Here is a 95,347-nt window from a genome sequence, read left to right as displayed (position 1 = left end):
CATAACCGACGCTCTCCCTATCTCGGACGGCCCCACGCCCGGGCGGCTACTACTGTGGGCCCCACCTTGCGGGCTATTTACATCAAGCCTGACGGGATTCGCCGGGCACGGTGGGCCCCACCCAAACCACGAGCCGCTCCCCAAACGACGAGCCGCCGGAAGGGACCAGGAACGAGCGAAGAAAGACCCGGCGGCGGCGGACGACGCTCACCCCCGTAAGCGCCGCCCGCACACACCGCCGGCAACAGGTGGCACCGTCCCCCGACGGTTGCGCCACCCGTCCCCCTGCGCCCTGCCCGGTGCGTAGACCGGAAGCCGGTCCGCTGTTCCCCCGAACATTTCCGAGCACGGCGCGTGCAATAACGTTAGTGGCGGCCGGATTCCCCGCACAACCCGAGCGGCTGTTTCGCCGGTCACATTCGGCGGTCCGGGTCGCAGTCGGCCACGTGGGTCCAACATCGGGGCTTTGTCCGCTATTCCGGCCGGCCTCCCCCGGGCGTTTCCGCCGCCATTTTCGGAGACTCAGGCATCCTCACGACTCGGGTTCTCCACCCGGAAAAAGTTACTCTGCCGTCCATCCGAGCGTTGCTCCTGGTAAATAAAGTTGAGCTTACGCACGTCGAATGACTTGAACCACTGATCCCAGGTGATCTGGCGCAGGCGGCCACCTTCCCGCCAACCCGGGAAGTTGAAGGTCAAAACGCCCGGACGGTCGCCCTTTTCCGTACCCTCGATGGTCGCCGGTTTGGCCTGCCGGTCCCGCGCCCACTGCTGGATGACCGAGTGGGCCCGGGTCACCAGGCTCCGGCCGGGACGCTCCGGACGCTCGTCCGGTGAGTTGATCTGCTGCGCGTACTTGAGCGACCGGGACGGGCCCTTCGTGGCCTGTCCGCCGCCCCGGCTCCGCGCCGACGTGGTCTTCTTCGCCGCGCCCGTCTTCTTCGCCGCGCTGGTCCGCTTCGCCGGCGCGGCCCGCTTCGCCGCCGTACCGCCGCGCGCCGGACCCGTGCCGGTACGGGCCGTCGTGGCGCCCGCCCGGGTGCCGCCCGTGCTCTTCCGCGCCGCCGCGGTGGTCTTCTTGGCGGCGGGCGCGCGCCGGCCGGCTGCCGTACCGCCGCCCCCGCGCTGGTCCGATCGCATCGCCCTCGCCAACGCGTTCACCAGATCGGGCTTACGGAGTCCGGACGTCCCGGTGACGCCGCGCTGCCGCAGTCGGGCGCGGATCTCGTCGACCGTCATCTGCCCGATTTCGCTCGCGCTCATACTGCCTGAGCTTTTCGACCGGTTTCGGGCAGCGGTCGCGGTCCCGCCGCGACCCGAACTGCTCTGCTGAGCCATGAGACCCTCACGCTCCCTCGACAGTCTCGTCATCGGCAGGCGACACCGGTCGGGCGTCGCCAAGCCGTTGCGTACCCGTCAGGAGCGATCCGAACCGGCGCGGCCGGAATCCGTACGGTCCGGATCCGCGCCGTCCGCGCCCGGCGTACCGGTACCGGCGGACTCAGCTTCGAAAAGATGCGCGAACGCACGTAGATTCGCCACCGACTCGCCCCGTTTGACGCGCCACTCCCATTCGCGGCGAATGGCCGAGCCGAAACCGATCTCAAGCATCGTGTCGAAGGACTCGTCGGCGTAACTGAGTACCGCGCCGAGCAGGCGGTCGAGTTCGGCCTCGGTGACCGCCGCGAGACTGGTCCGGCCGGTGAGGTACACGTCGCCGGCGGCGTCGATGGAGAAGGCGACGCCGTACATCCGGGCGTTGCGCTGGAGCAGCCAGGCCCACAGCTCCTCGCGCCGCTCGTCGGGCTGGCGCATCACGAACGCCTCGATCCGCAGCGCGTGCTCGCCGACGATCAGGTTGCAGACGGTCTTGAGCTTGTGCGTACCGGGCAGCGTCACCGCGTACGAGCGCTCGCCCGTCGGCTCGCAGGCCAGCTCGCGCTCCGCGCAGGCCGCCTCAATCAGCGCCGCGACCTCCCCCGGGGTGGTCACCGCGCACCCGCCGTCAGCGGGCCGTTGGTCGGGCAGTCGTCGGGCGGGAACCGACCGGCACAGGCGAATCCGTCCGCGGCCGGGAGGTCGCCCGACCCGCCGCCGGCCAGCTCCCGTTCCCGCATGTCCCGCTGCGCCAGCACCGCCTCACGGTAGACGGCGAGCAGCCCGGACGCGGTACGCGACCAGGAGAAGTTCCGGGCGTGCCGGACCGCGCCCCGCGCCAGCTGCGCCCGCCGTCCCGGGGCGCGCAGCAGCGACTCAATCACCCGGGCCCAGTCCACCGGATCGTGCCCGTCGACCAGCACCCCGCTCGCCTCGTCCCGTACGGCCGTGACCAGCCCGCCCACGGCGGCGGCGACGACCGGGGTGCCGCTCGCCTGCGCCTCCAGCGCGACCAGGCCGAACGACTCGTTGTACGACGGCACGGCGACCAGGTCGGCGGCCCGGTAGAGGGCCGGCAGGTCCGCGCCGGTCTGCGGCGGCAGGAACCGTACGGCGTCGGAGACGCCCAGCGAGGCGGCCAGCTCCATCAGCGCCGTGGGGCGGTCGAGCCCGGTGCCGCTCGGACCGCCCACAATGGCCACGGTCACCTCGCCGGCCAGCTCGGGACTGCGTTCCCGCAGCGCGGCGAAGGCGCGGAGCAGCACGTCGGGGGCCTTGAGCGGCTGGATCCGGCCGACGAAGGCGACCAGGTGCCCGCGCGTCGGCAGGCCGAGCCGGCGCCGCCCGGCGATCCTCGCCTCGTCCTCGTGTCCGGCCGGGGCCGGCACGAACCGCCGCAGGTCCACCCCGGGCTCGACCACGTGCACCCGGTCCGGCCGCGCGCCGTACCGGGCGATCAGGTCCCGGGCCTCGACGGCCGTGTTGGCGACCAGCCGGTCCGCCTCGGCGACGACCTGTTCCTCGCCGATCAGCCGCGCCTTGGGCTCGGGCCGGTCACCCGCGGCGAGCCGGGCGTTCTTCACCTTCGCGAGGGTGTGCGCGGTGTGCACCAGCGGCACCCCCCAGCGCTCCTTGGCCAGCCAGCCGACCTGGCCGGAGAGCCAGTAGTGCGAGTGGATCAGGTCGTAGTAGCCCGGCGGTCGGGCCGCCTCGGCGCGCAGCACGCCGGCGGTGAAGGCGCAGAGCTGCCCGGGCAACTCCTCCTTGGCCAGCCCCTCGTACGGCCCCGCCGTGACGTGCCGGACCCGTACCCCGGGAGCCATCTCGACGACCGGCGGCAGGTCGCTGGCGGTGGCGCGGGTGAAGACCTCGACCTCGACGCCGGCCTCGGCGAGGCAGCGGGCGACCTCGATGATGTAGACGTTCATCCCGCCGGCGTCGCCGGTGCCCGGCGCGTGCAGCGGCGAGGTGTGCACCGAGATCGTCGCGATGCGGTGCGGCGTCGGCCACGGCTGCGCACCCCGCTGGCGTCCGACGCCGCCGTGCATTTCCCCCACATCCGCTCCTTACGATCACGAACGTATGCCGTCCCCGCACGACCGGCGCCTCCGGCTCAACCTCGGGCCCTCCCGTCATCTTCCCGATCGAGCGTTGACCATGCATCACGGTGTGCCGCAGAGGTGACCGACCTCATCGCCGGGACGGCCCGTCACGGTCCCCGATCCCCGTGCGCGGTGGTCGCCGGCGGGGTGGGAAAGAATGGTGGGATGAGTTCAATCGCGATCGTCACGGGCGCCTCCAGCGGGATCGGCGCCGCCACCGCACGGCGGCTCGCCGCCGAGGGCTTCCACGTGGTCGCGGCGGCCCGGCGGGCGGATCGGCTGGCGACGCTGGTCAAGGAGATCACCGAGGCCGGGGGTACCGCCACCGCGGTGGTCTGCGACGTCACGTCGGACGGGTCCGTCGCCGAACTCGCCACCGCCGTGGGCCGGCTGGACACCCCGGTCACGCTGCTGGTCAACAACGCCGGCGGGGCGCGCGGGCTCGACCCGGTCGAGTCCGGCGCGGTCGGCGACTGGCAGTGGATGTACGAGGTGAACGTGCTCGGCACCCTCCGGGTCACCCAGGCGCTGCTGCCGGCGCTGGAGGCCTCGGGCGCCGGCACGATCGTGGTGGTCGGCTCGACCGCGAGTTTCACCGTGTACGAGGGCGGCGGCGGCTACACGGCGGCCAAGCACGCGCAGACCGCGGTGGCCGGCACGCTGCGGCTGGAGCTCTCCGGCCGGCCGATCCGGGTGATCGAGATCGATCCGGGGATGGTGAAGACCGACGAGTTCGCGCTGGTCCGCTTCGACGGCGACGCCGAGCGCGCGGCGGCCGTCTACGCCGGGGTGGCCGAGCCGCTGGTGGCCGAGGACATCGCCGACTGCGTCGCCTGGTGTGCCACCCGGCCGCACCACGTGAACGTCGACCGGCTGGTGGTCCGGCCGCTGGCGCAGGCCGCGCAGCACAAGGTGCACCGGGTGCTGCCCGGGACCGAATGACTCCGATGGCCGGATCGCGGCCGCTGGGCGCCGTCACCCGGGGCACCACCAACCCCAACCGGCTGCGCCGGGTGGACAACTGGATCGCGTACGCCTGCGGCGGAGCCCTGGCCGATGCGGCGGACCCGCTCGTCGTCGACCTCGGCTACGGCGCGACCCCGGTCACCACGGTGGAGCTGCGGGCCCGGCTGGCCGCCGCGGTACGCCCCGACGTCCGGGTGGTCGGTCTGGAGATCGATCCGGTACGCGTCGCCGCGGCGGCGCCCGCCGCGGACCCGCCCGGGCTGGCCTTCGCCCGGGGCGGCTTCGAGCTGGCCGGCCTGCGTCCGGTGGTGGTACGGGCCTTCAACGTGCTGCGACAGTACCCGGAGGCCGAGGTCGAGCCGGCCTGGCGGACGATGACCGCCGCCCTGGCGCCGGGCGGGATGGTCGTCGAGGGCACCTGCGACGAGTTGGGCCGGCTCGCGGGCTGGGTGCTGCTGGACGGCTCCGGCCCCCGCTCGCTCACCCTGGCGGCGCGGCTGGCCACGCTCGACAGCCCCGCCTCGCTGGCCGAGCGCCTGCCCAAGGCGCTGATCCATCGCAATGTGCCGGGCGAGCGCGTACACGGGCTGGTCCGGGCCCTGGACGAGGGGTGGCGGGACGTCGCCGGGTACGCGGTCTTCGGTCCCCGGCAGCGCTGGCTGCGCGCGGTCGCGGCGGTACGGGACGCCGGCTGGCCGGTGCTGGACCGGCCGGCCCGGTGGCGCCTGGGCGAGCTGACGGTGGCCTGGGCGGCCGTGGCGCCGGCCGGGCCGGCTGGACCCGGCGCGCCGGCCGGGCCGGCGGACGGTTGAGCGGCGCTCTCCCGCCTACAGCTCGCAGTTGACCAGTACCGGCTCCGGGTGCAGGGTGACGCCGAACCGGTCGTGCACGCCGTCGCGGATCTCGCGGGCGAGGTCGAGCAGGGCGGCCGTCGTGCCGGTACCGCTCTGGTTGGTCAGCGCCAGGGTGTGCTTGGACGAGATGGCCACCCCGTCCGGGCCCCGGTGCCCCTTGCGGAAGCCGGCCTTGTCGATCAACCAGGCCGCGCTCACCTTGACCACGCCGCCCGGCCCCGGCCAGGACGGCGGCTCGCCGAACTCGGCCGCCCGGGCGCGCAGCGCGGCGTACGCGGGCTCGTCCAGCACGGGGTTCGTGAAGAACGAGCCCACCGAACGGGTGTCCGGGTCGGCGGCGTCCAGCACCATCCCCTTCTTCGCCCGCAGGGCGAGCACGGCCGCCCGGGCCTCAGGGAGCGGCACCTGGTCGCCGACCTCGACGGAGAGGGCGCGGGCCAGTTCGGCGTAGCGGACCGGGGTCGACAGCGGGGAGCGGTCCAGCCGGAAGTCGACGGTCAGCAGCGTCCAGCGCGAGTTGTGCTTGAAGACGCTCGACCGGTAGGCGAACCCGCACCGGTCCGCCGGGATCTCGACGACCTCGCCGGCCAGCCGGTCGTACGCCGTCACGCCGAGCACCGTCTCGGCGACCTCCTGGCCGTACGCCCCGACGTTCTGGATCGGGGTGGCGCCGGCCGAACCGGGGATGCCGGAGAGGCACTCGATGCCGGCGTACCCCGCGTCGACGGTGGCGGCCACCAGGTCGTCCCAGGTCTCACCGGCCTGGACCCGCAGCGTGACGCTCACGTCGTCCTCGGCGAGCGTCTCGTACCCCCGGGTCCGGACCAGCACGGTCCTGCCGGGAAAGCCGGCGTCGGAGACGACGACGTTGCTGCCCCCCGCGAGGATCAGTATTGGCTGATCGGCCAGCTCGGACTCTCGCACGTTTTGTACGATTTCATCCTGATGTGTTGCTGTAATGAGCTGGTTGGGCGCGCCGCCGAGGCGCAGCGTCGTGTACCGGGCGAGCGGTTCCGGCTCGCCGGGGCCAACGGCGGGAGTCGGCTGGGCACTAACGTCTGGCACGCCTTTCACCCTAGGCTGAAGGGCAGCCGCGTCACCCACTGGTGGCCCGGTCGCACGGGAGGATCTCGATGAGCAGGTTGCACGGCACCAAGGACTTCTGGATCGGAGCGCTGCGCACCGAGGGGCCGGCGTTCCAGGCCGCGATCGCCGAAGCGCCGCCCGACACACCGGTACTCTCCTGTCCGGAGTGGACCGTGACCGATCTGGCACAGCACCTCGGCTCGGTCTACGGCTGGGTACGCGGCCTCGTCACCTCGGGCAGCACGCAGGCCCCGCCGCGCCGGCAGCACCCCACCGACGCGCCCGGCGGGGATGCCGTGGCCGAGTGGTGGCGGCAGGAGTTCGAGCAGCTCATGGCCGCGCTCGACGCGGTCGATCCGGAGGCGCCGGCGTGGAACTGGGCGCCGCAGCCGAAGCGGGCCAGCTTCTGGCACCGCCGGTTGGCACACGAGACCGCCGTGCACCGGTGGGACGCCCAGATGGCGGTGGCCGCCGGGGAGCCGATCGAGGCGAAGCTGGCCGCCGACGGGGTGACCGAGGTGCTGGACAGCTGGCTGCCGGGCGGCCGGCGGTTCGCGCCGGGCTCCTGGCACGGGGTGGTCCAGTTGGTGGCCGTCGACGCCGAGCAGGAGTGGTTCCTGCGGCTACGCGGCGAGGGCGTGGCGCTGCTGGACACCGACACGATCCTGGACGGCGACGAGCCGCACGCGCGGGTGCACGCCACGGGCACGGCCAGCGACCTGCTGCTGGCCCTCTGGGGGCGGATCGGCTTCGACGTGCTCGACGTGACCGGAGAGACGAGCCTGCTGGACGGCCTCCGCGCCGGCTGAGTTTTCGCGCTCGCGCGCTTCGCGGCGCCGTGATCCCGCGCTCGCGCGCTTCGCGGCGCCCGAAAGGTGGCGTCTTCCCTTCCGCGGCGGCGTGGGTGGGTGGCCGCTCCGCCGCGACGCTTCAGTCCAGACACCGCCGGCGCCGCTCCGCCCACTCGTGAGGGCTCCGCTGCGCCGGCTCGCCTGAGCGGCGACGTGGGGTCGCCGCCGCCTTCGCATCCGCCGTATGCGAAGGACGTTCACGGTCGGGTCAGCGCGGCCGGGATCTGGTATACGGTGGGCAGGCAGCGGTCGTGAGAGCGCTCTCTCTCCGACCCTCGTCCCGCCGCCCACCCCGGCGGTGGCCTCCCTCGAAGGTGCGGTGAAACGTGAACACTCCCGAGACAGTGGCGCCCCACTCGACCGCCATCCGGCCGGCGCCGCCGGCCGACGGCGCCGGCCGGTACGAGCCGAACGGCGAGGCGCCGCGCCCCGCCGGCGACCCCGGCGAGCCGACCCTGCACTTCCCGCCCGGCTTCATCTGGGGCGCGGCGACCGCGGCGTACCAGATCGAGGGCGCGGCCCAGGAGGACGGTCGCGGACCGTCGATCTGGGACACCTTCAGCCGTACGCCCGGGAGGGTGCACGCCGGTCACACCGGTGACATCGCCTGCGACCACTACCACCGGTACCCGGACGACATCGCGCTCATGGCGGAGTTGGGGCTGCGGACGTACCGGTTCTCGGTCGCCTGGCCGCGCATCCAGCCGGACGGCTCCGGCCCGGTGAACCCGCGCGGCCTGGACTTCTACGACCGGCTCGTGGACGAGCTGCGCGGGCGCGGCATCGACCCGATCGTCACGCTCTACCACTGGGACCTGCCGCAGACGCTGGAGGACCGGGGCGGCTGGCCGAACCGGGAGACCGCCGAGCGCTTCGCCGAGTACGCGGTCGCGGTACACGCCCGGCTCGGCGACCGGGTGCGGACCTGGACCACGCTGAACGAGCCGTGGTGCTCCGCGTACCTCGGGTACGGCAACGGCGTGCACGCGCCCGGCCGGCAGGACCCCGCGGCCGTCTTCGCCGCCGTGCACCACCTGCTGCTCGGCCACGGGCTCGCCGCGCGGGCGCTGCGCTCGGCGGGCGTGTCGGAGATCGGGATCACCCTCAACCCCGCCGCCGTCACCCCGGCCGACCCGGAGAGCAGCGAGGACCTGGCGGCGGTACGGCTCGTCGACGGCCTGCAGAACCGCATCTTCCTCGACCCGCTGCTGCGCGGCGCCTACCCGGCCGACATGCTCGAACACACCGCCCGCTTCGGCAACCAGGGCTACCTGCGCGACGGCGACGAGAAGATCATCGCGGCCCCGATCGACCTGCTCGGCATCAACTACTACTCCCCCACCTACGTGGCGGCCCGTCCGGGCGCGCCGGGCGGCGGTGGCGCCTTCCCGGGCACCGAGGGGATCGAGTTCCTGCCGGCGGTCGGGCCGCTGACCGACATGGGCTGGTCGATCGAGCCGGCCGGGCTGACCCGGCTGCTGGAGCGGATCGCCGCCGACTACCCGGGGGTACCGCTGCTGATCACCGAGAACGGCGCGGCGTTCCCGGACAAGTTCAACCGGGACGAACCGGTCGGCGAGGGGCGGGTACCGGACGCGGACCGGATCGCGTACCTCGACGGGCATCTCCGGGCCGCGCACGAGGCGATCTCCCGGGGCGTCGACCTTCGCGGCTATCTCGTATGGTCGTTGCTGGATAACTTCGAGTGGGCCGAGGGCTACCGTAAGCGCTTCGGGATCGTCTACGTGGACTATCTGACGCAGCGGCGGGTGCCCAAGGACAGCGCGCGGTGGTACCAGGATGTGATCCGCCGCAACGGATTGTGAGCTTGGAGGAGTCGATGAGCCTGGCTCGCGAGCGGCCGACGCTGGAGGCGGTGGCACGGCGGGCCGGGGTCTCCCGGGCCACCGTGTCCCGCGTGGTCAACGGCTCCACGACGGTCGCGGGTCCGATCCAGGAGGCCGTTCGCCGGGCGGTGCAGGAGTTGGGCTACGTCCCCAACCTCGCCGCCCGGAGCCTGGTCACCCAGCGGACCGACTCGATCGCGTTGATCCTGCCCGAGGCGGCCAACCGGGTCTTCTCCGACGACCAGGTCTTCCCGGGCATCATCCGCGGGGTCAGCCAGGAGCTGGAGGCGGCCGACAAGCAGCTGGTGCTGATGCTGGCCGGTTCGGCCGCGAGCCACGACCGGGTGGAGCGGTACGCGACCGGCCGGCACGTCGACGGCGTGCTGCTCGCCTCCCTGCACGGGGCCGACCCGCTGCCCGGCACGCTGGCCCGGATGGGCATACCCGTGGTGTGCAGCGGGCGCCCGCTCGGCCACGCCCCGGCCCCGGTGCCGTACGTGGACGTCGACCACGTGGGCGGGGTGGCCCGCGCGGTACGCCACCTGCTCGACTCGGGCCGGCGCCGGATCGCCACCATCGCCGGCCCGCAGGACATGGTCGCCGGGATCGAGCGGCTCGCCGGCTACCGCAGCGAGCTGCGGGACTCGCGGCGGCGGTCGATCGTCGCGGTCGGCGACTTCACCCGCGAGTCGGGTCGGATCGCCATGCGCCAACTCCTGGACGACGACCCCGACCTGGACGCGGTCTTCGTCGCCTCCGACCTGATGGCGCACGGCGCCCTGGTCACCCTCCGCGAGGCCGGGCGCCGGGTACCCGACGACGTCGCCGTGATCGGTTTCGACGACATCGAGATGGCCCGGTACACCGATCCGCCGCTCACCACGGTGCGCCAGCCCATCGTCCAGATCGGCCGGGAGATGGCCCGGCAGTTGCTGCGCCTCGCGGCCGGTGAGCCGGTCGAGCCGGCCGTGATGCTCCCCACCGAGCTGATCATCCGCGACTCCGCCTGACCCGGAGCCCCCTCCTCGCCCCGGAGCCCCCTCCTCGTCGATCTAGGGCAAATCGTCGTGATTAGAGATCAACTCACGAGGATTTGCCCTAGATCGCGGGGGAGAGCGCTAGGCGGCGGCGACGCGGCTCGCCGTCGCGAAGGTGTCCAGGCCGAAGAGGACCAGGCGGGCCTCGTTGACCGGCGTCGTCGCGGCCCGCTCGCGCAGCACGGCCAGCGCCTGCCGGACCGCGTCCTCGACGGGCCAGCCGTAGACGCCGGCGGAGATCAGCGGGAACGCCACCGAGGCGGCGCCGAGCTCCTCGGCCACCAGCAGGCTGTTGCGGTAGCAGTCGCGCAGCAGCGCCGAGCGGTCCTCGTCGTCGCTCCAGACCGGGCCGACCGTGTGGATCACCCAGCGCGCCGGCAGGTCGCCGGCCGTGGTCGCGACCGCCTGCCCGGTCGGCAGGCCGCGACCGTACCGGGAGGCGCGCAGCGCCCGGCACTCCGCCAGGATCGCGGGCCCGCCCCGCCGGTGGATGGCGCCGTCCACGCCACCGCCGCCGAGCAGCGACGAGTTGGCGGCGTTGACCAGCGCGTCCACCCGCTCGGCCGTGATGTCCCCCTCGACCAGCACGATCTCCATCATGGGCGGCCACCGGCCACGCCCGGGCCCAGCTCGCCCGCCGCCCCGGCGGCCGTCGCCCCGACCGGCGCGGGCCCCTCCGTCGTCGACTGGCCGAGGACGGTACGGGAGAGCAGGGCCGCACCGGCGACCGCGGCGGGCATCAGCAGCACCGCGCCGAGCGGGATCAGGAAGCAGACGAAGACCGCGACGCCGAAGCCGAGCGCGATCGGGCGGTTCGCCCGCAGCAGCCGGCGCCGGTCCGGCAGCCGCAGCCCGCGCCGGTAGAACGGCACCCCGACCAGTTCCAGCGCCAGGAACCAGCCGCCCACCGCCGCGCCGAGCGCCGGTACCACGGTCTGTCCCACCACGGGGATGAACCCGGCGAAGAAGAGCGGGATGCCCACGAGCGTGGACATTGCGATCAGCCGGATCGAGTCGCCGAGGCTGCGCCGCAGCGACCGCCACCAGGACAGCTCGACCTCGCCCGGCACCCCGCCGTACCGGGCCTCCACCCGCTCGGAGATCTTCTCGTAGAACGGGTCGCCGATGAGCAGGGTGACCGCGGTGAAGGTGAGCACGCCGACCAGCCCGGCCAGGCCGAGGAAGGCGAGCCCGGCGACGACCCGGAGCAGGTCGCGCGACCACGCCGACCAGTCGTCGGCGAAGGGCGTGACCAGCCGCGCGAGGTCGTCGACAAAGTAGATCAACGTCGCGTACCCGGCGACGAAGAGGGCACCGGAGATCAGCGCCGGTACCACGCCGAGCAGTACCAGGCCCGGACTGCGGGCGTAGAGCCCGAGTCCACGCAGGAGCAGCCCGACGCCGGTGAAGAACTGACGGGCCGCCCCGGTCGCGGGGGCCGTCGCTGCGCGTACGTCCACGAGCGGGAAGCCTAACGCCGCGCGACACCGCGCGCTCCGCATCAACCGGATGGTGGATTCCGCCACCACCGCCGACGGATGGGGCGGGTCGACCGGAGCCGCGCCCCGGCACCGCCGGCCGGGCGATTCGCCGAGGCGCCCCGCCCGCGATGCTCGATCCGTGGCCAGCACGGCCGGGGAGGGACGGGGCGGAATGCCGATCATCGAGGTGACCAACCTGCGGAAGCGGTACGGCGACCGGGTCGCCGTACGCGACGTGTCGTTCGAGGTGGCGGAGGGGGAGATCTTCGGACTGCTCGGGCCGAACGGCGCGGGCAAGACCACCACGGTGGAGTGCGTCGCGGGGCTGCGGATCCCGGACTCCGGTGCGGTGTCGGTGCTCGGGTTCGACCCCCGGCGGGACGCGGCCGAGCTGCGCCAACTGGTCGGCGTGCAGTTGCAGGAGAGCCGGCTGCCGGACCGGATCAGGGTCGGGGAGGCGCTCGACCTCTACAGCTCCTTCTACCGCCGCCCGGCGGACTGGACCGAACTGCTCGACGAGCTGGGGCTGGCCGAGCAGCGGAACACGGCGTACAAGAAGCTCTCCGGCGGGCAGCGGCAGCGACTCTCGATCGCGCTGGCGCTGGTCGGCAGCCCGAGGGTGGCGATCCTGGACGAGCTGACCACCGGGCTGGACCCGCAGGCCCGGCGGGACACCTGGCAGCTGATCGAGCGGGTACGCGAGCGCGGCGTGACCATCGTGCTGGTCACGCACTTCATGGAGGAGGCCGAGCGGCTCTGCGACCGGCTCGCGGTCATCGACTCGGGCGGGGTGGTGGCGGTGGACAGCCCGGCCGGGCTGGTCGCCCGCGTCGACCCCGAGCAGCGGCTCCGGTTCCGGCCGTCGGTACCGCTCGACGACGCGCTCCTGACCGGCCTGGCCGAGGTGACCTCGGTACGGAGCAGCGGCGGGCAGACGGTGGTGACCGGCCGCGGCGACCTGCTACAGGCGGTCACCTCGGTGCTGGCCCGGCACCGGATCGTCGCGGCGGACCTGCGCATCGAACAGCCCAGCCTCGACGACGCCTTCGTCGAGTTGACCGGACACCGGCTCGACAGGTGAGTGGGGAGCATCCGATGTACGCGTTTTTCAAGATCCTCAAGATGGAGGCGAGGCTCAGCCTCCGCGACGTCGCCCCGGTGGTCACCGCGGTCGTCCTGCCCACGGTGATCATGGTTGTCCTCGGCGCGGTACCGGCCCTGCGCCGGCCGGACGACGTCTTCGGCGGGCAGCGCTTCGTCGACGTCTTCGCGCCCTCGCTGCTCGTGGTCACGCTGGTGATGGCCGGGCTGAACGGGCTGACCAACGCGCTCGCCGGCTACCGGGAGCGGGGCGTGCTGCGGCGACTGTCGACCACCCCGGTCTCGCCGGGCGCGCTGCTGGCCGCGCAACTCCTGATCCACCTGGCGCTGGCGGCCTGCGGCGCCGTACTGCTGGTCGTGGTCGGCCGGGTCCTGTTCGGCATACCCCTGCCGGCGCGCCCGTTCGTCTTCGCGCTCGCCTTCCTGCTCGGCGCGGCGTCGCTGTTCGCGGTCGGCCTGCTGATCGCGGCGTCCGCCCCGACCACGGGCACCGCCAACGGGCTGAGTTCGCTGCTCGGCGCGCTGGTCATGTTCCTCGGCGGCGTGTACCTGCCGCGCTACCTGCTCCCCGACGTCCTGGTCCGGGTCGGCGACCTCACCCCGCCCGGGGTGCGGACGCTGCAGGACGCCTGGACCGGGGCGTCGCCAGAACTCCTGCCGCTGGCGATAATGGCAGCTGTCGCCGCCGCGGCGGGGATCGCGGCGGCGCGGTTCTTCCGCTGGGAATGAGTGGGTACAGGATGACGACCGCGGCGGAACAGGCCAGCGCGCTCAGCGCCTGGGAGCGGCGCGAGGGAACCTTCAACCGGTGGAGCCCGTACGCCGCGCTGGCGCTCTCGGCCCTGCTCACCGTGGTCGCTCTTCCGCCCGCGGACGGCACGTCGCTGGTCGTGACGCTGCTGATCGCCGTTGGCACGGCGGGCTGGATCGCCTGGTTCGTCACCCTGCACCCGCACTGGCGGACCCGCCGCGCCCTGATGGCGGTCTACTACCTCGGCCTGCTCGCCCTCGGCGCGGTACTGGTGGTCCGGGCCCCGCTCTTCGGGTTCTTCGTGTTCACCGGTTACCTGCACGCCTACGCGGTGCTCCCCGGCAGGTGGCGACTTGCCGGGGTGGCCTGCACCGGCGTGCTCGCCGGGACCTCCCAGTCCGGCGGCCTGCCGCACGACCCCGGCGCCACCGCGCTCTGGGCGGGTCTGGTGCTTCTCAACGTCACCCTCGCCACCGCGTTCAGCTGGTTCGGCTGGCTGCAGGACCAGCGCAGCGCGAGCCGCAAGGCGATGGTCGAGCAGTTGGCCGAGGCGAACCGGAAGCTGGAGGCGACCGTACGGGAGAACGCCGGGCTGCACGCCCAACTGCTCGCCCAGGCCCGGGAGGCGGGCATCCTGGACGAGCGGCAGCGGATGGCCAGGGAGATCCACGACACGCTGGCCCAGGGGCTGACCGGCATCATCACCCAGTTGGAGGCGGCCGGGCAGGCGCGGCACCGGGACACCGACTGGCAGCGGCACATCGACAACGCGGTACTGCTGGCCCGGGAGAGCCTCTCCGAGGCGCGGCGCTCGGTACGGGCCGGGCAACCCGAGCCGCTGGAGCTGGCCCGGTTGCCGGAGGCGCTGGCCGACCTGCTCGATCGCTGGTCGGGGATCAACGGCGTGGCGGCGGAGCTGACCTGCACGGGCGAGGTCCGGCGGATGCACCCGGAGATCGAGGTGACCCTGCTGCGTACCGCCCAGGAGGCGCTCGCGAACGTGGCCAAGCACGCCAACGCCGGCCGGGTCGGGCTCACCCTCTCCTACATGGAGGACCTGGTGACGCTCGACGTACGCGACGACGGCGTCGGCTTCGATCCGGCCGCCCCGCTTCCGCCGGTCGCCCCGGAGCGGACCGCCGGGAGCGCTCCGGCGCCGACCGCCGGGGCCCCGCCCGCTCCGCCCGGCGGCGCCGAGGACGTGCGCAGGGGCGGCTTCGGGTTGGCGGCGATGCGGCAGCGGGTGCAGCGGGTCGCCGGCCGCCTGGAGATCGAGTCCGAGCCGGGCGCGGGTACGGCCATCTCGGCCACCGTGCCCGCCATCGCGACCGGTACGTGACCGGAGGAGAGGGAGCATGGCCCAGCCGATCCGCCTGATCATCGTCGACGACCACCCGGTGGTCCGGGACGGGCTGCGCGGCATGTTCGCCGGCGATCCGGACTTCGAGGTGCTCGGCGAGGCGGCCGGGGGCGCGGAGGCGCTGACCCTGGTCGAGGCGCGGCAACCGGACGTCGTACTGATGGACCTGCGCATGCCGGGCATGGACGGCGTCACGGCCATCGGCGAACTGGCCCGGCGCGGATCCGCCGCGCGCGTCCTGGTCCTGACCACGTACGACACGGACAGCGACGTGCTGCCGGCGATCCAGGCCGGGGCGACCGGGTACCTGCTCAAGGACGCCCCGCGCGAGGAGCTGTTCCGGGCGGTACGGGCCGCGGCGCGCGGCGAGTCCGTGCTCTCCCCGTCGGTGGCGAGCCGGCTGGTGGGACGGCTGCGCAGCCCGGCGCGCGAGCCGCTCAGCCAGCGGGAGCTGGAGGTACTGGGCCTGATAGCCCGCGGCTCGACCAACCGGGAGGCCGCCGCCCACCTCTTCATCAGCGAGGCGACCGTCAAGACGCACCTGCTGCACGTCTACGCCAAGCTCGGCGTGAACGACCGGGCCGCGGCCGTGGCGACGGCGTTCGAGCGCGGGCTGCTCACCCCCGGCAACCGCTAGCGGGCGCGGCTCGCCGTCGGAGACGACCGGCCGCACCCGCGGGCGCGGACCGGGACCGGCGGGGAGCCCGCCGGTCCCGGTCACCGGGGCGGTGAGCCTAGCGGGCGGCGAAGAGCTGGCCCGGTACGAAGGCCGAGTCGCCGGCCGCGGTGTGCACGACCACCCGGAAGGTGTTCACCTCGCCGCCCTCGGGCCCCGGCCACCACGCCGCCCACCAGCCGGCGCGCACGCTGGGGCGGATGACCTCGCCGTCGGGCATGACCAGGTCGATCCCGACGACCGACGCCCCGACCCGGCCGACCACGTTCGAGTACTGCGACCTGCCCTCGCCCACCGAGCTCATCGTCTCGATCGTCACCGTGCCGTCGGGCGGGGTGGCACCCGGCCCCTCCGTCAGCCCCATCCACGCGGTCACCTCGTGGGAGTCCAGGCTCAGGCACTCGGCGCTGCCCGCGCCCCGCTGCATGATCAGCAGGCTGGCGACGCCGCGCCGCTCGGCCACGATCACGTCGTCGGCGCCGGGGGCGCCGGCCTCCCACGCCTCGGCGCACTCCCGGGCGAGCGGCAGCACCTGGCTGCCGGTCAGCTCGGACGGCTCGGGCGTCCACGCGGCGGACGCCTTCTCCGCGGTGCTGGGCAGCAGCGCCGGGACCACCACGACGCCCGCGGCGGCCACCGCCGCGACCGCGCCGACCAGGGCGAAGCGCCGCCCCAGCGGCCGCGGCCGGGCGCGCGCGTCGGCCGGCTCGCCGGGGGCGATCATCCGATCGACGGCCGCGCGGGCCCGGATCCACTCCTCCGGGCTGGGCTCACGGCCGGCGGCCGGGTCGAGCACGGCGAGGTCGGCCAGGTCGCCGCCCCGCCCCGCGTTCTCGTTCAGCTCCATGCCTGCTCCTTGATCTTCTCTTCCACGGTCGCCCGGGTGGGCTCCAGCGCGGCCTGTAGCCGCTTGCGGGCGCGGCTCAATCGCGTGGTGTACGCCGTCGGGCGGCAACCGAGCACCCGCGCCGCCTGCTCGGAGGTGAGGTCGTCGAAGGCGGCCAGCGCCAGCACCTCCCGGTCGGCCGGGCGGAGCGTCCGCCAGGCCCGGACGAGGTCGAGGCGTACCGCCGTCCCCGCCGAGCCGTCGGCCTCGACCGGCTCCCCCTGCGCGGCGACGCGCACGTCCAGGGCTCGGCGACGCCACACCCCCCGGACCTGGTTGACCATCGTCCTGCGGGCCACGGCGAACAGCCACGGCCGCGCGTCCTCCGGTACGTCGTCCAGCCGCCGCCAGGCGGTGAGGAAGACGGTGGCGACCACGTCCTCGGCCTCGCTCGGGCTGATCCGCCGCTCGACGAAGCGGAGCAGGTCCGCGTACGTCCGCTCGTGCAGATCCCGGAAGCGCCGTTCCCGCTCGGCCGAGCCGGTGTTCCGCCCGCCCGCGCCCATCAGTGCCTTTCCCTCGTCCACACCCCTACCTGTCCGGACCCCCGGTCCCTGTCACAGCACCGCGGAAGAAAATCTGGATCCGCCGGCCGCGCCCCCAACCCTGCCCGACCAGGTCGCCGGGGCGAGGGCCGCGCCCGGCAGGATGGTGGGATGCGGGCGGCCCGACTGATCTCACTCGTCCTGCTGCTCCAGGCGCGGGAGACCATGACCGCCGCCCAGCTCGCCGCGGAGCTGGAGGTCTCCGAGCGGACCGTCTACCGCGACATCCTCGCCCTCTCGGCCGCCGGCGTACCGGTGTACGCCGACCGTGGCCGCGCCGGCGGCTACCGGCTGCTCGGCGGCTACCGGACCCGGCTGACCGGGCTGAGCCGGGACGAGGCCGACGCGCTCTTCCTCTCCGGGCTGCCCGGACCGGCCAGCGAGATGGGGCTGGCCGGCGCCGTGGCGGCGGCCCGGTTGAAGGTGCTCGCGGCGCTGCCGCCCGGGCTGCGGGACGCGTCGGCCCGCGCCGGGCAGCGCTTCCACCTGGACGTACCGGGCTGGTTCCGGGAGTCGGACCCGCCGCCGTGGCTGACCGAGTTGGCCCGGGCGGTGTGGCAGGACCGCGGGGTCGAGCTGCGGTACCGCCGCCGCGACGGGGAGGTGACCCGGGCCGTCGAGCCGTACGGACTGGTGCTCAAGGCGGGCACCTGGTACCTGGTCGCCCGGGTCGGGGACGGGCACCGCACCTACCGGGTCGACCGGATCACCGGCCTGACCCTGGGCGAGGAGAGCTTCGCCCGGGACGGGACGTTCGACCTGCCGGCCTTCTGGGCGGCCAATTCGGCGCGCTTCCTCCGGTCGATGCTGGCCGAGTGGATCACCGTACGGCTGAGCCCGGCCGGGCTGCGGGCCCTGCGGTACGCCTTCGAGCCGCCCGCCGTCGAGGAGGCCCTGGCGGCGGCGGGCGAGCCCGACGGGCAGGGATGGGTGGTCACCCGGCTGCCCGTCGAGTCCGTCGACGTCGCGTACACCCAACTGCTCGGCCTCGGTCCCGAGGCCGAGGCGCTGGACCCGCCGCAACTGCGCGCCCGGCTCGCCGACGCCGCGCACCGGATGGCCGGCCGCTACCCGCCGCCGCCGAAGTAGCCGGCGGCGCGGGAGTAGCCGGCGGCGCGGCAGTAGCCGGCGGCGCGGCAGTAGCGGGCGGCTCCGGTCAGCGGTACCCGGTCGCGTCGGCCGGCTTGCCCTGGCTCTCCACCTCGGCGATGTAGCGCCACGCGTCGGGCCGGCTGCCGTCGAGATCGGTGAAGCCGTACACCTGGGCGAGTTGCGCGCTGGAGAGGACCTGCCCGGACCAGCGGTCCCGCTCCGGGTCGGCGGCGAGCGCCGCGACCGCCCGCCCGACGAACGCCGGGCTCTCCGAGATGACGAAGTGCGGCTCCCGCTCGGTCGCGTCCCGCCAGTTCTCCTCGGTGACGCCGAAGTGCTCCAGCATGCTCTCCGAGCGCAGCCAGCCGGGCGTGAGCGCGACCGCGGTGGCCCCGTACGGGCGCAGCTCGTGCGCCTGAATGAAGGCGAGCCGGTTGACCGACATCTTCGCGAGGTCGTAGAAGACGGAGAGCCGGTAGTTCGCCTCGTTGTACTCCTTCGTGCCGTCGCCGATCTCGACCACCAGCCCACCCGGCCGCCGGATCAGCAGGGGCAGCGCGAAGTGGCTGGTCACGACGTGCGTCTCGACCGCGAGCCGCAGCGTACGCAGCCCCGCCTCCAGCGGCTGCTCCCAGACCGGCTTGTCCCAGGTGACCAGTTGGTCGGCGCCCCAGATGTCGTTGACCAGGATGTCCAGCCGCCCCTGCTCCCGGTCGATCCGCTCGACCAGCGCCCGCACCTCGTCGGGTACCAGGTGGTCGACCCGCACCCCGATGCCGGTACCGCCGGCCGCGTCGACCAGCTCCGCCGTCTCCTCGATCGTCTCGGGCCGGTCCATCTCCGAGCGCTGGGCCCGGGTGCTCCGGCCGGTGGCGTAGACGGTGGCCCCGGCCGCGCCGAGCTGCACCGCGATCTGCCGGCCCGCGCCCCGGGTCGCCCCGGCGACCAGGGCGACCTTTCCCTTCAGCGTTCCACTCATGGCTCCGGAGCCTGGCAACGAATCCTGACAACCGGCGTCCGGTTTTCCGACCGGCCGGAAAACCGCTTCTCCGCGCCGGCACCGCCAGTGGATCATCGTTGGATGCATCCCCTGCTCGCCGGCGTCGTCGGTTCGACCGCGTACGGGCTGGCCGGGCCGGGCTCGGACGTGGACCGGCTCGGTCTCTTCGCCGCGCCCACGGTCGACCTGCACGGGCTGCACCCGCCCCGCGAGTCGATCGTCAGCACGGACCCGGACCAGACCTGGCACGAGGCGCGCAAGTACTGCCGGCTGGCGCTGAGCGGCAACCCGACGGCGACCGAGCTGATCTGGCTCCCCGACGACCTCTACGAGGTACGGACCGGGCTCGGGGATCGGCTGATCGGGATCCGCGCGGCGTTCCTCACCGCCGGGCGGGTACGTGACGCCTACCTCGGGTACGCCGCGCAGCAGTTCCGCAAGATCGAGAACCGGCACGCCGGCGCGGGCGAGACGGGCCGGCGTACGGCGAAGCACGCCCGCCACCTGGCCCGCCTGCTGCACCAGGGCCGGCGGCTCTACGCGACCGGCCGGCTGCCGATCCGGCTCGACGATCCACGCTGGTACGTGGAGTTCGGCGAGCAGGTCGCCGCCGGGCAGCTCGACCGGGCCCGGGCCCTGCTCGCCGAGGCGGAGCGGGACTTCGCCACGATCCGCAGCCCGCTGCCGGAGCGGCCGGACGAGCCGACGGTCGAGCGCTGGCTACGCGACGTCCGCACCGCGCATCTCTAGTGCGGGCCCGCGAAAGCCCTACGACCGAACCGCCGGCCCCCTCCGCTGGTGCCACGACTGTCGTTCCGAGGGAGCGGCATGAATTCCGACGGGCCAGAACAACCGGCCGGGCACCGCCGGGGCGGTTCCGGCCATGGCCCGGACCGGCGGGTGGGTTGGTGTTGCGGCCGACCCACCCGGATTGTCCGGCGATTCGGCTCACAATTCCCCGCCAGCCCTATACATGACAACGACCAACCGCTTTTATTGCGGCGCGCGCCCCTATTCCGCGCAATTTAGTCAATATTTATAGGGATGCCCCGTGTCGTCAAGCCACCTCACCCGACCCGCCGAGCTCACCGAAGCCGAAGCCCACGGCCGGCACACGGCGGCGACCGCCGAGCCCACAGAGAAGATCACAACAGCGCTCGTCGAGTGCGTCGAGGTCGAGCTCAACGTGGCGATTGTCGCGCTGCTACCCGCCGTCGTCCGCGAGAGGTACGGCTTCGCCGTGCGTCGCGTCGGCGGGGGCGCGTCCCTCGCCTACCGCGAGGGCAACCTGCACAAGACGCTCGGGCTCGGTCTCACCGAGCCGGTCACCGAGAAGCTGATCGCCGACGTCATCGATTGGCACCGCGAGCACGGCAGCACCGCGCTGCGCATCCAGATCGCCCCGGATGCCCTGCCGTCGGACTGGGACGAGATCTGTGCCGTACACGGGCTCACCGGCGGGGGCTGGACCGTGAAGCTCGCCGGTGCGGTCGACGCCATCCAGTCGCGTACGACGGATCTGCGGATCGCGCCGGTCACGCCGGCGCAGGCCGGGCAGTGGGCGTCCCTGATCACCGACGTGTTCGGAATGCCGGAGCCTTTCACCATGGCGACCGCCGCCTCGGTGGGACAGCCCGCCTACCGCGGGTACGCCGCCTGGGACGGCGACGAGATGGTGGCGGCGGCGAGCCTCTTCATCCACGGCGAGGCCGCCGCGCTGAACTCCGACGCTACCGAAGAGAGCCACCGTGGACGGGGCGCGCAGTCGGCGCTGATCGCGGCGAGGGCAGCGGCTGCGGCGGCGGTCGGATGCCGCTGGCTGGTCGCCGAAACCGCCCGACCCGAACCGGGTGACTCGACCCCGTCCCTGAACAACATGATCCGCCTGGGACTCACCCCGTTGTACGACCGTCAGGACTGGGTCTGGCAGGCGGCGACCTCAGGACGACCGTCCTGACTATCGCACCGGCCACCCCCGGGCGTCTCAGTCGGCGAGGCGTACCCGGACCCGGCGGTTGGCCCGGCCCTTGCTCTCCACCTTGACCACCCGCACCTTGCCGATCTGGGCGGTGGAGGCGACGTGCGTACCGCCGTCGGCCTGCACGTCCAGCCCGACGATGTCGACGATGCGAATCTCCTGCTCGTCGGCGGGGATCAGGTTCGACTGGGTACGGATGATGTCGGGCAGCGCCAGCGCCTCGTCCCGGGGCAGCACCCGCACCGCCACCGCCCGGTCGACCGCCACCTCGGCGTTGACCTGCTCCTCCAGCCGCGCCTTGAAGTCGGCGGGCACCTCGGGCAGGTTGAAGTCCATCCGGGCCTCGCCCGGCTCCATGTTCCCGCCGGTCACCAGCGCGCCGAAGTCCCGGAACACCACGCCGCAGAGCACGTGCAGCCCGGAGTGGGTACGCATCAGCAGGCTCCGCCGGGCGTCCTCGACCGCGCCCGTGACGGCGGTACCGGCCGGCGGCAGCGGATCGCCCTCGGCCGGGATCAGGTACAGGTCGTCGCCCTTGCGGGTGCCGACGATCCGGGTCTGCACGCCCTGCCAGAGCAGTACCCCGTGGTCCGGCGGCTGGCCCCCGCCGCCCGGGTAGAACGCCGAGCGGTCCAGCACGATCCCCTGCTCCGGATCGGAGTGCAGCACCGTGCACTCCCACTCGCGCAGCGTCGGATCGGCGAGGTCGAGCCGGTGCGTCCGGCCGTGGTGGGTGACGCCCATAGCCGCCCAGGTTACCCGTCTAGCCCGGCCGGGCCGGAACCGCCGGCGGCCGGAGCCCGACCGGCCCGGCGACGGCTACCCGTTCAGGAAGTCCGAGATGCGGGCGCGCAGGTCGGCGCGTTCGGTCCAGAGGACGCCGGGCCGGTCGTACACGTGCAGGACCGCCCCGGGTATCGCGGCCGCGAGCTGCTCGGCCGCCTCGACCGGATGCAGGTCGTCGCCGACGCAGCCGATCACCAGGGTCCGGGCGGTGACGCCGGCCAGGGCGGCCCGGTCCCGGATCGCCACCTGCTCGGCCAGGGTGGCCAGCGCCGGCGCGAGGCCGTCGCGCATCAGGTGGTCGAGGCGCTGGCGCAGGTACGCCCAGCCGGCCGGCGTGTTGCGCACCGCCGGCGGCAGCTCCACCGAGACCTCCTCGGCGACGGCGGACGCCTCACCGCTGGCGAGCGCCGCGAGCAGGTTCTCCAGTCGGGTACGGGCGGCCGGCGGGCGCGGCTGGTCGAGCACCGCCGGCAGGAAGAAGACGAGCCGCTCGAACCGTTGGGGGCTCTCCGCGACGACGCGGGTGAGCGCGCCCGCCCCGAGGCTCACGCCGAGGGCCCGGCTCGCCCCGCCCAGGTCCGCGATGGCGCGCAGGTCGCGGGCGAGGTCGGCGTACGTCCACGGGCCGGGTGGCGCCTCCGACCGCCCGTGCCCCCGGAACTGGAAGAAGATGCGTCGCCCCCGCACGGCGCTGCCCAGCGGCCGGGTGGTGGCGATGCCGTTGGCGAGCCCGTGGGCGAAGACCGTGACCGGCTCGCCGACACCGGTGACGAGCCGCTCCAGGCGTACCCCGTGTGGGGTGGCGACCAGCTCGGTCTCGGGCTCCGGCAGCGCCGGGCGACCGTTGCGGGGGGCGCTCGGCCCGGGTCCGTACGTCCGTGGACCGCCGTCGGGCGGCGGTGGCCAGCGGAAATCCCTCACCAGAAGCCTTTGCCGTCGGTGAGGTCGCGCAGTCCGATGCGGACGTCCAGCAGGTAGACCAGGGCCGCCGCGATACCGATCAGCGCGAAGATCGTGATGGTTCCGTACGAGATCAGTGTCAGCAGGAGACAGACGCCGAGGATGGCGATCCAGGCACCCTTGGGGAGGGTCCCGATCGCGGGGAACGCGTCGGAGCGCTGGGTGATGCAGTGCACCAGCGCGACCGCCTGCACCACGAGGGCGAAGACGAGCAGCACCAGGTCAATAACGAATCGGACGTTCTGGTAGAAGATCGGTGCGGCGGAGGCCATGCCTTGAAGCTTATGCCGGCGACCCCGGGTGCGTACCACTTGCCGCACCCGGGGTCGCCGGCGATGGTCCGGCCCGCCGGCGGCGAGCCGTCCACAGACGTGCGTTACTCGGCCTGGTCCGTGCGGGTGGCCGGGCCCGTCGACTTCGCGGCCGACCGGCGGGCCGCCGTGGCCCGGGTCGACCGGCCGGCGCGGGCCGGCCGCCTCACGCCCTCGGCGGTGGTGGGCGGCTCCGGGGCGGACGCGGTCGCCACGCCGGTCGTCCCGGCCGCCGCCTCGGCGCCCGGAGCCTCGGTCGCCTCCATGTCGGCGTTGACGGTCTCGGCCGCCTGCACGACGCCGGTGCCGACGACCCGCTCGCCGCGGGCGACGAGCGCGCCGTACGCGGCCATCGCGCGCTCCTGGGCCACCTGCGCGCTGGCGACAACCATGGCGGCGTTGCGGAACGCGGCCTGGCGGAGCCGGTCGACGTCGAACTCGCCACCGCCGGCCCGGTCACGCAGCGAGGCGGCGGTGCTGTTGGCGGTGCGCAGCGTGGCGGCGGCCCGCTCGCGCAGCTCGGCGGTGGTCATGGCGGCCTTGCCGCCGATCTCGTTGACGACCTCCGGCAGCCGGCGCAGCTCGAAGGCTCCGGTGGCGGCGCGGTCGCGCAGCTCGGCGGCGCCGGTCGCGGCCTTGCCGCTCAGCTCGTTGACCACGGCGGGCAGCTTGCGCAGCTGCTCGTACGCCAGCTCGCCGGCGCCCGCCGCGGCGTAGAGCGGTGCGGGGATGCGGGTCGTCCTGGGCTGGGACATCACTTCTCCTCCTCGACCGCCGGGGCGGTCTTCCTGATCGTCCTCTTGGCGATCTTCTTCACGGGCTTCGGCTTCTTCACGGGCTCGGTCGCGGCCGCTACCTCAGGCTCGGTCGCCGCAGCCCCGGGCTCGGCCGCCGCCTCGGGTTCGGGCGCGACCTCGGGCTCGCTCGCCGCCGGCTCGGTGGCGGGATGCGCGGCGGTGGGCGGGCCGGCGGCGCCCGCCTCGGTCACGGCCACGGAGTCGAGTACCGCCTCCGCAAGGTCCGGACCTGCTGTTTTCCCCGCCGACGGGGGACGTATGCCCGCAACAGGGGAATTTTCGGCATCTTCCGTCCCGGCCGGACCCGACCCGGTCTCGGCCTGGTGGCGGGCGTTCTCCCGGCGGAACGTCTCGTAGATCTGGATGAGCGACTGCTTCTGCGCCATCGTGAGGTCCGGATCGGCCGTGATGGCGGCGATCACGCCCTGGCCCTCCCGGTCGTCCAGCAGGCCCGCCCGCAGGTACATGGCCGGGGTCGAGACCCGCAGCGCGCTGGCGATCTGTTGCAGGACCTCCGCGCTCGGCTTGCGCAACCCGCGCTCGATCTGGCTGAGGTAGGGGTTGCTGACCCCGGCCTGCTCGGCGAGCTGCCGCAGCGAGATCCGCGCGTTGCGACGAAGGTCCCGGATGAACCCACCGATGTCGCGGGGGAGGTCCTTCGGATTGGCCATACGTCGACGGTAGCTCGCGGTGCTAACTCTTGCAAGCAAACGCTAGCGACAGCTAGCAGAACCCGAATCGACGTTCATGTTGCGCTCTCCGCCGCCACTGCGTAACTTCCTGTGGTGCCAATGATCAATGTGAACGGCGCCGCGCTGGCGTACGACGACACCGGCGCGGGAAGCCCGGTCGTCCTGGTGCACGCGGGCATCGCCGACCGCCGGATGTGGCGGGAACAGATCGGCCCGCTCGCCGCCCACCATCGGGTGGTGACCCTCGACCTGCGCGGGTACGGCGACTCCGATCTGCCGACCGGTACCTTCGCCCAGCACGACGACGTCGCCGGCCTCCTCGACGCCCTGGGAATCGAGCGGGCCGCGCTGGTCGGCTGCTCGGTCGGCGGCGCCGTCGCCATCGACGTCGCGCTCGCGCACCCGCACCGGGTCAGCGCGCTGGTGCTGCTCGGGACGACCGTCTCCGGCCACGAGTGGTCCGACGAGACCAACGACCTCTGGGAGAAGGTGATCGGCGACGTCGACGCCGGGGACCTGGACGCCACCGCCGCCGCGGACGTGCGGTTCTGGGTGGTCGGGCCGGACCGGCAACCGACCGACGTGGACCCGGCGCTGCTCGACTTCGCCCGGGAGATGGACCGCCGTACGCTGGCGGCCGAGGCCACCGCCGACAACTTCGCCATGCTGCGGCTCGACCCGCCGGCCATCGGACGACTCGGCGAGATCCGGGTACCGGTGCTGGTCGGAGCCGGCGCGGCCGACGTGCCGGACATCTCCCGGCTGGCCGACCAGATCGCGGCCGAGGTGCCGGTGGCGACCCGGCTGCCGGACGTACCGGACGCGGGGCACCTGCTCCCGCTGGAACGGCCCGCCAGCGTCAACGACGCCCTACTGACCTTCCTCGCCAGCGCGAACTGACGGAGCCCGACACGGGGCGGGGCCTGACACCGGGCGGGGCCTGACACCGGGCGGGGCCTGACACCGGGCGGGGCCCGGCGCGCCGGCGCCGGCACCAGGCCGACGGGCGCGGGCAGGCCCGTCGGCGCGGCCGGAGCCAGGCGGCACGGCCGGGGCCCGCCCGGTCAGGTCGACGGGCTCAGGTGGCTCAGGCCGGCCCCGCCCCGAACAGTGGCAGCGAGCGGACCGCGCCCACCGGCGCGCCGCCACCGGACACCGGCAATGAGGCGAACTCGTCGAGGACCGGCGCGTCCACCCCGAGCCGCCGCAGCGCCGAGACCAGCACCGGAACCCGCCCGCGCGCCCCACCGTCGTCGATCTTGAGGGCCACCGCCCCCACCCCCGGCAGGGCGGCCGCCAGCACGCCCTCCGCGCCGCTCTTCAGCAGCAGCCCCGGCACGCCGGCCATCAGGTGACTGTCGTACGCGTCCGGGCCGGTGCCGGCCACGATCGTCGGGTGCTCGCGCATGGCGTCGGCGACCGTACGCTCGGCCGAGCCGGGCGCGGCCGAGACCAGCCGCAGGAACGACCGCGCGAGCGCGGTCAGCGAGATCGCCAGCACCGGCGCGCCGCAGCCGTCGACCCCGACGGCCGTCACCCGCTCGCCGGCGCACTCCTCGACCGCACCGCGCAACTGCTCCTGGAGCGGGTGTTCCGGCCGCCAGTACCCCTGCACCGGCCAGCCGGCGGCGAGGCAGGTCAGCAGCATGCCCGTGTGCTTGCCCGAGCAGTTCATCTGGACCCGCGCGGGCCCGCCGCCGGCCCGGTACACGGCCGCCCGCGCGTCCTCGGAGAGCGGCATGTCCGGCGGGCAGTGCAGCGCCGACTCGTCCAGTCCGGCGCTGCGCAGCAGGGCGCGTACCCGCTCCAGGTGGAATCCCTCGCCGTGGTGGCTGGCGCAGACCAGCGCGAGGTCCGCCGCGTCCCGCAGGCGCAGGCCGGCCCGGAGCATCCCGATCGCCTGGAGCGGCTTGTTCGACGAGCGGGGGAAGATCGCCGATTCGACGTCGCCGCTCGCCTCCAGCACCGCCCCGGCCCCGTCGAGCAGCACCACCGAGCCGCGGTGGAGGCTCTCCACGAAGCCGGACCGGACGACCTCGGCCAGCGGTACCCCGCCCCGGTAGTTGTCGTTCATGGCGTGGACCGTACCGGCCCGGTCCCGGCTCCCCGGGGCGACCCTCCGCCCGGCGGTGATCGTTCCGGCGAGAACCCTGCGTGATCGAGTCGTAGATCACATTGGAGCCGGCATGGCGCTCTCTGACCCTGGACCAGGGCCGATCGGGCCCCTGGGGGGACGAGATGGGCGAGCAGAGAGCGTCACCGCACGTAACCATCCGGGAGCTGACGCGGGGCGACGTGGGGGCCGCCGTCGCGCTGCTGATGGCGGCGAGCCGCTTCGACGACCGGTACCGGCTGGTCGACCGGCTGCGCGCGGCCGAGCCGGAGGGGACGACGTACGCGCCGGTGGCCGAGCGGGGCGGGGAGATCGTCGGGGCGGTCAAGCTGCCGGCCACGGCGACCGGGCGGCCGGGGCGCGGGCCGGCCCGGTCCGGGCGGCGGTTACGCGGCGGCGCGGGGCGGGATGCCGAGCAGCTTCCGGGCCTCGTCTGGGCGCAGCGGGGTCCGCTGGGCGAGTTGGGCGAAGCCGACCGCGCGTGCCACCAGCTGCATGTTCGAGTCGACCGGGCGTCCCTTCGCGTACGTGACGGTGTCCTCCATGCCGACCCGCAGGTGCCCGCCGGCGGAGAGCGACGCGAGCAGCACCGGGATCGTGCTGCGCCCGATGCCGGTCGCCGAGAAGGTCGTCCCCTCGGGCAGGTCCCGCAGCGCCTGCGCGCAGGCGACCAGCGCCGGGGTGGTACCGGGCATGCCCCCGGGTACGCCCATCACGAAGTCGACGTGCACGTGCCCGCCGGCCGGCAGGCCGTACCGGTCGAGCAGCCGTTGCAGCGCGGTCAGGTGACCGAGGTCGAAGATCTCGTACTCGGGGACGATCCCGCGCTCCTGCATCCGGCCGTGCAGGTCGACGATGAACTCCCAGCGGTTGAGGAAGACGTCGTCGCCGAAGTTGACCGTGCCCATCGTGCAGGAGGCCATCTCCGGGGCCGCCTCCAGCACCGCGAGCCGGTCCGCCTCCGGGTCGGTCACCGCGCCACCGGTGGAGAGCTGCACCACCAGGTCGGTGTTCTCGCGCAGCGCCGCCACGGTGTCGCGCAGCCGGCCCAGGTCGAGGGTGGGACGGGCCTGGTCGTCCCGGATGTGTACGTGGATCACGGCGGCGCCGAGCGCCTCGCACTCCTTCGCGGTCGTCACCAGCTCGTTTAGGGTGACCGGCAGCGCCGGTACCTCGGCCTTCGTCGACTCCGCCCCGGTCGGGGCAACCGTGATCAACGTCCCTGTCGCCATGCCGGCGATGGTAGACCGTGCGCCGTCACCGGTACCGCACGGCCTGAACGACGAATCAGGACCGGCCCGCGGTCAGCGGGGGTCAGGCCGGGTCGATGGCCGCCGCGGCGCCGCCGACCAGCAGCCGCGCGTCGTCGGGGACCGAGCGCTTGACCACGGCCAGCGCGACCTGGCCCAGCTCGAAGTGGCGCACGGCGGTACCGACGAAGCCCACCGCCCGGCCGTCCAGGGTCACCGGCTCGCCGACCGCCGGCAGCTCGTCGCTGGTGACGCCGTCCAGATGCAGCAGCACGAGCCGGCGCGGCGGCTTACCCAGGTTGTGCACCCGGGCCACCGTCTCCTGGCCGCGGTAGCAGCCCTTGTCCAGGTGCACGGCCGGGGCGATCAGGTCCACCTCGGCCGGGATGGTGCGGTGGTCGGTCTCGAAGCCGACCCGGGCCCGCCGGGCGGCCACCCGGACCGCCTCGTACGCCCAGAGCCCGGCCGGCCGTACGTCCGCCGCGGTCAGCTCGCCGACCACCCGGTCCAGCTCCGGCCGGGGCACCAGCAGGTCCACGCCGAGCGGCGCCCGTCGCGCCCAGCCGCCCCCGGCCAGCGGGCGCACGTCGTACCGGCTGGTGGAGTGCGGTGGGACGGACCCGGCGGCGAACTTGGGACCCGGCACCGGCACCGTCTCCGGCTCGGCCAGCCCCGCGACGCCGAGCGCGCCGGCCGCCTCGGTCGCGCGCGGCCCGACCAGCGAGAGGAGCGCCCAGTCGGCGGTGACGTCGCGCGGGTCGACCCGGCTGAAGAAGCGCATCTTCTCCAGGTAGGTGAGCAGGTCGGCGGTGCTCGCCGGCTCGGTGTCGAGCCAGGTGGTCCCGCCGTCCTCGGCGACCATGGCGTGCTGCTCGACGTGCCCGTGCGGGGAGAGGACCAGCAGCTCGGTCCCCTGCCCGGCGCGCAGGTCGGCAAGGTACTGGCTGGTCAGCGTGTGCAGCCAGCCGATCCGTTCCTCGCCCGGCACGGCGATCACCCCGCGGTGGGAGCGGTCCACCAGCCCGACCTCGGTAGCGAGCAGCCGCTGCTCGCGCATCGGGTCGCCGTAGTGCGCCGCCACGCCGCGCACCCCGGCGGCGGCGTGCTCCGGGGCCGGCCGGTCCGGCGACTCCTCGTCCAGGTCCGTCACGGCCACCGCGCCCGGGATGTCGATCATGCTTGCTCCCCACACTCGCCGCAGTCGCGGCAGACGCCGAAAAGGGCCACGTGCCCGATGTCCACCAGGAACCCGCGCTCGTCGGCGAGCCGGTCGGCCAGCGGCTGGAGCAGCTGCGGATCCATCTCGTCGACCGTTCCGCAGTTGCGGCAAACCAGGTGCACGTGCTGGTGCTCACCCGCCGCGTGGTACGTGGGAGAACCGTGCGACAGGTGCGTATGGGTAACCAGGCCGAGCCGCTCCAGCAATTCCAGGGTGCGGTAGATAGTGGTGATGTTCACTCCGGCCGCGACCTCGCGCACCGCGCTGTGCACCTGCTCCGGCGTGGCGTGCTCCAGGTCGAGCACGGCCTGCAGGATCAGCTGCCGCTGCGCGGTGAGCCGCAGCCCGCGCGAGCGGAGCAGTTCGGCCAGGGATGAATCCGACACCGCCCGATAATAGTGCGCCCGGGTCGCCCCGGCCCCCGCCGGTTACGCTCTGGAGCCATGTCGGGACGAAAGATCGTCGCCGTGGCGGGTCGCGGCCCGGTCCCGCCCGGTACACCGGTACTGCGCGCCGACGACACCGGCGTGCTGCACGGGGACGGGCTCTTCGAGACCATGCACGTCCGCGACGGCCGGCCCTGGCTGCTCGACGAGCACCTGGCGCGGCTGGCCCGCTCCGCCGCCACCGTCGAGCTGCCGCTACCGGCCGTGACGGAGCTGACCGAGCTGGTCGAGAGCGCCTGCGCGGGCTGGCCGGCCGAGACCGAGGGGGCGTTGCGGCTGGTCTGCACCCGGGGCCCGGAGGGCGGCGGCCCGACCACCGTCTTCGCCACCCTGTCGGAGGTGACGCCCGGGTTGCGGCGCGCCCGCCGCGCCGGCATCTCGGTCGCCACGCTGCCGCTCGGCGTCTCGGCCGCCGCGCGGGCCGGTGCGTCGTGGCTGCTCGCCGGGGTCAAGTCCACCTCGTACGGGGTGAGCCTCGCCGCCCGGCGCTGGGCGGCGAGGCACGGGGTGGACGACGTGCTCTGGACCTCGACCGAGGGGTACGCCCTGGAGGGGCCCTCGGCGAGCGTGGTCTGGCTGGACGGCTCGACGCTGGCGACCGTACCGGCGGAGCGCACCGGCATCCTGCCCGGCGTGACCGCCCGCTGGCTGCTCGACCACGCCGACGCGCTGGGCCTCACCGCCGCCGAGCGGCTGGTCACCCCGGCCGAGTTGGCCGGCGCCTCCGGCGGGGTCTGGTTCACCTCGTCGGTACGGGGACTGGCCGAGGTCCGGTCCCTGGACGGGGTGCACCGCCCCGCGTCGCCGCACACCGACGCCCTGCTCGACCTGCTCGGCTTCCCGAGCCGGTGACCGGCCCGGAGTTGTGGCGGCTGGGGCCCGCCGTGCCCGGCGAAGATCTCAGACCTGACGGGCTGAGCCGGGTATGGCGGGTCCCGGCCAAAGCGGTGACCGCCCCCGGGTCAGCCGCCGACGCGGATCAGGCGGGCGGAGAGGTGCGGCGTGAGCGGCTGCCCGACCGCGGCCATGTCCTGGGCGTAGAGCAGCGCGCCCTCGACGATGCCGAAGAGCCGGTGCCCGGCCGTGACCTCCTTGGCGGTGGCGGTACGCATCACCGCGTCGGTGACCAGCTCGACCCGGGTACCGCTGACCTTGCCGAGGTACAGCTCCATCACCCCGGTCGGGCTCATCATCAGCGCCTCCAGCTCGTCGGTCGGCCGGTCCCCGGCCAGCACCGGCCGCCACCAGCCGACCTCGCGGCCGGCCGGCCGGATCGGCCTGCCCTCCTCGTCGATCAGCCAGGCGCGCGACTCGTAGTAGAGGAACGGCCGCCCGTCGTGGGTGATCCGGATTTCCTGCGCGTAGTCGAAGTCCTCGATCGTCGGATAGCCGCCCCGGCCCCGGCCCCGCCACGCGCCGATGTACGGCAGCAGGTCGCGCAGCGCGGGGTGCAGCTTCGGGCCGGTGCGCAGGTCGTACGTCTCCTCGAACGGGTACGGCTCGACCGGCGGAGCGTTCAGCCACGGCGGCTGCAGCGGGTTCTCGCTCGACTGGCTGCTCGTGCTCACTCGTGTACTGCCTTTCGTTTCGCGACTGTGGCCGGCCCCGCCGCGCGCTCCCGTTGGCGGCGATCCGACTGCTCGGCACGGCGACGCGTCCACCGGTTCTACCAGGTCCCGGCGCCCGCACCGGCATCCGGCGTGTTCCTACCAGCGTCCCCGCGCGATGCGTACGGCCAGGTAGACCAGGCCACCGGCAAGCGCGCCGAACCCCGCCACCAGCAGGCTGACGAACCCAATCTCGGTAACCATGACAACGAGATCTTATGCTGACCGGTATGGCTCGCACTCTGGTCGTCAAGGCCACGGCGGGCGCGGACGCTCCCGAGCGCTGCGCCCAGGCGTTCACGGTGGCGGCGACGGCGGTCGCCTCCGGCGTCGACGTCTCGCTCTGGCTCACCGGCGAGTCGAGCTGGTTCGCGCTGCCGGGCCGGGCCCAGGAGTTCGAGCTGCCGCACTCGGCGCCGCTGGCGGAGCTGCTGCACGTCATCCTCACCAGCGGTCGGGTCACCGTCTGCACCCAGTGCGCCGCGCGCCGGGAGATCGGCGAGTCGGACGTGCTGCCGGGCGTACGGATCGCCGGCGCGGCGGTCTTCGTCGAGGAGGCGATGGCCGAGGGGGCCCAGGCGCTGGTCTACTGACCCGCCGCCGGGCCGCGCCCGGACCGCCGCGGACCGCACCCGCCGCGCTGGAGCGCGCCCGGACCGCCGGGTGCCGCGCGCGCGTTTCGCGGCGCGGCGCGGCGTTCCCCGCTCAGCTGCTTCGAGCCTGGTGTTCCCGCAGCGCGTCGGCCAGCCCCTCCCGCCGCACGCACCGGTCGAAGGCGAAGGACCCGGCCAGCGTCTCGGCCTCCGCCGGGGTCACCCCGGCGAAGCAGCGCCCGAAGTCCTCGACCAGCGGCTCGGCCAGCAGGATGTTGCGGACCAGCAGGTTGATCCAGGCCCGACGGCCCCAGGGGAACGGGTCGAACCCCGGGAACTCCTTGTCGAACAGTTCGTCGATGGGGTCGAGGATGTGGCGTACGTGGGTGTCGGTCCCGCCCCACGAGTCCGCGCCGAGCCGGATCTTCTTCTCCAGCGCCGGGGCGATCCGGCGCAGGTAGGGGCTGTCCGCGGCGGCGTGCACCAGCCCCTGGAGCCCGATGTCCTTGTACGTCCACAGCGCCCAGCTCGCCCCGTGCTCGCGGTAGATGTCGAGCTGGTCGCGGAGCAGCCGGTACCGGGCCCGGTCGCGCTCGGGTTCGCCGGTGTAGACCGGGCCGAACTCGCCGATCCAGATCGGCGTACCGGTGCGGCGCATGAACTCGGTACGCCGCAGGAAGGTTCGCTCGACCACCGCGCGGTCGAAGTACTCGCCCCGGGTGACGCCGGGGTACTCGCTGCCGACCGCGATCCCCGGCAACGCGTAGTCGTGGGCGGTGTACACGGTGTTCGGGTACGGCTCGGTGAAGGCGGAGAAGTCGGTGGAGTAGCGGTTGCCGTCGAGGAAGAGGATGTGCCGGTCGTCGACGGCCCGGATGGCCGCCTCCAGCCGGTCGTAGAACGGGCCGATCACCTCTCCGGTCGGGTCGCCCGGCTCGTTGACCGGGTTGTAGCCGGCGACGGCCGGGTTGTCCCGGTACCGCTGCGCCAGCGCCTCCCACAGGTGCACCACCCGGTCCTGGAAGTGCCGGTGCTGCCAGAACATCGCCCAGTGCGTCGGGTTGTCGCTGTGCCAGTTCTGGTTCTGGGCGCCCGGCACCGCGTGCAGGTCGAGGATCGTGTAGAGCCCCGCCCGGGCGCAGATCTCGACGACCCGGTCCAACCGGCGGAAGCCCTCCTCCTTGAGTTCGAACGGCCGGTCGTCGTCCTCGAAGTGGCGGTAGTTGAAGGGGACGCGTACCGAGTTGAGGCCGAGCGAGGCGAGGTACTCGACGTCCGCGGTGTCGAAGAAGTCTGTCAGGAACCGGTCGAAGAACCGGTGATAGCCCTCGTCGCCGAGCACCCGGCGCAGCTGGGCGCGGTGCAGCGACTCGGTGGCCGGGTAGCCGGTGATGAAGTTCTCCATGTTCATCCAGCCGCCCAGGCCGATGCCGGCGAGGACGACGGTACGGCCGGAGCCGTCCACCAGCCGGTCGCCGTCGGTACGGAGCCAGTCCAGGCCGTTCATCGTGCCTCCTTGCCTCGCCCGGTCGGGGCCGGACCGGTGCTGTCCCGGACGATGAGCCGCGGCTGGAAGTGCACGTTGTGCCCCGGTGGCTCGCCGCTCATCAGTGCCCACAGCCGGTCCCAGGCCTGCCGGCCCAGCTCGTTGCGGGGAATCGACGCCGTGGTCAACGGCGGGGTGGTGTAACGGGCGAACGGGATGTCGTCGAAGCCGGCGATGGAGATCTCGTCCGGCACGCCGATCCCGAGTTCGTGCAGGCCGCTCAGCACGCCGAAGGCGACCATGTCGTTGTAGGCGACGACCGCGCTGGCGCCGGTGGCGACCACCGCCCGGGCCACGGCGTGCCCGTCCTCGAAGGTGGCGCCGCAGGCCATCTCGGTCAGCTCGAAGCGCGGGCCGGACCCGGCGGCCAGGTGCAGCGCCGCGAGGCGGTCCCGGTTGGAGGTGCTCGCCTCGGGCCCGGCCAGGTAGGCCAGGTGCCGGTGTCCGAGCGCGCGCAGGTGGGTCACGATCGCCCGGATGCCGGCCGCGTAGTCGACGGAGAGCGAGGGCAGGGCCACCCCGGGGATCTCCCGGTTGAGCAGGACGAGCGGGGCGAGCCGCTCGCCGAGCGCCCGCAGCTCCGCGTCGGGCAGCCGCGGGGCCGCGAGGACCAGCGCGTCCGAGCGGCGGCGGGCCTCGACCGCCAGGATCGACTCCTCGCCGGCGTTCTCGTTGGACTCGGCCACCAGCAGCCGGTAGCCGCGCGCCGCCGCGGCGTGGCTCAGCCCCCTGAGCACGTCCTGGAACATCGGATTGGACAGGTCCGGCACGATCAGCGAGACCGTGCTGGTACGCCCCAGCGCGAGGCTGCGGGCGACGAGGCTCGGTTCGTAGTTCAGCGCCTCGGCGGCGGCCCGGACCCGGGCGGCCAGCTCCGGGGCGACGGTGGGGCTGCCGTTCATCACCCGGGAGACGGTCGCGCGCGAGACGCCGGCCGCGTCCGCGACCCGGCCGATGGTGGCCCCGCCCCGGTCCCGACGCCGGCCACCCCGGCGGGCCGGTCTCAGGTGCGCCGGCCCGGACTCCTCCTCGCGTCGAAGACCGTCAGCGCCCACGCTCATCTCGACTCTCCCATGCACGCCGCGGACGCCGTCCGTACGGCATCGACCGCGACGGTTCTCGCCGACCGGTCCGCCCGGCCGCCGGCGGCCGAACCGAACGGCTCCCACCTGCGGATCCTGCTCCCGACCGGGTCGACCTGACCCCCGGTGGGGGCCGACGCGGCAACCGTCGCCGGATCAAGATACCGGTTACCGGAACGGCTCAGCAATCGGTTTCTCGATCTTGTTTCCGCGACCGACGGTGCCGCGTTTACGCAGGTGGTCAGCGCTCATAGAGATCATTGACAGGGCATGACGCCTCTGTTAGAAACTGGTTACTCAGCCCCCGGGTGAGGGCCCTGCGGCACGACGGGCAAACGTTGAGGCCCCACTCCTGAGCGATTCCGAAGGGTGCCGGATGAGTAATCGCAGCGGCGCACGTTCACCCACACCACCCCCGCGGCCGGCGACCGAGCCGGCCACGGTCCCGCCGGGCGGCACGGCCCTGGCCCTCGCCGGGCCGGGCATGCCCGGACCCGCACCGGCCACACGCGCGCGGACCCGGGCGTCGGTGCGGCGGGACCGGGCGGCCTACGCCTTCCTGACCCCGTGGTTCATCGGGATGGTCCTGTTCACCATCGGACCGATCCTCGCCTCCCTCTACCTCTCCTTCACCGACTACACGATGATCACCCCGCCGCGCTGGCTGGGGCTGGAGAACTACACCCGCATGCTGGACGATCCCCGGCTGCACAAGTCGCTGATCGTCACCTTCGAGTACGTCTTCGTCTCGGTACCGCTGCAACTGGTCCTCGCCCTGGCGCTGGCCATGCTGCTCAACCGGGGCGTACGCGGACTGAGCATCTACCGCTCCGTCTACTACCTACCGTCGCTGCTGGCGGGCAGCGTCTCGATCGCGATCCTGTGGCGACAGATCTTCGGCAGCGACGGTCTGATCAACCAGCTGCTCGGCCTCGTCGGGATCCACGGGGTCAGCTGGGTCGCCCATCCGGACTTCGCCCTGGGCACGCTCGTCCTGCTCAACGCCTGGACGTTCGGCGCACCGATGGTGATCTTCCTGGCCGGGCTGCGGCAGATACCGACCTCGTACTACGAGGCCGCCTCGGTCGACGGCGCCGGACCGGTCTCGCAGTTCTTCCGGATCACCCTGCCGCTCCTCTCACCGATCATCTTCTTCAACCTGATCCTCCAGATGATCGGCGCGTTCCAGAGCTTCACGCAGGCCTTCGTGGTCAGCGGCGGCACCGGTGGGCCGGCCGACTCGACCCTGCTCTACACGCTGTACCTCTACGATCGCGGTTTCGGCTCGTTCGACATGGGCTACGCGTCCGCCATGGCCTGGACGCTGCTGCTCATCATCGCCGTCTTCACCGGGATCAACTTCCTCTTCGCCAGGAAGTGGGTGTTCTACGGTGACTGACCTGACGACGAGCCCGACCACGGCCCCGGAGGTCGCCGGTCGCGCCGGCCGGCTGCCCTGGCGGGTGTCGAAGCACGTGCTGCTGATCGCCTTCGGCGTGGTGATGCTCTACCCGCTGCTCTGGATGGTCTCCAGCTCGTTCAAGCCGAGCGACGAGATCTTCCGGGACCCGTCGATCTGGCCGAACCGGTTCGACCTGGGCAACTACGCCGGCGGCTGGACCGCGCTGCGGTACCCGTTCGAGCGGTACCTGTGGAACTCGGCGGTGATCGCGGTACTCGCCATCGTCGGCAACCTGCTCTCCTGCTCGCTGGCGGCGTACGCCTTCGCCCGGCTCGAATTCCGCGGCCGGAAGATCTTCTTCGCGGCCATGCTGGGGACCATGATGCTGCCGATCCACGTACTGATCGTCCCGCAGTACGTGCTCTTCTCGCAGCTCGGCTGGATCAACACGTACCTGCCGCTGGTCGTACCGAAGTTCCTCGCGCACGACGCGTTCTTCATCTTCCTGATGGTGCAGTTCATCCGATCACTGCCCCGGGAACTGGACGAGGCGGCCCGGATGGACGGCTGCGGGCACTTCCGGATCTACTGGCGGATCATCATGCCGCTCTCGGTACCGGCCCTGGCCACGTCGGCGCTCTTCACCTTCATCTGGACCTGGAACGACTTCTTCAGCCAGCTGATCTTCCTCACCAACCCGGAGCTCTACACCGTGCCGGTGGCCCTGCGGTCCTTCATCGACGGTCAGGGACAGAGCGCCTGGGGACAGCTCTTCGCCATGTCCATCGTCGGTCTGGCCCCGATCTTCGGGTTCTTCCTCGCGGGCCAGCGCTACCTCACGCAGGGGCTGGCAACGACGGGCCTCAAATGAATCGTTTCACCCCCACCCACCCCCACGGAAGGACACCCCCGTGACCCCCAGATATCTCAGACCGGGCCGCGCGGCCGCCATCTGCCTCGCCGCCGTCACCCTGCTCGCCGCCGCCGCCGGCTGCGGCGGCGACTCCGGCGGCAAGGACGGTACGGTCCAACTGCGCTTCTCCTGGTGGGGCAACAACGACCGGGCCGCCGCCACCCAGAAGGTGATCGAGGCGTTCCAGGCGCAGAACCCCGGCATCAAGGTCGCCGGCGAGACGGCCGACTTCAACGCGTACTTCGACAAGCTCGCCACCCAGACCGCGGCGAACGACGCGCCGGACGTCATCACCCTCGGCGGGGCCTACCCGCAGGAGTACGGCGCCCGGGGCGCGCTGCTGGACCTCTCCCGCGTCAGCGGCGAGCTGAGGACCGACCAGATCGACGGCGCGGCCCTGGGCAACGGGAAGTTCGGCGGCAAGCAGTACGGCGTGCCGACCGGCGTCAACACGTTCGGCGTCGTGGTCGACCCGGTGGTCTTCGAGAAGGCGAACGTCCCGCTCCCCGACGACAACGCCTGGACCTGGGCCGACTTCGTCGAGATCGCGAAGAAGGTCGCCGCCGGCTCCCCCAAGGGCACGTACGGCGTCGCCGACCCGAGCCGGCCCGACGCGCTGGACCTCTACTCCCGCCAGCGCAGCGAGGGCCTCTACACCCCGGACGGCAAGGTCGGCATCAGCAAGCAGACCCTCACCGACTGGTTCACCATGACCACCGCGCTGCGCGACTCGGGTGCCGCCCCGCCGGCCTCACTCACCTCCGAGCTGGCCGGCCAGCCGGCGCCGGAGCAGACGCTGGTCGGACGCGGCCTGGCCGGAATGCAGATCGACTGGAGCAACCAGCTCAGCGCGCTGCGCAAGGCGTCCGGGCACCCGCTCAAGCTGCTGCGGGCCCCCGGCGAGAACGCCGGCAAGCAGCCCGGCATGTGGCTCCAAGCCTCGCAACTCTACACCATCAGCTCGCGGAGCAAGCACCCGAAGGAGGCGGCCAAGCTGGTCGACTTCCTGGTCAACAGCCCCGAGGCCGGCAAAATCATCCTCACCGACCGCGGCATCCCGGCGAACGCCCAGGTGCGTACCGCCATCGAGCCCACCCTGACGCCGGACCAGACCGAACAGGTGCAGTTCATCGCCAAGGTCACCGAGAAGGCGGGGCCGCCGCTGGTGATCGGCCCGGCCGGCTCCACCGACAGCGTGAAGATCCTCCAGCGCGTCAACGCCGAGGTCCTGTTCAACCGGGAATCGCCGGCCAAGGGCGCCGAGGACTTCATCGACCAGCTCCAGGCTGCGATCAAGAAGTGATCGGAGCGGTACCCGGGCGCGGGCTCGACCGGAGGGCACTCGTCGCGCGGCACGCGGTCGAGGTGACCGGGGTCGAGCCCGCGTCCCCGCTCTCCGTGGGCAACGGAGAGTTCTGCTACACGGTCGACCTGACCGGCCTGCAGACCTTCCCGGAGCGCTACCCGGTCGCCGACCACACCGGGGCCGGCGCCGGCACGCTGCTCGGCACCCAGTCGCAGTGGGGTTGGCACAGCACGCCCGGCGGCGAGCGGTACGACCTGGCGCAGACCCGCCGGGACTACGACACCCCCCGCGGCCCGGTCCCGTACGTGGACATGCTCGGTGAGCTGTCGGCGACCTCCGAGGCGCCGGGCTCCGGGGCCGAGTCCTGGCTGCGCAACAACCCGCACCGGCTCGACCTCGGCCGGATCGGCCTGGTGCTCGACGCCGGCACGGCGCCGCGCCCGCCGGCCCCGGACGAGATCGGCGAGCCGCACCAGCGGCTGGACCTCTGGACCGGCGTGATCGAGAGCCGGTTCCGGCTGCGCGGCGAGCCGGTCCGGGTGACCACCGTCTGCCACCCCGAGCGGGACGCCGTGGCGGTACGGATCGAGTCCGCGCTGCTCACCTCGGCCGGGCTCGCGGTACGGATCGCCTTTCCGTACGGGTCGGAGGGGTGGAGCAACCCGGCGGACTGGTCCCGCCCCGGGGCGCACTCGTCGGTGCTGGCGCCCGCCGGGCCGGGGTACACGGTCGAGCGGGTGCTCGACGACACGACGTACGGGGTCGGGCTGCGCGCCACCCCCGACGCCGAGGTGACCCGGACCGGACCGCACGAGTTCGTCGTCACCTCCGGCGGGCCGCTGCTCGAACTGGTGGTCGGGTTCGCCCCCGGCCCGGTCCGCGCCGGCGCGCCGGCCGTCCTCGGCCCGCCGAGCTACCCGGCGACGCGGGCGGCGTCGGAGCGGCACTGGGCCGAGTTCTGGACCGGCGGCGGCGCCGTCGAGCTGGCCGACAGCCACGACCCGCGCGCACCCGAGCTGGAGCGGCGCATCGTGCTCTCGCAGTTCCTGACCGCCATCCACTGCGCGGGCTCGCTGCCGCCGCAGGAGACCGGTCTGATGGTCAACAGCTGGCGCGGCCGTTTCCACCTGGAGATGTCCTGGTGGCACGGTGCGCACTTCCCGCTCTGGGGCCGGCCGGCCCTGCTGGAGCGGAGCCTCGGCTGGTACGCCTCGATCCTGCCCCGGGCCCGCGAGACCGCCCGCGAGCAGGGGTACGAGGGCGCGCGCTGGCCCAAGCAGGTCGGCCCGGACGGCCGGGAGAGCCCGAGCACGATCGGCACCTTCCTGATCTGGCAGCAGCCGCACCCGATCTTCCTGGCCGAGCTGGTCCGCCGCGCGACCGGCGCCGCCGACGTCCTGGAGCGGTACGCCGACGTGGTGCTCCAGTCCGCCACGTTCATGGCCGACTTCGCGGTACGGACCGACCGGGGCTACCAGCTCGGTCCGCCGCTGGTGCCGGCCCAGGAGTCGTACGCCGGGCAGCGGGCCACGCTGACGAACCCGACGTTCGAGCTGGCGTACTGGGCCTGGGCGCTCGGCGTGGCGCAGCGCTGGCGGGAACTGCTCGGGCTCGCCCCGGAACCGCTCTGGGCGGCGGTCGCGGAGAACCTGGTCCGGCCGCACGTCCGGGACGGGGTCTACACCGCGATCGACACGCCGCCGTACACGGTGCCCGAGGACCATCCCTCGATGCTCTACGCCCTGGGGGTCGTACCGCCGACCGGCCTCGTCGACCCGGAGATCATGCGGGCGACCCTGCGGCGGGTGCTGGCCGAGTGGAACTGGGAGAGCACCTGGGGCTGGGACTATCCCGCGATGGCGATGACCGCCACCCGGCTGGGCGAGCCGGAACTCGCCCTCGACCTGCTGCTCCTCGACACCCCGAAGAACATCCACCTGCGCAACGGGCACAACCGGCAGACCGCCAACCTGCCGATCTACCTGCCCGGCAACGGCGGGCTGCTCGCGGCGACCGCGCTGATGGTCGCGGGCGCCGACTCCGGCCCGGCCGGCGCGCCCGGATCGCCGGGCGGCAGCGGACCATCGGGCGACACCGGCACGCGCGGCGGCAGCGGCACGCGCGGCGCGCCGGGCTTCCCGGCCGACGGCAGCTGGACCGTCCGGCACGAGGGCCTGCACCCGATGCCGTGAGCCCGGGCCGGCACCCATGCGACGGCCACCCGCGCCCGTGGGGCGCGAGCGCGGGTGGCCGTCCCCCGCTCCTGGAGTGGGCGGCACGCTCGCTCGTGGACCGGTCGGCAGCGGGCGTCGCCCGTGGACCCGTCACCCGTGGACGTCGCGGCGGATTGGTCAGCCGCAGGCGGTGGTGGCGGCCACCCGGATCTCGCCGCCGCCGGCCTCGGCGAGCACGCTGAGCGGCCCGGACCGGTAGGCGTACCGGTCGGGCTCGTCGGTGACCACGACGGCGTCCGGGCCGGCGAGCGGACGCAGCGCCCCGGCGAGCGACCCGGGCGCCGGGGCGCTGCCGGCCAACCGCGCCGTGTACGCCGTACCGCCGCCCGGACAGGGCGCCGTGATCCGCTCCGGGGACGCCCCGGCGGTACCGCCCAGCGCACCGAGGACCCGGCCGGCCGTCCGCTCGACGTCGTAGGTCCCGGCCGGTCCGACGACCCGCGCCTGCGGGGGACCCTCGGGGCGGCAGCCGGTGTCGACGCTCAGGGTGGCGGTGCCCGGTGCGGTGAAACGCCCCTCGACGCCGACGAACTCGCCCGCGTCGGCGCGCAGCCGGGTCTGCTCCCCCGCCCCGCGGGTACCGGCCCGGTAGTCGGCCGGGAGCCGCTCGGCGATCCGCCGCAGCAGCGCGTCGGCGTCCGCCCCGGCGGCCCGCACCACCACGTCCCGCTCCAGGGTCGCGCCCGCCCGTACCGGGGTGACCCGACAGTCCCGCGCCAGGCGCGGGGGCCGCAGCTCGACGACGACGTCCGGATCGGCCGCCGCCGCGGCGGCGAGCGCCCCGACGGCCCGGTCCACCACCGGGGCCGCCTCGGCGAGGTCGCGCTGTTCCCGTACGGTCGGCGCGTCGTGCCGCAGCGAGACGTACGCGAGCACCAGCAGCAGCACCGCCCAGCCGGCGACGGCGACGATCAACCAGCGCTGCCGGGACCGGGCGGGCGATGGGTCGGGCTCCCCGGTCGGGCGCGGGTACGCCGGCGCGTCGGTACTCACGCGGCCCATCGTGGCACGCGCCGTCCCGCCCCTGCCCCTCCCCCGCCCCAGCGTCGCCCCGCCGCCGTCGATCATGGACTTGTGGCGGACGGTTGATCCATCAACGCGGCTTTCGTCCCCGCCACGACTCCATGATCGCCCCCGGAGGGGTAATCGCGGAGGTTCTGGAGCAAATCCGGTCGTACGCCAATAGGCTGCTCGTACGAGTCTTCCGCTGCGCCGGGAGCGCGGGCGCGGAGGGTGGTGGCCGTCATGAACGGAGCGGAATCCCTGTTGCGTACGCTCGCCGACGCGGGCGTCGAGGTCTGCTTCACCAACCCGGGCACCACCGAACTGCACCTGGTCGGCGCGCTGGACGCCGTGCCGCGGCTGCGCGCCGTACTCGGGTTGTTCGAGGGTGTGGTCACCGGCGCCGCGGACGGTTACGCCCGGATCGCCGGCAAGCCCGCGGCGACGCTGCTGCACCTCGGGCCGGGGCTCGGGCACGGCCTGTCGAACCTGCACAACGCGCGCCGCGCCAACTCGCCGATCGTGAACATCGTCGGCGACCACCCGAGCTACCACAAGCCGTACGACCCGCCGCTGGAGTCCGACATCGAGACGGTGGCCCGCTCGCTACGGGGCCCGGTCCGGCGGCCCGAGAACGTCGCCGGGGTCGGCTCGGACGCGATGTCGGCGCTCGCCGAGGCGCTGGAGCCGCCCGGCCAGATCGCCACGCTGATCATGCCGGCGGACGTCTCCTGGTCCGACGGGGCCTCCGCCGACGGCGCCCGGTCCGGGCCGAGCGTGCCGGTCCGGCCCGTGCCGGCGGTCAACCCGGCCGTGGTCGAGCGGATCGCCGGGGCGCTGCGCGGCGGGGAGGAGGCGGCGCTGGTCATCGGCGGTCCGGCGGGCCGGGCCGAGGGGCTGCTCGCGGCGAGCCGGATCGCGGCCGGCACCGGTGCCCGGGTCTTCCTGGAGACCTACTCCAGCCGGCTGGAGCACGGCGCCGGCCTGCCCTCGTTCCCGCGGCTCAGCAACTATCCCGACCAGGTCCTGCGGCAGCTCGACGGGGTCCGGCACGTGGTCGTGGCCGGCACCCCGGTGCCGGTGGCCTTCTTCGCCTATCCCGACCAGCCGAGCTGCCTGGTACCGGCCGAGGCGCAGACGCACGTCCTCGCCGAGGTCGGCCAGGACGCCGTGGGCGCGCTGACCGCGCTCGCCGACCTGCTCGCCCCGGGCCAGGCGCCCGAGCGGGTCGGGCCGGGCCGTCCCGCGATGCCGACCGGCCCGCTCACCGTCGCCACGTGGCCGGCGGTGGTCGGTGCCCTCCTGCCGGAGAACGCGATCGTCGTGGAGGAGACCATCAGCTCCGGCATCGCGCTGCCGGCCGTGACCGCCGGCGCACCCCGCCACGACGTCCTGGCGATGTGCGGCGGCGCGATGGGCGAGGGGATGCCGCTCGCCATCGGGGCCGCCGTCGCCGCGCCGGACCGGCCGGTGATCGCCCTGGAGGCCGAGGGTTGCGCGATCTACACCATCTCGGCGTTGTGGACCCAGGCCCGCGAGGGCCTGGACATCACCAACGTCATCCTCAACAACCACTCCTACGCGATCCTCCGGGACGAGTGGCACCACCTCGGTCCGGGGCCGTCGGACCCGCACACCAATCCGCTGCTCGATCTCTCCGGTCCCGACATCGACTTCGTCGGGCTCGCCCAGGCCTTCGGCGTACCGGGCAGCCGGGCCGGCACCGCCGAGGAGTTCGCCGAGCAGTTCGGCCGGGCGGTCAGCGAGCCCGGCCCGCACCTGATCGAGATCGTCATCCCACCCGTCGCGTAGGACACTTCGCCCGTCGCGTAATACCCCTGCCCGTCGCGTGCGGCACCCGCCCGTCGCGGGGGCGGGGATCAGGCGAGGGCGAGCCGGTAGCCGACGCCGCGCACCGTGTGCACCCGCGGGCCGCCCTCGACCGCGCGCAGCTTGCGGCGCAGCCGCTTCACGGCCGAGTGCAGGATCGACGTGTCACCGAGGTACGCGCCGCCCCAGACCGATCCGAAGAGCCGCTCGTACGTCCAGACCCCGGCCGGCGGCGTGGCCAGCCGGGCCAGCAGTTCCCGCTCCAGCCGGGTCAGCGCCAGCGGCTCGCCGCGCCAGGTGACGACGTGGTCGACGGGGTCGATCGCGAGGTCGCCGAGGTTGACCCGGACCGGCGCCGGCAGTGGGGCCGGCTCGGCGGTCACCGGCTGGGCGAGCATCGCCCGCAGCTCGGTCAGGTCGGCGCAGATCACCACGGTGCCGAAGCCGTCCAGCCGCCGGATCACCCGTTCCCGGACCGCGACGTCGGCGGTGACACAGAACACGAGGGAAACGCCATCGATCACTGCACTCCTCCCCGCAGTTCGGCTGGCATCAGCCAACGCCCTTTGATCGACATAGTCAACAGTCGGGCGGCGCCGGAGAACTGACGGAATTCAGCCCGATTTCTGGCTGAAAACTGCTCGACAACACACATTGTTCATGATGCGAGTCGACTGTGGACCGCCGTCCGGGCCGGCGCTGGGAGCGTTTCCGGTGCTCAGGGCCGGGAATCGGGGCGGCCGGCCGGCGCGGGCGGCGCGAGCACTCCGTAACGGGATTCGGGCAGCGATCCCGCGCTACCGGCCGGTAGCGCCGGGTGCGCAATCGCGACGGTGCGGAATGTACCCGCCGATCAGCTGGGGATGCGTCATCCGGTAGTCGGGTGGCGCTCGTCCGAACTGGCGGCTAACGGCCACCCTCGGCGCGCCGGTCACCACTTCCGGTCAGGCGGCGACCGGCCGGACGGCTGACCTCATTCCGCCCGGTAACTGCCCGAATGCTGCCCGCGAGAGTGCCTTGATCAGCAACAGTGATCAACTCACCATGATCGAAGTCGTTCCCGAAGGACCCCCTTCGATCCCGCCTCCGGGAACGGCCGGCGGCACCGGACGTACCGGCGCCGCCGAGATCGGTGACCCCGAACCGGGGTCGCCGGGAGAGTGGGGAGGAAGAGTGTCCGTACGACTAGCCCGCTGGAGCGGGAGACGCTCCAGATTCGGGCCGCCGGTCGCCGTCCTGGCGGCCGCGGTTCTCGGCGCGACGGCCCTGCCGGGCATCGCCGTGGCCGCGCCGTCGGCCAGCGCCACCGTGGACAGCCAGGTCCTCAAGGACCTGAGCGGCAAGGGCAGCACCAGCTTCATGGTGTTCCTCAAGGACCGGGCCAAGTTCGACGGCGCCGCGAAGCTGCGCGACGCCGACGCGAAGGCCGCCGAGGTGCACCGGCAGCTGACCGGTACCGCCGAGCGCAGCCAGGCCGGGCTCCGGGCCGACCTGGACGCCAAGAAGGTCGACTACACCTCGTACTGGATCGCCAACGCGCTCCAGGTCAAGGGCGACAAGGCCCTCGTCGACGCGATCGCCGCCCGCCCCGAGGTGGCCCGGATCGAGCCGGTGAAGGTCTACCCGCTGATCACCCCGACGCCGAGCAGGACCACGGTGCAGGCCGCCCCGAACGGCGTCGAGTGGGGCCTGACCAACATCGAGGCCCCCCGGGTCTGGTCCGAGTACGGCGACCGCGGCGAGGGCATCGTCGTCGCCAACATCGACACCGGGGTCCAGTACGACCACCCCGCCGTGGTGGGCAAGTACCGCGGCAACCTGGGCAACGGCAGCTTCGACCACAACTACAACTGGTTCGACCCGGCCGGCGTCTGCGGCAGCGCGGCACCCTGCGACAACGCCGGCCACGGCACCCACACCATGGGCACCATGGTCGGCGACGACGGCGCGGGCAACCAGATCGGCGTGGCGCCCGGCGCCAAGTGGATCGCGGCGAAGGGTTGCGAGAGCAGCAACTGCTCCGAGAGTTCCCTGCTCGCCTCCGGCCAGTGGGTGCTCGCCCCGACCGACCTCAACGGCCAGAACCCCCGGCCCGACCTGCGCCCCGACATCGTGAACAACTCCTGGGGCGGCGGTCGCGGCGACACCTGGTACGAGCAGACGGTGAGCGCCTGGCGCGCGGCCGGCATCTTCCCGGCGTTCGCCTCCGGCAACACCCTCGGCGGGGCCCCCTGCGGCTCGGCCAGTTCCCCCGGCGACAACGTGCCGTCGTACGCCGTGGGCGCGTACGACGTCAACAACAACATCGCCGACTTCTCGAACAAGGGGCCCACGGTCGACGGCCGGACCAAGCCGAACATCGCGGCCCCGGGCGTGAGCGTCCGCTCCAGCGTGCCGGGTAACGCGTACGACGAGTACGACGGCACCTCGATGGCCACGCCGCACCTCGCCGGCACGGTCGCGCTGGTCTGGTCGGCGGCGCCGAGCCTGCGCGGCGACGTCACCACCACGGAGACGCTGCTCGGCGACACCGCCACCGACGTCGACGCGCTCGACTGCGGCGGCACCGTCGACAACAACAACATCTTCGGCGAGGGCCGGCTCAACGCGTACCGGGCCGTCACGGGCGCACCGCGCGGACCGGTCGGCCAGGCCACGGGCACGGTCACCAACAGCGCCACCGGCGCCGTGCTGGCCGGTGCCACCATCACCGCCGGGGCGCGCAGCGCCACCACCGGCACCGACGGCCACTACTCGCTGACGCTCTCGGCCGGCGAGCAGACCGTCACCGCCAGCGCGTACGGCTACGCCGACCAGGCGGTCACCCTGACCGTTCCCGAGGGCGGCGCGGTCACGAAGGACTTCGCGCTGGTCGAGACCCCGCCGGTGACGGTCACCGGCAAGGTCACCGACGGCTCGGGGCACGGCTGGCCGCTGTACGCGTCGATCGAGATCGCCGGCCGGCCCGGCGGCCCGGTCTTCACCGACCCGACCACCGGCAAGTACAGCTTCACGGTGCCGGGCAACACCAGCTACCGGCTGACCACCACCGCCCGCTACCCGGGCTACCAGCCGGTGCAGACCACGCTGGACCTCGGTACGGGCACGAAGACGGCGAACCTCACCGTCCCGGTCGACGCGGCCTGCACGGTCGCCGGCTACTCCGCCACCCTGGGCGAGCCGGTGCTGGGCCAGAGCTTCGACGGCACCTCGGCGCCGGCCGGCTGGTCGGTGGCGAACCGCACCGACGGTGGCGGCTGGACCTTCACCGACGAGGGCGAGCGGGGCAACCTGACCGGCGGCAGCGGTGGCTTCGCCATCATCGACAGCGACCACTTCGGCAACGGCAAGACGCAGGACAGCGACCTGGTGGCGCCGGCGATGGACCTCTCCGGGATCACCGCGCCGTACCTGAAGTTCAACAGCGACTTCTGGGCCGTGGGCGGCGACAACACCGCCGACATCGACGTCAGCGCCGACGGCGGCGCGAACTGGACCAACGTCTGGCACCAGAACAACTCCCGGCGCGGCCCGCGCGTCGAGGAGGTGCCGCTGACCCCGGTCGCCGGCAAGGCGAACGTCCTGCTGCGCTTCCGGTATAACGGCAGCTTCGCCTGGTTCTGGGAGGTCGACAACGTACAGGTGATCAACCGGGTCTGCACCCCGCTCGCGGGTGGCCTGGTCACCGGCTTCACCACCGACAAGAACACCGGCGAGGCCCTCAACGGGGTGACGGTGACCAGCGTGGACCAGCCGCAGGACAAGGGCGTCTCGGCGGCCACGCCGGACGACCCGAACATCGGCGACGGGTTCTACTGGTTCTTCTCCAGCCTGACCGGCGCGCACTCGCTCAACGCGACGAAGTCGCCGTACCAGGCGCTGGCGAAGGACGTCACGGTGGCCCCGAACGCCGTCAAGAAGGCGGACTTCGCGCTCAAGGCGGGCCGGCTCACCATCGGTCCGGCCACCATCGAGTCGCATCAGCCGTACGGCAGCACCCGCAGCACGACGGTGACCGTCAAGAACACCGGTAGCGCACCGGCCAAGGTCGACCTGCTGGAGCGGTCCGGCAAGTTCGACCTGCTCTCGAAGCCGGGCGCGCCGCTGGTGGAGCGGCAGCTCAAGGGCCTCAGCCCGGCCATGACCGGGGTGCGGTACTCCGCCGCGCCGGCCTCGGCCGGCCCGATGGCCGACAGCGCCTGGACCCGGATCGCCGACATGCCGTCGGCGGTCTTCGACAACGCCGCCGCGATCCTCGACGGCAAGGTCTACTCCTTCGGTGGCGGCACCAACACCGGCACCGAGCGCAAGGCCTGGGTCTACGACCCGGAGGCCAACTCCTGGAGCGCGCTGCCCGACCTGCCCCGGGTCCGGGCGAAGGGCTCCGCCGTGGCGGTCGACGGCAAGGTCTACCTGCTCGACGGCTGGGCCACCGACGGCACCCCGGTCGCCGAGGTCGACGTCTTCGACCCGGCGAGCGGCTCGTGGAGCACGCTCGGCGCCACCAACCCGGCACCGGCCTCGGCCGTGGGCACGGCCGTGGTCGACGGCAAGGTCTACCTGGTCGGCGGCTGCACCAACGGCACCTGCGCGACGACGGACGGGGTGGTCGTCTTCGACCCGGCGTCGGGCAGCTTCAGCACCGCCGCCAAGTACCCGAAGTCGGTGGGCTGGATGGCCTGCGGCGGCATCGGCACCGGCGTCTACTGCGCCGGTGGCACCTCGGGGTCGGCGACCTTCAAGAACGCCTACTCCTACGACCCGGCGGCGGACCAGTGGACCGCGCTGCCGGACGCCCCGCTGGACATGTGGGGCGCGCAGAGCGCCGCGGCCGGCGGCCTGCTGGTGCTCGCCGGTGGTGTGGCGAACAACTCGTCGGGTCTGACCAACCGGACGGTGGCCTACGACCCGGCGGCGGGTGCCTGGAAGGACCTGCCGAACGTCGGCTTCCCGGTGTACCGGGGCGCGCTCGCCTGCGGCGCGTACAAGGTCGGCGGGGCGCCCGCGCCGTTCGTGGCGGGCAAGGAGTCCGAGAAGCTCGGCGACCTCGGCGACTGCGAGGGCGGCGGCGACGCGGCGTGGCTCGGCACGACGCCGGTCAGCTTCACGCTGGCGCCGGGCGCGTCGCAGAAGGTGACGGTCACCCTGACCGCCACCGCCGAGGCCGGGATCGACCAGCCGGGGACGTACCGCTCGCAGTTGGCGCTGCGGTCGGACACCCCGTACCAGGTGCCGGCGGTTGGCGTGACGATGAACGTCTCGCCGCCGGAGACCTGGGGCAAGGTCCAGGGCACCGTCACCGGCCAGACCTGCGACGGCACCCGCGTACCGGTCAAGGCCACCATCCGGCTCAACCTCGGCACCAAGGCCGGCTACACCCTCACCGCCGACGGCCAGGGCAAGTACGCCTACTGGCTGCCGAAGGGCAAGTACCAGGTCATCGTCGCCAAGGACGGCTGGATCCCCGAGGTGACGAACCAACAGATCGAGGCCGGCTTCGTGTCGACCCTCGACCTGACCCTCGATCCCGTCTCCCCCTGCGACAGCCGGGTCGGCGGAATCTGACCAGCACCTGATCCATCGATCTACATCGCACCATCGGTGGCCGCCGGATCCCCCGCGATCCGGCGGCCACCGCCGCATCTGCGCCCGTCGCGCGGGCATTCGCAGCGGCGTCGGTCGAGAGATCAATCGACCAAGATCAGTACGACGGGTCGGGTCGCTGACCCAATCCCGCCCAGCTACTGCCCGAATACTGCTCATCGAGAGGCATTGATCATTAACACTGCGACGCACAGCATGACTCATAGCCGACGCGGGGGCCACCTTCAGTTACCCGAGACCACCCCCGCGCGCGGCCGGCGGTACGGGACATCCCGGTACCGCCCGATCGGTGACCGGTGGGGACCGGGGCACCGAATACGTGGGGAGGAAACATGTCACGACGACGAGGGAGCTGGGCCATGGGCCGGTCCAGACTCCGGCGTTCGCTCACCGTCCTCGCGGCGGTCGTGCTCGGCGTCACGGCGCAGCCCGTGCTCGCCTCGGCCGCCACCCCGAGCGCCACGGTGGACGCGCAGGTACTCAAGGCGCTCTCCGGCCAGGAGAGCACCGACTTCATGGTCTATCTCCGGGACCGGGCCACGTTCGACGGTACGGCCGGCCCGCGCGACTCCGGCGCGAAGGCCACCGAGGTCTACCGGCAGCTGACCGGTACCGCCGAGCGCAGCCAGGCCGGGCTCCGGGCCGACCTGGACGCCAAGAAGATCGACTACACCTCGTACTGGATCGCCAACGCGCTGCGGGTACGCGGCGACAAGGCCCTCGTCGACTCGATCGCCGCCCGCCCCGAGGTGGCCCGGATCGAGCCGGTGAAGGTCTACCCCCTGGTCAAGCCGACCGCGCGGACGGCCAGCACCACGGCCGCCCCCGCCGCCGCCGAGTGGGGCCTGACCAACATCGAGGCACCCCGGGTCTGGTCCGAGTACGGCGACCGCGGCGAGGGCATCGTCGTCGCCAACATCGACACCGGCGTCGAGTACGACCACCCGGCGCTGGTCGGCAAGTACCGCGGCAACCTGGGCAACGGCAGCTTCGACCACAACTACAACTGGTTCGACCCCGCCGAGGTCTGCGCGACGGCCGCGCCCTGCGACAACAACGACCACGGCACCCACACGATGGGGACCATGGTCGGCGACGACGGCGCGGGCAACCAGGTCGGCGTCGCCCCGGGTGCCAAGTGGATCGCCGCGAAGGGCTGCGAGAGCGACAACTGCTCCGAGGACTCGCTGCTCGCCTCCGGCCAGTGGGTCCTCGCCCCGACCGACCTCAACGGCCAGAACCCGCGCCCCGACCTGCACCCGGACATCGTGAACAACTCCTGGGGCGGCGGTCGCGGCGACACCTGGTACGAGCAGACCGTCACCGCCTGGCGCGCGGCCGGCATCTTCCCGGCGTTCGCCTCCGGCAACACCCTCGGCACGGCCCCCTGCGGCTCGGCCAGCTCGCCCGGTGACAACCTCTCCTCGTACGCCGTGGGCGCGTACGACGTCAACAACAACATCGGCAGCTTCTCGAACAAGGGACCGACCCTCGACGGCCGCACCAAGCCGGACATCGCCGCTCCGGGCGTCAACGTGCGCTCCAGCATCCCGGGCGGCGGCTACGCCGCCTTCAACGGCACCTCGATGGCGACCCCGCACCTCGCCGGGGCCGTCGCACTGATCTGGGCCGCCGCGTCCAGCCTGCGCGGTGACATCACCGCCACCGAGGCGCTGCTCGACCAGACCGCCACCGACGTCAACGCGCTCGGCTGCGGCGGCACCGTCGACGACAACAACATCTTCGGCGAGGGCCGGCTCAACGTGTACCAGGCCGTCACGGCCGCACCGCGCGGACCGATCGGCCGGGTCAGCGGTACCGTCACCAACTCCGCGGGCGGCGCCCCGGTGGCCGGCGCGACGGTCAGCGCCGGGTCCCGCACCGCCACCACCGGCGCGGACGGCCGCTACGCGCTCACCGTCGAGGCCGGCACGTTCGAGCTGAGCGTCAGCGCGTACGGCTACGCGGGCCAGACCGCGACCGTCACCGTCGGTGAGGGCGGCGCGGTCACGAAGAACTTCGCGCTGGTCGCCGCGCCGACGGTCACCGTCTCCGGCAAGGTCACCGACGGCTCGGGGCACGGCTGGCCGCTGTACGCGTCGATCGAGATCGCGGGCAAGCCGGGCGGCCCGGTCTTCACCGACCCGATCACCGGCAGGTACTCCTTCTCGGTGCCGGGCAACGCGAGCTACCGGCTGACCGTCAGCGCCCGCTACCCGGGCTACCAGACGGTGACCCGGGACGTGGCGGTCGCCGCCGCCGCGACCACCGTCAACATCCCGGTACCGGTGCAGGCCGCCTGCACCGCCGCCGGTTACTCGGTCAGCGTCGGTACGCCGCTGCTCGCCGAGAGCTTCGACACCACCGCCAAGCCGGCCGGCTGGTCCGTGGTGAACCGGACCGAGGACGGCGGCTGGACCTTCGAGGACCTCGGCCGCCGGGGCAACCTCACCGGCGGCAGCGGCGGCTTCGCGATCGTCGACAGCGACCAGCTCGGTACCGGCAACACCCAGGACACCGACCTGGTCACGCCGGCGCTCGACTTCTCGGCCGTCAGCGCGCCGTACGTGAAGTTCAACAGCGACTGGCGGGCGGTGAACAGCGGCGACAGCGCCGACATCGACGTGACCAGCGACGGCGGCGCCACCTGGGCCAACGTCTGGCACCAGACCGCCAGCCGGCGCGGCCCGGTGGTCGAGGAGGTCTCGCTCGCCCCGGTCGCCGGCAAGGCCAACGTCCAGATCCGGTTCCGCTTCCGGGGCACCTTCGCCTGGTGGTGGGAGATCGACAACCTGCAGGTGGTCAACCGGGTCTGCACCCCGACCGGGGGTGGCCTGGTCGCCGGCTTCACCACCGACAAGAACACCGGTACCGCGCTCAACGGGGTGACCGTGTCCAGCCCGGACGCGGCGACCGAGAAGGGCGTCAGCGCGGCGACCCCGGACGACCCGAACATCGGCGACGGCTTCTACTGGCTCTTCTCCAGCCTGAGCGGCGAGCACCCGTTCACGGCCGTGAAGACGCCGTACGAGTCGCTGTCGAAGCAGGTTTCGGTGGTCACCAACGGCACCCGCAAGGCCGACTTCGCCCTCAAGGCCGGCCGGCTGAGCGTCACCGGCGGCAACATCGAGTCGCACCAGCCGTACGGCAGCACCCGCAGCACGACGGTGACGCTGAAGAACACCGGTAGCGCGCCGGCGACGGTGGAGCTGCTGGAGCGTTCCGGCCAGTTCTCGCTGCTCTCGCTCACCGGCGCGAAGCCGACCGAGCAGAAGGTGAAGGGCCTCACCACCGCCAGCACCGGCGTCCGGTACGGGGCCGCCCCGGTCTCGGCCGCCCCGCAGGTGGACGAGGCCTGGGCCCGGGTCGCCGACCTCCCGGCGGCGATCTACGACAACGCCGCGGCGGCGCTCGACGGGAAGGTCTACTCCGTCGGCGGCGGCACCAACACCGGCAACGAGCGCAAGGCGTGGGTCTACGACCCCGAGGCGAACAGCTGGAGCGCGCTGCCGGACCTGCCGACCGCGCGGGCGAAGGCCTCGGCGGTGGCGGTGAACGGCAAGCTCTACGTCCTCGGCGGGTGGAGCGCGAGCGGGGCGCCGGTCGCCTCGGTCGACGTCTACGACCCGGCGAGCAACGCCTGGAGCACCGTGGCCGGCGCGACCAACCCGGCACCGACGGCGGCGGCCGGCGCGGCCGTGGTCGACGGCGTGGTCTACCTGGTCGGTGGCTGCAGCGACGGTAGCTGCGCCAGTTCGAACAAGACGGTCGTCTTCGACCCGGCGACCGGCGCGTTCAGCACCGGCGCCAACTACCCGCACGCCTTCGCCTGGGGCTCCTGCGGCGGCATCGGCACCAGCGTCTACTGCGGCGGCGGCTCGGCGGGCACGACCGCGTACAAGGACGCCTACTCGTACGACCCGGCGGGCGGGACCTGGACGGCCCTGCCCGACCTGCCGATCGACCTGTGGGGTTCCCAGTACGCGGCCGCCGGTGGCCTGCTCGTCATCTCGGGCGGGGTGACCGGCAACTCGACCGCGATCACCAACCGGACCGTCGGGTACGACCCGGCCGCCGGGGCGTGGCGGGACCTGCCGAACAACCAGTTCCTCCGGTACCGGGGTGCCGGCGCCTGCGGCGCCTACAAGATCGGCGGTTCGCCGTCGTCCTTCGTGGGAGCCAAGGAGGTCGAGCGGCTCGGCGGCCTCGAACTCTGCGACCAGGCCGGGGACGTGTCGTGGCTGAGCGAGTCACCGACCACGTTCACGTTGGCGCCGGGCGCGTCGCAGAAGGTGACGGTCACGCTGACCGCCACCGCCGAGGCCGGGGTCGACCAGCCGGGCACCTACACGGGTGAGCTGGGCTTCAAGTCCAACACCCCGTACCAGGTGTCGAGCGTGGGGATCAAGCTCAACGTCTCGCCGCCGGAGACCTGGGGCAAGGTCCAGGGCACCGTCACCGGCCAGACCTGCGACGGCACCCGCGTACCGGTCAAGGCCACCATCCGGCTCAACCTCGGCACCAAGGCCGGCTACACCCTCACCGCCGACGGCCAGGGCAAGTACGCCTACTGGCTGCCAAAGGGCAAGTACCAGGTCATCGTCGCCAAGGACGGCTGGATCCCCGAGGTGACGAACCAACAGATCGAGGCCGGCTTCGTGTCGACCCTCGACTTCACCCTCGATCCCGTCTCCCCCTGCGACAGCCGGGTCGGCGGAATCTGACCAGCACCCGAATAACCGACACCTGATTACCGGTGGCCGCCGGACCCCAGTCGGGTCCGGCGGTCACCGCCGTATCGGGGACCGGTTCGTGCGTACCGGCTGGCGCGGTGTCGACGCTCGCGGCCGGACCCGGCGCAGCCCGGCGTACTGCACCCAGATCGTCCGCCGCTCGACCGCGTCACCCCGACCATCCAGGACGTACCCGTCCAGCCACACCCACCCCTCGTACGTCGACCAGTCGTGCGCCCGGATCACCCGGAACCAGAACGCGTCGACGAACTGAACACTCGCCGCGCGGGAGACCTGAACGATCTCGCCGGCAGTCGGAATGCCCGGCCCGACCCGGACCCCGGACGGTCCGGGCGGGCCGAGCGGCAGCCGGTCCTGGGTACCGCTCACGACAACGCCCGCCGCAGCGCCTCGACCGACACCTGCACCTCCCAGCACCACGGCCCGTGACAGTCCACCGACTGCCACGTGCAGGAGATACCGTGCGCCAGCAACCACGCCCGACCCGGTTCGGCGGCCGGCTGCGTGTCCACCACCCGCAGGTGAATGTGATGATCGGCCGCGACATCCGGTCGTGGGTACCACTCGCCGGCCGGCAACCGCACGACCGTGCCCCAGGGCAGCTTCGGCACGTCCGCGCCAGACCCGGCCACCGGCCCCGAATCCCGCCCCGGCTCCCGGCCGTCGCGGCTCATCGGGTCCGCCACGGCGCCACCCTGGCCAGCACCAACCGGCCGCTGCGGATCAGCAGGCTCCGCGCGTCCCGGCGCGGCATACACGGGTACGACTCACCGCACGACCGGCACGAACGCCACTCCCCCGGCAGATGGACCTGCATGACCCGGTGCGCATCCTGGATCGCATCAGCCAACCCCACGTACTCGGTCCTCATCGCCGCCCCCGGTAGCCTGCCGGATGCTCGTTGCGGGCGACGGCGATGACCCGCCGCCTCGCGGCGCTGGTCTCGGCGGCGTCGCGCCGTCGCCCGGCCGCCTCGGCGGCGGCACGGCGGGCCCGGCGTCGGGCGGTCAACCATCCGAGCAGGCAGTTCATCGCACCTCCCAACGGGGTGGGAGTGCGGCGGTCGCGCTGGCCGGCTCGTGACTTGGGCAGGCCGCCGCACCCCCTATGGACGGGCGCCGACCCAAGCCCGCGCCCGGTTTCTACCTCCGGCACGGCTACAGGGAGGTGGGACGCACGCCCGGCATGCCGGACGGATCAGCGAAGCACCACTTCCACAAGGCGCTGTAGCGATGGCATCGGCGCAGGTCGGAGCCACGGACCGGGTGGTGGTTGATCCTTAGTCCCGTTCCGGTGCCCCCGAGGCCCGCAAACACCGGTTTGCAGCTAACAATCATGGGACGCCCGCCCGTTCGGTGGTACGTCAGAGACATCAAACCGCCCCGGTGACGTCTCTGGTGTACCACCCACGCGAGCGGCGGTGCTCCGTTCTCCGAACACGCCACGCTGGCGGTCGATGGTCCTTGCGCGCGCCGTCACCTGAACACCAGAGGCGTTACAGGGCGCGGATAACGCCACTGGCGTTCAGGTGACGACGACGTCCGCCAGCCGACGTCGATCGGCCGGCGCTCACACTCCTCGCCAAGCGAACCGATCGACCTGATTTGTCCGCTTTGTCCACCACAATGCCGTACGACGACCGCCGCCCGGGCGCGATGCCCGGGCGGCGGTCGTTTGGTACGTGGGTGCGGACGTCAGCCGACGGTGACGCCCACCTCGGTGATGCCGCGACCGGCGGTCACCAGCGTGTCGCCGTTGCCGTGCCGGGACAGCGCCCGCAGCGTCCAGGTGCCCGGCGCCGCGAAGAACCGGAACTGGCCCTCCGGCGAGGTGACCACCTCGGCCGTGAACTCACCGGTCGAGTCGAGCAGCCGGACGTACGCCCCGGGCACGGCCTCGCCGGACTCGGCGCTGACCACGCCGGTGATGACGGTTTCCTTCGTCAGGTCCAGGCCGGCCGGCAGCGGGGCGGACTGGTCCGGCGCCGCGCAACCGGCGGCCGTGGCGGAGATCGGAGCTGTCATGTCACGCCTCCCCGGGCTCGTCGCCGAGGGCGACCGGCACGCCCACCAGGGAGCCGTACTCGGTCCACGAACCGTCGTAGTTCTTCACGTTCTGGTGGCCGAGCAGCTCCTTGAGCACGAACCAGGTGTGCGAGGAGCGCTCGCCGATCCGGCAGTACGCGATGGTGTCCTTGCCGTCGTCCAGCCCGGCCGCCGCGTAGATCTCCCGCAGCTCGTCGTCGGACTTGAAGGTGCCGTCCTCGTTGGCCGCCTTCGACCACGGCACGTTCACCGCGGTCGGGATGTGGCCGGCCCGCTGCGCCTGCTCCTGGGGCAGGTGCGCGGGGGCGAGCAGCCGGCCCGCGTACTCGTCGGGCGAGCGCACGTCGACGAGGTTCTTGGTGCCGATCGCGGCGACGGCCTCGTCCCGGAAGGCCCGGATGGAGACGTCCGGCTCGCTGGCGACGTAGCTGGTCGCCGGGCGGGTGACCGCCTCCTTGACCAGCGGGCGGGCGTCCAGCTCCCACTTCTTGCGACCGCCGTCGAGCAGCTTCACGTCGCGGTGACCGTAGAGCTTGAAGTACCAGTACGCGTACGCGGCGAACCAGTTGTTGTTGCCGCCGTAGAGGATGACGGTGTCGTCGTTGCTGATGCCACGCTCGGAGAGCAGCGCCTCGAACTGGCTCTTGTTGACGAAGTCCCGGCGTACCGGGTCCTGCAGGTCGGTCTTCCAGTCCAGCTTGATGGCGCCGGCGATGTGGCCGGCGTCGTAGGCGGTGGTGTCCTCGTCGACCTCGACGAAGACGACGCCGTCGGCGCCGAGGTTCTTCTCGGCCCAGTCGGCCGAGACGAGTGCGGTGTCGCGACTCATCAGATCACTCCCTGGTGAGGATGGTGCCCGACCGGAGTGTCGACGGTCGGGTCGGTGACAGTGAGCCAGCGCGTGGATAGCGGATCGTGTCTGGTCGCACCCACACGCGGGACCCATAGCAGTACGGATCACGGGTTTGTGCGACGGCGCCGCTGCCGGGCGTGGAAGGGGTTCAGAGAAAGCTCGTCACCGGCCGGAACAGGGAGCCGGTGATTCTTCCTGATTAGCAGCCCCGCCGTCAGATGACGGGGCGACACAGGCAGGTGGCCACGCGGCACAGGTCGACCGCGCGCCGTTTGGTGAGGAGCGTCCCCATGAGGATGGAGCCTACCAGTGCCTACCGCCGGACTCGACCGCGGACCAGCATCCGGGAAACCGACCCGTCACGCCCCGGAGTTGAGCGTGACGTTCTTGGCCGTCGCGCTCACGGCCAGCCCGTTCGGCTGGACCCGTACCTCGCGCACCACCAGCTGGAACGGCAGCTTGGGCAGGGGAATGTCGATCGAGATCTGCCGGGCGTACGCGTTGACGAGCGCCCGGGCGGCCGGGATGTCCGGCAGCCCGTCGGCGGTCAGGTTCTCGAACCGCACCGCCACCTGACCCTTCTCGACGGTCAGGTTGGCGTCGCCGGTGACGGTGAGCCGCTGGCCGAGGACCTCAAGCGGCGCCGTGACGTTGAGCTTGCCGTTCCGTTCGGCGAGCTTCACGCCCGGCCGCTTGATGAGCTGGGTGACGCTGTCGTAGCTGATCGTCGCGGTGCCGTCGACCGTGTCCGCGACGACGTCGCCCTGGCCGGAGCGGAGCGTGTCGAGGCTGGCGTGCACGCTGCGCGCGTCGATGTCCAACTCCGGCAGGCTGACGCTGTTCCCCTCGACCGCGCCCTGCACGTCGCGGAGCACGATCGAGATCGACTCGTACCGGCCGGCGACCACCTGGGTCAGGAACGGGAAGCCGCCGACCCCCACCTCGGGCGGCGCGGAGCGCACGTTCTGCTTGGCGGTCTCCTGGCTCACCTGCTCGGCGATGGTCCGCTCGGCGAAGTTGGCGGCGACCCGGTCGGCCACCACCAGCAGCCCGACCAGGACGAGTAGCAGCACGAGCAGGACGATGAGCACCCGCCGCCCGCGCCGCCGCCGGACCGGCCGTTCCTCGTACCCCGCATAGCCGCTCGTCACGCCGCCTCCTGGTCCGTACCGGTCTGTTCGACCGGAGAATTGTCCCCGATCGGGGCTCGGAAGGTACCCGCGTCCGTCGCTTCCCAATCACCGGACGGCGAGCCGCCGGGGCGCCCACCGGACGCCCCGGGACCGCTCAGAGAAACAGCCTGCTCATGGCGTACGCGGCCGGTGCCGCGAGGGCGAAGCCGCCGATCGGCCCCTGCATGTGCCGGGCCACCCACATCGTCGGCGGCTCGCCGGCCATGAGCCGGCCCGCCTCCGCGTACCCGACCGCGAGGTCGGCCAGCGCGGCGGCGGTCGCCGTGACCAGGCCGACCACGGCGCCGCTGGTGGGGGTGAACCCGACCACGATGCCGCCGATCACGGCGGCCGCGAGCGTGCCCAGCATCGCGCCGAGCACCACGCCGGCCGCGCCGCGCGGCACCTGCGGCGCCAGCCGGGGCCAGGGCAGCACCGCGTCGGTCAGCCGCGCCACCGCCAGCGAGACCGCGGTCGCGGTGAGGCAGACGAAGATCGCCTGGGTACCGACCGGCACCCGGCTGAGCACGATCAGCGTCCCGAAGGCGACCACCCCGACCACGATGAGCAGGGTGGTACCGAGCGAGTCGGTCACCCGCGACCGGTCGGCGGGGCGGACGAGCTGCCCGAGGACGCCCGCGACGAAGCCGGCGACCGCCACGTAACCGAGCGGGGCGAGGCCGGCGATCTGCGAGGTCACCGCGGCCACGTCGGCGATCGCGGCGACCGCGACCGCCACCCCGGCCACCAGCGGCAGCGCCGGGGGACGCATGGCCATGGTCCAGGCCAGCACGAAGAGCACCTGTACGCCGAAGACGACGATCGCGAACGGGATGCGGGCACTGCCGGGACCGGCGGTCTGCGCGCCGAAGACCAGCCCCACCCCGAGCAGCGCGGCGAAGCCGGCGATCGCCACCGAGAGCAGCCGGCGGACCGGGACGACCTCCACCTCCTCCTCGTCGTCCGCGTCGGTGTCCTCGTCGACGTCGGGATCCACCCGCGGCACCGGGGCGCTGCCGCCCCGCCGCGCCCGCCGGGGGCCGCTGCGGCCACGCCGCTCCTCGGCCGGGCCCGGGGCGTCGTCGTCCGGGCCGCGCTGCGGCCCCTGTGGCGCCTGACCGCCCTGGCGGGGCGGGTAGCCGCGCGGGGGCCCACCCGGGTGGTCCTCCGGGCCGGGGCCCTGGGGTGCCTGCGGGCCGGGGCGGGGCGGGTAGCCGCGCGGGGGCGCGCCCGGGTGGTCGTCCGGGCCTGGGCCGTGGGGACCCTGCGGGCCGGGGCGGGCTGGGTAGCCGCGCGGCGCCGCGCCGCGGGGCGGGCCGGGCGGGCCCATCCGGTTGCCGTCCGCCCAGCCGTCGCGGCCGGCCTCGGGGGGCGTTGAGGGGAACACGCCCCGATCGTGCCAGACCGGACGGGTTGCTCGCTGGTCACGGTTTCGTCGAGGTAAAAACCTGGCCCTCATGTCTGACAAGACAGGCAAAGCAGACGCACGTCCGACGGCCCTTACCTGGATATCGGCTAGGCTCGACCGCAGATTGCCCGCCAGTGACGCCGGGACCGACGCCAGTCTCCAGCGGTACGCCCCGGCCGAGCCGGAACTCCGCTGGCCACCGCGCGGCCCGAGGGCCGCCGGGACGGAGGTGATTGCGTGGAGATCCTGCTCCTGGTGACCGCACGCGCGGGTGAGCCGTCCGCCGTACTGCCCGCCCTCGACCTGCTCCCCCACTCGGTGCGTACCGCCCCGCGCGACGTCCGCACGCTGGTCTCCGGCCCGAGCCCGGACGCCGTGCTGGTCGACGCCCGCTCCGAGCTCAGCGAGGCCCGCGCCACCTGCCGGATGCTGCACGCGACCGGGCTCGGCGTACCGCTGGTGGCGGTCGTCACCGAGGCCGGCCTGATCGCCCTGAACGCCGACTGGGGCGTGGACGACGTGATCCTCGCCAGCGCCGGTCCGGCCGAGGTCGAGGCCCGGCTGCGGCTCGCCGTCGGCCGCCTCAGCAACGCCACCAGCGGCGGCGGCGGTTCGATCCGCGCCGGCGAGCTGAGCATCGACCCGGACACCTACGCGGCCAAGCTCAAGGGCCGCCCGCTCGACCTGACGTACAAGGAGTTCGAGCTGCTCAAGTTCCTCGCCCAGCACCCGGGTCGGGTCTTCACCCGGGACCAGTTGCTGCGCGAGGTCTGGGGCTACGACTACTTCGGCGGTACCCGCACGGTCGACGTCCACGTGCGGCGGCTGCGCGCCAAGCTCGGCTCCGAGTACGAGTCGATGATCGGTACGGTCCGGCAGGTGGGCTACAAGTTCGTCGTACCGCCGTCCCGCTCGCTGCCCGACTCCGAGCCGGCTCCGCTGCCCGTCTGACCCGCTCCGCTGCCCGTCCGACCCTCCGTCGAACGCCGTCCGCCGCCGGCCCTCCGCCGGTGCGGGCGGCGTTCTGCCGTTCCCCGCCGGCCGGGGGACACCGTCGGGCGACCCGGAATCCGAAATTCCCTAATAACCGGCAAAGCGTACTTATCCTTTGGTCGAATCTTCGCCAGAGGAGGCGGCTGTGGCAGCAGGGGCACGGGGGCAGCACGGGACCGACGGTTACGGGCACGGGTACCAGGGCCCGCGCCGGCCAGGGCCGAGTCGGCAACTGCTCGGCCTGGTCGCGCTCGTGGCGGTCACGCTGCTCGGGGCGGCGTTCGCGATCGGGCAGACCTTCGGGCGCCGGGATTCGCCGGAACAGACCCAGCCGCTCGCGGCCGTGGCCTCGTCGGAGCCGGCGCCGCCGGCGTCGCGGCCCGACCTGCCGGGCACCCGGTCCGACCTGCCGGGTAGCCGGCCCGACCTGCCGGGTACCCGGTCCGACCTGCCGGGCCGGGACGCCGACCTGCCGCGCACCGGCCGGGCCGCCGAACCGGTCCGCACCCCCGGGGAGCGGCCGGGCGAGGTGCCCGCGCCCCCGCCCGCCGACCCCGACATGCTCCCCGGACCGGACGACCCGCCCGCGGGCCGGGTCGCCCCGAGCGCGCCGTCGAACCCGCGGCCGAACGCGGAGTCCGCCGGAACCGATCCGCTCTACCGGCTCGGCGCGGAGCCGGACGGCCCCGCCGGAAGCTGGCAGACCACCGGCGCCGGGTACGTCGCGCTCACCTTCGACGACGGCCCGAGTCCGGAGTACACGCCGCAGACTCTGGCGCTGCTGCGCCGGTACCAGGTCAAGGCGACCTTCTGCCTGATCGGCGAGAACGTCGAGCAACATCCGGAACTGGTCCGCGAGATCGTCGCCGAGGGGCACACGCTCTGCAACCACTCCTGGTCCCACGACCTGGAACTGGGCCACCAGGACCCGGAGGAGATCGAGGCCGATCTGCGCCGCACCAGCGAGGCCATCGAGTCCGCCGCGCCCGGTACCCCCATCGCCTACTTCCGGCAGCCGGGCGGCAACTGGACCACCAGGGTGGTCGAGGTGGCCGGCCGGCTCGGGATGACCTCGCTCGGCTGGGCCGTCGACCCACAGGACTGGCGCCTGCCGGGGCCGGAGAGCATCGTGCACACGGTCACCTCCGAGACCGGGCCCGGCTCCATCGTCCTGCTGCACGACGGCGGCGGCGACCGGACGGGGACCCTCGACGCGCTCCGCTGGATGCTGCCGGAGCTGACCGAACGCTTCCGGCTCGCCGCGCTGCCCGTCGACGCCGAGCCGCCGCGCTGAGGCCCGAGCCGCTGCCCGTCGGCCCCGAGCCACTGCCCGTCGGCCCCGAGCCACCGCGCCGAGGCCCCGGCCCGGGCGGATACCGTGGGGGCGTGAGCGGCGCGGCTGAGCCTGTGACGGCGTACGAGAACGAACTTCCCTCCGGCGACGCGATCCGCGAGGTACTGGCCCTGCTCGCGGTCGCGGCCGACGCCGACGGCGCGGAACCGGTCTCCGAGGACGGGGTGCTGCGGCTCAAGCACGCCGGCGACACGGGCGTACGGCACCTGACGGTCCGGGACCCCGACGGCGCGCTGGCCGGGTACGCGCAGGTCGAGACGGGCGCCGACGGCACGGCGGCGGAGCTGGTCGTCCACCCGCTGCGCCGGCACCGGGGTCTCGGCGCGGCCCTGCTCGACGCGGTCATCCGCGACGCCAACGGGCCGGTGGAGGTCTGGGCCCACGGCGACCATCCGGGCGCCGCCGCGCTCGGCCTGGACCGAGGCTTCCGGCGGGTACGGGAGCTGTGGACGCTGCGCCGGCCGCTGGGGGAGCCGCTCCCGGAGCCGGTGCTGCCGGCCGGTGTCTCACTGCGCGCGTTCCGTCCGGGCGAGGACGACGAGGCGTGGCTGGAGGTCAACCGGCGGGCCTTCGCCGACCATCCGGAACAGGGCCGCTGGACGCGGGAGGACCTGCGCGCCCGCTTCGCCGAGCCGTGGTTCGACCCGGCGGGTTTCCTGCTCGCGGTCGAGGAGTCGACGGGGCGGCTGCTGGGCTTCCACTGGACGAAGGTGCACGGCGCGGAGCGGCCCGCCGACGCGACGGTCGACGACCGGCGGCCCGCCGACGCGACGGCGCCGGGCATCGTGGCGGCCGACGCGCCGGAGACCGCCGACCGCGCGTGGCCGATCGGCGAGGTGTACGTGCTGGGCGTGCACCCCGAGACGCACGGGCTGGGTCTGGGCCGCGCACTCACCGTGGCGGGCCTGCGTCACCTGCGGGAGCGGGGGTTGCGGCGGGTGATGCTCTACGTCGACGAGAGCAACACCGCGGCGGTGGCGCTCTACCGGCGCGCCGGGTTCGCCCGCTGGTCGACCGACGTGCGGTACCGCCGAGGCTGACTCGTACCGCCTCACCTGCCGGAACGCGCCGCGCGCCCCCGGCTGTGACGCCATATCCGACATAGGCACCGCCGGCCCCTCAGTTCACGAAACGGACAGCTCGTCCTCGGTTTCTGGACATTCAGCCGGCGGTACTTGTTCACCCCTCGTTCATTCGCGACCGGCGAACCGTCTACCTGGCGCTCCTAGCTTGCGTAGTAACCGGTGAACCAGGCCGGTCCCCGGGGTCAGACAGGACTCCGGCGGTCCGTTTGATGCGAAGGGAAACCCCTCAGGTGAAGCTCCAGCGGCACGGCCTTGTTGCCTGCCTCGCGCTGACCGCGACGCTCGCGCTCGGCGCGTGCGGCTCGGACAATAACGAGCCCAGCGGGTCGGCCTCCGGGTCCGCTGCGGCCGACTGCGCCACCGGCACGGTCAACGCGCAGGGTTCTTCCGCCCAGAAGAACGCGATGGACGAGTGGACGAAGGCGTACCAGCAGAAGTGCGCCGACGCCAAGGTCAATTACGAATCGACCGCCTCCGGCGCGGGCATCCAGGCCTTCATCGCCGGCACCGCCGACTTCGCCGGCTCGGACTCGCCGCTCAAGGCCGCCGACGAGCAGCCGAAGGCCGACGCCAAGTGCACCGGCGGCAAGGCGATCCACCTGCCGATGGTGATCGGGCCGATCGCGGTCAGCTACAACCTCGGCGTGGACAACCTGCAGCTCAAGCCGGCCACCCTGGCGCAGATCTTCGCCGGCAAGATCACCAAGTGGGACGACGCCGCGATCAAGGCGGACAACCCGGGCGCGACCCTGCCGTCCACCGCGATCCAGGCCGTGCACCGCTCGGACTCCTCCGGCACCACCGACAACTTCACCAAGTTCCTCTCCAAGACCGCCGAGGCCGACTGGACCTTCGGCAACGCCAAGGAGTGGAAGGCCCCGGGCGGCGTCGGCGCGGCGAAGTCCGACGGCGTGGCGAGCAAGATCAAGAGCACCGAGGGCGCCATCGGCTACGTCGAGCTGTCGTTCGCCGAGAACTCGCAGCTCAAGAAGGCCAAGATCGGCAACGGGGCCGGCGAGTTCGCCGAGCTGACCCCCGAGTCGGCCGGTAAGACCATCGCCGGCGCCCAGGTCACCGGCCAGGGCGACGACCTGCAGATGTCGATCGACTACGCCACCAAGGAGGCCGGCGCGTACCCGATCGTGCTGGTGACCTACGAGATCGTCTGCAGCAAGGGCCTCGCGGCCGACAAGCTCAACGTGGTGAAGGGCTTCCTCGGCTACACCGCCAGCAGCGAGGGCCAGCAGGCGCTGGGCGAGCTCGGCTACGCCCCGCTGCCGGAGTCGGTCCGTACCAAGGTCGAGGCCGCGGTCAAGAACCTCGCCTGAGCTGACCAGCTAGAGATCCGACACATACCTTCGTCAACGGAGCGAGCGAGCAGATGGGCGATATCCCTCCCCGCTCGGCCGACGCAGCCACCGGCGGGACGAGCGTGACCACCAGTCACGCCCGTTCCGCCGGTGCGGCGCATCCGGCCGACCTCTCACCCACCCCGCCGACCCGGGTTCCGGACGGAGGGGGTCTCGGTGGCGGCGACGCGTTGCCCCGACGGCAGGCCTTCGGAGCCGAGCGGCTCTTCCGCGGCGTGACAATGGCCGCCGGCGCGGCGGTACTGATCATCATCGTGGCGATCGCGATCTTCCTGATCGCCAAGGCGGTTCCGGCGCTGCGCGCCAACACGGTCAACTTCTTCAGCTACGAGGGCTGGTTCCCCAACGACTCGGAGCCGAAGTTCGGCATCGGGGCACTCGCGTACGGCACCGTGGTCACCTCGGCGCTGGCCCTGCTGATCGCCGTACCGGTGGCGCTGGGGATCGCGCTCTTCCTCTCCCACTACGCGCCCCGGCGGGTCGGTACCGTCCTCGGCTTCCTGGTCGACCTGCTGGCCGCAATGCCGAGCGTGGTCTTCGGCCTCTGGGGCCGGGACTACTTCGCCGGCCCGGTCACCGACCTGTCGGTCTGGCTCAACAAGTACTTCGGCTGGATCCCGATCTTCGGCGGCGACGGGCCGTTCGGGAACTCGATCCTGCTCGGCTCGCTGGTCCTGGCGATCATGGTCCTGCCGATCGTCACCTCGCTCTCCCGCGAGGTCTTCCAGCAGACGCCGAAGGCGAACGAGGAGGCCGCGCTCGCGCTGGGCGCCACCAAGTGGGAGATGATCCGCACCGCGGTGCTCCCGTACGGCCGCCCCGGGGTGATCGGCGCCGTGATGCTCGGCCTCGGCCGGGCGCTCGGCGAGACGATCGCGCTGGCGCTCACCCTCGGCATCACCTTCAACATCACGACCAACATCGTCGTGACCGGCGGTAACAGCATCGCGGCCAACATCGCCAACGCCTTCGGCGAGGCCAACGAGGTCGGTCGCGGCGCCCTGATCGCCTCGGGTCTCGTCCTCTTCGCCATCACGCTGGTCGTCAACATGGCCGCGCGGGCGATCATCTACCGGCGCCGGGAGTTCACGGAGACCGCCGCATGACCACCATGACCGCTCCGCCCAGCGCCGCACCCCGGCGCTCCGACGACAACCTGCAGGCCCGCCGGCTGCCCGTCCTCGCGCTCGTGGGGATCGGCGTGGCCGCGCTCGCGGTCTCCGCCGCGATCGTCTACGGCACCGGCATCGGCGGCCCGGTGCTGGTCGTCGTCCTCGGCGCCCTGCTCTACCTGCTCGGGGCCTTTCTCGTCAGCAAGGCGGTCGAGGGGCCCCGTCAGGCCCGCAACCGCACCTGGAGCGCGCTGATCCACTCCGCGTTCGTGCTGGCCGTGCTGCCGCTCGTCTCGGTGGCCTGGACGCTGCTCTCGAAGGGCGTCGAGCGCCTCGACGGAAACTTCTTCCTCACCTCGATGAACAACATCGGGGCCCGGGACCCGAACGGCGGCGCGTACCACGCCATCGTCGGCACGCTGGAGCAGGTCGGCATCGCCACGCTGATCACCGTGCCGCTCGGCATCGCCTGCGCCATCTACCTCGTCGAGTACGGCCGGGGCCGGTTCGCCCTCGCGATCCGCTTCTTCGTCGACGTGATGACCGGCATCCCGTCGATCGTCGCCGGCCTGTTCATCCTGGCCTTCTGGGTGCTGATCGTCTCGCCGGTCTTCAACAACGGCCAGCCGACCTACTCGGGCTTCGCCGCCGCGCTCGCCCTGAGCGTGCTCATGCTGCCGACGATCGTCCGCTCCACCGAGGAGATGCTCCGGCTGGTGCCCGCGCCGCTGCGCGAGGGCTCGTACGCGCTCGGGGTACCGAAGTGGAAGACGATCATGCGGATCGTGCTGCCGACGGCCCGGCCCGGCATCGTCACCGGCGTGATGCTCGCGATCGCGCGGGCCTCCGGCGAGACGGCGCCGGTGCTGCTCGTCGCCGGCGGCGGCGCGGCGATCAACTTCAACCCGTTCGAGAACAGCCAGTCGTCGCTGGCGCTCTACATCTACGGGCAGGCCGGCACCGCGTCCCAGTACGCGCCCGGCCGGGCCTGGACAGCGGCGCTCACGCTGGTCGCCCTCGTCCTGATCCTGACGATCGCGGCGAAGCTGCTCGCCCGCCGCAACCGGCTGAGCCGTTGATCCCCCGGAGGTAACAGCACCATGGCCAAGCGCGTCGAAGCGAACAACGTCACCGCCTACTACGGCTCGTTCAAGGCGATCGAGAACATCTCCATGACGGTCGAGCCGAAGACCGTCACCGCCCTGATCGGGCCCTCGGGCTGTGGGAAGTCGACCTTCCTGCGGTCGATCAACCGGATGCACGAGGTGCTGCCGGGCGCCCGGGTCGAGGGCTCGCTGACCATCGACGACCAGGACATCTACGACCGGGACGTCGACGTCACCGCCGTACGCCGCACCATCGGCATGGTCTTCCAGCGGCCCAACCCCTTCCCGACGATGTCGATCTTCGACAACGTCGTCGCCGGGCTGAAGCTCAACGGGGTACGCCGGAAGTCGGTGCTCACCGAGGCGGCCGAGAAGGCGCTGCGGGCCGCGAACCTCTGGGACGAGGTCAAGGACCGGCTCGACAAGCCGGGCGCCGGCCTCTCCGGCGGTCAGCAGCAGCGGCTCTGCATCGCCCGTACGATCGCCGTCGAGCCGAAGGTCGTCCTGATGGACGAGCCCTGCTCGGCGCTGGACCCGATCTCCACCCTGGCGATCGAGGACCTGATGTTCAAGCTGAAGGACCAGTTCACGATCATCATCGTGACCCACAACATGCAGCAGGCGGCCCGGGTCTCGGACCGTACCGCCTTCTTCTCGATCGAGCGGACCGGCGACCCGGGCCGCCTGATCGAGTACGACTACACGCAGAAGATCTTCAGCAACCCGAGCGAGAAGAAGACTGAGGACTACATCACCGGCCGCTTCGGCTGACCGGACCTCGCCGCCTCGCCCTCGCCGTCGATCTAGGGCAAATCGTCGTGATTAGTGATCCACTAACGACGATTCTCCCTAGATCGACGTGTTTCGGGGGTCGAGCAGGAAGCGCGGACGGCCGCCATCGCCCGGCAACTCCAGTCGCGGAGTGATTGGCGTGGCGACGTCCCGACCGGCCGCGACCGCCGGCACGGTGGCCAGGTCGGCGCAGTCCGCCACCTCGGCGAGCGTGACCATGGTCGGCGGCAGCATGGCGATCTCCCCGGCCCGGGCCCGGGCCAGCGCGTCCGCCGGTCGCACCCACATGGTGTGGTCGGCCTCGCCGGAGACGTCCCGGGTCCGCTGACCGTCCGGCAGCAGCGCCACGAAGAAGTACGTGTCGTACCGGCGCGGCTCGAACTCCGGCGTGATCCAGCGGCTCCACGGCACCAGCAGGTCCGAGTGGAGCGCGAGCCGCTGCCGCCGCAGCAGCTCGGCGAAGCCGGTCCGGCGGGAGACCAACGCCTGCCGGGCCGACTCCCAGTCGTCGCCGCTCACGTCCCCCAGCACGTCGCCGCCGGGCCGGCCGGCGAGCAGCACGCCCGCCTCCTCGAACACCTCTCGCGCCGCCGCGCAGACCACCGCCTGGGCCGCGTCGGCCGGCAGCCGCAGCCGCTCGCCCCACCGCTCCGGGGCCGGCCCCGACCAGTCCAGATCGGGCCGCGAGTCGGACGGATCGACGCCGCCGCCCGGGAAGGCGTACATGCCGCCGAAGGCCATCTCCGCCACCCGGCGGATCACGTACACCTCGAAGCCGCCGGTGCCGGGGCGCAACAGCAGCACGGTGGCCGCCACCCGGGGCGTGGCCGGCGTACCGCCCTCGGCGTAGAAGCGGCGCGCGTGCTCCACCAGCCGCTCCGGTACGGCGAAGCCCTCGTTGCTGCCCAGCGTCATGCTCAGAGCCTATGTCGATCTCCCGCCCCGACACCGGCCGGCCACGGGCGGCGGACGGGTCGCGGCACGCGGACGGGTCGCGGCACGCGAGCTGTGGCGCCGGCCCCGGTCGGCGGTACCGTTCGCGGCCGGCCGGGTGAGCTGGACTAGCGTGCCGGCATGACACGTTGGGGCATCCTGGCCACGGGCCACATCGCCGGGAGGTTCGTCGAGGACCTGCGGCTGCTGCCGGACGCGGAGGTGGTCGCGGTGGCCTCCCGCACGTCGGCCGCCGCCCGAACCTTCGCCGACCGGCACGACATCCCCCGGGCGTACGGCTCCTGGTCGGAGCTGGCGGCCGATCCGGAGGTCGACGTCGTGTACGTCGCCACCCCGCACGCCGCCCACTTCGACGCCGCGATGACCTGCCTCACGGCGGGACGGGCCGTCCTCTGCGAGAAGCCGATGACGCTGGACCGGGCGAGCAGCGCCGAGCTGGTGGAGACGGCCCGCGCGAAGGGCGCGTTCCTGATGGAGGCGATGTGGATGCGCTGCAATCCGCTCGTACTCCGACTGGGCGAGCTGCTCGCCGAGGGGGCGATCGGCGAGGTGACCTCCGTGCAGGCTGCCTTCGGCCTGGCCGGCCCCTTCCCGCCGGAGCACCGGCTGCGGGCGCGGGCGCTGGGCGGCGGCGCGCTGCTGGACCTCGGCATCTACCCGATCAGCCTCGCGCACCTGGTGCTGGGCGCCCCGGACGAGATCCGCTCCTGGGCGAAGCTGAGCCCGGAGGGCGTCGACGAGAACACGGGCGTCCTGCTGGGGTACGAGTCGGGCGCGGTCGCCACCCTGACCTGTGGGCTGGTGGGGGCCACCCCGCTGGCCGCCACGGTCACCGGCACCCGGGGCCGGATCGAGCTGGCCGACACGTTCTTCGTACCCGACCGGCTCACCATCCACCGCGGCGACGCCGAGCCGGAGGTGATCACGGGGCCGCCGGACGGCGGCGGCTACCAGTACGAGGCGGCCGAGGTGCAGCGCTGCCTGCGCGCGGGGCTGCTGGAGAGCCCCCTGGTACCGCACGCCACGACGCTGGAGATCATGGGCCTGCTGGACACCGTACGCGAGCAGATCGGCGTCACGTATCCGTAGCGTGCCTCGCCCCGGGCGCGGCGCGCGCCCGGGGCGACAGCGGGACGGGGGGTCCGCTCAGCCGAAGATGGGGCGGACGATCAGGTACGCGAGGCAGGCGATCGCCGCCGCGGCCGGGAAGGTGATGATCCAGGCGACCACGATGTTGCCGGCGACGTTCCACCGCACCGCGGAGAGGCGCTTGGTCGCCCCCACCCCCATGATCGCCGAGGTGATCGTGTGCGTGGTGGAGATCGGCGCGTGCAGCACCAGCGCGTTGAAGTAGAGGACGGCGCTGGCGACGATCTCGGCCGCGAAGCCCTCCGGCGGGCCCAGGTCGATGATCTTCCGACCGAGGGTACGGATGATCCGCCACCCGCCGGCGTACGTGCCCAGGGCGAGCATGGTGGCCGAGGTCCAGAAGACCCAGCCCGGGATGTGCGTCTTGTCGTCCTGGTACCCGCCGGTGAAGAGGGCCAGCACGATGATGCCCATGGTCTTGGCGGCGTCCTGCATGCCGTGGCCGACCGACATGGCCGCCGCCGAGGCGGTCTGCGCCCACCGGAAACCCCGGTTGAGCTTGCCGGGCTGCCCCTTCCGGAAGATCCAGAGGATGGCGAGCATCACCACGTACCCGAGCAGGAGCCCGACCACCGGCGAGAGCACCATCGGCAGGATCACCTTGTCGACGATGTTGAGCCACTGGACCGTGCCGCCGGTGGCGAGCAGCGTCGCGCCGACCAGCCCGCCGAAGAGGGCGTGCGAGGAGGAGGACGGCAGGCCGAAGTACCAGGTGATCAGGTTCCAGGCGATGGCGCCGAGCACCCCGGCGAAGACCACGCCGAGGCTGCCCACCCCGGTCGGCAGGGTGACCAGGCCGTCTCCGACGGTCTTGGCGACGCCGGCGCCGAAGTGCGCGCCGACGAAGTTCCCGACGGCGGCCAGGGCGAGCGCCACCCGCGGCGTGAGCGCCCGGGTGGAGATGCTGGTGGCGATGGCGTTCGCGGCGTCGTGGAAGCCGTTGGTGTAGTCGAAGGCCATCGCGACGACGATGACGGCGATGACGGCGACGAGTTCGGCGCTCATCGGCGCGCCCCACGGCGTGCGCCCGGAGTCCCCGGCTGCTCGCCGGCCGGCGGCGGTGTCACCGGGAACCGGGCAGGGTGGGGCCCGCCGGCCCGGACGCGCGGCTTGCTTGGCTCAGGCACGGACTCAGGACTCCTTGACCGTGATCGTCTCGACGGTGTTGGCCACGTGCTCGAAGGCGTCGCAGGCCGCCTCCAGCTCGTCGGCGACCTCCTTCATCTTCAGCACCGTCAGGGCGTCGTACTCGCCGGAGAAGAGGCGGACGAGTAGCATCCGGTACGCCTGGTCGCCGTCGTTCTCGAGCCGGTTGCACTCGATCCAGTAGTCGTCCAGGTTCTTCATGGTCCGCAGCCGGGGCATCACCTCGGCGGTGATCCGGGCCTGGTGGTCCAGCACGTTGACCAGCTCGTGCATCTCCCGCGGCAGCGAGGGCAGCTTGGTCAGGCCGTAGAGGTAGAGCAGGTTGCCGACCGCTTCGAGGTGGTCCATCACGTCGTCGAGCAGCGAGCCGAGCCGGTAGATGTCCTCGCGGTCGAACGGGGTGATGAAGGTCGAGTTGATCTTCTTGTAGAGCTCGTGGGTGATCTGGTCGCTGTCGTGCTCGACCTCGGTCAGCCGCTCACTCACGGACTGGACGTCGACACCCGGCAGGGCGAGCTCGTTGAGCAGCTCCGTGCCCCGCACCAGATTCTGGGCGGCCCGGGTGAAGAGCTCGTAGAAAGCGCCCTCGGTGGGACGGAAGGAAAACTTCACGGCACGGAACCTTCTGATGGTCGGGTGACGGCGACAGGCCAAGATACGGGGCCCGTCGAGGGAGATGCTAGGGAATGTGAAAACCCTGCTACCGGCGGCCCACCCCTGGTCAGATGCGATTCACTTGTCGTTTACCTAGCGTTCATTTTGGCCCGCCGGGTGACTTTTCGCTGGCCAGCCGGAGCCGCTCCCGCTCCACGTCGAAACCGGCCGGCGGATAGCGCAATCCAAGATCCACGAACGTCTCCCGGAGCAGCCGCGCCACGGCCCAGTTCCGGTACCACTTCCGGTCGGCCGGTACGACGTACCAGGGCGCCGTCGGCGGGCTGGTACGGCCCAGCGCCTCCGCGTACGCGGCCTGGTAGTCCGCCCAGCGGGCCCGCGCGTCGAGATCCGCCGGGTTGTACTTCCAGTACTTCGTCGGGTCGGTCAGCCGCGCGCCGAGCCGCTCCAACTGCTCACCCCGGGAGATGTGCAGCATCACCTTGACCAGGGCCACCCCGCCCTCGGTCAGCTCGCGCTCGAACTCGTTGATCTCGTCGTACCGGCCCCGCCAGACCCGCTCCGGCACCAGCGACTCCACCCGGGCGATCAGGACGTCCTCGTAGTGGGACCGGTTGAACACCCCGACGTAACCGGGCTCCGGCAGAGCCCGCCGGATCCGCCAGAGGAAGTGGTGCCGCCGCTCCAGCTCGGTCGGCGGCCCGAACGCCCGGATGTGCAGGCCGAGCGGGTTCATCGCCCCGGCCACCCGGCGGATCGTGCCGTCCTTGCCACCGCAGTCCACGGCCTGCAACACCAGCAACACCCGCCGGGAGAACTCCGGGTCGGCCTTGGCCGAGGCGAAGAGCATCTCCTGCTGCCGGGCCAGGTCCGCGCCGACGACGCCCACCTCGGTCCGGGCCCAGCCCTTGGCGTCCTCACCCACCACGTGCCGCCCGGGCAGGCCGGGGGTCGACCGGGGATCGATCGCCGCGAGATCGATCGGACCCCGCCCGTCCCCGCGTACCCGCAACAGCTCCCGGATCCCCGTTGTCCGCCCGCTCATCACCCGATCATCGCCCACCGGGCCGTCCGGCGCCTCCCGGCGCCGCACGTCACGCCCGCGGGGCCGCGCGGTCAGACCACCAGGGCCAGCCACTTCCGGTACGTCGAGGCGAACGGCTCGGTACCGTCGCCGAGCGCGTCGTACAGCCACCGCGCCGCGGCCTCGGCCTGCGCGACCACCTCGTCCGGGTAGCCGTACCGGACCCGGTTCTCGGCGAACTCGTCCTCGTCGCGCAGCTCCACGGCGCCCGTCGCCCGGCGCCGCACCACGTCCAGGTCCAGGTCGATCAGGTGTACCGTGTCGTCCTCCCAGCGGGCCGGGCTGGCGATGTCACAGTAGACCTCGCTCGTGCGCGGCGGCGGGTTGAACATCCCGGTCCACCACGAGTCGCGCGGCACGAACAGCACGAACGGGATCTGCTCCACCGAGGGCCGGCCGTGGTACACCGACGGCGTACCCGTCGTCACCCCGAGCCAGACGCCCTGGTCGTCCTCGGCCAGTCGGCGGGCCGGGTAATCCCTGTGCGCGGTGCCGTCGTACTTGCGGAACACGACCCGCACCACATCGCTCGACATCCCCGCACCCTAACCGATTTCCCCTAACGCGGGCCGGCGGGAAGGAGGGGACGCGGTTATCGGATTCTGTATTGCCCGCCGTCACAGCCGCGGCCCCAGCGAGCAAGCGCAGCGGCGCCGGTGGTGTCTGCACTGACGCGTCGCGGCGAACGGCCACCCACCCACACCGCCGCGGAAGGAAGGACACCACCCCCCAGGCGCCGCGAAGCGCAGCGAGCGAGACAGCACAGCGCGCCGTCCAACTCTGTCGGGCGGGGCGGGTACCGTCGCTGGGTGACCGCGCCCACCACCGCCAGCAGTCCCAGCGCCACCACCGCAGCACCGAAGCCCAAGTCCGACGGCCGCCGGCGACGCGGCGCCCGCCCCTCCGGCGCGGAGCTGCTGGCCGCCGCCGTCGGCTCGGTTCCCGGCGGAGCGGCCCGGCCGGGTCAGCAGCGGATGACCGCGGCGATCGAGGAGAGCATCGCGCGCGGCGAGCACCTGCTCGTACAGGCCGGCACCGGCACCGGCAAGTCGCTGGCGTACCTCGCTCCGGCGCTGACGGTGGACGGCCCCGTGGTGGTCTCCACGGCCACGCTCGCGCTCCAGTCCCAGCTGGTCGAGCACGATCTTCCCCGGCTCGCCGACGCGGTGGAGCCGGTGCTCGGCCGCCGACCCACGTTCGCGGTGCTCAAGGGGCGGCACCACTACCTGTGCCTCGCCCGGTTGGAGAGCTCCACTGAGGACGAGCCGGAGGACACGCTCTTCGACTCGGCCCCGGCGGCGGGTGGCGGGGGCACCAAGTGGCTCGGGGAAACCGGCCGGCTCGGCAAGCAGGTCCAGCGGCTGCGCGACTGGGCGATGGAGACGGAGACGGGTGACCGGGACGAACTCGACCCGGGGGTCGACGACCAGGTGTGGCGGACGGTCTCCATGCCGGCGCGCGAGTGCGTCGGCGCCAGCCGGTGCCCGTACGGGGCCGAGTGCTTCGCGGAGGCGTCCCGCGCGCGGGCCCGGGAGGCGGACATCGTGGTCACCAACCACAGCCTGCTCGCCGTGGACATGCTGGCCGGCCGGCACATCGTGCCGCCGCACAAGCTGCTGGTGATCGACGAGGCACACGAACTGGCCGACCGGGTCTCGTCGGCCTCGCAGGCGGAGCTGGTCCCCGAGCTGATCGACCGGGCGGCCCGGCGGTCCCGGCCGCTGCTCGGCCCGGAGCTGGCGGAACGGTTGACCGAGGCGGGCGACGCGCTCGCGGTCGCCCTGGCCGAGGCGCCCGCCGGCCGGATCACCACCGGGCTGCCGGCGCCGCTGAGCGAGGCCTGCACCCTGCTGGACGCCGCGACCCGGGCCGCCCTCGACAAGATCGGGGACATCAAGGCCGACGATCCGGACCCGGTGCGCAAGCAGCAGGCAAAGGCCGTCCTCGACGAGCTCTCCACGACCGCGCAGCGGCTCCTGGACGAGGCGGACCACGACGTGGCCTGGGTGGAGAAGCCGGAGGGCGCGGCGACGGGGCGGCGGGCCCTGGTCGTGGCGCCGCTCTCGGTCGCCGGCACGCTCGCCACCCACCTGTACGACGAGCGTACGGTCGTCGCCACGTCGGCCACGCTGACGCTCGGGGGGCGGTTCGACACCGTCGCCCGGTCGTTGGGGCTCGGTCCGGCGCCCGAGCCGACGCCCTCGCCCGCCGCCGCGGCGCTGGCCGGGTCCACGGGGCGGGAACAGTCGCGTCCGCAGCAGCCGGCCCGCCGCGAGAGCCGACCCGCCGCGGCGGCCCCGGCCCGGCCGGGTGGGGAGGACGACGGCTCGTCGGGCGACGGTTGGCGGTCGCTGGACGTCGGCTCCCCGTTCGACTATCCCAAGCAGGGCATCCTGTACGTGGCCGCGCACCTGCCCCGCCCCACCGCCTCCGGACTGAGCGCCCCGGCGGGCGAGGAACTGCTCCGCCTGATCGGCGCGCTCGGCGGGCGTACCCTCGGGCTCTTCTCCTCCCGGCGGGCCGCCCAGCAGGCCGCGGAGCTGGTCCGGGCCCGCACCGGGCTACCCGTGCTGTTGCAGGGCGAGGAGGCGCTGCCGCTGCTGGTACGGCGGTTCCGCGAGGACCGGGCGAGCTGCCTGTTCGGGGTCATGTCGCTCTGGCAGGGGGTGGACGTGCCCGGCGACTCCTGCCAGCTCGTGGTGATCGACCGGCTGCCGTTCCCCCGGCCGGACGAGCCGCTGGCGGCGGCCCGGGCGGCGGCGGTGGACGCCAGCGGCGGCTCCGGGTTCGCCGCGGTGAGTGTGCCGATCGCGGCCATCCGGCTGGCCCAGGGCGCCGGCCGGTTGATCCGCGCGACGGGTGACCGGGGTGTGGTGGCGGTGCTGGACTCGCGGCTGGAGACGGCCCGGGGCTACGGCAGCTTCCTGCGCCGGTCGCTGCCGCCGTTCTGGTACACGACCCGCCCCGAGGTGGCGACGGGCGCGCTGGAGCGGCTCGCCGCCAGCTGAACGCCCGGTCCCGCCCCCTCGGCGGACCGGGGCACTGGCGCGGGCCGGGGCACGGGCTCGGACCGGGGCACGGGCTCGGACCGGGGCACGGGCTCGGACCGGGGCACGGGCTCGGACCGGGGCACTGGCTCGGACCGGTCAGGGCGCGGACCGGTCACGGCGCGGGCGGGGACGCCCGGCGATCAGAGCGGCGGTTGGCTGGGTGCGACCACGATCGCGGTCGGGGGCACCTCGGGTACCCGCCGCCGGGCGAGCCGGCGGATCGCGGTGTTGAGCACGGCGACCAGCGGCACCGCGACGAGCGCGCCGACGATGCCGGCGAGCACCACGCCGGCGGCGATGGCGAGGATCACGGCGAGCGGGTGGATGGCGACGGCCCGGCCCATGATCAACGGTTGCAGGATGTGCCCCTCGACCTGCTGCACCGCGATCACCACGCCGAGGATCACGAGGGCGGTGACCCAGCCGCTGTCGACCAGCCCCACGAGCACGGCCACCGCGCCGGAGAGGGTCGCGCCGACGATCGGGATGAACGCGCCGAGGAACACCAGGGCGGCCAGCGGAAACGCGAACGGGACGTTGAAGACGACCAGGAAGATGCCGATCCCGACCGCGTCGATGAAGGCGACCAGCACGGTGGCCCGTACGTAGGCGACGAGCGTCGCCCAGGCGGCCTGGCCCGCGTCGTCAACCCGCCAGCGGGCGTTCAGCGGCAGCAGGCGAACCAGGAAACGCCAGATCTTGCCGCCGTCGCGGAGGAAGAAGAAGGTCGAGAAGAGCACCAGCAGCGTGCCGGTGAGCAGCTCGAAGAGGGTCGTCGCGGTGGAGAGCGCGCCGCTGGTGAGGGCCTGGGTGTTCTGGTCGATCCACTTCTGGCCCTCGTCAATGTACTGGTCGAGCTGGCGGTCCGAGAGGTGCAACGGCCCGGTCTGGAGCCACTCCTGGATCTGCCGGATCCCGGCCGTGGCGTTCTCGCTCAACTTCGGTACGCCGTTGATGAACTCGTTGACGACCAGGGTGAGCGTGCCGACGACCGCGCCCAGACCGCCCACCAGCACCAGCCCGGTCGCGAGCGAGCGGGGGAAGCGCGCCCGCAGCAGCCAGGTCACCGCCGGGGCGAGCAGCGCGGAGAGCAGCAGCGCGATGAGGACCGGGATGATGACGATGCGCACCATGCCGATCACCCGGAACAGCGCCCAGAAGACGACGCCGATCACCAGCAGCCGCCACGACCAGGCCGCGGCGATGCGCAGCGCGTGCGGTACGTCGGCGTCGTCCCGGCTGGCGGTGGAGGGGTGCGCGACGAGCGACTCCGGCTCGGGCGGCTCCGGCGGGGGCACCGCGAGCGACGCGAGCGCCTCGGCGGACTCCGCCTCCTCGCGCTCCCGGGCGGCGCGGACGGAGGTGCGACCCGCCTCGTACGCCCGACGCAACCGCGTCCGCAACTGCTCGAAGCGGCCCACGCCCACCTCCTCCTGCCGAATCGGCCTCCAACGTTAACCGGTGCCCGACTGCCGGCTCGTCCTGTTCAGGCCCTGAATTCTCCCCCACATCGACCCGCACCACACCCCGAGAACCTCCAGCGGCGGCGGATCCGCCGCAGGGTAGCGTTCCGATCGTGACCGCTGACCCGAACATCGACACCGGCCTGCCGATCCGCCTGCTGCACGACCGCGTCCTGGTCCGCCTGGAGGGGCGCGAGGGCGAGCGACGATCAAGCGCGGGAATCGTGATCCCGGCCACGGCGGCGATGGGGCGGAGGCTGTCGTGGGCGACCGCGGTCGGGGTCGGCCCGAACGTACGCTCCATCGTGGCGGGGGACCGCGTGCTCTTCGACCCGGACGACCGCTCCGAGGTCGAGCTGCACGGCCGCGACTACGTCCTGCTGCGCGAGCGCGACGTGCACGCGGTCGCCGCCCAGCGGGTCGAGGACGACGCGACCGGCCTCACCGGCCTGTACCTCTAGCCCCGCTCGCTACCTCCAGGGCCGCTCGCAACCTCTAGCGCCGCTCGCGGCGGGACCACTGCCGGCGCGGCCCCGCCCGGACCGGCGGTCCCGGCCAATGCCGACCGCGCCGGACCGGCGGTCCTGGTCACAGTGCCGGGCCGCGCCGGACCGGCGGTCCCGGTCAGTGCCAGGCCACGCCGCCGGGCGGGCCGAAGGGCTGGCCGTTCGACGGGCCACCGGGCTGGCCGGGCTGCGGGCCGTAGGCGCCCGGGTAGGCCGGGACCGGCGGCGGCACCAGGACGACCGGGATGGGGACCACCGGCTCGTCGGGAGCCTCCACGGTCCGCCGTACCCCGTCCGGGAAGGTCAGGTGGTACCGGGTGCCGTCCCAGACGCCCACCGGGGCCTGCGGGTCCTTCCCGACGAAGACCTGCCGATACGCGGCGATCTCCTGGAGCAGGCGCCGCTCCTCCTCGACCGCGCGGGCCAGGTCCGCCGGTCGGGCGTCCAACCCGCGCCGGATCCCGTCGCGCAGCAGCGCCAACCGGGTCGCCGAGAACTGGTAGCCCCGCATCGCCCGCGCGCCCGCGTCGCCGGCGACCCGCCGGGCCCAGCGCCGGGCCGAGTGCCGACGCCCGAGGCTGCCCAGCGAGGCGACCTCGGGCGGGGTGAGCCAGCCGGCCCGGACGTAGTCGGGCAGGATGCGCTCGACCAGCCGCCCCTCCCAGCCCCGCAGCCAGATCGCCAGGCCCAGTACGCCGAAGAAGACCGGCACCATGAACCCGACGTACCCGTAGAGCACGATGATGGTCTTGCCGGTCGCCTCGGCGAGCGACGGCGTGAAGTTCCAGGTGCCGTGCAGCATCATCGCGAGCAGCAGGCCGGCCAGCGGGGCGAGCACGCGCACCCGCCGGTCGGCGGTACGGGCGGCGATGCCGAGTCCCACGCCCGTCATCGAGGTGAAGAGCGGGTGGGCGAAGGCGCTGAAGAGCACCCGCACGATGAAGATCCCGAAGACGTTCTGTACGCCGGTGGCCGGTCCGTACTGTTCGGCGCCGGCGGCGTAGCCGTACCCGCCCAGGTAGAGAATGTTCTCCACCATGGCGAAGCCGACCGCCGACAGGCCACAGTAGACGATGCCATCGGTGATGCCGGACCACTCCCGGCGGCGGCCGACCAGCAGCAGGATCGGGCCGAGCGCCTTCATCAGCTCCTCGATGAAGGGCGCCACCAGCACCGCCACCAGGGCGTCGGGCAGGCCCCAGGACTGGAACAGGTCGGCGGCGAAGCCGTTCACGTGGGACGCGGTCAGCGTGGCCACGGCGGCGCCCCAGCCGAAGCAGAAGATCAGGTACTTGACCGGCTCCGGCTCGTACCGGTCGAGCCAGAGGAAGCACGCGACCAGCACCGGCACCGGCACGATCGCGGCGATCAACCCGACCAGCAGCGCCTCGGTGCCGAGCCGGTCACCCAACTGGAACGCCATGGTCACCGCGGAACCGGCGATCACCAGGATCGCGGCGCCCAGCACCAGCGCGCGGCGCCAGGCCGGCCGCCGCCTGACCACGGGCACCCCGAGTGGCCATCCCGGCTGCCCGCCGCCGACCGGACCGGGCAGACCCGGTGCGGTGGGGGCAGAGCCGGGCAGACCCGAGCTGGTCGGGCCGGGACCCGGCAGGCCAGGGCCGGCCACGGCCGGGCCGACGGGGCTGGTCGGGCCGGGACCCGGCAGGCCAGCGCCGGGCGCGCCGTCAGGGCCGGGCAGACCGGGCGCCGGGCCCGCGGACGGCGGACCGGCGGGGGAGGGCGGCGACGGCGGGTGCGAGGCTCCGCCGGACGGGGTGTCGGCCATGCGGTCAGCGTAGCCACCAGCCCCCCACTGGTCCCCGGCCATGCGACCTGGTTATGATCCCGGCAGGTCACGAGTGCCAGCGACCAACGGCCACGCACGCGATCTTCGCGGGTGGGGTCGAAGCCCCGGCTTGCTGGCCGGCAACCCTCGTCGAGGTTCGCGGTGGGGTGCCCCGGGTGATGACCGGGCCCAGCCCGATCCGTGTGCTGGGCAAGCGCGGGCCCCGCCTCCTGATCACCGGGGTCCCCGGACTGCCGGAGGTCACTCCTCATGCGCTCTGCCCTCGACTCCCAGACCGCCAGCGCCTGTTCGCCGGCCGGCACGACGCCGGCGACCGCCGCGCCGCTCGTCTCCCGGCCGGTCACCGCCGACGTTCTCGCGCCGCTCCCGGCGCCGGCCTCCGTGCCGGTCCCGCCGGCTCCCGGCCGGCCCGCGGCGTCCGTGCCGGTACGGGCGCCCGGCCGGCCGACGGTGCCCGTCCCGGCCTGGCCGGTCGCGCCCTCCACCTCGGCCGACGCCGTGTCCACCCACCCGGCCGACCCCGGGTCGGTCGCCCCGTCCGCCGCGCCGGGCGGCGAGCACCCCGACCGGCTCGACGTGCTCGGCGTGCCGGGTCAGATCAACCTCGACTACGCCGCCACCGCGCCCTGCGCCCGCGTCGCGGCCGACGCCGTGGCGGAGCTGCTCCCCTGGTACGGCAGCGTGCACCGGGGCGCCGGCGCCCTCTCCCAGCGCTCCACGCTCGCCTACGAGTCGGCCCGCCAGACGGTCGGTGACTTCCTCGGCGCCCGCGCCGACGATCACGTGATCTTCACGCGCAACACCACCGACGCGCTGAACCTGCTGGCCCGGGCGCTGCCGACCGGCACGACGGTGGTCACCTTCGCCGGGGAGCACCACGCCAACCTGCTGCCCTGGCCGGCCGGAGTGGTCCGGCTGCCGGTACCGGCCAGCCCGGCCGGCGCGGTACGGGCCGTCGACGCGGCGCTGCGGGAGCTGCGGCGCGACGGGGACGCCGGCGCGCCGATCCTGGTGGCGGTGACCGGGGCCAGCAACGTCACCGGCGAACGCTGGCCCGTGGCCGAGCTGGCGCTGGTCGCCCACCGGCACGGCGCCCGGATCGCGGTCGACGCGGCGCAGCTCGCGCCGCACGCGCCGGTGAACCTCGGCGAACTCGAACTGGACTACGTCGCCGTTTCCGGGCACAAGCTCTACGCGCCGTTCGGGGCCGGCGCGCTGATCGGGCGCGGGGACTGGCTGGACGCGGCCGAGCCGTACCTCGCCGGGGGCGGGGCCACCGCGCACGTCGGCGCCGCCACGCACGACGTACGGTGGGCGGCCGGGCCCGCGCGGCACGAGGCCGGTACCCCGAACCTCTTCGGCGCGGTGGCGCTCGCGGCGGTCTGTGGCGCGCTCGAGAGCGCGGACCGGACCGTGCTGCACGACCGGGAGCAGGCCCTGCTGGCCCGCCTGCGTACCGGCCTCGCCGAGCTGCCGGGCGTCGTGGAGCTGCGTACCTTCGACGCCGACGCGCCCCGGGTGGGCATCGTGTCGTTCGTGGTGGCCGGCCGGGACTCGTCCGAGGTGGCCGCCGTGCTCGGCCGCGAGCACGGGATCGGGCTGCGCGACGGCCTCTTCTGCGCGCACCCGCTGGCCCGGCGTCTGCTGGCCGAGGCCGCCCAGCGCGCCGGACGCGACGACCTGCCGCCGACCGCGCTGCGCGCCAGCATCGGGCTGGGCAGCACCGTCGAGCACGTCGACCGGCTGGTCGACGCGCTCGACACGCTGGTGCGGTAGCCGGCTGCTCGCCCGCTCCGCGCTACCTCGCCCCGCCGCGCGGCGCGGCCACACCCGCCCGCGCGGGGCAGCCAGGCCACGCGGGGCAGCCCAGCCACGCGGGGCAGCCCAGCCACGCGGGGCAGCCCAGCCACGCGGGGCAGCCCAGCCACGCGGGGGCGGCCCGGACCGGCTGCGGCAGGGACGGCGGGCGCTAGGCGGCGGCGGGCGGCTGCGGCGAGGCCTCGGGGGCGTTGCGGGCCACCCGCCCCACCGCGCGACGGACCAGGCGGTTCGACTCGTCCTTCTCGATACCGGTGGCCCGGAGCAGGTCACTGGCGGTGGTACGGACCTGGGCGACGACCACGCTGCCGGAGAAGCCGACCCCCTCGGCGTACGCCCGCCCGGCCTCGTTGACGGCGCGGAGCGCCCGCTCGCGGGCACCCACCGGCTCCAGCCCGGTGCCCAGTTCCTGGAGCAGCTGGCGTACCGCGTCGGCCAGTTGGCTCACGGCCAGCGGCAGCGACGGCGGGACCGGTTCCCCGTCCTCCAGTACGGTCACCGAGCGCCGGACCAGTGTGCCGCTGTTGTGCACGGCGTGGTCGATGTACTCGGCGCTCTCCACGTACTGGACCAGCGCCCCCTTGCCGCGCCAGCGTACGGGCGCCAGCGTCACCGTCTCCCGGCCGCCCTCCAGCGCCTCCGCCAGCGCGTCCATGTGCGTCTCCACCTCGCGCAGCCGGTCGAGCGCCGCCTGGGCGCGCTGCGGGTCCTTGTTCGCCAGGGCCTGCGCGGTCACCGCCAGCTCCTCCGCCAGGGTGTCCAGCGCCGGCCGGGCCGCCCGGTCCACCACGCGCAGCGGGTTGAGCGGCAGGAGCAGCCCGACCACGAGCAGCGCGACCCCGCCCCCGATCAGCGCGTCGATGACGCGCGACAGTTCCGGCGAGGACTTCGGATGGACCGTGCCGAGCAGTACCGCGGTCGACGCCACCTGGCTGACCACCGCCGGATTGCCGCCCACGAAGATCGTCACCATGATGGCCAGCGACACGATCAGCGCGAGCTGCCACGGTCCGGAGCCGAAGATCAGGATCAGGAGGTCACCGACCCCGATCCCGAGGGCGACGCCGAGGATCAGCTCGACGGTACGGCGGAAGCGCTGGCCCACCGAGGAGGCCAGCGTGCCGACGGCCGAGATCGGGGCGAAGACCGGGTCCGGGTTGCCGATCAAATCGGTCGCGATGACCCAGGCCAGGGCGGCGGCGATACCCGCCTGGAGCGCCAGCACCAGGTTGAAGCGGACCCGGTGGAAGCGCTCGCGAACCGTCGGCCCGGACCGGCGGCGGACCTCGGAGATCAGCTGCCCGACGGGCCGGCCGTGCTCGGGCCGGGGCAGGTTGATTCCGTCGACGTGCACCGTGCCCCGGTCGGCCCGGTCCTGACGCCCAGCCCCGTCCTGACGCCCGGCCCCGTCCTGGCGCCCAACGCCGTCCGCACGGCGGGTCTCTTTTTCCCGGCCCGAGGTCGCTTCCTCCAGGTCAGCCTGTTCCGCCAGGTCGCGGTCCTCCGCCCGGTCACGCTCCAGGTCGCGGTCTTTCGCCCGGTCACGCTCCAGGTCGCGGTCTTTCGCCCGGTCACGCTCCCGATCGCGGTCTTCCTCCCGGTCGCTCCCTTCCTCCCGGTGGTCCGATTCTGCGGGCATGGCGCGGAGTACCCGCGCGGGACACCTTGAAAAGGCGGACCGCCCATCAGTCCGGGAGAATCGGTACGGCGTACCGTCCACGGTGGCCGGCGGGGCAGACTGGTCGGCGTGGGAAGCCTGATCGAGCAGTGGCGGGCAACGGTCACCGGTGCTGGTGCGACGGACGGGACGGCGGTGCACGCGGCCGGTACCGAGCTGCTCCGGCGCTGGCGTGAGCCGCACCGGCGGTACCACACGATCACGCACCTGACCGGCGTGCTGTCCGTGGTGGACGCGCAGGCGGCCTGGGCGGCCCGGCCGGACCTGGTCCGGCTCGCCGCGTGGTGCCACGACGCGGTCTACGACCCGCGGGCGCCGGGCGACCGCAACGAGCGGGAGAGCGCCGCGCTCGCGGCCACGCTCCTGTCCGGGGTCGGGCTGCCCGAGGCGGCGGTGACCGAGGTACGGCGGTTGGTGCTGCTCACCGCGCGTCACCGCGTCGAGCCCGGGGATCGCGACGGGGAGCTGCTCTGCGACGCCGACCTCGCGATCCTGGCCGCCCCGGCCCCGGAGTACGACCGGTACGCCGAGGCGATCCGGCGCGAGTACCGGCACGTGCCGGAACCGGCGTTCCGGGCCGGACGCGCCGAGGTGCTGCGACAACTGCTCGCCCTGCCCGCGCTGTACCGCGTACCGGCGCTCGCCGCCGACCGGGAGGCGGCGGCCCGCGCCAACCTCGCCCGGGAACTCGCCACGCTCGGCGGGTAGCCGGTCCTGCCTGAGCCGGCGTTCGAGCAGGCCAGGCCGCGCGGGACGAGGGCGACGGTCAGCGGTAACCACCCGACGACCGGACCGGATCCGGGCCTGGCGGGGCGGTGGTGTCGGCGCTCGGCGCGGCGGGCCGCGCCGAGCGGCGATCGAGGTACGCCTCCAGCGCGGCGGCGCCGGTGAGCATGGCGCGGCCGCGGGCCGAGAGGCGGGCGTGCCAGTCCCGCAGCGCCGACTCCAGCGGCGCGACGCCTCCGGCCGAGCGGACCTGGGCGATCAGCGGGGCGATCTGCTCCAGCAGATAGCCGCCCCGTCTGAGCTGGTGGGCAAGCCGGGCGTCGCGCACGTCGGCCGCGCTGTAGATCCGGTAGCCCGTCCGTGGGTCGCGGCGCGGCTGGACCACGCCGGCCCGTTCCCACTTGCGCAGGGTCGCCGGGCGGATGCCGAGCCGCCGCGACAGGGGACCGACGAACGTGTCGCCGCGCTCCTGCGGCACCGGTTCGAGGTCGCGGAGCGCGGCCTCGACGGCCTGGAGGGTGCGGCGGTCGTCGAGAAGCTGGGCGTGACTCTCGTCGACGAGCCGGAGCGCCTCCTCGGTCGCGTCCCGGTTGATCGCCTGCATGATCGACGTGGCCGTCTGGTGGCCGTGTCCGGGCACGAGGGCGAGGAACGCGCGCAGGGCCTGCGCGTGCAGCCGCGTGTAGGTGCGGTAGCCGTGCGGGGTGCGTTCGGCGCCCGGGAGGATGCCGGCCGCCTCGTAGTTCCTGATCGCCTGCGTGGACAGCCCGTGCCCGCGCGCGAGGTCAACCGGCCTGAGCCGCCCGTCGTCTTGAAGGTTTCGCCGCACTTCCCGACCGTATTCGCGGATAAGTTTCAACCGTCGGTTCAACGATACCGTTGAAGGAATGATTGCTGCTATCACCGGCACCGCCCATGCCGTCGACGCCGCTGGCGTCATGCGGCTGCTCCCGGCCCGGCCGCGGCTGCTCGCCCTCGGCGAGCCCACCCACGGCGAGGAGGTCCTGCTCGGCCTCCGCAACGAACTCTTCCGGCAGCTCGTCGAGGAGGAGGGCTACCGGACCATCGCGATCGAGAGCGACTGCGTGATGGGCCTGGTCGTGGACGACTACGTCGCCTCGGGCACGGGCACCCTCGACGAGGTCATGGCGCGCGGCTTCAGCCACGAGTGGGGCGCCTTCCCGGCCAACCGTGAGCTGGTGCGCTGGATGCGCGCCTACAACGACGGCCGGCCCGCGGCCGACCGGCTGCGCTTCGCCGGGTTCGACGGCCCGTTGGAGATCACCGGCGCCGCTAGCCCCCGGCAGGCCCTCACCGCGCTCCACGGTTACCTCACCGCCTGGGTGGACGCCGACCTGTTGCCCTGCCCGGCGGAGACGCTCGACCGCCTGCTCGGTAGCGACGACCGGTGGACCAACCCGGCCGCGATGACCGACCCGTCCCGGTCCGTCGGGCGTACGCCCGAGGCCCGGCAGCTGCGGCTGCTCGCCGACGATCTGGTCGAGCTGCTGTACGAGCAGACCCCCCACCTGGTCGCGGCGTCGTCGCGGGAGGGCTGGGACCGGGCGCGCCTGTACGGTCGCACCGCCACCGGCCTGCTGCGCTACCACTTCTGGATGGCCGACCCGTCGCCCAGCCGGATGGCGCGGCTGCTCGGCGTACGGGACTCGATGATGGCCGCCAACCTGCTCGCCCTCGCGGAACGCGGCCCGGCCCTGGTGAACGCCCACAACGGTCACCTCCAGCGGGACCGGAGCGCGATGCGGATGGGCGGCCTGCCGGTGGAGTGGTGGAGCGCGGGCGCGATCGTCGGCACCCACCTGGGCGAGGAGTACGCCTTCCTCGCCAGCGCCATCGGCACGATCCGCCACCGGGGCGTCGACACCCCGCCGCCGGACACCGTCGAGGGGCTGCTGTACGCGCTGCCGGAGGAGCGGTACCTGGTCGACGCCCGCCGGCTGGCCGCCGCCCTCGCCGAGACGACGCCCGCCGCCCGGGTCTCCCCCTGGTTCGGCTACTCCCCACTCGATCCGGGACAGGTGGCCGGCACCGACGGGATCGTCTTCGTCAAGGACGCCCGGGAGAGCTAAGGCCCGCACCGACCGGTACCGGTCCAGGTGGCGGCCGGGCGTCGTCGGGCACTCGCCCGCGGCGCCCGGCCGGCGTCTCAGCGCCCCGCGCGCCCGGTCACCAGGTGCTTGGGGCGGCGCAGCCCGGACGCCCGCAGCAGCCGGCTGATCTCCCGGCTCGGTACCACCCGGGCGCCCAGCCAGACCGCCATCGCGAAGCGCTCGGCCGGCAGGTCGTAGTGGTCCCGGTCGAACCCGCGCGGCGGCGCACCCAGCATCTCGGCGAAGGTGTGCAGCTCCGCGTAGGAGAGGTCGCTGATCAGGTGCGACCAGAGCCGGCCGCGGGCCTGCCAGGCCGGCGGGTCGAGATAGAGCATGGCCGCCACGGTAGCCGCCCGGATAGCCTCTGCAGGCATGTCCGGTTCTCCCCTGCCCGATGCCCTGCCGGCCACCTCCCCCGATGATCCACTCGTGGCCGGCGCCGACTCCCCCACCGGCGGCCCGCCCGCCGGCCTCCTCGACGAGCTGCGCGCGGCCCTCGGCGAGAACGCCGTGCTGACCGACCCGGACCTGCTCCGCACGTACCAGCGCGACCAGGCCGATCTCTGTGACGCCGGACTGCCCGCCGTGGTCACCCGGCCGCGCGACACCGCCGGCGTCGCGGCGGTGGTGCGCGCGGCGGCCCGGTACGGCTCGCCGGTCGTCCCGCAGGGCGCGCGTACCGGCCTGGCCGGCGGCGCCAACGCCGTCGACGGCGCGGTGGTCCTCTCCACGACCGCGATGACCGAGATCCTGGAGATCGACCCGGTCAACCGGATCGCCGTGGTGCAGCCGGGAGTGGTGAACGCCACCCTGGCCGCCGCGGTCGCCCGGCACGGTCTGCGGTACCCGCCGGACCCGGGCTCCTGGGAGTCCTCCACCATCGGCGGGAACGTCGCCACCAACGCCGGCGGCATGTGCTGCGTGAAGTACGGCGTGACCACCGAGTACGTGCTCGGGCTGGAGGTGGTGCTCGCCTCGGGCGAGGTGCTGCGCACCGGGCGGCGTACCGCCAAGGGGGTCGCCGGCTACGACCTGACCCGGCTCTTCGTCGGCTCCGAGGGGACCCTCGGCGTAATCACCGAGGTGACCGTCTCGCTGCGCCCCGCCGCCGAGGAGTCACTGACCCTGGTCGCGGTCTTCGACTCGACGGTCGCGGCCGGTACGGCGGTGGCCGAGATCTCCGCCCGGGGCCTCACCCCCAGCCTGCTGGAGCTGCTGGACCAGACGCACCTGCGCACCATCGAGGCGTACCGGCCGATGGGGCTGCGTACCGACGCGAAGGCGCTGCTGCTCGCGGCGGCCGACACCGGTCCCCGGGCGGCGGCCGACCTGCGCCGGCTCGCCGAGGTCTGCGAGTCGGCCGGTGCCGCCGAGGTGTTCGAGGCGACCGACGCGACCGAGGCGGCCGCCCTGCTACAGGCGCGCCGGCTGGCGCTGCCGGCGATGGAGCGGTTCGCCGCGGAGCGGTACCCGAACGGCAGTCCGGGGATCATCATCGACGACGTGGCCGTGCCGCGCGCCGCGCTCGCCGCCCTGCTCGACGGCGTGGAGCGGATCGCCGCCGAGTGCGAGGTGCCGATCGGCATCGTCGGGCACGCCGGCGACGGGAACATGCACCCCAACATCGTGGTGGACCGGGCCGATCCGGAGAGCGTGCGGCGGGGCCAGCTGGCCTTCGACGCGATCATGCAGCTCGGGCTGGACCTCGGCGGCACCTGCACCGGCGAGCACGGCGTCGGCCTGCTGAAGCGGGACTGGCTGGCCCGGGAGATCGGCCCGGTCGGCGTACGGGTGCACCAGGCGATCAAGGCGGCCCTCGACCCGGCCGGACTGCTCAACCCCGGCAAAGTCATCTGACCTCGACGGCACCGGAGCCGGCGTCGCCAGGGGCACGACGCCGGCTCCGGGGCCCGCCCCGAGATGCGCGCAGGGCACGGGCGCTCGTCAGCAGACGGTGCCGTCGGCCGGCGGCGCGAGAGTCACCAGGTACCTGACGGTCGCGTCGGTCGCGCATCGGCTGTTCAACTGCCACGCGGAGTGGCCGTCGCCGTCCCAGCGCAGGAGCACGCTGCCGGGCAGCTGCCGGTGGACCCGCTCCGCCCAGGCCGGCGGCGTCGCGACGTCGTGCGTGCCGGACAGCAGCAGCGTCGGTGGCAGCGCCGACGCCGCGGACGCCGGCCACGGGTGCGGTTGCCACCTCGGCGGCACGGGCCAACCCGCGCAGCCCGAGGCGATGTCCCAGAACTCGGAGTAGCCGCGCAGCGCGGGGGCGTTCTCGCGCAGCTGGAGCCCGGTCTCGGGCAGCCGGCCGACGAAGTCCGTACCTATGTCCTGACAGATGATCGCCCGGTACATCCCGTACATCGCCTGGTTCTCCTGCATCCCGACCGCCCGAAGTCCCGTACCCTCGCCCCGCTGTGCCGCGCTCAGCGCGTTCACCAGGTCGGGATACGCCAGCGGGGTCTGCAGATAGGCGTTCACCCCCAGCTGCACCTCGTAGGCGCTCACCGGTTGGCCATCCGACCGGAGGCCACCGCGATCGGCCAGCGCGAGGATCTGCGTCAGTGCTGCCCGGACGTCCAGCCCGCATCCCTGCGTCGCGCACCAGCCGGCGAAGCGCTCGACCCCGTCCTGTACCGCCCCGGCGCCGTCGAGCACCAGTTGGCGCGCCGAGAGGGAACGGTCGACCACCGCGTCCAGCGCCAGTGCGCGCAACCGCCGCGGAAACAGCTCACCGTAGGCCCGGCCCACCATCGTGCCGTACGAAACACCCAGGAAGCTGATTTTCGGTTCGCCGAGGCGCCCCCGGACCAGGTCCAGGTCCCGGGCCACGCTCAACGTGTCCAGGTGCTCGGCCAGGGGGCCGCTGAGCTCCCGGCAGGACTCGGCGAATTGGGCGTTCGCACCGACCAGCACGTCCAGTCCCCGGCGATCGACCGGGAAGCGGTTCACCGCGGGGTCGTAGGCCGGAAGTCCACAGGAGAGCCCCTGGCTGCCGGCGACCCCGCGCGGGTCGACGGCGACCACGTCGAACCGATCCAGAATCTCGCGACCGAAGTACTGCTCGGCGTAGACGGGTGACGTCACGTATCCCACCGCCCCGTTGCCCGGACCGCCGGGGTTGAACATCAGTACCCCGATCCGCTTCTCCGGATCCGCGGCGGGAAGCCGGGCCACCCGCAGATCCACCCTGCCCTGTCCGGTGGACCAGTCCAGCGGCGCGGTCACCGTCGCGCAGCGCACCGAATAGCCCGGAGGCGCCTCCGGGCACGGGCCCCAATCGACGGGTTCCGCCTCCCTCGGGTGGGCGGATCCGCTGCTCGCCGTGCCCACGACCAACCCGAGCGCAAGAAGTACGCCGACTATCGACCGTTTCATGATCCTCCCTCGATCGGCACCATGATGGCCGGTGCGACCGCGCGCCGGAGCGCGCCGGAAGACATTCCAGGGAGAAGCCGGGGTGCGGGTGCCGGGAAGAATTCAGGGTGCCCCCGAGCGAGGTGGTACGCCCGCTCGTAGGCGCGGCCTAGAACGCCGTGGCGCCCTCAAGCAGCCGGACGACGGCGCTGGCGGTCTTCGGTTCGCCGTGGCCGCAGGCGCGCCAGAAGATCAGGGTCGAGCTGGTGGTCAGCGCGTAGGTGAAGCCGTCCGAGCAGCCGCCCTGCACGCCCCGCTCCTTGGCCAGGGCCGGGCTGGTCAGCAGCCCCTGCAACTGCGCGCGCTGGCTCGTGCCGAGGGTCCCGGACTGGCTCTTGCCCGCCTTGCGGTCCTGGTAGCTCCAGCGGCCGTCGGCCTCGACGGTCAGGGTCTGGGAGACGCCGGCCACCCCGCCGCCACGCGCCACGGTGACCCGTACGCCGCCGGTGGCCGGCGGCTTCTCCGTCTTCTTGGGCGGGCTGGAGGGGGACCTGGTCGGGGTGGCGGTGGTCGCGGCCGCGCTGGGCGTGGGGGTGGGCGCCTCGGTGGTCACCGAGGGCTGCGCCGACGCGCTCGGGGAGGCGCCCGCGTCCCAGCGGGCCGGCTCGCTCCCGCCCCCGCAGGCCGACAGCGCCAGCATCAGCATGCCGCCGACGATCAGGGCTCCGGTACGCAGACATGGACGCTTGCTCATGGCCCGTACGGTACGGGCTGCGACTACGCCGCGCCCGCCCCCTAACGCCCCCACCGGGGTCTTCCCCTATCGCCCTATCGCCGACCGGTGGCGCGGCCCCACTCCCCTGAGCCGCGCCCCGGTCAGCTGGACGAGTTGAGCCGGGCGGGGTCGGTCTCCACGTCCCGGTCGGCCGCGAACCCCCGCACGTCGGGCACGCCGAGTCGGGCCGCGTCGGCGGTGGCGTCGTCCGGCATCCGCTGCGACTGCCGCTCGGCCTCCACCCGGGCCAGGTAGTGCTCGACCTCGCGGCTCCGCGCCGCCGCGTCCCAGCCCAGCACCGCCCCCATGATCTCAGCCGCCTGCTCCGCCGTCTCGGTGCCGCGGTGCTTGGTCTCGATCGAGATCCGGGTACGTCGGGTCAGCACGTCGTCCAGGTGCAACGCGCCCTCGGCCCGCGCGGCGTACGCGACCTCGGCCGCCAGGTACTCCGGCGCCCCGGCCAGCGGGGTGGCCAGCAGCGGATCGGCCTCGACCAGGGCGAGCACCTCGACGGTGAGGACGCCGTACCGTTCCAGCAGGTGCTCGACCACCCCGACCGGCAGGCCGTGCCGGCGGGCCAGGTCGGCCCGGTCCCGCCACATCGCCGGGTACCCGTCGGCCCCGAGCAGCGGCAGGTCGGCGGTGCGGGACGCGCGGGTGCCGGGCAGCCGGCGGGCCGCCTTGTCGACCACGTCGGCGGCCATCACCCGGTAGGTCGTGTACTTGCCGCCCGCCACCAACAGCAGCCCGAGCATCGGCTCGAAGACCGCGTGCTCGCGGGAGAGCTTCGAGGTCGAGTCGGCCTCGCCGGAGAGCAGTGGGCGCAGGCCGGCGTAGACCCCCTCGATGTCCGAGGTGGACAGCGGCCGGTCGAGGACCGGGTTGACCTGGTCGAGGAGGTACTCGATGTCACGCGCGGAGGCGGCCGGGTGGGCCCGGTCCAGACGCCAGTCGGTGTCGGTCGTACCGATGATCCAGTGGCCGCCCCAGGGGAGCACGAAGAGCACCGACGTCGCGGTCCGCAGAATCAGCCCGGCCTCACCGGTGATCGCCGAGCGGGGCACCACCAGGTGCACCCCCTTGGAGGCGCGCACCCGCAGCCCGGGGCGGAGTCCGACGTCGCCGAGCATCCGCGACATGTCGTCGCTCCAGACCCCGGTGGCGCCGATGACGGTACGGGCGCTCACCTCGAACTCCGCGTCCGGCGAGGCGGGGTGCGCCTCCATGTCGCGCACGCGTACGCCGGTCACCTCGCGCGCCTGCCGGAGCAGCCCGACCGCGCGGGCGCTGGTGACCACGGTCGCGCCGAGGCTGGCGGCGGTGCGGGCCAGGGTGACCACCAGCCGGGCGTCGTCGACCTGGCCGTCGTAGTAGCGGATGGCCCCGGCCACCGCGTCGGCGCGCAGGCTCGGGAAGAGCCGCCGGGCCCCCTCGCGGGTCAGGTGCCGGTGCAGCGGCATCCCCCGCCCGCCCCCGAAGGCCCCGGCGAAGGCGTCGTACGCGGCGACGCCCGCACCGTAGTAAGAGCGCCGCCAGGCCCGCTGCGGCAGCCCGGTCACGCCGCCGGCCGCGGGCAGCGGCACCAGGATCGGTACCGGCCGGACCAGGTGCGGCGCCAGCCGGGTGGCGAGCAGCCCGCGCTCGGTCAGCGCCTCGTGGACCAGGTGGAATTCGAGCTGCTCCAGGTAGCGCAGCCCACCGTGGATCAGCTTGCTGGACCGGCTGGACGTGCCGGCGGCGAGGTCGCGGGCCTCGACGAGGGCGACCTTGAGCCCGCGGGAGGCGGCGTCGACGGCGGCGCCGGCGCCGGTCACCCCGCCGCCGATGACGAGCACGTCGAACCGTTCCGCGCGGAGTCGGCGCAGGTCGGCCTGGCGGCGGGACGGGGACAGCTGGCCGGCGGCGTACCGGGACACGTTGGGGTCGCGCACCCGTCCACGTTAACCGCCTCGCGGGCGACCGGCCGAGTGTCGTCCGGGTCGTACTGTTTCGGCATGCAGGACGGCCCCCCACAGCCCGCCGGCGAACCGGCGCAGCCACCCCCCTTCCCCCAGCCCGGCGCCGCGCCGCCCGCGCCGCCCGGTGCCGCCTGGCCGACCCCGCCGGGTACCGGCTGGCCGGCCCCGCCCGGCGGTCAGTGGCCGGGCGGCCGTCCGCCGTCGTGGAACGGACCCGGCTACCCGCCGCCGTGGAGTACGGCCGGCTACGCCCCGCCGCGTCCGGGGCCGAACCCGTGGGCCGTGGTCGCCGCCGTGCTGGCCGGTCTCTGGACGGTCGCCGTGACCGTGGCGGCGCAGGCCGTCGACTGGCTCGTCGACCAGGTCATGCTCGCCACCGGGCTCACCCAGCCGGCCTGGGCCTGGCCGGTGGTCGGGCTGGTCGACGCGGTCCTGGTGGGCGTACCGGCCGGGTTGCTGGCCCTCCTGCCCCGCTCGGCCGCGCTCCGGTCCGCCGGGCGGGTGTGGCTGCTCGGCGCGCTCGCCGTCGGGCTGATCGGCCTGCTGCGCGCGGTACCGCCGGCCCAGCACGAGCTCTACCTGGGGGCGCTGGCCGCGGCGGCGGCGCTGGCCACCTGGGCGGTACGCCGCTGGGCCCGGTCCCGCCCCGCCGGGCCGAACCCACCGGACCCTGCTCCCGCCGGGCCGACCCCGCCCGACCCTGCTCCCGCCGGCTCGAACCCGCCCGATGAGGTCCCCGCCGACCGGGTGCCCGCCGGCGTGGCGGGTGCCGGCCGCGCGGGCGGTGCGGCGGTGACCGGTTTCGCCGTCGCGGGGGGTCTCGCGCTGCTCCTGCCCTGGCTCTGGCTGGGGGCACTGGGCGGGGTGCTGGAGACGCTCCTGGCGGTCCTCGCCGCCCTCGCTGTCGGGTCGCTCGCCGCCGCCATCCTCGATCCCGCGTTCTGGGCCGCGTACGGGGACCGGCCCGGGACGGACCGCCGCCCCGTCCAGCTGGTCCTGGTCGGCGGGCTGGTGGCCGGGGTGGCGCTGCTCCCGCTGGCCGCCGCCATCGGGCACGCCGGTACGCAGCTCGCCGCCATGATCGTCCTGCCGCCGGTCGGGTTCGCCGCCGCCGCGCTGCGGCTGCTGGCCGACCGCGCCGCCCCGGCCGCCCCGGCCGCCCGGCCCGAAACGAATCGCCCCGAGGATGGACATACCCGGTCAGACCGGATCGGGTCGGCGCCGGCCGGTACCGGTGCGCTGCGCTGGCTGGTCGGCCTCGCCACGCTCGGCCCGCTGGCCTTCGCCGACCCGGAGGAGATCTCGCTGCTGCTGGCCACCACGCGCGACGTCCCCTTCTGGGCGCTGATCGCCGCGGCCGGCTCGCTCGCCGTCGCGCTGCTGCTCGGCGCCGGGTACGCCGTCGGCTTCGGCCGGGCCCGGGCGTCCGTGCCCCGGCGGGCCGGCCTGGTGGCCGCCGCCGTGGTGCTGCTCGCCGGCGGGGCCGTCTACGCCGGGCCGGGTCAGCCGGGCTTCCACGGCGAGCGGCTCTTCGTGGTGCTACGCGAGCAGGCCGACCTGAGCGGTGTGCCGACCGGCGCGTTCGGCCAGGCCGGCCGGGACGCCCGGGCCCGCGAGGTCTACCGGCGGCTGGTCGCCACCGCCGAGCGTACGCAGGCGGGGTTGCGCCGGGACCTCGACCGGCTGCACCTGCGCTACACCCCGTACTACCTGGTCAACGGGGTGGACGTGGAGGGCGGCCCGGGGATACGCGCCTGGCTGGCGCGGCGGCCCGGGGTGGCCCGGGTGCTGCTCGACCAGCGGCTGCGCCCGTTGCCGGCCGCCGCGGGCGTGAGCCGCGGTGACGCCGCCGCCCCAGCGGGTCCACAGTGGAACATTCGCATGATCGGCGCGGACCGCGTCCGCGAACAGCTCGGTGTGGACGGTACCGGGATCGTGGTCGGCAGCTCGGACTCCGGCGTGGACGGTGGCCATCCGGCGCTGGCGAACGGCTTCCGCGGCGGCGACGATTCCTGGTACGACCCGTGGAACGGCACCCGGTCCCCGACCGACCACGGCGGGCACGGCACCCACACGCTGGCCACCGCGGTCGGCGGCGGCGGTGTCGGGGTGGCGCCGGGCGCCCGCTGGATCGGCTGCGTCAACCTCGACCGCAACCTCGGCAGCCCGGCGCACTACCTGGACTGCCTCCAGTTCATGCTCGCGCCCTTCCCGCCGGGCGGGAACCCGTTCGCCGACGGGCGCCCCGAGCGCGCCCCGCACGTGCTGACCAACTCGTGGGGCTGCCCGCCGATCGAGGGCTGCGACGCGACGGCACTCGCGCCGGCCACCGCCGCGCTGGCCGCCGCCGGCATCTTCTTCGTGGCCGCCGCCGGCAACACCGGCCCGCGCTGCGGGTCGGTCGAGGACCCGCCGGCCCCGTACGCCGACGTGTTCACGGTGGGCGCGGTGGACCGGGCCCGGGAGGTCACCGACTTCTCCAGCCGGGGGCCGACCGGCGGCGGGGCGGCCAAGCCCGACGTGGTGGCACCGGGCGCGGGCGTGCTGTCCGCGATGCCCGGCGGCACGTACGAGGCGCTCGACGGCACGTCGATGGCGGCGCCGCACGTGGCGGGCGTGGTGGCGCTGATGTGGTCGGCGAATCCGGCGCTGGTCGGCGACCTGGCCCGTACCCGGGCGATCCTGCGGGAGACGGCCGCGCCGGCCTCCTACCGGTCGCCGGCGCCGTCGGAGGAGTGCGGGCAGCCGGAGAACGTCCGGGGCACCGGCCTGGTCGACGCGTACGCGGCGGTGCGGGCGGCACGAGAGGCGGGGCCGCCCCGGTAGCCGGTCCCGTACGCACGGTCTCCCGACCGAAGCCGGACCGCCGGCGTACGGCGCACCCGCTACAGTCGCGCTTGTGGATCACGAGTTCGCGATCGTCGAAATGACCGACGATCACCTGCCCGCGGTGGTCGCGCTCTGCCGGGCCGCGCTGGACCTGCCGGAGGACGCCGCCGAGGCCGAGGTGATCGTGACCCGGGTCCGGGAGACCGGTGCGCTGCCGGGATCGGCCGGCCCGCGCGCGGTCGCGGGCTTCGTCGCCGTGGCCGGGGACGCGCCGGTGGGTGTGGTGCTCGGCTCGACCGGTCACGCCGACCCGTCCGCCGGCCACGTGGACCTGTTCGCGGTCGATCCGGCCCACCGGCGGCGGGGAATCGGACGGGCGTTGCTGACCCGGATGGAGGCGGCGCTGGCCGCCCTCGGCGCCACGGAGGTGCTGCTCGCCGGCAACCCGCCGCACTACGCCTGGCCCGGCATCGACGTGCGCTACACCCCGGCGGTCTGCGCGGCGCTCGCGCTCGGCTACACCCAGGACCGCACCGCCTGGAACATGACCGCCGACCTCTCGTACGACGACTCGCCCGCGCTGCGGTCCACGACGGCGGGCGAGCGACGCCTGGCCGAGGCGGGGATCTCGGTACGCCGGGCCGGGCCGGACGACCTGGACGCGGTGGTGCGCTTCGCCACGGCCAACTTCGGTCCCGCCTGGGGCGCCGAGGTGACCGACTCCATCGCCGGCACCCGCGCCGGCTGCCACATCGCGGTACGGGCCACCGAGGAGGGCGGCGACGAGGTGCTCGGGTTCGCCTCGTACGGATCGTCCCGGCCGAGCTGGTTCGGCCCGATGGGTACCGCCGACGCGGCGCAGGGTCTGGGCATCGGCGGGGTCCTGCTCCGGCGCTGCCTGCGGGACCAGCGCGACGAGGGGCACCGGCGGGCCGAGATCGGATGGGTGGGACCGGTGCCGTTCTACGCCGGCGCGGCCGGCGCCCGCATCGAGCGCGTCTTCTTCCTCTACCGCAAACCGCTGACCGCCGGCTGAACCCGTACCGCCGATCGGCGTCGGCCGCCCTCGGTGGCATTGCCGGCGACGAATCGGACCAGGCGGGCGCGCCGGCGCGTACGGAAGCGACCGCGCGATCACTCACCGTCCCGGCGCATTACCTGAAAATGGGCGAAAGGGAAATAGCCCTACATTGCCCGTTTTCTCTGCGCGCTTCGCGGAGTGCTTCTACGGTGGGTGAAAGGGGGGAAGTCATGACGAAGGACAACGAACCCGATGACGATCTCCGCCCGGTCGCCTGGGCACCGGTACCGGAGGCGCCCGCCGAGGTGCCCCTGGGCCGGTTCGACTACGGCGACGCGATCCAGCGGGCCGAGATGGACGGCATCGAGGAACTGGTGACCGACGAGCCGTTGGAGATGGTCGACGCACCGATCCCGCTCCGGCGCCCGTACGGGCGTACCGAGAAGCGCCGCAACCAGCGGCCACTGCCGACATGACGGAGGGGGGGGGGGGGGCGGGGCGGGGCCCCCCCCCCCCCCCCCGTGCCGCGGGGCTGCCGTGGGGGGAGGCGGGGGGGGCGGGGCCGCGGGG

At 73.5% G+C, this 95,347-nt stretch carries 84 protein-coding genes and 1 riboswitch; of the genes, 39 read left to right on the top strand and 45 right to left on the bottom strand.

Features of this window, described 5'->3' with window-relative positions:
* Window positions 1-522: 522 nt before the first annotated feature.
* From AB0J86_RS29150 to mshA, 3 genes are all read right to left on the bottom strand, one after another.
* The gene (locus tag AB0J86_RS29150) at window positions 523-1,338 is read right to left on the bottom strand and encodes a hypothetical protein (RefSeq protein ID WP_363860842.1); all 816 of its coding nucleotides are present in this window, start codon (window positions 1,336-1,338) and stop codon (window positions 523-525) included.
* Between the two features lie 78 nt (window positions 1,339-1,416).
* Window positions 1,417-1,992, bottom strand: a complete 576-nt coding sequence (locus AB0J86_RS29145) for a YbjN domain-containing protein (protein ID WP_363860831.1) — start codon at window positions 1,990-1,992, stop codon at window positions 1,417-1,419.
* Window positions 1,989-3,434 carry a D-inositol-3-phosphate glycosyltransferase gene (gene mshA / locus AB0J86_RS29140; RefSeq protein ID WP_363860830.1) on the bottom strand — a complete coding sequence of 482 codons (1,446 nt, stop codon included), beginning with the start codon at window positions 3,432-3,434 and terminating at the stop codon, window positions 1,989-1,991. Before mshA ends, AB0J86_RS29145 begins: the two co-directional genes overlap by 4 nt.
* 210 nt (window positions 3,435-3,644) lie before the next feature.
* On the opposite strand from mshA, the gene AB0J86_RS29135 reads away from it, so the two are divergent.
* Window positions 3,645-4,421, top strand: coding sequence for an SDR family NAD(P)-dependent oxidoreductase (locus AB0J86_RS29135; RefSeq protein ID WP_363860829.1), 777 nt, complete (start codon window positions 3,645-3,647; stop codon window positions 4,419-4,421).
* 5 nt (window positions 4,422-4,426) lie between these two features.
* Window positions 4,427-5,257: a class I SAM-dependent methyltransferase gene (locus AB0J86_RS29130; protein WP_363860828.1), complete on the top strand. Its 831-nt coding sequence runs from the start codon at window positions 4,427-4,429 to the stop codon at window positions 5,255-5,257.
* 15 nt (window positions 5,258-5,272) lie between these two features.
* On the opposite strand, the gene AB0J86_RS29125 is transcribed toward AB0J86_RS29130, so the two are convergent.
* Window positions 5,273-6,364: a UDP-N-acetylmuramate dehydrogenase gene (locus AB0J86_RS29125; protein WP_363860827.1), complete on the bottom strand. Its 1,092-nt coding sequence runs from the start codon at window positions 6,362-6,364 to the stop codon at window positions 5,273-5,275.
* Window positions 6,365-6,432: 68 nt separating this feature from the next.
* Here AB0J86_RS29125 and AB0J86_RS29120 point away from each other — a divergent pair, with 68 nt between their 5' ends.
* The 3 genes from AB0J86_RS29120 to AB0J86_RS29110 all read left to right on the top strand — a co-directional run bounded on the left by AB0J86_RS29120 (window position 6,433) and on the right by AB0J86_RS29110 (window position 10,093).
* Window positions 6,433-7,194 (top strand): maleylpyruvate isomerase family mycothiol-dependent enzyme, encoded by a 762-nt coding sequence (locus AB0J86_RS29120; RefSeq protein ID WP_363860826.1) that lies wholly within the window; start codon window positions 6,433-6,435, stop codon window positions 7,192-7,194.
* Between the two features lie 497 nt (window positions 7,195-7,691).
* Window positions 7,692-9,062, top strand: coding sequence for a GH1 family beta-glucosidase (locus AB0J86_RS29115; RefSeq protein ID WP_363860841.1), 1,371 nt, complete (start codon window positions 7,692-7,694; stop codon window positions 9,060-9,062).
* 14 nt (window positions 9,063-9,076) lie between these two features.
* Entirely contained in the window at window positions 9,077-10,093 is a 1,017-nt protein-coding gene (locus tag AB0J86_RS29110) for a LacI family DNA-binding transcriptional regulator (protein ID WP_363860825.1), read from the top strand.
* A gap of 108 nt (window positions 10,094-10,201) precedes the next feature.
* On the opposite strand, the gene AB0J86_RS29105 is transcribed toward AB0J86_RS29110, so the two are convergent.
* Window positions 10,202-10,717, bottom strand: coding sequence for an O-acetyl-ADP-ribose deacetylase (locus AB0J86_RS29105; RefSeq protein WP_363860840.1), 516 nt, complete (start codon window positions 10,715-10,717; stop codon window positions 10,202-10,204).
* Window positions 10,717-11,580 carry an EI24 domain-containing protein gene (locus AB0J86_RS29100; protein ID WP_363860824.1) on the bottom strand — a complete coding sequence of 288 codons (864 nt, stop codon included), beginning with the start codon at window positions 11,578-11,580 and terminating at the stop codon, window positions 10,717-10,719. The genes AB0J86_RS29105 and AB0J86_RS29100 overlap by 1 nt, the downstream gene beginning before the upstream one ends.
* A 193-nt stretch (window positions 11,581-11,773) precedes the next feature.
* Here AB0J86_RS29100 and AB0J86_RS29095 point away from each other — a divergent pair, with 193 nt between their 5' ends.
* The 4 genes from AB0J86_RS29095 to AB0J86_RS29080 are packed head-to-tail and all read left to right on the top strand — an operon-like array spanning window position 11,774 to window position 15,450.
* Window positions 11,774-12,682, top strand: coding sequence for an ABC transporter ATP-binding protein (locus AB0J86_RS29095; protein ID WP_363860839.1), 909 nt, complete (start codon window positions 11,774-11,776; stop codon window positions 12,680-12,682).
* A gap of 14 nt (window positions 12,683-12,696) precedes the next feature.
* The gene (locus tag AB0J86_RS29090; protein WP_363860823.1) at window positions 12,697-13,431 is read left to right on the top strand and encodes an ABC transporter permease; all 735 of its coding nucleotides are present in this window, start codon (window positions 12,697-12,699) and stop codon (window positions 13,429-13,431) included.
* A gap of 11 nt (window positions 13,432-13,442) precedes the next feature.
* The gene (locus tag AB0J86_RS29085; RefSeq protein WP_363860822.1) at window positions 13,443-14,792 is read left to right on the top strand and encodes a sensor histidine kinase; all 1,350 of its coding nucleotides are present in this window, start codon (window positions 13,443-13,445) and stop codon (window positions 14,790-14,792) included.
* A gap of 16 nt (window positions 14,793-14,808) precedes the next feature.
* The gene (locus tag AB0J86_RS29080; RefSeq protein WP_363860821.1) at window positions 14,809-15,450 is read left to right on the top strand and encodes a response regulator transcription factor; all 642 of its coding nucleotides are present in this window, start codon (window positions 14,809-14,811) and stop codon (window positions 15,448-15,450) included.
* 97 nt (window positions 15,451-15,547) lie between these two features.
* Here AB0J86_RS29080 and AB0J86_RS29075 read toward each other — a convergent pair whose 3' ends face one another.
* Window positions 15,548-16,336 (bottom strand): hypothetical protein, encoded by a 789-nt coding sequence (locus AB0J86_RS29075; protein ID WP_363860820.1) that lies wholly within the window; start codon window positions 16,334-16,336, stop codon window positions 15,548-15,550.
* A complete protein-coding gene (locus AB0J86_RS29070) occupies window positions 16,327-16,902 on the bottom strand; it encodes an RNA polymerase sigma factor (protein ID WP_363860819.1) in 576 nt (191 codons plus the stop codon). Before AB0J86_RS29070 ends, AB0J86_RS29075 begins: the two co-directional genes overlap by 10 nt.
* 129 nt (window positions 16,903-17,031) lie before the next feature.
* Here AB0J86_RS29070 and AB0J86_RS29065 point away from each other — a divergent pair, with 129 nt between their 5' ends.
* Window positions 17,032-18,009 carry a YafY family protein gene (locus AB0J86_RS29065; protein ID WP_363860818.1) on the top strand — a complete coding sequence of 326 codons (978 nt, stop codon included), beginning with the start codon at window positions 17,032-17,034 and terminating at the stop codon, window positions 18,007-18,009.
* A gap of 67 nt (window positions 18,010-18,076) precedes the next feature.
* Here AB0J86_RS29065 and AB0J86_RS29060 read toward each other — a convergent pair whose 3' ends face one another.
* Window positions 18,077-18,991 carry an SDR family oxidoreductase gene (locus tag AB0J86_RS29060; RefSeq protein WP_363860817.1) on the bottom strand — a complete coding sequence of 305 codons (915 nt, stop codon included), beginning with the start codon at window positions 18,989-18,991 and terminating at the stop codon, window positions 18,077-18,079.
* A 102-nt stretch (window positions 18,992-19,093) separates the two neighbouring features.
* On the opposite strand from AB0J86_RS29060, the gene AB0J86_RS29055 reads away from it, so the two are divergent.
* Both AB0J86_RS29055 and AB0J86_RS29050 read left to right on the top strand, forming a co-directional pair.
* Window positions 19,094-19,762: a nucleotidyltransferase domain-containing protein gene (locus tag AB0J86_RS29055; protein ID WP_363860816.1), complete on the top strand. Its 669-nt coding sequence runs from the start codon at window positions 19,094-19,096 to the stop codon at window positions 19,760-19,762.
* 301 nt (window positions 19,763-20,063) lie between these two features.
* Window positions 20,064-20,969, top strand: coding sequence for a GNAT family N-acetyltransferase (locus tag AB0J86_RS29050; protein WP_363860815.1), 906 nt, complete (start codon window positions 20,064-20,066; stop codon window positions 20,967-20,969).
* Between the two features lie 27 nt (window positions 20,970-20,996).
* Here the strand turns inward: AB0J86_RS29050 and AB0J86_RS29045 are convergent, their stop codons facing one another.
* The 5 genes from AB0J86_RS29045 to AB0J86_RS29025 form a co-directional block, all read right to left on the bottom strand.
* Window positions 20,997-21,734, bottom strand: coding sequence for an alanyl-tRNA editing protein (locus AB0J86_RS29045; RefSeq protein ID WP_363860814.1), 738 nt, complete (start codon window positions 21,732-21,734; stop codon window positions 20,997-20,999).
* 75 nt (window positions 21,735-21,809) lie between these two features.
* Entirely contained in the window at window positions 21,810-22,697 is an 888-nt protein-coding gene (locus AB0J86_RS29040) for an alpha/beta hydrolase (RefSeq protein WP_363860813.1), read from the bottom strand.
* Entirely contained in the window at window positions 22,694-23,008 is a 315-nt protein-coding gene (locus tag AB0J86_RS29035) for a DUF2516 family protein (protein WP_363860812.1), read from the bottom strand. Before AB0J86_RS29035 ends, AB0J86_RS29040 begins: the two co-directional genes overlap by 4 nt.
* Before the next feature lie 104 nt (window positions 23,009-23,112).
* Window positions 23,113-23,805, bottom strand: coding sequence for a hypothetical protein (locus tag AB0J86_RS29030; protein WP_363860811.1), 693 nt, complete (start codon window positions 23,803-23,805; stop codon window positions 23,113-23,115).
* Window positions 23,802-24,515, bottom strand: coding sequence for a helix-turn-helix domain-containing protein (locus tag AB0J86_RS29025; RefSeq protein WP_363860810.1), 714 nt, complete (start codon window positions 24,513-24,515; stop codon window positions 23,802-23,804). Before AB0J86_RS29025 ends, AB0J86_RS29030 begins: the two co-directional genes overlap by 4 nt.
* Before the next feature lie 120 nt (window positions 24,516-24,635).
* Here AB0J86_RS29025 and AB0J86_RS29020 point away from each other — a divergent pair, with 120 nt between their 5' ends.
* The gene (locus AB0J86_RS29020) at window positions 24,636-25,436 is read left to right on the top strand and encodes an alpha/beta hydrolase (protein WP_363860838.1); all 801 of its coding nucleotides are present in this window, start codon (window positions 24,636-24,638) and stop codon (window positions 25,434-25,436) included.
* 187 nt (window positions 25,437-25,623) lie between these two features.
* On the opposite strand, the gene AB0J86_RS29015 is transcribed toward AB0J86_RS29020, so the two are convergent.
* The 4 genes from AB0J86_RS29015 to AB0J86_RS29000 form a co-directional block, all read right to left on the bottom strand.
* Window positions 25,624-26,610, bottom strand: coding sequence for an asparaginase (locus AB0J86_RS29015; RefSeq protein ID WP_363860809.1), 987 nt, complete (start codon window positions 26,608-26,610; stop codon window positions 25,624-25,626).
* 425 nt (window positions 26,611-27,035) lie between these two features.
* A complete protein-coding gene (locus AB0J86_RS29010; protein ID WP_363860808.1) occupies window positions 27,036-27,881 on the bottom strand; it encodes a 3-keto-5-aminohexanoate cleavage protein in 846 nt (281 codons plus the stop codon).
* 82 nt (window positions 27,882-27,963) lie between these two features.
* Entirely contained in the window at window positions 27,964-29,076 is a 1,113-nt protein-coding gene (locus AB0J86_RS29005) for a folate-binding protein (RefSeq protein WP_363860807.1), read from the bottom strand.
* Window positions 29,073-29,504 carry a Fur family transcriptional regulator gene (locus AB0J86_RS29000; RefSeq protein ID WP_363860806.1) on the bottom strand — a complete coding sequence of 144 codons (432 nt, stop codon included), beginning with the start codon at window positions 29,502-29,504 and terminating at the stop codon, window positions 29,073-29,075. The genes AB0J86_RS29005 and AB0J86_RS29000 overlap by 4 nt, the downstream gene beginning before the upstream one ends.
* A 57-nt stretch (window positions 29,505-29,561) precedes the next feature.
* Between AB0J86_RS29000 and AB0J86_RS28995 the strand changes: the two genes are divergently transcribed.
* A complete protein-coding gene (locus AB0J86_RS28995; protein WP_363860805.1) occupies window positions 29,562-30,416 on the top strand; it encodes an aminotransferase class IV in 855 nt (284 codons plus the stop codon).
* Between the two features lie 110 nt (window positions 30,417-30,526).
* On the opposite strand, the gene AB0J86_RS28990 is transcribed toward AB0J86_RS28995, so the two are convergent.
* Both AB0J86_RS28990 and mtfM read right to left on the bottom strand, forming a co-directional pair.
* The gene (locus AB0J86_RS28990) at window positions 30,527-31,132 is read right to left on the bottom strand and encodes an FABP family protein (RefSeq protein ID WP_363860804.1); all 606 of its coding nucleotides are present in this window, start codon (window positions 31,130-31,132) and stop codon (window positions 30,527-30,529) included.
* A gap of 138 nt (window positions 31,133-31,270) precedes the next feature.
* Window positions 31,271-31,375: a small membrane protein MtfM gene (gene mtfM, locus AB0J86_RS28985; RefSeq protein ID WP_363860803.1), complete on the bottom strand. Its 105-nt coding sequence runs from the start codon at window positions 31,373-31,375 to the stop codon at window positions 31,271-31,273.
* 14 nt (window positions 31,376-31,389) lie between these two features.
* Here mtfM and AB0J86_RS28980 point away from each other — a divergent pair, with 14 nt between their 5' ends.
* Entirely contained in the window at window positions 31,390-31,764 is a 375-nt protein-coding gene (locus AB0J86_RS28980) for a DsrE family protein (protein ID WP_363860801.1), read from the top strand.
* A gap of 112 nt (window positions 31,765-31,876) precedes the next feature.
* On the opposite strand, the gene AB0J86_RS28975 is transcribed toward AB0J86_RS28980, so the two are convergent.
* Together AB0J86_RS28975 and AB0J86_RS28970 are read right to left on the bottom strand one after the other, a co-directional pair.
* A complete protein-coding gene (locus AB0J86_RS28975; protein WP_363860800.1) occupies window positions 31,877-33,271 on the bottom strand; it encodes a cellulase family glycosylhydrolase in 1,395 nt (464 codons plus the stop codon).
* Window positions 33,268-34,371 carry a LacI family DNA-binding transcriptional regulator gene (locus tag AB0J86_RS28970; RefSeq protein WP_363860799.1) on the bottom strand — a complete coding sequence of 368 codons (1,104 nt, stop codon included), beginning with the start codon at window positions 34,369-34,371 and terminating at the stop codon, window positions 33,268-33,270. Before AB0J86_RS28970 ends, AB0J86_RS28975 begins: the two co-directional genes overlap by 4 nt.
* 397 nt (window positions 34,372-34,768) lie before the next feature.
* Here AB0J86_RS28970 and AB0J86_RS28965 point away from each other — a divergent pair, with 397 nt between their 5' ends.
* From AB0J86_RS28965 to AB0J86_RS28950, 4 genes are read left to right on the top strand one after another with little or no spacing between them, the layout of a single operon-like run.
* Window positions 34,769-35,791, top strand: coding sequence for an ABC transporter permease subunit (locus tag AB0J86_RS28965; protein WP_363860798.1), 1,023 nt, complete (start codon window positions 34,769-34,771; stop codon window positions 35,789-35,791).
* Window positions 35,784-36,665, top strand: a complete 882-nt coding sequence (locus AB0J86_RS28960) for a carbohydrate ABC transporter permease (protein WP_363860797.1) — start codon at window positions 35,784-35,786, stop codon at window positions 36,663-36,665. Before AB0J86_RS28965 ends, AB0J86_RS28960 begins: the two co-directional genes overlap by 8 nt.
* Before the next feature lie 40 nt (window positions 36,666-36,705).
* Window positions 36,706-38,010 carry an extracellular solute-binding protein gene (locus AB0J86_RS28955; protein WP_363860796.1) on the top strand — a complete coding sequence of 435 codons (1,305 nt, stop codon included), beginning with the start codon at window positions 36,706-36,708 and terminating at the stop codon, window positions 38,008-38,010.
* Complete coding sequence (locus AB0J86_RS28950) at window positions 38,007-40,205, top strand: hypothetical protein (protein WP_363860795.1); 2,199 nt, start codon at window positions 38,007-38,009, stop codon at window positions 40,203-40,205. The genes AB0J86_RS28955 and AB0J86_RS28950 overlap by 4 nt, the downstream gene beginning before the upstream one ends.
* A 159-nt stretch (window positions 40,206-40,364) precedes the next feature.
* Here AB0J86_RS28950 and AB0J86_RS28945 read toward each other — a convergent pair whose 3' ends face one another.
* Window positions 40,365-41,240, bottom strand: a complete 876-nt coding sequence (locus AB0J86_RS28945; protein WP_363860794.1) for a hypothetical protein — start codon at window positions 41,238-41,240, stop codon at window positions 40,365-40,367.
* 252 nt (window positions 41,241-41,492) lie between these two features.
* On the opposite strand from AB0J86_RS28945, the gene AB0J86_RS28940 reads away from it, so the two are divergent.
* Window positions 41,493-43,061: an acetolactate synthase large subunit gene (locus AB0J86_RS28940; RefSeq protein ID WP_363860793.1), complete on the top strand. Its 1,569-nt coding sequence runs from the start codon at window positions 41,493-41,495 to the stop codon at window positions 43,059-43,061.
* Window positions 43,062-43,129: 68 nt separating this feature from the next.
* On the opposite strand, the gene AB0J86_RS28935 is transcribed toward AB0J86_RS28940, so the two are convergent.
* Window positions 43,130-43,603: a winged helix-turn-helix domain-containing protein gene (locus AB0J86_RS28935; protein WP_363860792.1), complete on the bottom strand. Its 474-nt coding sequence runs from the start codon at window positions 43,601-43,603 to the stop codon at window positions 43,130-43,132.
* A gap of 712 nt (window positions 43,604-44,315) precedes the next feature.
* Between AB0J86_RS28935 and AB0J86_RS28930 the strand changes: the two genes are divergently transcribed.
* Complete coding sequence (locus tag AB0J86_RS28930) at window positions 44,316-48,644, top strand: S8 family serine peptidase (protein ID WP_363860837.1); 4,329 nt, start codon at window positions 44,316-44,318, stop codon at window positions 48,642-48,644.
* A 398-nt stretch (window positions 48,645-49,042) separates the two neighbouring features.
* A complete protein-coding gene (locus AB0J86_RS28925) occupies window positions 49,043-53,407 on the top strand; it encodes a S8 family serine peptidase (protein ID WP_363860791.1) in 4,365 nt (1,454 codons plus the stop codon).
* 63 nt (window positions 53,408-53,470) lie between these two features.
* On the opposite strand, the gene AB0J86_RS28920 is transcribed toward AB0J86_RS28925, so the two are convergent.
* The 8 genes from AB0J86_RS28920 to AB0J86_RS28885 all read right to left on the bottom strand — a co-directional run bounded on the left by AB0J86_RS28920 (window position 53,471) and on the right by AB0J86_RS28885 (window position 58,894).
* Entirely contained in the window at window positions 53,471-53,806 is a 336-nt protein-coding gene (locus tag AB0J86_RS28920; RefSeq protein ID WP_363860790.1) for a hypothetical protein, read from the bottom strand.
* Window positions 53,803-54,123 carry a hypothetical protein gene (locus AB0J86_RS28915; protein WP_363860789.1) on the bottom strand — a complete coding sequence of 107 codons (321 nt, stop codon included), beginning with the start codon at window positions 54,121-54,123 and terminating at the stop codon, window positions 53,803-53,805. The genes AB0J86_RS28920 and AB0J86_RS28915 overlap by 4 nt, the downstream gene beginning before the upstream one ends.
* A gap of 181 nt (window positions 54,124-54,304) precedes the next feature.
* A complete protein-coding gene (locus tag AB0J86_RS28910) occupies window positions 54,305-54,469 on the bottom strand; it encodes a hypothetical protein (protein WP_363860788.1) in 165 nt (54 codons plus the stop codon).
* 662 nt (window positions 54,470-55,131) lie between these two features.
* Window positions 55,132-55,461 (bottom strand): DUF1416 domain-containing protein, encoded by a 330-nt coding sequence (locus AB0J86_RS28905; RefSeq protein ID WP_363860787.1) that lies wholly within the window; start codon window positions 55,459-55,461, stop codon window positions 55,132-55,134.
* Between the two features lies 1 nt (window position 55,462).
* Window positions 55,463-56,311, bottom strand: coding sequence for a sulfurtransferase (locus AB0J86_RS28900; RefSeq protein WP_363860786.1), 849 nt, complete (start codon window positions 56,309-56,311; stop codon window positions 55,463-55,465).
* Window positions 56,312-56,549: 238 nt separating this feature from the next.
* The gene (locus AB0J86_RS28895; protein ID WP_311202345.1) at window positions 56,550-56,627 is read right to left on the bottom strand and encodes an Ms5788A family Cys-rich leader peptide; all 78 of its coding nucleotides are present in this window, start codon (window positions 56,625-56,627) and stop codon (window positions 56,550-56,552) included.
* A gap of 67 nt (window positions 56,628-56,694) precedes the next feature.
* Window positions 56,695-57,486: a DUF2993 domain-containing protein gene (locus AB0J86_RS28890; RefSeq protein ID WP_363860785.1), complete on the bottom strand. Its 792-nt coding sequence runs from the start codon at window positions 57,484-57,486 to the stop codon at window positions 56,695-56,697.
* A 136-nt stretch (window positions 57,487-57,622) separates the two neighbouring features.
* Window positions 57,623-58,894, bottom strand: a complete 1,272-nt coding sequence (locus AB0J86_RS28885) for a hypothetical protein (RefSeq protein WP_363860784.1) — start codon at window positions 58,892-58,894, stop codon at window positions 57,623-57,625.
* Window positions 58,895-59,152: 258 nt separating this feature from the next.
* Between AB0J86_RS28885 and AB0J86_RS28880 the strand changes: the two genes are divergently transcribed.
* The 7 genes from AB0J86_RS28880 to pstB all read left to right on the top strand — a co-directional run bounded on the left by AB0J86_RS28880 (window position 59,153) and on the right by pstB (window position 66,706).
* The gene (locus AB0J86_RS28880; protein ID WP_363860783.1) at window positions 59,153-59,866 is read left to right on the top strand and encodes a response regulator transcription factor; all 714 of its coding nucleotides are present in this window, start codon (window positions 59,153-59,155) and stop codon (window positions 59,864-59,866) included.
* Window positions 59,867-60,053: 187 nt separating this feature from the next.
* The gene (locus AB0J86_RS28875; protein ID WP_363860782.1) at window positions 60,054-61,202 is read left to right on the top strand and encodes a polysaccharide deacetylase family protein; all 1,149 of its coding nucleotides are present in this window, start codon (window positions 60,054-60,056) and stop codon (window positions 61,200-61,202) included.
* A 92-nt stretch (window positions 61,203-61,294) separates the two neighbouring features.
* The gene (gene mshD, locus AB0J86_RS28870; protein WP_363860781.1) at window positions 61,295-62,302 is read left to right on the top strand and encodes a mycothiol synthase; all 1,008 of its coding nucleotides are present in this window, start codon (window positions 61,295-61,297) and stop codon (window positions 62,300-62,302) included.
* Between the two features lie 275 nt (window positions 62,303-62,577).
* Complete coding sequence (pstS, locus tag AB0J86_RS28865) at window positions 62,578-63,675, top strand: phosphate ABC transporter substrate-binding protein PstS (RefSeq protein WP_363860779.1); 1,098 nt, start codon at window positions 62,578-62,580, stop codon at window positions 63,673-63,675.
* Between the two features lie 53 nt (window positions 63,676-63,728).
* Complete coding sequence (gene pstC / locus AB0J86_RS28860) at window positions 63,729-64,823, top strand: phosphate ABC transporter permease subunit PstC (RefSeq protein ID WP_363860778.1); 1,095 nt, start codon at window positions 63,729-63,731, stop codon at window positions 64,821-64,823.
* Window positions 64,820-65,908 carry a phosphate ABC transporter permease PstA gene (pstA, locus tag AB0J86_RS28855; RefSeq protein ID WP_363860776.1) on the top strand — a complete coding sequence of 363 codons (1,089 nt, stop codon included), beginning with the start codon at window positions 64,820-64,822 and terminating at the stop codon, window positions 65,906-65,908. The genes pstC and pstA overlap by 4 nt, the downstream gene beginning before the upstream one ends.
* Before the next feature lie 21 nt (window positions 65,909-65,929).
* Window positions 65,930-66,706, top strand: coding sequence for a phosphate ABC transporter ATP-binding protein PstB (pstB, locus tag AB0J86_RS28850; protein ID WP_363860775.1), 777 nt, complete (start codon window positions 65,930-65,932; stop codon window positions 66,704-66,706).
* 78 nt (window positions 66,707-66,784) lie between these two features.
* Here the strand turns inward: pstB and AB0J86_RS28845 are convergent, their stop codons facing one another.
* A complete protein-coding gene (locus AB0J86_RS28845; RefSeq protein WP_363860774.1) occupies window positions 66,785-67,642 on the bottom strand; it encodes an NUDIX hydrolase in 858 nt (285 codons plus the stop codon).
* 159 nt (window positions 67,643-67,801) lie between these two features.
* Between AB0J86_RS28845 and AB0J86_RS28840 the strand changes: the two genes are divergently transcribed.
* On the top strand, window positions 67,802-68,770 hold the full coding sequence (locus tag AB0J86_RS28840) for a Gfo/Idh/MocA family oxidoreductase (protein WP_363860773.1): 969 nt from the start codon (window positions 67,802-67,804) through the stop codon (window positions 68,768-68,770).
* A 57-nt stretch (window positions 68,771-68,827) separates the two neighbouring features.
* On the opposite strand, the gene AB0J86_RS28835 is transcribed toward AB0J86_RS28840, so the two are convergent.
* The 4 genes from AB0J86_RS28835 to AB0J86_RS28820 all read right to left on the bottom strand — a co-directional run bounded on the left by AB0J86_RS28835 (window position 68,828) and on the right by AB0J86_RS28820 (window position 72,211).
* Entirely contained in the window at window positions 68,828-69,835 is a 1,008-nt protein-coding gene (locus AB0J86_RS28835) for an inorganic phosphate transporter (protein WP_363860772.1), read from the bottom strand.
* 126 nt (window positions 69,836-69,961) lie between these two features.
* Window positions 69,962-70,588 carry a DUF47 family protein gene (locus AB0J86_RS28830; RefSeq protein ID WP_363860771.1) on the bottom strand — a complete coding sequence of 209 codons (627 nt, stop codon included), beginning with the start codon at window positions 70,586-70,588 and terminating at the stop codon, window positions 69,962-69,964.
* 142 nt (window positions 70,589-70,730) lie between these two features.
* Window positions 70,731-71,636, bottom strand: coding sequence for a PPK2 family polyphosphate kinase (locus AB0J86_RS28825; protein ID WP_363860770.1), 906 nt, complete (start codon window positions 71,634-71,636; stop codon window positions 70,731-70,733).
* A gap of 71 nt (window positions 71,637-71,707) precedes the next feature.
* Window positions 71,708-72,211 carry a DUF402 domain-containing protein gene (locus tag AB0J86_RS28820; protein WP_363860769.1) on the bottom strand — a complete coding sequence of 168 codons (504 nt, stop codon included), beginning with the start codon at window positions 72,209-72,211 and terminating at the stop codon, window positions 71,708-71,710.
* Between the two features lie 273 nt (window positions 72,212-72,484).
* Between AB0J86_RS28820 and AB0J86_RS28815 the strand changes: the two genes are divergently transcribed.
* Window positions 72,485-74,683 (top strand): ATP-dependent DNA helicase, encoded by a 2,199-nt coding sequence (locus AB0J86_RS28815; RefSeq protein WP_363860768.1) that lies wholly within the window; start codon window positions 72,485-72,487, stop codon window positions 74,681-74,683.
* 182 nt (window positions 74,684-74,865) lie between these two features.
* Here AB0J86_RS28815 and AB0J86_RS28810 read toward each other — a convergent pair whose 3' ends face one another.
* The gene (locus AB0J86_RS28810) at window positions 74,866-76,167 is read right to left on the bottom strand and encodes an AI-2E family transporter (protein ID WP_363860836.1); all 1,302 of its coding nucleotides are present in this window, start codon (window positions 76,165-76,167) and stop codon (window positions 74,866-74,868) included.
* Between the two features lie 134 nt (window positions 76,168-76,301).
* On the opposite strand from AB0J86_RS28810, the gene AB0J86_RS28805 reads away from it, so the two are divergent.
* Window positions 76,302-76,649 (top strand): co-chaperone GroES, encoded by a 348-nt coding sequence (locus tag AB0J86_RS28805; RefSeq protein WP_363860767.1) that lies wholly within the window; start codon window positions 76,302-76,304, stop codon window positions 76,647-76,649.
* 163 nt (window positions 76,650-76,812) lie between these two features.
* Here the strand turns inward: AB0J86_RS28805 and AB0J86_RS28800 are convergent, their stop codons facing one another.
* Complete coding sequence (locus AB0J86_RS28800) at window positions 76,813-78,483, bottom strand: PrsW family intramembrane metalloprotease (protein ID WP_363860766.1); 1,671 nt, start codon at window positions 78,481-78,483, stop codon at window positions 76,813-76,815.
* A 65-nt stretch (window positions 78,484-78,548) separates the two neighbouring features.
* A riboswitch (SAM riboswitch) is annotated at window positions 78,549-78,706 on the top strand.
* A 47-nt stretch (window positions 78,707-78,753) separates the two neighbouring features.
* On the opposite strand from AB0J86_RS28800, the gene AB0J86_RS28795 reads away from it, so the two are divergent.
* Window positions 78,754-80,280, top strand: a complete 1,527-nt coding sequence (locus tag AB0J86_RS28795) for an aminotransferase class V-fold PLP-dependent enzyme (RefSeq protein WP_363860765.1) — start codon at window positions 78,754-78,756, stop codon at window positions 80,278-80,280.
* Window positions 80,281-80,473: 193 nt separating this feature from the next.
* On the opposite strand, the gene AB0J86_RS28790 is transcribed toward AB0J86_RS28795, so the two are convergent.
* Window positions 80,474-81,961, bottom strand: coding sequence for an FUSC family protein (locus AB0J86_RS28790; RefSeq protein WP_363860764.1), 1,488 nt, complete (start codon window positions 81,959-81,961; stop codon window positions 80,474-80,476).
* Window positions 81,962-82,069: 108 nt separating this feature from the next.
* Between AB0J86_RS28790 and AB0J86_RS28785 the strand changes: the two genes are divergently transcribed.
* Window positions 82,070-82,708 (top strand): metal-dependent phosphohydrolase, encoded by a 639-nt coding sequence (locus tag AB0J86_RS28785; RefSeq protein WP_363860763.1) that lies wholly within the window; start codon window positions 82,070-82,072, stop codon window positions 82,706-82,708.
* 58 nt (window positions 82,709-82,766) lie between these two features.
* On the opposite strand, the gene AB0J86_RS28780 is transcribed toward AB0J86_RS28785, so the two are convergent.
* Window positions 82,767-83,555 (bottom strand): TioE family transcriptional regulator, encoded by a 789-nt coding sequence (locus tag AB0J86_RS28780; RefSeq protein ID WP_363860762.1) that lies wholly within the window; start codon window positions 83,553-83,555, stop codon window positions 82,767-82,769.
* 58 nt (window positions 83,556-83,613) lie between these two features.
* Here AB0J86_RS28780 and AB0J86_RS28775 point away from each other — a divergent pair, with 58 nt between their 5' ends.
* Window positions 83,614-84,816: an erythromycin esterase family protein gene (locus AB0J86_RS28775; protein WP_363860761.1), complete on the top strand. Its 1,203-nt coding sequence runs from the start codon at window positions 83,614-83,616 to the stop codon at window positions 84,814-84,816.
* A gap of 77 nt (window positions 84,817-84,893) precedes the next feature.
* On the opposite strand, the gene AB0J86_RS28770 is transcribed toward AB0J86_RS28775, so the two are convergent.
* Complete coding sequence (locus tag AB0J86_RS28770) at window positions 84,894-85,172, bottom strand: DUF4031 domain-containing protein (RefSeq protein WP_363860835.1); 279 nt, start codon at window positions 85,170-85,172, stop codon at window positions 84,894-84,896.
* A gap of 37 nt (window positions 85,173-85,209) precedes the next feature.
* Between AB0J86_RS28770 and AB0J86_RS28765 the strand changes: the two genes are divergently transcribed.
* A complete protein-coding gene (locus tag AB0J86_RS28765) occupies window positions 85,210-86,694 on the top strand; it encodes an FAD-linked oxidase C-terminal domain-containing protein (RefSeq protein ID WP_363860760.1) in 1,485 nt (494 codons plus the stop codon).
* 87 nt (window positions 86,695-86,781) lie between these two features.
* Here AB0J86_RS28765 and AB0J86_RS28760 read toward each other — a convergent pair whose 3' ends face one another.
* The 3 genes from AB0J86_RS28760 to AB0J86_RS28750 form a co-directional block, all read right to left on the bottom strand.
* A complete protein-coding gene (locus AB0J86_RS28760) occupies window positions 86,782-88,065 on the bottom strand; it encodes an alpha/beta hydrolase (protein ID WP_363860759.1) in 1,284 nt (427 codons plus the stop codon).
* Window positions 88,066-88,363: 298 nt separating this feature from the next.
* Window positions 88,364-88,948 carry a hypothetical protein gene (locus AB0J86_RS28755; RefSeq protein WP_363860758.1) on the bottom strand — a complete coding sequence of 195 codons (585 nt, stop codon included), beginning with the start codon at window positions 88,946-88,948 and terminating at the stop codon, window positions 88,364-88,366.
* Window positions 88,949-89,070: 122 nt separating this feature from the next.
* On the bottom strand, window positions 89,071-90,885 hold the full coding sequence (locus AB0J86_RS28750) for a glycerol-3-phosphate dehydrogenase/oxidase (protein ID WP_363860834.1): 1,815 nt from the start codon (window positions 90,883-90,885) through the stop codon (window positions 89,071-89,073).
* A 324-nt stretch (window positions 90,886-91,209) separates the two neighbouring features.
* Between AB0J86_RS28750 and AB0J86_RS28745 the strand changes: the two genes are divergently transcribed.
* The 3 genes from AB0J86_RS28745 to AB0J86_RS28735 all read left to right on the top strand — a co-directional run bounded on the left by AB0J86_RS28745 (window position 91,210) and on the right by AB0J86_RS28735 (window position 95,253).
* Window positions 91,210-93,753: a S8 family serine peptidase gene (locus AB0J86_RS28745; RefSeq protein ID WP_363860833.1), complete on the top strand. Its 2,544-nt coding sequence runs from the start codon at window positions 91,210-91,212 to the stop codon at window positions 93,751-93,753.
* A gap of 100 nt (window positions 93,754-93,853) precedes the next feature.
* The gene (locus tag AB0J86_RS28740) at window positions 93,854-94,792 is read left to right on the top strand and encodes a GNAT family N-acetyltransferase (RefSeq protein ID WP_363860832.1); all 939 of its coding nucleotides are present in this window, start codon (window positions 93,854-93,856) and stop codon (window positions 94,790-94,792) included.
* Between the two features lie 215 nt (window positions 94,793-95,007).
* Complete coding sequence (locus AB0J86_RS28735; RefSeq protein ID WP_363860757.1) at window positions 95,008-95,253, top strand: hypothetical protein; 246 nt, start codon at window positions 95,008-95,010, stop codon at window positions 95,251-95,253.
* Window positions 95,254-95,347: the final 94 nt, after the last annotated feature.

Source organism: Micromonospora sp. NPDC049559, assembly GCF_040676675.1.
Classification (GTDB): domain Bacteria; phylum Actinomycetota; class Actinomycetes; order Mycobacteriales; family Micromonosporaceae; genus JBFAPK01.
Note: the sequence above shows the minus strand (reverse complement) of the source record. Positions and strands in the feature narration are given on the sequence as shown.

Excerpts from the sequence above, each read along its gene's own strand:
- AB0J86_RS28980 (WP_363860801.1), top strand. The coding sequence starts at position 31,390 with ATGCTGACCGGTATGGCTCGCACTCTGGTCGTCAAGGCCACGGCGGGC.
- AB0J86_RS28800 (WP_363860766.1), bottom strand. The coding sequence starts at position 78,483 with ATGGCCGACACCCCGTCCGGCGGAGCCTCGCACCCGCCGTCGCCGCCC.
- AB0J86_RS29010 (WP_363860808.1), bottom strand. The coding sequence starts at position 27,881 with ATGGCGACAGGGACGTTGATCACGGTTGCCCCGACCGGGGCGGAGTCG.
- AB0J86_RS29105 (WP_363860840.1), bottom strand. The coding sequence starts at position 10,717 with ATGGAGATCGTGCTGGTCGAGGGGGACATCACGGCCGAGCGGGTGGAC.
- AB0J86_RS28925 (WP_363860791.1), top strand. The coding sequence starts at position 49,043 with ATGGGCCGGTCCAGACTCCGGCGTTCGCTCACCGTCCTCGCGGCGGTC.
- AB0J86_RS28825 (WP_363860770.1), bottom strand. The coding sequence starts at position 71,636 with ATGAGCGGGCGGACAACGGGGATCCGGGAGCTGTTGCGGGTACGCGGG.
- AB0J86_RS29090 (WP_363860823.1), top strand. The coding sequence starts at position 12,697 with ATGTACGCGTTTTTCAAGATCCTCAAGATGGAGGCGAGGCTCAGCCTC.
- AB0J86_RS29080 (WP_363860821.1), top strand. The coding sequence starts at position 14,809 with ATGGCCCAGCCGATCCGCCTGATCATCGTCGACGACCACCCGGTGGTC.
- AB0J86_RS28775 (WP_363860761.1), top strand. The coding sequence starts at position 83,614 with ATGATTGCTGCTATCACCGGCACCGCCCATGCCGTCGACGCCGCTGGC.
- AB0J86_RS28970 (WP_363860799.1), bottom strand. The coding sequence starts at position 34,371 with ATGAGCGTGGGCGCTGACGGTCTTCGACGCGAGGAGGAGTCCGGGCCG.
- AB0J86_RS28755 (WP_363860758.1), bottom strand. The coding sequence starts at position 88,948 with ATGAGCAAGCGTCCATGTCTGCGTACCGGAGCCCTGATCGTCGGCGGC.
- pstB (WP_363860775.1), top strand. The coding sequence starts at position 65,930 with ATGGCCAAGCGCGTCGAAGCGAACAACGTCACCGCCTACTACGGCTCG.
- AB0J86_RS28840 (WP_363860773.1), top strand. The coding sequence starts at position 67,802 with ATGACACGTTGGGGCATCCTGGCCACGGGCCACATCGCCGGGAGGTTC.
- AB0J86_RS29135 (WP_363860829.1), top strand. The coding sequence starts at position 3,645 with ATGAGTTCAATCGCGATCGTCACGGGCGCCTCCAGCGGGATCGGCGCC.
- AB0J86_RS28975 (WP_363860800.1), bottom strand. The coding sequence starts at position 33,271 with ATGAACGGCCTGGACTGGCTCCGTACCGACGGCGACCGGCTGGTGGAC.
- AB0J86_RS29095 (WP_363860839.1), top strand. The coding sequence starts at position 11,774 with ATGCCGATCATCGAGGTGACCAACCTGCGGAAGCGGTACGGCGACCGG.
- AB0J86_RS29020 (WP_363860838.1), top strand. The coding sequence starts at position 24,636 with ATGATCAATGTGAACGGCGCCGCGCTGGCGTACGACGACACCGGCGCG.
- AB0J86_RS28795 (WP_363860765.1), top strand. The coding sequence starts at position 78,754 with ATGCGCTCTGCCCTCGACTCCCAGACCGCCAGCGCCTGTTCGCCGGCC.
- AB0J86_RS28740 (WP_363860832.1), top strand. The coding sequence starts at position 93,854 with ATGACCGACGATCACCTGCCCGCGGTGGTCGCGCTCTGCCGGGCCGCG.
- AB0J86_RS28910 (WP_363860788.1), bottom strand. The coding sequence starts at position 54,469 with ATGAACTGCCTGCTCGGATGGTTGACCGCCCGACGCCGGGCCCGCCGT.
- AB0J86_RS29075 (WP_363860820.1), bottom strand. The coding sequence starts at position 16,336 with ATGGAGCTGAACGAGAACGCGGGGCGGGGCGGCGACCTGGCCGACCTC.
- AB0J86_RS29085 (WP_363860822.1), top strand. The coding sequence starts at position 13,443 with ATGACGACCGCGGCGGAACAGGCCAGCGCGCTCAGCGCCTGGGAGCGG.
- AB0J86_RS29055 (WP_363860816.1), top strand. The coding sequence starts at position 19,094 with ATGCATCCCCTGCTCGCCGGCGTCGTCGGTTCGACCGCGTACGGGCTG.
- AB0J86_RS28940 (WP_363860793.1), top strand. The coding sequence starts at position 41,493 with ATGAACGGAGCGGAATCCCTGTTGCGTACGCTCGCCGACGCGGGCGTC.
- AB0J86_RS29060 (WP_363860817.1), bottom strand. The coding sequence starts at position 18,991 with ATGAGTGGAACGCTGAAGGGAAAGGTCGCCCTGGTCGCCGGGGCGACC.
- AB0J86_RS28895 (WP_311202345.1), bottom strand. The coding sequence starts at position 56,627 with ATGGGGACGCTCCTCACCAAACGGCGCGCGGTCGACCTGTGCCGCGTG.
- AB0J86_RS28965 (WP_363860798.1), top strand. The coding sequence starts at position 34,769 with ATGAGTAATCGCAGCGGCGCACGTTCACCCACACCACCCCCGCGGCCG.
- AB0J86_RS28820 (WP_363860769.1), bottom strand. The coding sequence starts at position 72,211 with ATGTCGAGCGATGTGGTGCGGGTCGTGTTCCGCAAGTACGACGGCACC.
- pstC (WP_363860778.1), top strand. The coding sequence starts at position 63,729 with ATGGGCGATATCCCTCCCCGCTCGGCCGACGCAGCCACCGGCGGGACG.
- AB0J86_RS28900 (WP_363860786.1), bottom strand. The coding sequence starts at position 56,311 with ATGAGTCGCGACACCGCACTCGTCTCGGCCGACTGGGCCGAGAAGAAC.
- AB0J86_RS29130 (WP_363860828.1), top strand. The coding sequence starts at position 4,427 with ATGGCCGGATCGCGGCCGCTGGGCGCCGTCACCCGGGGCACCACCAAC.
- AB0J86_RS28735 (WP_363860757.1), top strand. The coding sequence starts at position 95,008 with ATGACGAAGGACAACGAACCCGATGACGATCTCCGCCCGGTCGCCTGG.
- AB0J86_RS29035 (WP_363860812.1), bottom strand. The coding sequence starts at position 23,008 with ATGGCCTCCGCCGCACCGATCTTCTACCAGAACGTCCGATTCGTTATT.
- AB0J86_RS28995 (WP_363860805.1), top strand. The coding sequence starts at position 29,562 with ATGTCGGGACGAAAGATCGTCGCCGTGGCGGGTCGCGGCCCGGTCCCG.
- AB0J86_RS29005 (WP_363860807.1), bottom strand. The coding sequence starts at position 29,076 with ATGATCGACATCCCGGGCGCGGTGGCCGTGACGGACCTGGACGAGGAG.
- AB0J86_RS29065 (WP_363860818.1), top strand. The coding sequence starts at position 17,032 with ATGCGGGCGGCCCGACTGATCTCACTCGTCCTGCTGCTCCAGGCGCGG.
- mtfM (WP_363860803.1), bottom strand. The coding sequence starts at position 31,375 with ATGGTTACCGAGATTGGGTTCGTCAGCCTGCTGGTGGCGGGGTTCGGC.
- AB0J86_RS28765 (WP_363860760.1), top strand. The coding sequence starts at position 85,210 with ATGTCCGGTTCTCCCCTGCCCGATGCCCTGCCGGCCACCTCCCCCGAT.
- AB0J86_RS29025 (WP_363860810.1), bottom strand. The coding sequence starts at position 24,515 with ATGGCCAATCCGAAGGACCTCCCCCGCGACATCGGTGGGTTCATCCGG.
- AB0J86_RS28905 (WP_363860787.1), bottom strand. The coding sequence starts at position 55,461 with ATGACAGCTCCGATCTCCGCCACGGCCGCCGGTTGCGCGGCGCCGGAC.
- pstA (WP_363860776.1), top strand. The coding sequence starts at position 64,820 with ATGACCACCATGACCGCTCCGCCCAGCGCCGCACCCCGGCGCTCCGAC.
- AB0J86_RS29110 (WP_363860825.1), top strand. The coding sequence starts at position 9,077 with ATGAGCCTGGCTCGCGAGCGGCCGACGCTGGAGGCGGTGGCACGGCGG.
- AB0J86_RS29045 (WP_363860814.1), bottom strand. The coding sequence starts at position 21,734 with ATGGGCGTCACCCACCACGGCCGGACGCACCGGCTCGACCTCGCCGAT.
- AB0J86_RS28790 (WP_363860764.1), bottom strand. The coding sequence starts at position 81,961 with ATGCCCGCAGAATCGGACCACCGGGAGGAAGGGAGCGACCGGGAGGAA.
- AB0J86_RS28770 (WP_363860835.1), bottom strand. The coding sequence starts at position 85,172 with ATGCTCTATCTCGACCCGCCGGCCTGGCAGGCCCGCGGCCGGCTCTGG.
- AB0J86_RS29015 (WP_363860809.1), bottom strand. The coding sequence starts at position 26,610 with ATGAACGACAACTACCGGGGCGGGGTACCGCTGGCCGAGGTCGTCCGG.
- AB0J86_RS28835 (WP_363860772.1), bottom strand. The coding sequence starts at position 69,835 with ATGAGCGCCGAACTCGTCGCCGTCATCGCCGTCATCGTCGTCGCGATG.
- AB0J86_RS29150 (WP_363860842.1), bottom strand. The coding sequence starts at position 1,338 with ATGGCTCAGCAGAGCAGTTCGGGTCGCGGCGGGACCGCGACCGCTGCC.
- AB0J86_RS28845 (WP_363860774.1), bottom strand. The coding sequence starts at position 67,642 with ATGACGCTGGGCAGCAACGAGGGCTTCGCCGTACCGGAGCGGCTGGTG.
- AB0J86_RS29120 (WP_363860826.1), top strand. The coding sequence starts at position 6,433 with ATGAGCAGGTTGCACGGCACCAAGGACTTCTGGATCGGAGCGCTGCGC.